Here is a 112,652-nt window from a genome sequence, read left to right on the forward strand (position 1 = left end):
TGGGGCCCGCAGTCGCAGCGCTGGGAGCCGAAGACGTCGCCGGTGAGGCACTCGGAGTGGACCCGGACGAGGACGTCCCGGCCGTCGCCGAGGTCGCCGTGGACGAGGGCGACGTGCTCGACGCCATCGACGGTGGAGCGGTAGCCGTACGCGGTGAAGGGGCCGTGGGAGGTGGGCAGGTCGACCTCGGCCTCGCGGCGGACGGTGGGTTCGGCGCTGCGGCGGTAGGCGATCAGGTCCTCGATGGAGATGATCGTCAGGCCGTGCTTGCGGGCGAACGGGATCAGCTCGGGCAGCCGCAGCATCCGGCCGTCCTCGCCGGCGATCTCGACGATGGCGCCGGCCGGGCGCAGTCCCGCGAGCCGGGCGAGGTCGACGGCGGCCTCGGTGTGGCCGTCGCGGGCGAGGACGCCGCCGGGGCGGGCGCGCAGCGGGAAGACGTGGCCGGGGCGGACGAAGTCGCCGGGTCCGGCGGCGCCGCCGGCCAGCAGCCGGAGGGTGGCGGCGCGGTCGGCAGCCGAGATGCCGGTGCTCACCCCGTGTACGGGGGCGGCGTCCACGGAGACCGTGAACGCGGTCTTCATCGACTCGGTGTTGTCCTCGACCATCTGCGGGAGCCGGAGCCGGTCGAGTTCGTCGCCCTCCATGGGGGCGCAGATCAGGCCGCGGCACTCGCTCATCATGAAGGCGACGATCTCCTCGGTCGCCTTCTCGGCGGCGATGACGAGGTCGCCCTCGTTCTCCCGGTCGGCGTCGTCGACGACCACGACCGGGCGGCCCGCGGCGATGTCGGAGACGGCCTGCTCGACGGGGTCCAGGACGAGTTCCCCGGGGACGTCGGCGCGGTAGAGGACGGGCGGGGCGAGCGGGGCGCCGCGCAGCGCCCCGCTCGGGGCGTCGGCGGGAGACCGGCGGGCGGTCATGCGGGCGCTCCTTCCATGACGGGCCGCTGTCCCTGGCGGGAGCGCAGCCACCAGTCGCGCATGCCCCACAGGACGAGCGCGCCGTAGACGACGTAGACGAAGCCGGAGAAGGCGAAGCCGTTGGCGAAGTTCAGCGGCACGCCGACCAGGTCGACGAGGAGCCAGGCGAACCAGAACTCGACCATGCCGCGGGCCTGGGCGTACATGGCGACGACGGTGCCGACGAAGATGTACGCGTCCGGCCAGGGGTCCCAGGAGAGGCTGGGTACGGCGGTGAAGAGGCCGCCGACCGCGAGGGTGCCGAGGGCGGCGGTGCCGAGCAGGGCGCCGCGCTCGCGCCAACTGGCGAAGCGGACGGCGACGGTGCCGTCCTGGCTCTGCCGCCGGCCCCGGTTCCACTGCCAGTAGCCCCACGCGGCGACGACCATGACGACGATCTGCTTGCCGGCGCTGCCGGAGAGGTGGGCGGTGGCGAAGGCCGCGAAGAGGATCAGGCCGGAGAGGAACTGCGCGGGCCAGCTCCAGATCGAGCGCCGCCAGCCGAGCGCGAGACCGATCAGACCTATCACGTTGCCGATCATGTCGGACCACTTGATGTGCTGGTCGAAGAGGACGAACGCTTCGGAATTGAGCCAGTTCACTGGGTGCCCCCCTGGGCGGCGAGCAGGCGCTCGACGTACTTGGCGATGACGTCCACTTCGAGGTTGACCGGGTCGCCGGGCTGCTTGCGGCCGAGCGTGGTCAGGGCGAGGGTGGTCGGGATGAGACTGACCGTGAAGGAGTCGGGGCCCGCGTCGACGACGGTGAGGCTGATGCCGTCGACGGTGATGGAGCCCTTCTCGACGACGTAGCGGGCGAGGTCCGCCGGCAGCGAGATCCTGACGATTTCCCAGTGCTCGGACGGCTCGCGGGCAAGGATCTCGCCGGTGCCGTCGACGTGGCCCTGCACGATGTGGCCGCCGAGGCGGTCGCCGACGGCGGTGGGGCGCTCCAGGTTGACGCGGGAGCCCACGGCGAGGGCGCCGAGGCTGGAGCGGTTCAGGGTCTCGGCCATGACGTCGGCGGTGAACTCGTCGCCCTCGTGGTCGACGACGGTGAGGCAGACGCCGTTGACGGCGATGGAGTCGCCGTGGCGCGCGCCTTCGGTGACCACGGGGCCGCGCAGCCGGAAACGACACGCGTCGCCGAGGGTCTCTACGGCGGTGACCTCGCCCAGCTCTTCGACGATTCCGGTGAACACTTCCCGGGTCCTCCCTGCCTCTTCGGGCACGGACTCCGGGGCTCTGCCGATGACGACAGAATGCACGGGCGACGGCATCCGGTGCGTCGCCCCTGATCGCGGAGCCGTCCCTGTGGACGGTTCCGTAAACAGTCGGCGGCACGCATGTATGCCCGCCCGCCGCGCACTGCCTCCCATCCGGACTTTAACCGTCGGTCCAGGAATTTCACCTGGTCAACCGGCCGCTGGAGGCGACCGGGTCGCGGACTGTAACCGCCGGTTCGGACTTTCACCGACCCCGGAGTGCGCTGCTTCTGGTACAGGGCCAGTGTGCCACGCCTGATCGTCGCCCAGGCGGGCGAGTGCTGTGGAGTGGCTCACAGGATCACCGCACCCGCCAAGTGGTCCATACCTATTGACGCTTTGGTCTAGTCCTCTTTACTGTCTGCGGGTCTGCGCGTCCTCCCCGCGAGACCGGCCCGGCGGCGGTGACGAAGGCCCTTGCCCGCCGCCGGGCCTCCCACCTCCGGCCGTGCGCGACGGCCGTGTGCGACGACCGTGCGGAACGGCGCGTCGGCGGGCATGCTCCCACCGGAGATCCCGACGAGCGGGGACGGACGTGGGGCGATGAACCGACGCGAGGGGCTGCGGGCGGGGCTGGGCGTGCTGGCGGGTACGCAGGTCCTGCTGGGGCTGTGGGTCCTGCTGCTGCCGGAGCTGTTCTGGAAGTGGCCCTGGGTGTCGCACCTGCCGCCCTACAACGAGCATCTGCTGCGGGACTTCGGCGGGGCGAGCCTGGCGGTGGCGGTCGTGCTGTGCGCGGCGGTGGCCACGATGGAACGGCGCCTGGTGCTGACCGCGCTGGTGGCCTACCTGGCCTCCTCGGTCCCCCACCTCCTCTTCCACGCCCGGCACTTGACGCCCCTGTCCACGGCGAGCGGCGCGGGCTTCCTGACGCTGCTGGGGGTGGCGGTGCTGCTGCCGACGGGGCTGCTGTGGGTGGCGGCGGGCGGTGCGGCGTTCGGCGCGGCGGGGAGTACGGCGGGCAAGGCGGACGGTACGGCGCAGGGAGAGCGGTAATGGCCCCGTGAACGGGACGCCTACCGCTGGGCGAACAGCTCCTCCTGGGCGCGGTCCCGAGCGGTCAGCAGGGCGCCGCGCAGCACGGCCTCGCCGCCCAGCAGGGTCGGGCGCACCTCGGTGGGCAGCGGGGACAGCCGGGCGAGCCGCTCGTGGACGCGGGCGGCGAGGGTGTCGCCGCCCGCGCGGCCGATCTCCCCGGCCAGCACCACACAGCCGGGGTCCAGCACGGAGACGACGGCCGCCGCCCCGAGGGCGATCCGCTCGGCCAGGTCGGCCAGGAACCGCCGGGCGGCGGGGTCGGCACCCCGCCGCCGCACGGCCTCCCGCAGCAGTTCCGCGGGGTCGGCCACGGAGGGCACGCCGGCCATGCCGCCCACCGCCCCCGCCTCGCGCGACGCCCCCGTCGCACGGGCCGGGCCCACCCCGTGAGCCGCCGCCAGCTCCCCCACCGCCGCCGCCCCCACCAGCGAGTGGAAGCCCCCGTCGCAGTCCGTGGCCGCCGGCAGGCCCGATGTGCCCGGCACCGGCAGGAAGCCGACCTCGCCCGCCCCGCCGGAGGCGCCCCGGCGCAGACTGCCGTCCAGGACGAGGGCGGCGCCGACGCCGAGGCCCAGCCAGAGCAGCACGAACGTGTCCCGGTCCCGGGCCGCCCCGTCCCGCTGTTCGGCGAGGGCGGCGAGGTTGGTCTCGTTCTCGACGCTGACGCGGGACTCCGGGAACCGTTCCTGGAGGGCGGTGACCAGTCGGCGGTGCCAGACGGGCAGGCCGGTGGAGGGCCGCAGCTCGCCCGTGCCGGGGTCGATCAGGCCGGGGGCGCCGATGCCGACCGTGTGCAGCCGCTCGGCCCCGGCCTCCTTGGCGGCCCGCTCGACGAGGGCGACCGCCTGCTCCAGCGCGGGGCCCGTGCCCATGGCGCCGTCGATCGGCACGGACGCCTCGGCGAGCACCCGGCCGACCAGGTCGGACACGAGCACGGAGACGCCCTCGGTACGCACGTCGAGCGCGGCGAGATGGGCGCGGTCGGCGACGATTCCGTACAGCTTGGCGTTGGGGCCGCGGCGCTGCTCGCCGGACTTCCCGACGACGGCGATGAGGCCGGCGGCGGTGAGGCGTTCGACGAGGTCGGCCACGGTGGGCCGGGACAGCCCCGTCATCTGCTTGAGCTGGGTGGCCGTCAGCGCGCCCTCCTGCACGAGCAGTCGCAGGGCGAGCCGGTCGTTGATGGCTCGGGCGGTGCTCGGGGAAGCGGGCATGGCCGGAATCCTTCCAGATCGGCGGGCGCGGGGCCCGCGATCCGATACTCCCTATCTATCAGGCAGGCTCCCTGATAGTTTACCGGCGCAGGCGCGATCGAGGACACGGTGGGAGGGTCCGGCGGACATGAGTGCAGTGGTCTACTCGGCGGTCGAGGTCAGGCGCGCACGGTTCGCCGTGGCCGCGGTGTTCGCGGTGCACGGCGCGGTCACCGGCTCGTTCGCGACCCGCGTGCCCTGGATTCAGGATCACGCCGGGGTGAGCGCCGGTCAGTTGGGTCTCGCCCTGGCGTTCCCCGCGCTCGGCGCGTCGCTCGCCATGCCGCTGGCCGGCGGCATCAGCCACCGCTTCGGCGCCCGTACGGCCCTGCGCGGGCTGCTGGCGCTGTGGACCCTGGCGCTGACCCTGCCGTCGATCGCCCCGAACCTGCTCACCCTCTGTTTCGCCCTGTTCGTCTACGGCGCCACGGCGGGCATGTCGGACGTGGCGATGAACGCGCTCGGCGTCGAGGTGGAGAATCGTCTCGGCAAGTCGATCATGTCGGGGCTGCACGGCATGTGGAGCGCCGGCGCCCTGATCGGTTCGGCGGCCGGCACGCTCGCCGCCCACCTCGGTTCGGACGCCCGGCTGCACCACGCGCTGGCCGCCGCGGTGCTGACCGTGGCCGGCCTGGTGGCGTGCGCGTGGGTGCTGGACCTCCAGCCCGCCGAGGACGAGGACCCGCCGCCGCGGTTCGCGCTGCCGCCCCGCTCGGCGCTGCTGATCGGCGCCATCGGGTTCTGCGCGGTGTTCGCCGAGGGCGCGAGCCTGGACTGGTCGGCGGTCTACCTCAAGGACGAGCTGGAGACCTCGGCCGGGCTGGCGGCGGCGTGCACCACCGGTTTCACGCTGACCATGGCGCTGGCCCGGTTCGCGGGCGACAAGGTGGTGGACCGGTTCGGTTCGGTGCGCACGGTCCGGGTCAGCGGCGCGCTGGCCACCCTCGGCGGGGTGCTCATCGTCGTCGGCGGCAGTCCGGCGGTGGCGATGAGCGGGTTCGCCCTGATGGGCCTGGGCATCGCCGTGGTCGTGCCGCTGTGCTTCGCGGCGGCGGGCCGCAGCGGCGCCAACCCCTCGCTCGCCATCGCGGGCGTGGCGACCATCACGTACACCTCGGGGCTGGTCGCGCCCAGTGCGATCGGCACGCTGGCGCAGGCGACCAGCCTGGTGGTGTCCTTCGGTCTGGTGACGGTGCTGTCCTGCGGCCTGGCGGCGTTCGCCGGGGTGCTGCGCGCCGGGGACCGGGACCGTCCGAAGATCAGCCGGCCGGACGCAGCAGTCCCTGGCCGACGGCCCTGAACGCCTCGCTCCACGGCGCGGGGCGCAGCGTCTGCGCGTCCAGCCTGACCAGCACCCGGGTGCCGTGGGCGTAGGTGGCCGCCCCGTCCGCCGAGCAGAACCGGAAGCCGTACGTCAGCCCGGTCCGGCCGAGCCGCTCCAGCCACAGGTGGACGGCGTACGCGCCCGGCCGGGTGACCGGCGCCTCGTAGGTGATCCGCAGTTCCTTGACGGCGTTGCAGGCGTCGCCGGCCGCCGCCCAGTCGCCCTCGAAGCGGAAGCCGTGCGCCTGCCACAGCTCGGTCCAGGCCCGCTCGACCAGCACGGGGTAGCGGCCGTTGTGCAGCAGGCCCAGGGCGTCCAGGTCGTCGAAGTGGACGGTGACGGGGACCAGCCTGCCGTGGGTCGGGGCAGGGGCGGCCGGGGCTTCGGCGGTCATGGGCGGTGCTCCTGGGACGTACGAGGTGATTGCCGCCTACAACGACCGGCGGCGCGCGCTCATCCTAGGCAAGCCCCGGTCCAGCCCTCCGGCACACCCCGCGACCGGACGCCGGCCGGTGTGGAGCATCCCCGGCCAGCCCCGACAATGGTGCGGACACGCTGCACGAACGACGAAAGCGACACCCCATGGATCTCGGCGTCCGCTGGAAGCTGCACGGTGACGGGCGGACGCCCGCTCCCGGAGCGGTGGTCCGCCCCGACGAACGGCTCTCCTGGCCCCGCACGGCCGGGCTCGGCGCCCAGCACGTGGTGGCCATGTTCGGGGCGTCGTTCGTGGCCCCGGTGCTCATGGGTCTGGACCCCAACCTGGCGATCATGATGTCGGGTGTCTCGACCGCGATCTTCCTGCTGGCCACCCGCGGCCGGGTGCCGAGCTATCTCGGCTGCTCGCTCTCCTTCGTCGGTGTCGCCGCGGTGATCCGGGCGCAGGGCGGCACCAGCGCCACGGTGACCGGCGCGGTGCTGGTGGTGGGCGTGGCGCTGTTCCTGGTGGGGCTCGCGGTGCAGCGGTTCGGGGCGCGGATCATCCACGCCGCGATGCCGCCGGTGGTCACCGGCGCGGTGGTGATGCTGATCGGCTTCAACCTGGCCCCGGTCACCGCCTCCACCTACTGGCCGCAGGACCAGTGGACGGCCCTGCTGGTGATGCTGTTCACCGGTCTGGCCGTGGTGTGCCTGCGCGGTTTCTGGTCCCGCATCGCGATCTTCCTGGGCCTGGTCTTCGGGTACGTCCTCTCGTTCCTCCTCGACCGGGTCTTCGGGCGCATCCACTCGGTGGACGGCAGCGGCAAGGTCACCGACCACTGGCGGCTGGACTTCTCCGCCGTCGGCCGGGCCGACTGGGTCGGGCTGCCCTCCTTCCACGGGCCCACCTTCCAGTGGTCGGCGATCCTGGTCGCCCTCCCGGTCGTCATCGCGCTGGTCGCCGAGAACGCCGGGCACGTCAAGGCGGTCGGCGAGATGACCGGCGACCCGCTCGACGACAAGCTCGGCACCGCGATCTCCGCCGACGGCGTCGGCTCCATCCTGTCCACCGCGGTCGGCGGCCCGCCCAACACCACGTACTCCGAGAACATCGGCGTGATGGCCGCGACCCGCGTCTACTCGACGGCCGCGTACTGGGCCGCCGCCTGCTTCGCGCTGCTGTTCGGCCTCTGCCCCAAGTTCGGCGCGGTGGTGGCCGCCATCCCGGGCGGCGTCCTCGGCGGCATCACCGTCATCCTGTACGGCATGATCGGCCTGCTCGGCGCGCAGATCTGGCTCAACGCCAAGGTCGACCTGCGCAACCCGCTGAACCTCGTCCCGGCCGCCGCGGGCATCATCATCGGCGTCGGCAACGTCAGCATGAAGTTCACCGACACCTTCTCCCTCAGCGGCATCGCGCTCGGCACGCTGGTCGTCATCACCGGCTACCACGCGCTGCGCGCCTTCGCCCCGGCACACCTCAAGACGCAGCAGCCGCTGCTCGACGAGGGCACGTCGACGTACGACCAGAGCGCGCGGTAGAGGAGGGCGGGCGGCCGGGGCGTTCGCCCGAACCGGGGAAGCACCCCGCCCGCCGCTGTCCCGGCGCCGGTGGAGCTGCGACTCTGCCCCCATGGCGCACTGTGAGCACCACGACCCCGCCGCCGAGTCGGTGGACACCGTCATCTCCCGGATGCGCGCCCTGGACGGCGCGCTGCCGGCCCGGGACGGGATCGCGGTCTTCAACCGGGTGTACCTGGCCGTCACCGAGGCGGTCGGCCGGGGCATCGGCACCGGGCGGTTCCCGGACGCGCGGGCCGCGAGCGCGCTGGACGTGCGGTTCGCCGAGCGGTACCTGGCCGCCGTCGACGCGGCCGGCCGGGACGACCCGCCGCCCGCCTGCTGGCGGCCCCTGTTCCAGTTCCGCCGCCATCCCCAGGTACGTCCGCTGCAGTTCGCCCTCGCCGGGGTCAACGCGCACATCGGCCACGACCTCGCGCTGGCCGTCGTGGACACCTGCCGCGCGCTGGGCTGCGAACCGGCCGACCTGGAGGACGAGTTCGAGCGGGTGGGCGACCTCCTGGTGACGCTGGAGGAACGCGTCCGGGAGGAGCTGACGCCGGGACCGGACCTGCTCCGGATCGCCGATCCGCTGGCCCATCTGCTGGGCTGCTGGAGCCTGGAGCGGGCCCGCGACGGTGCCTGGGCGGCGGCCCGCGCCCTGTGGGCGCTGCGCCGGCTGCCGGAGCTGGCCGGGGAGTTCGCCGACCGGCTCGACACGGCGGCCGGCTTCGCGGGCCGGTTGCTGCTGACTCCCCTGCCGGCCTGGGCCCGCTGACACTCCCCCGCCGCGCGGCTCCGGCGGCGGACGCACCGGGCGGCGGCACACGGCAGCGGGGTGCCCCGGCGCGGCCGACCGCACGCGCGTACGCCTGCAACGGGCGCGGCCGGGCACACGGTGTGCCGGAGCGAGGGGACGAGGGAGACGCAGACGATGGGGACGGTCACACACGTTCCGCAGACGCGGGACATGATCGGCGAGGAACTCTCCGGCGACGAGGCCCTCGCCGCGCTGCGCCGCTACGGCGGGGTGCGGTTGCTGGCCGACGCGTTCGCGCGGTTCCGGTACGCCGACGGCTTCACCAACGCCCGGGGCCTCGGCTTCCAGATCGTGCTGGGCATGGTGCCCTTCACGATCGCCCTGGCGGGGGTCGCCACCGCCGCGCACACGGAGAGCGTCGGCAGGATCATCGAGCTGACGGCGGGCCGGATCGTGCCCGGCGCCAGCGCCGAGGTGGTCGAGGAGGCGCTGGCCGGGACCCGGCGCAGTGCCCACTCCGACGTGTGGAGCACGATCGCGCTCTGGCTCGGCCTCGCCGTCGCGGTGCTCAACCTGGCCTCCGCCATGGGCCAGGTGGAGCGCGGCGCCAACCGGATCTACGGCATCGAACGCGACCGGCCCTTCCCGGCCAAGTACGGCAGGGCCCTGCTGCTGGCCTTCGCCGCGGGTGTCCCCATGGTGCTCGGCTTCCTCGTCCTGGTGGCGGGCGAGGCGGTGGGCCGGTCGACGGCGCAGGCGTTCGGCTGGCAGGGGATGCCGGCCTGGTGGCCGGCCGTGCGCCTGCCGCTGGGCGCGGTGCTCGCCTGGATCGCCTCCGCGGTCATCTTCCGCTGGTCGCCGCGGCGCGACCAGCCGGGCTACACCTGGCTGGCCTTCGGTTCGGCCGTACACCTGGTGCTGTGGGTCGGCGCCACCTGGCTGCTGACCCTGTACGTCGCCAAGAGCGGTTCCTTCGGCGCGGTGTACGGACCGCTCACGGCGTTCGTGGCCCTGCTGCTGTGGGCCAATATCACCGGCGTCGCGCTGTTCCTGGGCATCGCCTTCGCCGCCCAACTGGAGGCGGCGCGGGCCGGCCTGGACCACTCCGTCCGGCCCGACCCCGGGCCCGGCCCCTGACACCCGGGGGCGGCGAGCCGGCCGGGGGAACTCCCTAGTCCTCGGGGAGTTCCACGGGCGCGATCTCGTCGTACCGGTCGCCGGGCCCGGGGTTGGCCGGGTCGGTGGCCCCGCCGAAGTGGCGCATGACGCCCCACACCGCGTTCAGCGCGGTCTGTACGGCGCCCTCCGCCCAGCCGGCCGTCCAGGAGATGTCGTCCCCGGCCAGGAAGATGCCCCGCTTGTCCTCGGGCAGCTTGTCCTGCATGAAGTGGGTGAACAGGCGCCGCTGGTAGCGGTAGTGGCCGGGCAGGTTGGCCTTGAACGCGCCCATGAAGTACGGCTCGTTCTCCCAGGAGACGGTCACCGGGTTGCCGATGATGTGCTTCCTGATGTCGACCTTCGGGTAGATCTCGCCGAGCGACTTCAGCATCACCTCCATCCGCTCGTGCGCGGACAGCGGCAGCCACTTCAGGCTGTCGTCGCACCAGGTGTACGACAGGCAGATCACGGCCGGCTTGTCCGGGCCGTCGTCCAGCAGGTACGTCCCCCGGGTCATCCGGTCGGTGAGCGTCATCGACATGACGTCCCGGCCGGTCCGCTCGTCCTTGTCCAGCCAGAACGGCCGGTCCACCGGCACGAACAGCTTGCTGGACTCCATGTAGTGGGTGCGCTCGATCGCGGTCCAGTGGTCGATCGGGAAGAGCGCGTCGTCGCAGGCGATCTTCGACAGCAGCATCCAGGACTGGGCGGTGAAGACGGCCGCCCGGTAGGTGCGGATGTCGCCGCGTGCGTCGGTGACGGTGATGCGGTTGCCGGCGGTGCGGCCGAGGCGGGTCACGGCCGGGCGGGGCTCGCCGCCCTGGTGCAGGCTCGCCAGCGAGGTGCCGTACGGCCAGTGGAGGATCTTCCCGGGCGCGCGCTCCCACAGGCGCAGCGGCAACTGCTGGGAGCCGCCGACGATGCCCCGGTGGTGGTCGTCGGCCTCGGTGTAGACGACGCGGAGGATCTCCAGGATCGAGTTGGGGAAGTCGGTGTCCCAGCCGCCGGTGCCGAAGCCGACCTGGCCGAAGATCTCGCGGTGCCGGAAGGACTTGAACGCCTCCGACTCGCACAGGAAGCCGTAGAAGGTCTGGTTGTCGAGCTTCTCCACCAGCTTCGACCAGATCTCGCGGATGCGGGGGACGTCCCGCTCGCGCAGGGCGCGGTTCATGTCGGAGAAGTCGGCGCCCTCCTCCAGGCACCTGCCCCAGGCGTCGGCGACGTCGCGGTAGACCTGCGGGAGGTCGTCGAGGGTCTCGGCGTAGTGCGACTCGCCCTTGAGGTCGACGACGGTGGAGGGCGTCGCCTCCGCGAGGGGGTTGGGGAACGGCCGGGTCTCCAGGCCCACCAGGTCGATGTAGTGCTGGAGGGCGGTGGAGGAGGGCGGGAAGCGCATCGCGCCCATCTCGGCGGTCAGCCCTTCGGTGCCCGCGCCCTCGAAGCCGACGGTCCGCAGCCGGCCGCCGATCCGGTCGGCCTCGTACACGACGGGCTTGAGGCCCATCTTCATCAGCTCGTAGGCGGCGACGACGCCGGACAGGCCGCCGCCGATGACGGCGACCTCGGTGCCGTGCTCGGTGGCGGGTATCTGGCCGAGGCCCGCCGGGTGGGCGAGGTAGTCGTCGTACGCGTACGGGAAGTCCGGGCCGAACATGGTGATCGGCGGCTGCTGCTCGTCGGTGTGCTCGACGGCGTTGGGCACCGTGGACGTCATGGGGTGCGGACTCCTTGCACAGGCGTTGCGGGGGGTGTCAGACGAGGGACCCGTAGAGGCCGGGGCGGCGGTCCCCCAGGTACGGGTTGGCCGCGCGGGAGGCGGCGAGGAAGGCCGGGTCGGCGTCGGCCAGGAGGAGTTCCTCGGCGCGCCCGGCGCGGGTGCGGGCGACGCCGTCCGGTCCGGCCAGGGTGGAGAGCCCGACGAACTCGAACTCGCCCTCCCGGCCGACCCGGTTGACGTACGCCACGTACATCTGGTTCTCGAAGGCCCGCACCGGTACGACCGACTCGGCGACGAACTGGAACGGGTGCATCTGCGCGGTCGGCACCAGCAGGAGGTCGGTGCCGGCCAGGGCGTGCGCCCGGACGTTCTCCGGGAACTCCACGTCGTAGCAGATCATCAGGCCGACGGTCAGACCGTCCAGCTCGGCCTGGACGACGGGCCGCCCGCCGGGGGTGAAGTGGTCGCGTTCGAAGCGGCCGAAGAGGTGGGTCTTGCGGTAGTTGGCCAGCCGGGCGCCGTCGGCGGAGATCAACTGGACGGAGTTGAAGACGGCGTCGCCGTCCCGCTCGGGGTAGCCGTAGGCGACGGCGAGGCCGTGCCGGCCGGCGGTATCCGCGATCGCGTCGGCGGCCTCGCCGTCGGCGGGCTCGGCCAGGTGGCCGACGGCGTCGCCGATCGCGTACCCGGTCAGGAACAGCTCCGGCGCCACCAGCAGCCCCGCGCCCGCGGCGGCGGCCCGGCCCGCGGCCGCGTCGAGCGCCTTCAGGTTCTCGGCGGGCGATCCGGGCCGACCGGAGCTCTGGAGCAGGGCGGTGCGCATGGGTGTTCCTCACCGGTGGGCGGAGGGGGTCGGGGGCCAGATAGACGGTACGGGCGCCGGTCCGCCCGCAACAAGCGGCAGCCGTTGCGCGCGGCCGGACGGTTCATTGCGTCCTCGCGGCGCTGTCCGGCGATTCATTGCGCGCCCCGCCCCGGCCGGCGCCGGACCGGCGCCCGCTCGCCGCGAGGAGCACCGCCGCCACCGCGTACGGCACCGCCGCCCACGCGAACGCGGTGGCGTGGCCGGCGGAGGTGGCCAGGGCCGCGTAGGCGGCGTACACCGCGAAGGTGGCCAGTTCCGAGCCGAGGCCGGCGACCGAGGTCAGGGTGGCGCGGCCGGTGCCGTCGATCCGCCCCTGGAGGCGGGCGTCGGCGAGGACGGTCGCCAGTTGGAAACCGCCGAAGGCGACGCCGACCAGGACGAGTCCGGCGGGCGTGCCCAGCAGCGCGCCCGTGGCGAGGGCCAGCGCCGCGCCGGTGAGCAGCGCGGCGAACCCGGCCGTGCCGAGGCGTTCGGCGGGTCCGGCCAGCAGACCGCCGGCCGTGGCCCCGGCCCAGATCACCAGCAGCAGCCAGGGCACCGTCCCGGCGGCCACCCCGGTGTCCCGGACCAGCAGCGGGGCGTACTCGTCGAGCGCGCCCCACACCGCGGTCACCGCCGGGACCAGCAGCAGCGCTCCGCGCACGGACCGGTCGGCGCGTGCCTCGGCGAGCCCGGCGCGCAGGCCGCCCGCCCGTCCCCCGCCCCTCGCGGACGGCTCGCGGTGTTCGGGGAACCGGGTCGCCACGCCCGCCGCCAGCAGACAGACCAGCACGCTGGCCGCGCCCACGGCGAGGTAGCCGCCCCGGTCGAACACCGGCCCGGCGGCGCCCATCGCCGCCATCGTCGCCACCAGCCCGGCCGCGCGGGCCCGGCCCATGACAGCGGCGTAGCGGCCGGCCGCGCCGAGCCGGTCCAGTTCGTCGTGGACCAGCGCCTCCAGCGCGCCGGACCCGAGCGCCCCGCCGGCGCCCCACAGCACGAAGCCGAGCGCGAACGCCGGGTAGGACGGCACCAGCACCCACAGCGCGAAGCCCGCGGCGGTGAGCAGCGGGCCGAGCCACAGCAGCAGGCGCCGGGAGACGGCGTCGGCCCAGACGCCGGAGGGGACCTCCAGGAGGACGCCGGTCAGGGACCACAGGGCGAAGAGGGAGGACGTCTGCCACACGGACAGCCCGGTGTCGCTGAACAGCAGCGCGTACACCGGGTAGAGCAGGACGAACTCGTCGCAGAACGCGTACGTGTAGAGCGTGCTCGTCAGACGCCGCAGGCCGCCGGTGACGGGCTCGGGCGCGGATGAGAGAGTCATGGTGCCTTCCCGCGGGGACGGATCGGATGCCGGGAGTACGGCGTCCGGGGCGGTCCTCGGGAGGCGGCGCTGGTGGATCAATGTCGCCAGATCATGGCGCCGATGCTAGCCGGGTACGGGCGGATGGTGCCGGGATTTTCGCCCGGCGCGGGCCGACGGGGAGGGACCCATGGACATCACCGCACTGCCGTACGTCGACGAGCACGCCACGGACGTCGAGGCGCCGCCGGACGCCGTGTGGCGCGCGCTCGGCGAGGCCCTGGACGGCGCCTTCTCGGGCGCGGGGGCCACCGCGTACGCGCGGCTGGTCGGCTGCGCCGACCGCTCGGCGTCGGGACCGAGGCCGCCGGCCCGGGGGTCGGTGTTCCCCGGCTTCCGGGTGGCCGCCGCCGATCCGGGCCGGGAGCTGGTGCTGGCCGGACGGCACCGGTTCTCCACGTACGCCCTGGTCTTCCGGTTCGACGCGGCAGGCCCGCGGACCCGACTGCGGGCCGAGACGCGGGGGCGCTTCCCCGGCCCGTTCGGCGCGCTCTACCGGCTGCTGGTCATCGGCAGCGGCGGGCACGCGGTCGGCGTGCCCCGGCTGCTCGCGGGCGTCCGCCGCCGCGCCGAGCGGGACGGCTCAGGCCGGCGACCCTGAGGAGAAGCGGCGCAGCAGCGGGGAGAGCACCAGGACGGACTTGGTGCGCTCCACGAAGGGCTCCCCGGCGATCCGCTCCAGGACCCGTTCGAAGTGCCGCATGTCGGAGGCGAAGACCTGGGCGATGGCGTCCGCGTCCCCGGTGACGGTGGACGCGGCCACCACCTCCTGGTAGCGCTCCAGACCCCGCTGGATGGTCTCCGGCGAGGTGTTGCTGCGGCAGTGGATCTCGACGAAGCCCTCGGTCTGCCAGCCGAGGGCGAGCGGGTCGACCCGGACGGTGAATCCGGTGATGGCGCCGGTCGCGCGCAGCTTGTCCACGCGCCGCTTCACGGCGGGCGCGGAGAGGCCGACCTCCTGTCCGATGTCGGCGTAGGAGCGGCGGGCGTCCTCGGCGAGGGCGTGCACGATGCGTTCGTCGAGATCGTTCAGCACTGCGGGTGGTTCACTTCGCTTCTGAGATGGCCGGTCGGGAGCGGCGGTAGCCGTAGAGGAAGTAGAACACGAGCCCGACGGCCATCCGGACACCGAGGACCACCCAGGTGACCGTGGACAGGCTGCCCATCATCCACACGCGGAGGGACTCCTTCGTCGCTGCGGTGGGGGCGGCGGCGGGGAGCGGTGGGGTCCAGCGCGAACGGGGGCCCACCGAGCGGGGTCCCCGCCACGCCACGTACAGCGCGGAACTCTATGAGCAGGGCATCGCACCCGTAACGCAGCAGCCTTGCGCATCGCCGCGGAATCGTTGCGTCTGTGCCCGGCGGGCGGGTGTTCGTTGCGCGCGGTGTGCCGGCCGTTGCGGACGGCGGCCGGTCAGACCCAGCTCGCGTGCAGCGGCTTGCCCTCGGCGTAGCCGGCCGCGCTCTGGATGCCGACGATGGCCTTCTCGGCGAACTCCTCCAGGGAGGCGGCGCCGGCGTAGGTGCAGGAGGAGCGGACGCCCGCGATGATCGAGTCGATCAGGTCCTCGACGCCGGGGCGGGCCGGGTCGAGGAACATCCGGGAGGTGGAGATGCCCTCCTCGAACAGCGCCTTGCGGGCGCGGTCGTACGCCGACTCCTCCGAGGTGCGGTTGCGCACCGCACGCGCGGAGGCCATGCCGAAGGATTCCTTGTACGGGCGGCCGTCGGCGTCGTGCTGGAGGTCGCCCGGCGACTCGTAGGTGCCGGCGAACCAGGACCCGACCATCACGTTGGACGCGCCGGCCGCGAGGGCCATGGCCACGTCGCGGGGGTGGCGGATGCCGCCGTCGGCCCAGACGTGCTTGCCGTACTTCTTGGCCTCGGCGGCGCACTCCAGGACGGCGGAGAACTGGGGCCGGCCGACGCCGGTCATCATGCGGGTGGTGCACATGGCGCCGGGCCCGACGCCGACCTTGACGATGTCGGCGCCCGCCTCGATCAGGTCGCGGACGCCCTCGGCGGAGACGATGTTGCCCGCCACGATCGGCACCCGCGGGTCGAGGGCGCGGACCAGCTTGACGGCGCTGATCATCGACTCCTGGTGGCCGTGCGCGGTGTCGATGACGAGGGTGTCCACGCCCGCGTCCAGCAACTGCTCGGCCTTGCCCGCCACGTCGCCGTTGATGCCGACGGCCGCGGCGATGCGCAGCCTGCCCCGGGCGTCGACGGCGGGGGTGTAGAGGGTGGCGCGCAGGGCGCCGGTGCGGGTGAGGATGCCTGCCAGGCGGCCGGCGCCGTCCACGGCGGGGGCGTAGCGGCGGTTGGCGGTGTCGAGGATGTGGAACGCCTCGCGCGGGTCGACGTCCGCGTCGATCAGCAGCAGGTCCTTGGACATGACCGCTTCGAGCTGGGTGAAGCGGTCCACGCCGGTCAGGTCGGTGTCGGTGACCACGCCGACCGGCTTGCCGTCCGCGTCGACCACGACCCCGGCGTTGTGCGCCCGCTTGGGCAGCAGGGCGAGGGCGTCGGCGACGGTCTGGTGCGGGGCCAGCACGATGGGGGTGTCCAGGACCAGGTGGCGGCTCTTGACCCAGGAGACGACCTCGGTGACGACCTCGATCGGGATGTCCTGCGGGATGACCACCAGGCCGCCGCGCCGGGCCACCGTCTCGGCCATGCGGCGTCCCGCGATGGCGGTCATGTTGGCGACGACCAGCGGGATCGTGGTGCCCGTGCCGTCCGGCGAGCTGAGGTCCACGCCCTGCCGGGAACCCACGGCCGAACGGCTCGGCACCATGAAGACGTCGTCGTACGTCAGGTCGTACGAGGGCTGGATGTCGTTGAGGAAACGCACGTGCTGCACATCCCAGTCGATCAGAGGTGGCCCCCGGACAGGTCAGCCAGGGGGAAAGAGCACGTACTTCATCCTCCCACGACCGGGGCCCCGCACGCCCCGGGCAGATCATCCAGGCTGGTCGGAGGGGGTCTCGGAGGTTCCTCCAGGACCCAGGGTCACGAACAGCCCGGGGCCCCGGTCGGTCGCCTCGGCGAAGACCTCCTCGGCGACCTGCCACTCCTCGGGGCGCGCCTCGGCGTAGGCCCGCCAGCCCCGTACGACGACCAGCAGGCCCCGGTCGGCGGCCCGCTCCGGCCAGAGCGCGGGGTCGGCGAGGCAGTCGGCGAGCGCGTCCCAGTTGCGGCCGAACCAGTCGGGCAGGGCCAGGTCACGGGCGCAGCGGTCCATCAGGCCCGCCTTGTCCGTGACCCCGTCCAGGTCCAGCGTGAGCACGATCCGGCCGGCCGGGTCGTCCGTCATCTGCGTACCGCCTTCTTCTGACGTACCGTCAGATGCCGTCGGGGTCGGCCCGGTTGAGCGCGGACTTGGGCGCGGGACCGGCCGCCATCAGGTAGTCGGCGGCGGAGGTGTCGGTGACCAGGCTGGTGACCAGGCCCGAGCGCAGCACCGCGTCGATGGCCGGCGCCTTGCGCTGCCCGCCCGCGATCGCCACCACCTCGGGGATGCGGCGGAGCTGGTCGGCCGTGACCGTGATACACCGCTCCCCCAGGTCCCGTCCGACCCGGCGGCCCTCGGTGTCGAAGAGGTGCGCGGACATCTCGGCGGCGACGCCGAGCGAGGCGTAGTGGGCGCGCTCCTCGTCGCTGAGCATGTCGTGCACGGTGGAGATGCCCGGTTCCCAGGAGCCGATGGAGACACAGGCGACGGTGACCTTGTCGAAGTACTCGAAGGCCCGCGCGATGCCCGTCTGGTGGCGCAGGGCGGTCGCGGTCGCCGCGTCCGGCAGCAGCATCGGCGCGTAGATGGGGTGCGCGTCGCCGCCGGAGACCTGGGCGGCGCGGCGCACCGCCTCGACCGAGCCGCGCTCGGCGGTCCCGGCGTCGTACACCCCGGTCAACTGCACCACCGTGCAGGGCGGCAGCTTGTCCAGGGCCGCCGCCATGTGGATGGTGGACCGGCCCCAGGCCAGGCCCAGCACGTCCCCCTCGTCGACCAGCTCGCCGAGCAGGTCGGCGGCCACCTCCCCCAGGTTCTCCGGATCGGGGTTCTCCTCGGCGTCCGCCGGGGACTCCACCACGACCGCGTGCCGCAGGCCGTACCGGGCGCGCAGCGCGTCCGAGCGCTCGGCGTCCAGCTCGGCCGGCACCCGGATCTCGATCCGTACGAGGTCCCGTTCGAGAGCGGTCTCCAGGACCCGGGCCACCTTGAAGCGGCTGACGCCGAACTCCTCCGCGATCTGGATCTTGGATTTGCCCTCGAGGTAGAAGCGGCGGGCCATGGCCGCCGCCTGCACCAGCTCAGCGGGTCCCATCCGCATGGCTGACCGGCCCGCCGACATACCCGACACGGCGATCTCCTCACTGCTGTTCACTTACGCGGCTGTTCACACTCTGGATTCGCCTTCATCCTCGCAGATCCGGCGCGCGTGATCAGCCCTGATGGGAGCCGTTCACTTGTCGTTCTTCAGTGGGCGCAGGCCCAGGACGCCCCGGCCGTGGCGGCCGCCGCCTGCGTGCGCAATGCACGTACCGCCTCGGCCGGGTCCGATGCCCCGTAGACGGCCGAACCCGCCACGAAGACGTCGGCGCCGGCCTCCGCGCAGCGCTCGATCGTCGAGGCGGAGACCCCGCCGTCGACCTGGAGCCAGAGTTCGAGGCCGTGCTTGGTGATCAGCTCACGGGTGCGGCGGATCTTGGGCAGCATGATGTCGAGGAACGCCTGCCCCCCGAAGCCCGGCTCAACCGTCATGATCAGCAGCATGTCGAGTTCGGGCAGGAGGTCCTCGTACGGCTCGATCGGCGTCGCCGGCTTCAGGGCCATGGAGGCGCGGGCGCCCTTGGCGCGGATCTCGCGGGCGAGCCGCACCGGAGCGGCGGCGGCCTCCACGTGGAAGGTGACGGAACCGGCCCCCGCTTCGACGTACTGGGGCGCCCAGCGATCGGGGGCCTCGATCATCAGATGGCAGTCCAGCGGGGTGTCCGTCGCCCGCGCCAGGGATTCCACGACCGGCACGCCGAGCGTCAGGTTGGGCACGAAGTGGTTGTCCATCACGTCGACGTGGAGCCAGTCGGCTCCCTCGACCGCCTTCGCCTCGTCGGCGAGGCGGGCGAAGTCGGCGGACAGGATGCTGGGGTTGATCTGCACGGCCATGCCCCAAGCCTGCCATGCCCTGCGGGGGTGCGGGGCATCGGTCTCCCGGGGGCGGGGCGGGGACGGGGGTGGAAGGGGCGGGGTCGGGGGCGGAGGGGTCGGGGGCGGAGGGGGGCGGGTCTGGTCGTCCGGGCGCGGGTGGTCGGGGGCTGGGTGCGCAGTTCCCCGCGCCCCTTCGGAGGCGGGGGCGGTCGTCCGGGTGCGGGTGGTCGGGGGCCGGGCGGGCGGCCCCCGCGTCCCTTCGGCGGGTCCGGGCGTCCTTCTCCTAGCCGGTGCGGCGGATCAGCGCCAGGTACATGGCGTCCGTGCCGTGCAGGTGCGGCCAGAGCTGGACGTCCGGTCCGTCGCCCAGGTCGGGTACGCCGGGCAGCAGCGGCCGGGCGTCGATGAGGTCGGTGTCGGGGAACTGCTTGAGCACGTCGGCCACCACCGCCCGGGTCTCCGCGAGGTGCGGCGAGCAGGTCGCGTAGCCGACGACGCCGCCGACCCGTACGGCCTCCAGGGCACTGCGCAGCAGCCCGCGCTGGAGCGGCGCGAAGCCGTCCAGGTCCTCGGGCCGGCGCCGCCAGCGCGCCTCGGGTCGGCGGCGCAGCGCGCCGAGCCCGGTGCAGGGCACGTCGACCAGGACCCGGTCGAAGCTGCCGGGCCGCCACGGCGGCCGGGTGCCGTCGGCGGCGATCACCTGGTACGGCCCCGGGTTGCCGTCCAGCACCCGGGCGACGAGCCCGGCGCGGTGCGGCTGCTTCTCGGAGGCGAGCAGGAAGGCACCGCGCTCGGCGGCCAGCGCGCCGAGCAGCGCGGCCTTCCCGCCGGGCCCGGCGCAGCCGTCGAGCCAGCGCCGGTCGGGCCCCTCCAGGGGCGCGGCGGCCAGGGCCAGCGCGACGAGCTGACTGCCCTCGTCCTGCACCCCGGCCCGGTTCTCCCGGACCGCCTCGACGGCCCCCGGCTCGCCGCCCTCGGCCAGCTTCACGGCATACGGCGACCAGCGCCCCGGCACGGCGGCGGGCTCGCCGAGGAGTTCCCCGGCCGTGGACCGGCCGGGCCGGGCGACCAGCGTCACCTCGGGCCGCTCGTTGTCGGCGGCGAGGAGTTCCTCGATGCCGGCCCGGCCGCCGCCGAGCGAGTCCCACAGCGCGGAGACGACCCAGCGCGGGTGCGAGTGCACCACGGCCAGGTGGTCCTCGGGGTCCTCGTCGTAGGGCGGCGCGACCCTCTCCAGCCAGGTGTCGAGGTCGTGCCGCGCGACCTTGCGCAGCACGGCGTTGACGAACTTGGCCCGCCCGTCCCCGAGCACCACCCGCGCCAGCTCCACCGTGGCGGAGACGGCGGCGTGACTGGGGATGCGGGTGCCGAGCAGTTGGTGGACCCCGAGGCCGAGCACGTCCAGGACGGGCGGGTCCACCTCCCTGAGCGGCCGGTCCACGCAGGCCGCGATCACGGCGTCGTACGTGCCCTGCCGGCGCAGCGTCCCGTACACCAGCTCGGTGGCCAGGGCCGCGTCCCGCGTGTCGAAGTCACCCTTCTCCCGGGCCTTGCGCAGCAGCGGCGGCAGGACGAGGTTGGCGTAGGCGTCCCGCTCGTCCACCGCCCGCAGCGCCTCGAAGGCGAGGATGCGGACGGGGTCCTTCTGGGGCCGCCGGTAGGGCTTGCCGGTCTTACCGGGCTTGCCGGTCTTGTGGGGTCGGCGCGGCTGGTCGCTCACGTGCAAGGTGCTCCGGGTGTGGGACGAAACGTCCCCGCCAGCCTACGCCGCCGGTCAGCCGCCGAGCCGCTCGCCCTCGGCGATACGGGCCCCGCGCGCCCAGTCCGCCGCCCGCATCGGCTTCTTGCCCTGCGCCTGCACCCACAGCAGCTCGACGGCGTGCGAGCCGGTGCCGACGTACACGTCGTTCTTGCCGGCCGACAGTTCGCCCGGGGCCAGGTCGGTCCGCCCGGTCACGGGGGTGACCTGCACGAGCTTGAGCCGCTCGCCGCGGAACGTGGTCCAGGCGCCGGGCGCCGGGGTGCAGCCGCGCACCACGCGGTCGACGCGCAGCGCGGGGGCGGCCCAGTCGACGCGGGCGTCCTCGACGCTGACCTTGGGGGCGAGGCTGACCCCGTCGGCGGGCTGCGGTACGGCCTTCAGGGAGCCGTCCTCGATGCCGTCCATGGTCGCGGCGAGCAGCCCGGCGCCCGCGAGCGCGAGCCGGGTCAGCAGGTCGCCGCTGGTGTCGGTGGCCCGGACCGTCTCGGTGATCGTCCCGTACACCGGCCCCGAGTCCAGCCCCTCCTCGATCAGGAAGGTGGAGGCCCCGGTGATCTCGTCCCCGGCCATGACGGCGTGCTGCACGGGCGCGGCCCCGCGCCAGGCGGGCAGCAGCGAGAAGTGCAGGTTGACCCAGCCGTGGGCGGGGATGTCGAGGGCGACGCGGGGCAGCAGGGCCCCGTAGGCGACGACGGGGCAGCAGTCGGGCGCGATCCCGCGCAGCCGTTCCAGGAACTCGGGGTCGCGCGGCTTGGCGGGCTTGAGCACCTCGATCCCGGCCTCCTCGGCCCGCTCGGCCACGGGCGAGGCGACCATCCTGCGGCCCCGCCCGGCCGGCGCGTCCGGCCGGGTCACGACGGCGGCCACCTCGTGCCGCCCGGAGGCGATCAGGGCGTCCAGTGCGGGAACGGCGACCTCGGGGGTACCGGCGAAGACGAGCTTCATGGGCAGGACGGCCTCTCGGACGGAAACGATCAGGTCAGCGCCCCAGTCTAGGAGCGCCCAGCCGCCGACGGCGCCCAGCCCCCGCATGAGACGCGAGCCTCTTGCCCGACAGTGAACGGGCCGTGCGCGGGTGGGAGAAAAGACCTCGAGGGCCGAAAGCCGAGGGGGGCGCACAGACATCCCTCCCACGCCCCACCCCGTGACCCGCGGAGCGTTCCCGCGTTGGTCAAGAAAGAGTTGACCACCCCCGGGCCGCCCGCCGCGGCCCGATTCCTTTCAACGCCGGTTCGAGAGGCTTGTTCATGGCCGACCACGCAACCCACGACGCCCAGGCTCGGGCCAGCCTGCACTTGCTGGTGCGGGACATCGAGCGGGTCCGTCGGCAGGTGGACGCACTGCGCACGCTCACCGCCCAGTTGGGCAACGTCTACCGCCCCCGCCGCTCCGGCCCGTCCACGGGCTTCGTCGTCTACGGACGTGCCCCCGCCCCGACCGTCCGTCTCGCCCAGGAACTGCGGGACAGTGTCGAGACCCTGGTCACGGCCGCCGTGGACTTCGACCGCTCGCTCGGCTTCTCCTGGGACGCGGTGGGCTCCGCCCTCGGCGTCACCAAGCAGGCCGTGCACCGCCGTTACGGCGCCCGCCGCGCGGCCGCCGCCCAGGCCGCCCCTGCGGAAGCCGAGTGCGCCCCCGAACCGGGCGCCCGCCCGGTGAACGTGGGCGGCGGCATCTCCCCGGTCCCCACTGTCCCCGCCGCCCGCTCCATGCCGACCCAGCCGACGGCCGGCAGCCCGTCCCTCCGCAACGAGACCAGGCCGACCGCCTTCCCGGCCCCCCGCAACGGCTGACCCGCGCCCCGCACGGCCCTGCCCTCCCACCCCTCCCGGGAGGGCAGCGGCATACCCACCCCCGAACACCCGCACCGCGACCGCCCGCCGACGCATCACCCCCACCCGCGACCGGCGCCCCACACGATCCCCACCCGCCCCCGCGCCGCAACCGCAAGCCGACGCACCAGCACCACCCCGCGACCGCGCCCCACACCCGACGGACCGATCCCCACCCACCCCCGCCCCCTCGCCCTCGCCCTCGCCCGCAACCCTCACACCCCCGACGGCAGCGACCCGCGCCCGACCACCCCCGTCACCCGATATCCGGCGGATCGATCCGCACCCGTACCCGCACCGCCTCCGCACCCCCCCGGGCCATCCGCGCCGCCTGCGCGGACTTCAGCGCGGCGGCCAGGGCCGCCCCGCGCCCCGGCGGCACCCGTACCAGCGCCCGCTCCCAGTGCTCACCGGGCGGCGGCGCCCCCGGCCGCCGCGCCCCGCCGGGAGCCGTGACCGGCATCGGCACGGGCCCCAGCACCTCGGCCTCGCCCGGCAGTTCCACCGTGCCGAGGAACTCCGCCACCGCCTCGCCGGGCCCGGAGACCGCGGCCATCCGCGACACCGGCGGAAACCCCAGTTCGGCCCGCTCCGCCAGCTCCCGTACGGCGTGGCCGACGGGGTCCCAGCGGACCAGCGCCTGCACCGGCCGCAGGGTCGGCTCCGCGACGACGACCACGGTGCCGCCCGCCGACTGCGGCCGGACCAGCGCGGACGCCGCCATCCAGCGCCGCAGAGCGTCCTCACCGGCCCGCAGGTCGGGCCGCCCGAGCATCGCCCAGCCGTCGAGGAGCAGCGCCGCCGCGTACCCGCCCTCGGCGACCGGCTCCGCGCCCGGGGTGCTCACCACGAGCGCGGGCGCCCCCGGCACCGTGTCCAGGACATGCTCCCGCCCCGAAGTGCGCACCGGTACGGCGGGGAAGGCGCGCCCCAGTTCCTCGGCGGTCCGCCGGGCCCCGACGACCTGGGCCCGCAGCCGGAACCCCCCGCACTCCGGACAGTGCCAGCTTCTCTCCTCGCGCCCGCACCACCCGCAGCGCAGCGCCGCCCCCGACTCCTGCCCCTCCAACGGCCCGGAGCAGTGCCGGCACCGCGCCGGCGCCCGGCACGCCGCACACGCCAGCCTCGGTACATAACCCCGCCGCGGCACCTGCACCAGCACCGGCCCGTGCCGCAGGCCCTCCCGGACGGCCTGCCAGGCCAGGGTGGGCAGGCGCGCGGCGCGGGCGGCCTCGTCCCGGGCGAGGTCACCGTCGCCGACGGTCCGCACCAGCGGCGCGGCGGCCCGCACCCGCTCCCGGGAGGCGACCAGCGGCCGGGCCCAGCCCGTCTCCACCAACTGGGCGGCCTCGACCGTGCACCCGACGCTGCCCAGCAGGAACCCGCACCCGTCCTGCGCCGCCCGCAGCAGCAGCACCTCGCGGGCGTGCGGCTGCGGGGCGTGCTGCTCGCTGTGGCTGTCGTCGCCGTCGTCCCAGAGCGCGACCAGCCCGAGGTCCCGGACGGGGGCGAACATGGCCGCCCGCGTCCCGATCACCGCCCGTACGGCCCCCCGCCGCACCGCCAGCCACTGCGCGTACCGCTTCTCGGGCCCCGCGTCGGCGGTGAGCACCGCGTGCCGCCCCTCCCCCAGCAGCGCGGTCAGCGCGGCGTCGACCCGGGCGACCGTCCGCCCGTCCGGCAGGACGAGGAGGGCGCCGCGCCCGGAGGCCAGCGTCGCGGCCACGGCCCGCGCCAGCTCCTCACTCCACTCGGGTCCCGGCAGCGCGTTCCACACGGCACGCGGCGAGCCGCCGGAGGCCAGCGCCGCCAAGAACCCCGCCCCGCGCTCGTACCGCTCCCAGCTCCCCGCCTCGGGGGCGGGCGGCGCGGGCAGCGGCGCGGGCGACGGCCGCCGCTCGGCGCGGGCGTTGCGCGGCGGCACCGCCAGTTGCAGCACGTCGGCGAGGCTGCCCGCGTACCGGTCGGCGACGGCCCGCGCGAGCCCGAGCAGCTCCGCGTCGAGCACCGGCTCGGGCGAGACCACCTGCGCCAGCGCGGCCAGCGGCCCGGAGTAGTCGGACTCGGCGAGCCGCTCGACGAGGAACCCGTCGACGAGCCCGCCGCCCTCGCGCCGCCCCTGCCTGACCCGGTGCCGCCCGGCCCCGAACCGCACCCGCACCCGCACCCCGGGCTGCGCGTCGGCGTCCAGCTCGGCGGGCACGGCGTAGTCGAAGTACCGGTCGAGATGCAGCACACCCTTGTCGACGAGCACCCGCGCGACCGGCAGTTCCCCGGCCAGCTCGGCCCCCCGCCAGGTACGCGGCTTGGCCCGCGGCACCGACGCCTTGCGCACACTCTCCCGGATCAACGCGAGCTGCTCGGGCGGCCCCCCCTCCCGGCCCCCGCCCACCTGCTCGTCGTCGCTGCTCACACCAGCATTCTTACCAAACGGCACTGACAACCGACGCGGAGCGGGAACGCCGCGAGGCCCGGCGCCCCCAAGGGCACCGGGCCTCGCGCGAACCGTAGGTCCTACAGTCCCGCCGCCTCGCGCAGCGCGTCCACGCGGTCCGTCTTCTCCCAGGTGAAGTCGGGCAGCTCGCGGCCGAAGTGGCCGTACGCGGCGGTCTGGGCGTAGATCGGGCGCAGCAGGTCGAGGTCGCGGATGATGGCGGCCGGGCGGAGGTCGAAGACCTCGTCGATCGCCTTCTCGATCTTCTCCTGGTCGATCTTGGCGGTGCCGAAGGTCTCCACGAACAGGCCGACCGGCTCGGCCTTGCCGATGGCGTAGGCGACCTGGACCTCGCAGCGGGAGGCGAGGCCCGCGGCGACCACGTTCTTGGCGACCCAGCGCATCGCGTAGGCGGCCGAGCGGTCGACCTTGGACGGGTCCTTGCCGGAGAAGGCGCCGCCGCCGTGGCGGGCCATGCCGCCGTAGGTGTCGATGATGATCTTGCGGCCGGTGAGGCCGGCGTCGCCCATCGGGCCGCCGATCTCGAAGCGGCCGGTGGGGTTGACCAGCAGGCGGTAGTTCTCGGTGTCGAGCTTGATGCCGTCCTCCAGCAGCGCCTTCAGCTCGGGCTCGACGACGAACTCGCGGATGTCGGGGGCGAGCAGCGAGTCGAGGTCGATGTCCGAGGCGTGCTGGGAGGAGACGACGACCGTGTCGAGGCGGACGGCCTTGTCGCCGTCGTACTCGATGGTGACCTGGGTCTTGCCGTCCGGGCGCAGGTAGGGGATGGTGCCGTTCTTGCGGACGTCGGAGAGGCGCTTGGACAGGCGGTGCGCCAGGAAGACCGGCAGCGGCATCAGCGTCGGCGTCTCGTCGGAGGCGTAGCCGAACATCAGGCCCTGGTCGCCGGCGCCCTGCTTGTCCAGCTCGTCCTCGTCGCCCTCGACCCGGGTCTCGTACGCCGTGTCGACGCCCTGCGCGATGTCCGGCGACTGGGCGCCGATCGACACCGAGACGCCGCAGGACGCGCCGTCGAAGCCCTTCTTGGAGGAGTCGTAGCCGATCTCCAGGATCTTGCCGCGCACCAGCGTGGCGATGTCGGCGTAGGCCTTGGTGGTGACCTCGCCGGCCACGTGGACCAGGCCGGTGGTGATCAGGGTTTCGACAGCCACCCGAGAGGTCGGGTCCTCCCGCAGGAGCGCGTCGAGGATGGTGTCACTGATCTGGTCAGCGATCTTGTCGGGGTGACCTTCGGTCACGGACTCCGAGGTGAACAGGCGACGGGACACAACGCTCCCTGGGGTTGCAGCGGCTGCTGGCTGATCATGGTTGGACGGCACGGGGAGCTGCACCCGGCGACGTCCGAGAACAGTTTATCGGTCGCGCTCGGTCGCGGGCCCACCCGTCTCGACTCTCAAGAAGGCTGTGACCTGCGGCACGCGCATTCTGCCCAATGAGCGGCTCCCTTGGCCAGGGGCGCCACGGAGGAATGTGCGCGCCACGAGTGTGACCCGAAGGGACGGGAGGGAGCCTCGAACCGGGCTGGACGCTCAGTCGAGGCGGGCCGCGACCAGGTCCCAGACCGTCTCGGCCAGGGCCTCCTTGGGGCCGTGCGGGACGGGGGTCTCGGTGCCGTCGGCGCCGAGCACGACGGCCTCGTTCTCCTCGGCGCCGAAGGTCTTGCGCTCGCCGACCTCGTTGACGACGAGCAGGTCGCAGCCCTTGCGCTTGAGCTTGGCGCGGCCGTTGGCGAGGACGTCGTCGGTCTCGGCGGCGAAGCCGACGACGACCTGGCCGGGCCGGGCGCGGCGCGCGGAGATCTCGGCGAGGATGTCCGGATTGCGCACCAGGGCGATGGGCTCGGGTTCCTGGCCGTCCTTCTTCTTGATCTTCCCGGCGGCGTAGGCGGCGGGCCGGAAGTCCGCGACCGCGGCGGCCATCACGACCGCGTCGGCGTCCCCGGCGGCGGCCAGCACCGCCGCGCGCAGTTCCTCGGCCGTGCCGACGGTGACCAGGTCGACGCCGGCCGGGTCGGGCAGCGCCGCGTTCGCCGAGATGAGGGTGGTCCGGGCGCCCCGGGCGGCGGCGGTGCGGGCGAGCGCGTAGCCCTGCTTGCCCGAGGAGCGGTTGCCGAGGAAGCGGACCGGGTCGAGGGGTTCGCGGGTGCCGCCGGCGGTGACGACGACGTGCCGGCCGGCCAGGTCGGGCTCGGGCACGCCCCGGGCGAGCACGCGGCGGCTCAGTTCGAAGATCTCGGCGGGGTCGGGGAAGCGGCCCTTGCCGGTGTCCACGCCGGTGAGGCGGCCGACGGCCGGTTCGATCACGACGGCGCCGCGGCGGCGCAGCGTCGCCACGTTCTCCCGGGTGGCCGGGTGTTCCCACATCTCGGTGTGCATCGCGGGGGCGAAGACGACCGGGCAGCGGGCGGTGAGCAGGGTGTTGGTGAGGAGGTCGTCGGCGAGGCCGTGGGCGGCCTTGGCGAGCAGGTCGGCCGTGGCGGGGGCGACGACGACGAGGTCGGCGTGCTGTCCGATGCGGACGTGCGGGACCTCGTGGACGTCGTCCCAGACCTCGGTCGAGACCGGGTTGCCGGAGAGGGCCGACCAGGTGGCGGCGCCAACGAAGTGCAGTGCGGAGGCGGTGGGAACGACGCGGACGTCGTGCCCGGACTCGGTGAACCGGCGCAGCAGCTCACATGCCTTGTAGGCGGCGATGCCGCCGCTCACCCCCAGGACGACCTTGGGCTTGTCCACCGTCTCTCCCCGGACCTCGGAAAACGTACGACCCCCATCACACACCACAGGCCCGGCAGACGTGCTGCCGGGCCTGTGGAAAAGTCAGCGTCGAGCTGAAAATACTACTGCGCGATGCGCGACTGCCGACGCGCTACTGCGCGGGGCCTTCGACGGCCTCGGAGGTCAGCAGCCCGGCGTTGATCTCGCGCAGGGCGATCGAGAGCGGCTTCTCGTGGACGTGCGTGTCGACGAGGGGACCGACGTACTCCAGGAGACCCTCGCCGAGCTGCGAGTAGTACGCGTTGATCTGGCGGGCCCGCTTGGCCGCGTAGATCACGAGGCTGTACTTCGAGTCGGTGGCCTCGAGGAGCTCGTCGATCGGCGGGTTGATGATGCCCTCGGGCGCGGAGATGGAAGAGGACACGCTCTACCTTCCGATGGATGGGAAAGAATCAGTCTCAGTGACCGGATGCGATCACACGACGTCCGTCAAGGCTAGCAGCTCGCGCGCCACGTCCTCGACGGAGGTGTTGACCAGGGTGCTGTCGAACTCGGGCTCGGCCGCCAGCTCCACCTTGGCCGCCGCGAGACGGCGTTCGATGACCTCGGGCGGCTCGGTGCCCCGGCCGGTGAGCCGGCGCACCAGCTCCTCCCAGGAGGGAGGCGCGAGGAACACCAGTTGGGCCTCCGGCATGGAGTCGCGGACCTGCCGGGCGCCCTGGAGGTCGATCTCCAGCAGCACCGGCTCGCCCGCCTCCAGTCGCTCCAGCACGGCCGCGCGGGGCGTGCCGTAGCGGTTGCCGGCGAACTCGGCCCACTCCAGCAGCTCGCCGTTGGCGATCAGCTTGTCCATCTCCTCGTCGGTGACGAAGAAGTAGTGGACCCCGTGCTGCTCGCCCGGCCGGGGCCTGCGGGTCGTCGCCGACACCGAGAGCCAGACCTCGGGGTGTTCCTTGCGCATATGAGCGACGACCGTGCTCTTGCCGACCCCGGAGGGGCCGGAGAGCACGGTCAGCCGCGGACGTGAATCCGGGGGCACGGGGGTCGTCCCCCGGGGTGTTGCAGCCATGCGGCGATTATTCCAGCAAACCCGGAGTGGTCCGGACTCAGTTGCCGGTGCTGCCGAACTCACGCTCCAGCGAGGCGATCTGGTTGGACCCGAGGCCGCGCACGCGGCGGCTCTCGGAGATACCGAGTCGCTCCATGATCTGCTTGGCGCGGACCTTGCCCACGCCCGGCAGCGACTCGAGCAGGGCGGAGACCTTCATCTTGCCGATGACGTCGTTCTCCTGGCCCTGCTTGATGACCTCGTGGAGGGAGGCGCCGGAGTGCTTGAGTCGATTCTTGACCTCGGCCCGCTCCCGGCGAGCCGCGGCGGCCTTTTCGAGCGCGGCTGCGCGCTGTTCAGGGGTAAGGGGCGGAAGAGCCACGCCTACGTCACCTCGGATGTCGAACTGTCGGATACGGACCGGTGAGGAACCTAGTCGCCCCACACCTGGGGGGCCACGAGCAACACGCTCGCCCGGTGTCCCCCACTCCTTGACGGCGTGAAGGGGCCCCCACTCGTCGGAGACTAGCGGTCAAGGCCGCAAGAGTCAGCGAGAACAGCGGAAAAGTCCTGGTCAGCCTCCATGAGGCCCGACATTTAGGACATACTTCCTCGGATTTGAGGATGTATCCAGGGTCGGGCCGGCTCAGGCGGCGGCGAGGACGGATCGGATCTCGTCCGCGAACCGGTCGGCGGACGCGCGTAGCGCGCCCGCGTCGGGCCCGTGCCGCAGCACTCCCCGGCTGACGTTCGGCACCACGTCGCGCAGCGCGGAACCGAAGACCCGGGGAAGGTCGGCCGGGGCGGCCCCCTGGGCGCCGATGCCGGGCGCGAGCAGCGGACCGTTGATGCCGAGGTCGTACGCGGAGAGGTCGCCGAGGGTGGCGCCGATCACCGCGCCGAAGGAGCCGAGGGGCTCCGCCCCCGCGTTCTCGGCCGCGAGGTGGGCCAGCACGGTCGCCCCGACGGTCCGTCCGTCGTCCCGCACGGCGTGCTGGACCTCGCCGCCCTCGGGGTTGGAGGTCAGCGCCAGCACGAACAGGCCGGAGCCGCTCTCGCGCGCCAGGTCGACGGCCGGCTTCAGCGAGCCGTAGCCGAGGTACGGCGAGACGGTCAGCGCGTCCGAGTACAGCGGGGCGCCCTCGCGCAGGAAGGACTCGGCGTACGCGGCCATGGTGGAGCCGATGTCGCCGCGCTTGGCGTCCATCACCACCAGCGCCCCGGCGGCCCGCGCCTCCGCCACGGACTTCTCCAGGACGGCGACGCCGCGGGAGCCGAACCGCTCGAAGAAGGCGCTCTGCGGCTTGAGGACGGCGACCCGGTCGGCCACCGCCTCGACGACCGTGCGGCTGAACCGCTCCAGGCCGGCCACGTCGTCGGCCAGGCCCCACTCGGCGAGCAGGGAGGCGTGCGGGTCGATGCCCACGCACAGCGGGCCGCGCTCGTCCATGGCCCGGCGCAGCCTCGCGCCGAAGGGCTCGGTCATGCGGGATTCCTCACATCGGCGCCGACCGCGTCGGCGAGGGTGGCGTACGGGCTCTGCCGCAGACGGGCGGCGAGGCCCTTGTGGAGGGCGCGGGCCCAGATGGGACCCTCGTAGATGAACGCGCTGTAGCCCTGGACCAGGGTGGCGCCCGCGAGGATGCGCTGCCAGGCGTCCTCGGCGGTCTCCACGCCGCCGACGCCGACCAGGGTGATCCGGTCGCCCACGCGTGCGTACAGGCGGCGCAGCACCTCCAGGGAGCGGGCCTTGAGCGGGGCGCCGGACAGGCCGCCGGCCTCCTGGACCAGGGAGCGTCCGGATTCCAGACCGAGTCCGTCGCGTGCGATGGTGGTGTTGGTGGCGATGATGCCGTCCAGACCCAGTTCGACGGCGAGGTCGGCGACCGCGTCGACGTCCTCGTCGGCCAGGTCGGGGGCGATCTTGACCAGCAGCGGTACGCGGCGGGCGGCGGCCACCCGGTCGGCGGCCTCGCGGACGGCCGTCAGCAGCGGGCGCAGCGCCTCGGTGGCCTGGAGGTCGCGCAGGCCCGGCGTGTTCGGCGAGGAGACGTTGACGACGAGGTAGTCGGCGTACGGGGCCAGCCGCTCGGCCGACTTCACGTAGTCGGCGACGGCCTCCGCCTCGGGGACCGCCTTGGTCTTGCCGATGTTGACGCCGACGACCGTGCGGAAGACGGGCCGGCGGGAGGCCAGGCGGGCGGCGACGGCCAGCGAGCCGTCGTTGTTGAAGCCCATGCGGTTGATCAGCGCGCGGTCGGCGACCAGCCGGAACAGCCGCTTCTTGGGGTTGCCGGGCTGCGGTTCCCCGGTGACGGTGCCGATCTCGACGTGGTCGAAGCCGAGCATGGCCATGCCGTCGATGCCGACGGCGTTCTTGTCGAAGCCGGCGGCGAGGCCGAGGGGGCCGTGCATGCGCAGGCCGAGGGCCTCGGTGCGCAGCTCCTTGTGGCGCGGGGCGAGCGCGGCGGCGGCGAAGGTCCGCAGCACGGGTACGCGGGCGGCGAGCCGGACCCAGCGGAAGGCGAGGTGGTGCGCCCGCTCCGGGTCCATCTGGGAGAAGACGAGCTTGAAGAAGATCTTGTACATGATGTCCTCGGGATACCTCACGGGCGGGGGGCCTCACGAAGAGGGGGACACCGTCCGCCGGTGTCCCCCTCGGGCTGTCAGTCGCGGGCCGCGGTCAGGAACTCCGCGTGTTCCTGGAGCGACCGGACGCCCACGTCTCCGTGGTTGAGGGCGTCGATGCCCTGCACCGCCGCCGCCAGCGCCTGGACGGTCGTCAGACACGGCACGGACCGCGCCACGGCCGCCGTACGGATGTCGTAGCCGTCCAGCCGGCCGCCGGTGCCGTACGGGGTGTTGACGATGAGGTCGACCTCGCCGTCGTGGATGAGCTGCACGATGGTCTTCTCGCCGTTGGGGCCGGTGCCCTCGGACTGCTTGCGCACGACGGTGGCGTTGATGCCGTTGCGCCGGAGGACCTCGGCGGTGCCGGAGGTGGCGAGCAGCTCGAAGCCGTGCGCGACCAGCTCGCGGGCCGGGAAGACCATCGAGCGCTTGTCGCGGTTGGCGACCGAGATGAACGCCCGTCCCTTGGTCGGCAGCGGCCCGTAGGCGCCCGCCTGCGACTTGGCGTACGCCGTGCCGAAGACGGAGTCGATGCCCATGACCTCGCCGGTGGAGCGCATCTCCGGGCCGAGGACGGTGTCGACGCCGCGGCCGTGGATGTCCCGGAAGCGGGACCACGGCATCACGGCCTCCTTGACGGAGATCGGCGCGTCCAGCGGCAGCTCGCCGCCGTCGCCGTGGGCCGGCAGCAGGCCCTCGGCGCGCAGTTCGGCGATGGTGGCGCCGAGCGAGATCCGGGCGGCGGCCTTCGCCAGCGGCACCGCGGTCGCCTTGGAGGTGAAGGGCACGGTCCGCGAGGCACGCGGGTTGGCCTCCAGGACGTACAGGATGTCCCCGGCCAGCGCGAACTGGATGTTGATCAGGCCGCGCACGCCGACGCCCGCGGCGATGCCCTCGGTGGAGGCGCGCAGCCGCTTGATGTCGAAGCCGCCCAGCGTGATCGGGGGCAGCGCGCACGCCGAGTCGCCGGAGTGGATGCCGGCCTCCTCGATGTGCTCCATGACCCCGCCGAGGTACAGCTCCTCGCCGTCGTACAGGGCGTCGACGTCGATCTCGATGGCGTCGTCGAGGAAGCGGTCGACCAGGACCGGCCGGGAGGGGCTGATCTCGGTGGACTCGGCGATGTAGGACTCCAGGCGGGTCTCGTCGTAGACGATCTCCATGCCGCGTCCGCCGAGGACGTAGGAGGGGCGCACCAGGACCGGGTAGCCGATCTCGTCGGCGATGGCCTTGGCCTCGGCGAAGGTGGTGGCGGTGCCGTGCTTGGGGGCGGGCAGGCCCGCCTCGGCCAGCACCCGGCCGAAGGCGCCGCGGTCCTCGGCGGCGTGGATGGCCTCCGGCGAGGTGCCGACGATCGGCACGCCATTGTCCTTGAGGGCCTGGGAGAGGCCGAGCGGGGTCTGGCCGCCCAACTGGACGATGACGCCCGCGATCGGGCCGGCCTGCGCCTCGGCGTGCACCACCTCCAGGACGTCCTCCAGGGTGAGCGGCTCGAAGTACAGCCGGTCGGAGGTGTCGTAGTCGGTGGAGACGGTCTCCGGGTTGCAGTTGACCATCACGGTCTCGTACCCGGCCTCGCTCAGCGCGAAGGAGGCGTGGACGCAGGAGTAGTCGAACTCGATGCCCTGGCCGATGCGGTTGGGGCCGGAGCCCAGGATGATCACCGCGGGCTTCTCGCGCGGGGCGACCTCGGTCTCCTCGTCGTACGACGAGTAGAAGTACGGCGTCTTGGCGGCGAACTCGGCGGCGCAGGTGTCGACCGTCTTGTAGACCGGGCGGACGCCGAGCGCGTGCCGCACCTCGCGGACGACGTCCTCGCGCAGTCCGCGGATCTCGGCGATCTGCTGGTCGGAGAAGCCGTGCCGCTTGGCGTCGGCGAGCAGCTCACGGGTCAGCTCGGGCGCCCCGGCGATCTCGTCGGCGATCTCCTTGATGAGGAAGAGCTGGTCGACGAACCAGGGGTCGATCTTGGTGTACTCGAAGACCTCCTCGGGGGTGGCGCCCGCGCGGATGGCCTGCATCACGGTGTTGATCCGGCCGTCGGTCGGGCGGACGGACTCCTCCAGGAGGGTCTGCTTGTCGCCCGGCTCGCCGGTGAACGCGAACTGGCTGCCCTTCTTCTCCAGCGAGCGCAGCGCCTTCTGGAACGCCTCGGGGAAGTTCCGGCCGATCGCCATGGCCTCGCCGACCGACTTCATGGTGGTCGTGAGGGTGGAGTCGGCGGACGGGAACTTCTCGAAGGCGAACCGGGGCGCCTTGACGACCACGTAGTCGAGGGTCGGCTCGAAGGAGGCCGGGGTCTCCTCGGTGATGTCGTTGGGGATCTCGTCCAGCGTGTATCCGACGGCCAGCTTGGCGGCGATCTTCGCGATCGGGAAGCCGGTCGCCTTGGAGGCGAGCGCCGAGGAGCGGGAGACGCGCGGGTTCATCTCGATCACGATGACGCGGCCGTCGGCCGGGTTCACCGCGAACTGGATGTTGCAGCCGCCGGTGTCGACGCCGACCTCGCGGATGATCGCGATGCCGACGTCGCGCAGCACCTGGTACTCGCGGTCGGTCAGGGTCATCGCGGGCGCCACGGTGATCGAGTCGCCGGTATGCACGCCCATGGGGTCGAAGTTCTCGATGGAGCAGACGACCACGACGTTGTCGTTCTTGTCGCGCATCAGCTCCAGCTCGTACTCCTTCCAGCCGAGGATGGACTCCTCCAGGAGGACCTCGGTGGTCGGCGAGAGGGTGAGGCCCTGCCCGGCGATGCGGCGCAGTTCCTCCTCGTCGTGGGCGAAGCCGGAACCGGCGCCGCCCATGGTGAAGGAGGGGCGGACGACGACGGGGTAGCCGCCGAGCGTGTCGACGCCCGCGAGGACGTCCTCCATGGAGTGGCAGATCACGGACCGGGCGGACTCGCCGTGGCCGATCTTCTTGCGGACCTCCTCGACGACGTCCTTGAAGAGGTCGCGGTCCTCGCCCTTGTTGATGGCCTCGACGTTGGCGCCGATCAGCTCGACGCCGTACTTCTCCAGCACACCCTGCTCGTGCATGGAGATCGCGGTGTTCAGGGCCGTCTGGCCGCCCAGGGTGGGCAGCAGGGCGTCGGGACGCTCCTTGGCGATGATCTTCTCGACGAACTCGGGGGTGATCGGCTCGACGTAGGTGGCGTCGGCGATCTCCGGGTCGGTCATGATCGTCGCCGGGTTGGAGTTCACCAGGACGACGCGCAGGCCCTCGGCCTTGAGCACGCGGCACGCCTGGGTGCCGGAGTAGTCGAACTCGGCGGCCTGACCGATGACGATCGGGCCGGAGCCGATGACCAGGACGGACTGGATATCGGTGCGCTTAGGCACGCTGGCCCTCCATCAGGGAAACGAAGCGGTCGAACAGGTAGGCGGCGTCGTGGGGGCCCGCTGCCGCTTCGGGGTGGTACTGGACGCTGAAGGCCGGCCGGTCGAGGAGCTGGAGCCCCTCCACCACGTTGTCGTTGAGGCAGACGTGGGAGACCTCGGCGCGGCCGTAGGGGGTGTCGGAGACCTTGTCGAGCGGGGCGTCGACGGCGAATCCGTGGTTGTGCGCGGTGACCTCGACCTTGCCGGTCGTACGGTCCTGCACGGGCTGGTTGATGCCGCGGTGGCCGTACTTCAGCTTGAAGGTGCCGAAGCCGAGGGCGCGGCCCAGGATCTGGTTGCCGAAGCAGATGCCGAACAGCGGGGTGCCGCGCTCCAGGACGCCCTGCATCACGGCGACCGGGTGGTCGGCGGCGGCCGGGTCGCCGGGGCCGTTGGAGAAGAACACGCCGTCCGGCTCGGCGGCGTAGATGTCCTCGACGGTGGCGGTGGCCGGCAGGACGTGCACCTCGATGCCGCGCTCGGCCATGCGGTGCGGGGTCATGCCCTTGATGCCGAGGTCGACGGCGGCGACGGTGAACCGCTTCTCGCCGATCGCGGGGACGACGTACGCCTCCTGGGTGGCGACCTCCTCGAAGAGGCTGGCGCCCTTCATGTGCGGCTGCTCCAGCACGCGCGAGAGGAGGGCGGCGTCGTCGGCGAGGGCCTCGCCGGAGAAGACGCCGGCCCGCATCGAGCCGCGCTCGCGCAGGTGGCGGGTGAGGGCGCGGGTGTCGATGCCGGAGATGCCGACGACGCCCTGGCGGGACAGCTCGTCGTCCAGCGAGCGCCGGGAGCGCCAGTTGGACGGCACCCGCGCGGGGTCGCGGACGACATAGCCGGAGACCCAGATGCGCCGGGACTCGTCGTCCTCGTCGTTCCAGCCGGTGTTGCCGATCTGCGGGGCGGTCGCCACGACGATCTGCCGGGCGTACGACGGGTCGGTCAGGGTCTCCTGGTAACCGGTCATGCCGGTGGAGAAGACGGCCTCGCCGAAGGTCTCCCCCACGGCCCCGTAGGCACGGCCGCGGAAGATCCGGCCGTCCTCCAGGACGAGTACGGCGGGAACCCTGGTGGTTCCCCTGGTGGAGGTCGTCATCGTGCGCCTTCCGTTTCCGTCTTGTTGATCATGTCGTTCAATGTCTCGACCCACTCGTTGTGCTCGGCCGCGTGGTCGGAGCGGAAGCCGGAGTCGATCAGCTTGCCGCCGTGCGCCCAGGTGATCACCAGCAGTCCGCCCTCGGTGAGGACCTTGCCGGCGATGCCCTTGTCGAGGCGGGCCTCGCGCAGCGCGGCGAGCGGGACGAAGAAGTCGCTGGCGCCGGGGCGTACGACGTCCAGTCCCGCGTCGGTGAGCGTGAGGTCGGCTCGGCTGCGGGTGCCCAGGCCGTGCGCGACGATGCGGTCCAGCCACTGCCCGGCGGTGGTGGAGCCGTGGTAGCGGCCGCTCATCGTCAGTCTGGCCGGTCCGGGCGGTTCGGGCGCGGCGGGCAGGGCGGGCAGGTCGCTCTGGAGGGTGCCGCGCCACTTCCAGCCCTCGCGCATCAGCCAGTAGACGAGCGCGACGAACAGGCCGAGGCCGACGACCCAGCCGAGCCGGGCCGCCCAGTCGGTCACTTGCGCCGATTCCTTCTCGGCGGCCAGCAGGATTACAGGTGTCACGTGAGCTTCCCGTCGACGAGCGTCGCCTTGCCCCGGAGCCACGTGTGGGTGACACGGCCCGGCAGCTCGCGTCCCTCGTAGGGGGTGTTGCGGCTGCGCGAGGCGAAGCCCGCGGGGTCCACGGGCCCACGGTATTCCGTGTCGACCAGGGTGAGGTTGGCGGGCTCACCAGCCGAGACGGGACGGCCCTGGCCGGCGGCCCGGCCGATCCGCGCGGGCTGGACGGACATCCGGTCGGCGACGCCGGCCCAGTCCAGCAGGCCCGTGTCCACCATGGTCGCCTGCACCACCGACAGCGCGGTCTCCAGACCGACCATGCCCATGGCGGCGGCGGCCCACTCGCAGTCCTTGTCCTCGTGCGGGTGCGGGGCGTGGTCGGTGGCGACGATGTCGATGGTGCCGTCGGCGAGGGCCTCGCGCAGCGCGCGCACGTCCCGCTCGGTACGCAGCGGCGGGTTCACCTTGTAGACCGGGTCGTACGAGCGCACCAGCTCGTCGGTGAGCAGGAGGTGGTGCGGGGTGACCTCGGCGGTGACCTGGATGCCGCGGGACTTGGCCCAGCGGACGATCTCCACCGACCCGGCGGTGGACAGGTGGCAGATGTGCACGCGGGAGCCGACGTGCTCGGCGAGCAGCACGTCCCGGGCGATGATCGACTCCTCGGCGACCGCCGGCCAGCCGCCGAGGCCCAGCTCGGCGGAGACGACGCCCTCGTTCATCTGGGCGCCCTCGGTCAGCCGCGGCTCCTGGGCGTGCTGGGCGACGACACCGTCGAACGCCTTCACGTACTCCAGCGCCCGGCGCATGATCACCGCGTCGTGGACGCACTTGCCGTCGTCGGAGAAGACGGTGACCTCGGCCGCGGAGTCGTGCATGGCGCCCAGTTCGGCGAGCTTGACGCCCTCCAGGCCGACGGTGACGGCGCCGACCGGCCGTACGTCGCAGTAGCCGGACTCCTTGCCGAGCCGCCAGACCTGCTCGACGACGCCCGCGGTGTCGGCCACGGGGAAGGTGTTGGCCATGGCGAACACGGTGGTGTAGCCGCCGGACGCCGCCGCGCGGGTGCCGGTCAGCACCGTCTCGGAGTCCTCCCGGCCGGGCTCGCGCAGGTGCGTGTGCAGGTCGACCAGGCCGGGCAGCAGCACCCGGCCGGCGGCCTCGACGACCTCGGCGCCCTGGGCGTCCAGGCCGGTGCCGACCGCCGCGATGGTCTCGCCGTCGATCAGGACGTCCTGCGGCTCGCCGCCGAGCACCTTCGCACCGCGGATCAGGATCTTGCTCATGGTCTTACTTCTCCTCGGTGCGGGTCTGGGCGGGCTCGTTGCCGCCGAGCAGCAGGTACAGCACGGCCATGCGGATGGAGACGCCGTTGGCGACCTGCTCGACGACGGTGCAGCGGTCGGAGTCGGCGACCTCGGCGGTGATCTCCATGCCGCGGACCATCGGGCCGGGGTGCATCACGATGGCGTGCTCGGGCATCCGCGCCATGCGGTCGCCGTCCAGGCCGTAGCGGCGGGAGTACTCGCGCTCGGTGGGGAAGAACGCGGCGTTCATCCGCTCGCGCTGCACGCGCAGCATCATCACCGCGTCGGACTTGGTGAGCGTGGAGTCCAGGTCGTAGGAGACCGCGCAGGGCCAGGTCTCGACGCCGACCGGCAGCAGCGTGGGCGGGGCGACCAGGGTGACCTCGGCGCCGAGGGTGTGCAGCAGGTCGACGTTGGAGCGGGCGACGCGGCTGTGCAGGACGTCGCCGACGACGGTGATGCGGCGTCCGCCGAGGTCCTTGCCGAGCCCGGCGTCCCGGCCGACCAGCCGGCGGCGCATGGTGAACGCGTCCAGCAGGGCCTGCGTGGGGTGCTGGTGCGTGCCGTCACCGGCGTTGATGACATGGGCGTCGATCCACCCGGAGGTGGCGAGCCGGTACGGGGCCCCGGAGGCGCCGTGCCGGATGACCACGGCGTCCACGCCCATGGCCTCCAGCGTCTGGGCGGTGTCCTTCAGGGACTCGCCCTTGGAGACGCTGGAGCCCCTGGCGGTGAAGTTGATGACGTCCGCGGACAGGCGCTTCTCGGCGGCCTCGAAGGAGATCCGGGTCCGGGTGGAGTCCTCGAAGAAGAGGTTGACGACGGTACGCCCGCGCAGGGTGGGCAGTTTCTTGATCGGCCGGTCCGCGACCCGGGCCATCTCCTCGGCGGTGTCGAGGATCAGGACGGCGTCGTCGCGGGTGAGGTCGGCGGCCGAGATGAGATGACGCTGCATCTGTCAGGCTCCGTAAGGCAGTTCATTCGGGAGGATTCGGGCACGCCGGGGCACGCGTGGGCACGCCGGAGCGGCCCGGTGCCCGAGGTGCTACTGGTCGGCCTTGGCGCCGAGCAGCACGGTGTCGCGACCGTCCTCCTCGGCCAACTGGACCTTGACCGTCTCCCGCAGCGACGTGGGGAGGTTCTTGCCGACGTAGTCGGCGCGGATGGGCAGTTCGCGGTGGCCCCGGTCGACGAGCACGGCCAACTGCACCGCGCGGGGGCGCCCGATGTCGTTCAGGGCGTCGAGGGCGGCGCGGATGGTGCGGCCGGAGAAGAGGACGTCGTCGACGAGGACGACGAGGCGGCCGTCGATGCCGTCACCGGGGATCTCGGTGCGGGCCAGCGCACGCGGCGGGTGCATGCGCAGGTCGTCGCGGTACATGGTGATGTCGAGCGAGCCGCAGGGGACCTTGCGCTCGGTGATCTGCTCCAGCTTGGCGGCGAGCCGGCGGGCGAGGAAGACGCCCCGCGTCGGGATGCCGAGGAGTACCACGTCGTCGGCGCCCTTGGCGCGTTCGACGATCTCGTGGGCGATACGGGTCAGTACCCGTGCGATGTCGGGGCCCTCGAGAACGGGCCGTGCGTCGGAGGGTGAACCGGGCTGTGTGTCCATACGAAACGGACCTCCTTCTCCGCCTCACGGGACGGACCTTAAAGGACGTCGGATTTGCGCCATCCACGGTAGCAGGTGCCCCGGAGGGCCCCGACGTGCCCCCCGTCACCCCATCGGAGGACCCCTGTCACCCGTTCGGCGCAGCGGGGTCCCGCCGCCACGGAAGCGTCGGTGCGGACCATTCGGCTTGACGCGGGAGAGTAACGCTGCGTAACCTCACAGTGAGTTACCAGCCGCGCGGCGGGAATCCAAGCCCGTGGCGTCGACACAGTGTCCGGGGAGCCATATGTCCAGCGAATACGCCAAACAGCTCGGGGCCAAGCTCCGGGCCATCCGCACCCAGCAGGGCCTTTCCCTCCACGGTGTCGAGGAGAAGTCCCAGGGACGCTGGAAGGCCGTCGTGGTCGGTTCGTACGAGCGCGGCGACCGTGCCGTGACCGTGCAGCGCCTCGCCGAGCTGGCGGATTTCTACGGCGTGCCGGTGCAGGAGCTGCTTCCGGGCACGACCCCCGGCGGCGCCGCCGAGCCGCCGCCGAAGCTGGTCCTGGACCTGGAGCGGCTGGCCACGGTGCCCGCCGAGAAGGCCGGCCCGCTCCAGCGCTACGCGGCCACGATCCAGTCGCAGCGCGGTGACTACAACGGCAAGGTGCTGTCGATCCGCCAGGACGACCTGCGCACACTCGCCGTGATCTACGACCAGTCGCCCTCGGTCCTGACCGAGCAGCTCATCAGTTGGGGCGTGCTGGACGCGGACGCGCGGCGCGCGGTGGCCTCGCACGAAGAGGTCTGACCCCGCCCCCGCGGTCCCCGCAGAAACGTGCCGCCGGGGTGGCCGGAACTCTACGGTTCCGGCCACCCCGGCGGCGTGTGTTCCGGCTGCTTCTGGACGCCCGATGCCCTGGACGCCCCCCCCCGGGGGGGGCTAGCCGCGCCTGAGCGTCGGCTTCAGTTCCTTCAGCCTGCCGAGCAGCCCGTTGACGAACGACGGCGACTCGTCCGTCGAGAACTCCTTCGCCAACTGCACCGCCTCGTCGAGTACGACCGCGTCCGGTGTTCCGTCGACCCAGATCAGCTCGTAGGCGCCGAGCCGCAGGATGTTCCGGTCGACGACCGGCATCCGGTCCAGCGTCCAGCCCACCGCGTACTGGGCGATCAGCTCGTCGATGCGCGCCGCGTACTGCGCGTACCCCTCGACCAGCTCCATCGTGTACTCGCTCACCGGCGGCTGCCGGGTGTCGCTGCGGGCGTGCCGGACCCAGTCCGCGAGGACGGTCAGGACGTCGACGCCTCGCTGGTCGCCCTCGAAGAGGATCTGGAAGGCGCGTTTGCGGGCCGTGTTGCGGGCAGCCACGGTTAGCTGTTCACCCGGCCGAGGTAGTCGCTGGTGCGGGTGTCGACCTTGATCTTCTCACCGGTGGTGATGAAGAGCGGGACCTGGATCTGGTGACCGGTCTCCAGCGTGGCCGGCTTGGTGCCGCCGGTGGAGCGGTCGCCCTGGACGCCCGGCTCGGTCTCCTGGACGGTCAGCTCGACGGCGGCGGGCAGCTCGACGAAGAGCACCTCGCCCTCGTGCTGGGCGACGGTGGCGGTGAAGCCCTCGATCAGGAAGTTGGCGGCGTCACCGACGGCCTTGCGGTCGACGTGGAGCTGGTCGTACGTCTCCATGTCCATGAAGACGAAGTATTCGCCGTCCATGTACGAGAACTGCATGTCGCGCTTGTCGACAGTGGCCGTCTCGACCTTGACGCCGGCGTTGAAGGTCTTGTCGACCACCTTGCCGGAGAGCACGTTCTTGAGCTTGGTGCGCACGAAGGCGGGGCCCTTGCCGGGCTTGACGTGCTGGAACTCGACGACGGACCAGAGCTGGCCGCCTTCGAGCTTGAGCACCATGCCGTTCTTGAGGTCGTTCGTGGAAGCCACGGTTGCGGAATCTCCTGGACGTAACTGACGTGGACGACCCCGGGGCGGCGTGGCGCGCACAGCGCGAGGCTAGAGCGCGAGCAGCTCCTTGGTCGTGATGGTGAGTAGCTCGGGTCCGCCGTCCGCCTCGGGGCGTACGACGAGCGTGTCATCGATCCGGACACCGCCCCGGCCCGGGAGGTGGACCCCCGGTTCGACGGTGACCGGCACACAAGCGTCCAGTTTACCCATGGCCGCCGGGGTCAACTGAGGGTCCTCGTCGATTTCGAGCCCGACGCCGTGTCCGGTGAGCGCCGGAAGGTGGTCGGCGTAGCCCGCGGAGTCCAGTACCTGGCGGGCGGCGCGGTCCACGTCACGGCAGGAGGCACCGGGTGCGAGGGCCTCCCGGCCGGCCCGCTGGGCGGCGAAGACGAGGTCGTACAGCTCGATCTGCCAGTCGGCGGGCGAGGTGCCGATGACGAACGTACGGCCGATCTCGCAGCGGTAGCCGCGGTAGGTGGCGCCGAGGCAGACGGAGAGGAAGTCGCCCTCCTCCACCCGGCGGTCGGTGGGGCGGTGGCCGGGTCGGCCGGAATTCGGGCCGGTGCCGACGGAGGTGGGGAAGGCGGCGCCGTCGGCACCGTGGTCGACCAGGCGGCGTTCCAGCTCCAGGGCGAGGTGCCGCTCGGTGCGGCCTACCAGGATGGATTCGAGCAGTTCGCCGAGGGCCTGGTCGGCGATCTCCGCGCCGATGCGCAGGCAGGAGATCTCCTCCTCGTCCTTGACCACCCGGAGCTGTTCGACCGCCCCGCCGAGGTCGGCCAGGCGCAGCCGGGGGGCGACCGAGCGCATGGCGCGGTGCCGGGCGACGGTGAGGTGGTGCTCCTCCACGGCGAGGGAGTCGGCGCCCTGGCCGGCGGCGAGTCCGGCGGCGGCGACGGCCGGGTCACCGCCGGGCTTGGGCAGGACCCGCAGTTGCACGGCCTCGTCCGGCCGGCCGTCGGCGGGGCGGTCGGCCGGTGGCCCGCCGCACAGCAGCAGGTCCCCGGTCCTGCCCAGGAGCAGGACGGCGCCGTGCGGGGCGGCGCCCGCGAGATAGCGCACGTTGGCGGGCCGGGAGACGAGCGCCGCCGCGCTGCCGCCCGCATTGCAGCGTTCCCGTAGGCGCGTCCGGCGGGCCGCGTACACCTCTGACATGTGCCGAGCGTACGAGCGGCGGGCGGACCGCGCCGGTCGGGCGGGGCCGAGTGGGCGTCCGCCGGTCGGCTACCAGTTCGGAGGGCTGGCCAGGGAGCGGGTGAGGACGTCGTCCAGGACGCGGGCCGTCTCCGGTACGTCGAGCTGGGAGTTGTCGATGATGGGCAGGCCCGACCCGTACCACCCGGCCATGCGGCCGTGGATGCGGGCGACCTCCTCGTCGGTGAGGCGGCGGTTGCCGCTGCGCTCGGCGTTGCGCTCCAGGACGACGTCCAGGCCGGGGAGGAGGACGACGGGGAGCAGGCCGGGGCCGACGTGCCGTTTCCAGCCGCCGAGGCCGACGACCGGGCGGTCGGGGAAGACGGCGTCGTCCAGGACGCAGGAGATGCCGTTGGCGAGGAAGTTGCGCGCGGCGAAGCCGCAGGTGCGGCGGGCCAGGCGGTACTGGGCCTCGGAGTGCTCGTTCCACCCGGACTGCGGGTCGGCGAACCCCGAGCGCACCCATTCGCGTACGTCGTCGAGGCTGATGTGGGCGGTGGGCACGCGGCGGTGCTCCGCCCAGTACTTGGCGACGCTGGTCTTCCCGGCCCCGGCGGGGCCTATCAGCAGCACGGCGAGGGTGGTCGTCGCGGGGTCCGGCGCGGCACTGGCGGCCGTCGGCGCGGCGGGCGCGGCGACGGGTCCGCCGGGGGGCAGCGGGACGTGCCCGGTGGTGTCCGGCGGGGGCGGGGCCGCCGGAGCCGCCGGGGCGGGCGGTGGGACGACGTGGTGCGGCGGCACCGCGGCGGGGCGGGGCGGGGCGGGGTGCGGAGGCTGACCTACGTGAGCGGGCTGAGCGGCACCCGGCGCGTGGCCGGTGTGACCGGGCTGCCCGGGATGCGGCGCCTGACCCGCCTGACCGGGCTGACCGCCGTGCGGCACCTGACCGGCGTGACCAGGCTGCCCGACCCCCGGTGCCTGGCCGGGATGACAAGGCCGGCCGGCGCTCGGTGGCTGTGCGGGCGGCGGCGGAGGAGGTACCGGAGTGGCGGCCCGGTGGGGGTCCGGGGGTGGGTCCGGGTGGTGTGCGGCCGGGGACCAGCCGACGGCCGGTCCGTGCCCCGGCTGGTGGGGCGGCGGCAGCGGAGAACCCACTGCGTGCTGCATCCGGTGCCACTCCGTCTCGTTCTGTCCGGGCTCGGTCCGCCCGAGGGGGTGCCGCGGCCGGTGCCGCGAGAGGCGACCGTGCGCGGCCCCCGGGGCCGCACCGCGCTCGACCTCTGCGCACCGGCGCGCCCCGTCGGTGGACTCGCCGCGGGCGGGCGATGGGCGCTGACCGCGGGGGCGGGCCCCCGCTCTGCTACCGAACGGTACCGCCCCCGGCCGTCCTTCGGTGAACGGGCGGGGGCGGTCCGAAGTGCCCGCCGGGCACGGCGAATCGGGCGGAAGGGACGCCGCGGAACCTACTGCCCGACCTCCCCGTAGGCGGCGAGCAGGACGGCCGGGTCGGGACCCTCCAGGACGGTGGGCTTGGCGAGGCCGTCGAGGACGATGAAGCGCAGCAGGTCGCCGCGGGACTTCTTGTCCACCTTCATGTTCTCCACCAGCTTGGGCCACTGGTCGTAGCGGTAGTGCAGCGGGAGCCCGACCGACTCCAGGATGGAGCGGTGCCGGTCGGCGGTGGCGTCGTCCAGGCGGCCGGCCAGCCGCCCCAGCTCGGCGGCGAAGTGCATGCCCACCGCCACCGCGGCGCCGTGCCGCCACTTGTAGCGCTCGTTCTTCTCGATGGCGTGGCCGAGGGTGTGCCCGTAGTTGAGGATCTCCCGGCGGCCCGCCTCCTTCAGGTCGCAGGAGACGACCTCGGCCTTGACCCGGATGGACCGCTCGATCAGCTCGGCGGTGTGCGGTCCGGCCGGGCTGCGGGCGCCCTCGGGGTCGGACTCGATGAGGTCGAGGATCACCGGGTCGGCGATGAACCCGGTCTTGATGACCTCGGCGAGCCCGGAGACGTAGTCGTGGACCGGGAGGGAGTCCAGGGCGGCGAGGTCGCACAGGACGCCGGCCGGGGGGTGGAAGGCGCCGACGAGGTTCTTGCCCTCGGCGGTGTTGATGCCGGTCTTGCCGCCGACGGCCGCGTCGACCATGGCGAGCACGGTGGTCGGCACCGCGATCCAGCGCACGCCGCGCAGCCAGGTCGCGGCGACGAACCCGGCCACGTCCGTGGTGGCGCCGCCGCCCACGCCGACGACGACGTCGGTCCGGGTGAAGTTCGACTGGCCGAGCGCCTTCCAGCAGTAGGCGGCGACCTCGGCGGTCTTGGCCTCCTCGGCGTTGGGCACCTGGATGGCGATCGCGTCGTAGCCCTGCCCGGCGAGGTCGGCGCGGAGCGCGTCGCCGGTCTCGGCGAGCGCCTCGGGGTGGATGACGGCGACCCGCTTGGCCTTCGGCCCGATCAGTCCCGCCAGCTCGCCCAGGAGCTGACGGCCCACCAGCACCTCGTAGGGCTCGCTGCCGGCGGTGCCGCCGACCTGGACCCGGGTGACTGCCTCGCTCATGCTTCCTTCAACTCCAGTGCGTCCAGGGCGGCCTGGGTGACCTCTTCGGGGGTACGGCCGTCGGTGGCCACGACGGCGGTGGCGACGCTCTCGTACAGGTGCCGCCGGGCCTCCATCAGCTCGCGCCACTGCTTGCGGGGGTTGACCGCGAGCAGCGGGCGGGCGGCGTTGAGGCCGGTGCGCCTGACCGCCTCCTCGACGTCCATGGAGAGGTAGGCCACCCGCAGGCCGCCCAGGAGCGCGCGGGTGTCCGCGTCGAGGATCGCGCCGCCGCCGAGGGCGAGGACGCCGTCGTGCTCGGCGAGCGCCCGGCGTACCGCCCGCTTCTCGATCTCCCGGAAGGCGCTCTCGCCGTCCTCGACGAAGATCTCGGCGATGGTCCGGCCCTGCTCGGCGACGATGTCGTCGTCGGTGTCCCGGTAGGCGGTGCCCAGCCGCTCGGCGAGCAGGGCTCCGACGGTGGACTTGCCGACCCCCATCGGGCCGACCAGGACGAGCAGCGGTGCGGTCATCGGATGGCCAGGGCGTCGAGGTAGGAGGTGACGTTGCGCCGGGTCTCGGTCACGGAGTCGCCGCCGAACTTCTCGGCGACCGCGTCGGCGAGGACGAGGGCGACCATGGCCTCGGCGACGATGCCGGCGGCCGGCACCGCGCACACGTCGGAGCGCTGGTGGTGGGCGGCGGCCTCCTCGCCGGTGACGACGTCCACGGTCTTCAGGGCGCGCGGCACGGTGGCGATCGGCTTCATCGCGGCGCGCACCCGCAGCAGTTCGCCCGTGGTCAGGCCGCCCTCGGTGCCGCCGGAGCGGCCGGAGGCCCGCTTGATGCCCTCGGGGGTGGCGAGGATCTCGTCGTGCGCCTTGGAGCCCGGCACCCGGGCGAGGCCGAAGCCGTCGCCGACCTCGACACCCTTGATCGCCTGGATGCCCATGAGGGCGGCGGCGAGCCGGGCGTCCAGCCTGCGGTCCCAGTGCACGTGCGAGCCGAGGCCGACCGGGACGCCGTACGCCAGGACCTCGACCACGCCGCCGAGGGTGTCGCCGTCCTTGTGGGCCTGGTCGATCTCCGCGACCATCGCCTTGGAGGCGTCGGCGTCCAGGCAGCGCACCGGGTCGGCGTCCAGCCTCTCGACGTCCGCCGGGGTCGGGTACACGCCGTAGGGCGCCTTGGCGGCGGCGAGTTCGACGACATGGCTGACGATCTCGATGCCGGCCGTCTCCTTCAGGTACGACCGGGCGACCGCGCCCAGCGCGACCCGGGCGGCCGTCTCCCGCGCGGAGGCCCGCTCCAGGATCGGCCGGGCCTCGTCGAAGCCGTACTTCTGCATGCCCGCGAGGTCGGCGTGGCCGGGCCGGGGCCGGGTCAGCGGGGCGTTGCGGGCGAGTCCGGCGAGGATCTCCGGGTCGACCGGGTCGGCGGCCATGACCTGTTCCCACTTGGGCCACTCGGTGTTGCCGACCATGATGGCGACCGGGGAGCCGAGGGAGAGGCCGTGCCGGACGCCGCCGAGGAAGGTGACCTCGTCCCGTTCGAACTTCATGCGCGCGCCGCGCCCGTAGCCGAGCCGGCGCCGCGCCAGGTGGTCCGCCACCATGTCGGTGGTGATCGGCACGCCCGCGGGCAGGCCCTCCAGCGTCGCGACGAGTGCGGGACCGTGGGACTCCCCCGCGGTCAGCCAGCGCAACCTGCTCAACGGTGCTCCTCAGTCTCCAGCGCCCTGTGGGTCATCACGGCGCGACCGGGTGCGCGGCCCTGATCCGCCGTCCCCAATCCTCCCATGTCCGCACGGGCGCCCCGGGTGGCGGTCCACCAACCGGACATCGATCCGCCCGCGCGCCGCCGAGTCTCCGACGCCCGCCCGTCACCCATCGCCCGTCACCCACCGCCCGAGCACCCACCGCCCGAGCACCCACCGCTTTCGGCCACCACCGGGCGAGCGCCCGCCCGCCCCCGGCCGGACCGTACCGTCAGGCTTTCGAGGCGCGGGCGGCGAGGGCCCGTTCGCCCGCGGTGCGCATGGCGGCGAGCGGGGCCGGGGCGCGGCCCGTCATCTGCTCCACCTGGAGCACCGCCTGGTGCAGCAGCAGGTCCAGGCCGCTGACCACGGCCCCGCCGTGCGCCGACCAGCGGGCGGCCAGCGCGGTCGGCCAGGGCTCGTACAGCACGTCGAAGAGGGTGGCCGGGGTCCGCGGTACGGCGGCGGCGAGCGCGTCGGTGGCACCGGCCGGGGTGGTGGCCACGACCAGCGGGGCGCGCAGCGCCTCCTCGGCGCGGTCCCAGTCCGCCAGGCGCACCTCGGCCTCCAGTCGCTCGGCCCAGCCCCGCATCTCGGCGGCGCGGGCCTCGCTGCGCACGTAGACGGCGATCTCGCCGGCGCAGACCCGGGTGAGCGCGGCGAGCGCGGAGGAGGCGGTGGCGCCGGCGCCGAGGATCGCCGCGGACTCGACCTTGTCGACGCCGTGCTCGCGCAGCGCGGCGACGATGCCGGGGATGTCGGTGTTGTCGCCGGTCCGGCGTCCGTCCGCGGTGAGGACCACGGTGTTCACCGCGTCCACCGCGGCCGCCGTCGCGCTGATCCCGTCGAGCAGCGGGATCACCGCCCGCTTCAGCGGCATGGTCAGCGACAGCCCCGCCCACTCGGGCCCCAGCCTGTCGAGGAAGCCGGGCAGGGCCGCCTCGTCCACGTCGAAGCGGTCGTACGTCCAGCCCGTGAGGCCCAGCTCCGCGTACGCGGCCCGGTGCAGCACCGGGGAGAGGGAGTGGCCGATCGGGGAGCCGAGCACGGCGGCCCGGCGGGCGTCAGTTGCCGGAACTGGCATTGAACTCGTCCTTGAGCTTCTCGAACTCGTCGTTGGTCCTGGCGAACTCGGTCCGGTGCACCCCGTCGACGGCCACGAAGTACAGCCAGCCCTGGTCCGTGGGGTTCAGCGCGGCCTGGAGCGCCTCGTCGCCGGGGTTGCCGATGGGTCCGGGCGGCAGACCCCGGTTGGTGTACGTGTTGTACGGGTCCTTGTTGCCGTTGATCTCGGACTCGCTGATGTGGATGTCGCTCTGCTTCTTCAGGTAGTTGTACGTCGAGTCGAACTGGAGCAGTTGGTTGGTCTCGGTGTTGCTGGTCTTGAGCCGGTTGTAGACGACCTCGGACATCTTCCGGAAGTCGTCGTGCGTCTTGCCCTCGGCCTGCACCAGGCTGGCGACCGTCACCAATTGCCACGGGCCGTCGAGGCCGAGTTCCTTCGACTTCTTCTCGAAGCCGAGTTCCTCGTACTTGTCGGCCGCCCGCGCCACCATCTGCTCCAGGACGTCCTTCGGTTTCTGCCCCTTGGCCACCGGATAGCTGGACGGATAGAGGAAGCCCTCCAGCGGGTCCTTGACATTCGGGTGGTTCATCGCCCAGTCGGGAAGGCCGAGACTCTTCCACTGGGACTCGGCGATTTTCGCGGTGGTGCCGTCGTCGACTTCGAGGCGTTTGTCGATGAGTTCGTAGACGTCGGCATTGCGTTTGCCCTCGGCGATGATCAGGTTGTTGCGGCTCTTGGGGCTGAGCATGAGTCGGACCGCGCTGTCGGCCGACATCTCCTTCTGCAGCGTGTAGACGCCGTCCTGGATGCTCTTGCCGTCGGGATTGCTCTGGATCGCGGCGATGAAGGCGTCGACGCTCTTGACCACGCCCTGCCGTTTGAGCACCTGGCCGATGACCGAGCCGCCCGCCCCTTTGGGAATGGTGACGGTGACCTGCTCGCCATTTCCGTCGCCCGCGAAATCCGGGGCCGTGCCGAAACGATCCTGGTAGAACTGGAAACCGAAATAGCCGACGCCCGCCACGCCTCCGCCGAGGACCAGGCAGACGACGAGACAGGCACAGCCGTTGCGTCTCTTCCTGGGCTTGCTCCCGCGCCCCCGGCGCTCACCGCGCCCGGCACCGGCCGCGCCGTCGTCGTCGCCGTCCTCGTCCGCGTCGCCGCCCGCGAAGAAGGCGTGTTCGCCCTGGTCGGGGCCCGGGTCCCAGTCGGCGCGCTCCGGCTCGGGCTCGGTGCGCCGCCGGGCGGGCGGCTCGGGCGGCGGGTAGGCGTCCGGGGTGCCGTAGAAGTCCGGCTGCTCAGTGCCGTAGGCGGCGGTCTGCTGTCCGTACGGGTCCGCGGGGTCGACGGGGTACTGGACGGGCGCCTGACCGCCGGCGCCCCAGCCCCCGGCGTCGTAGCCCTGCTGCTGGTGCTGCTGGTGCTGCTGGTGCTGCTGCTGCTCGTGCTGCTGCTGGTGCTGCTGTGCGGGGTACTGCTGCTGGTGCTGGGGGTCGTACTGCTGCTGGTCGTAGCCGTCCTGCCGGCCGTAGCCCTGCTGGTCGTACGGGTACTGCTGCTGCGCCTGGTCGTAGCCCTGCTGGTCCTGGCCCGACCAGGTGCCGTCGTCGTACTGCTGCTGCGGCTGCTGCGGGTAGTGCTGCTGCGGCCGGCCGCCGTAGGGGGACTGCTGGGCCGCCTGGGCCTGCTGTCCTGCCCATCCGCCGTCCCCGTACAACGGGTCCTCCGGACCCCACGGTTCGGAGCCCTGGCCCCGGCCATACTCAGTCATCGATCCCCTAGAGCCGCGAGGTGGTGGTGCGCGGCTCGCCGGTGGGCCCGGTTCCGCTCCGCCTCTTGCTGTGCGGCGACTGTTCGAATGCCGCCGCATCGCGCGGAACGTTACCGTATCGCGATCACATGACCACTTCGACGCCCTCGCCAGGCGGATTACCTGACACCCGTTCGGATTCAAGAGCCTGTTGCAGGATGATCACAGCGGCGGCCTGGTCGATCACGGACCGGCCTTTCTTGGAATTCACGCCCGAGGCGCGCAGCCCCTGGCCGGCCGTGATGGTGGTCATCCGTTCGTCGACCAGGCGTACGGGAACGGGGGCGATGCCCTTGGCCAGTTCCTGGGCGAAACGGCGGACCTTGGCGGCGGCCGGGCCCTCGCCCCCCTTGAGGGAGCGAGGGAGACCGACCACGACCTCGATCGGCTCGTACTCGCCGACCAGTTGCCGCAACCGCCGGTGGGCGGCCGGGACGTCCCGGCCGGGGACCGTCTCCACCGGGGTGGCGAGAATCCCGTCGGGGTCGCACGAGGCGACCCCGATCCGGGCGTCCCCGACGTCGATCGCCAGCCGCCGTCCCCGGCGCATCACCGGGCCGTCCGTCCGGTCGTCGGTCGTGCCGTTCACTTGGCGGTGTCCGCCACGAGCCGCTCGACGGCCGCGGCGGCCTCGCCGATGGCGGCCGGGTTCTGGCCGCCGCCCTGGGCGACGTCCGGCTTGCCACCGCCGCCGCCACCGAGGGTCTTGGCGGCGGTGCGGACCAGGTCACCGGCCTTGAGACCGCGCTCGCGGGCGGCCTCGTTGGTGGCGATGACGGTGAGCGGCTTGCCGTTGACCGTGGTGAACAGGGCCACCACGGCGGCCCGGCCGCCCTGGATGCGGCCGCGCACGTCCAGGACCAGCTTGCGCAGGTCGTCGGCGGTGGTGCCGTCCGGGACCTGCCCGGTCACCAGGGCGACGCCGCGGACGTCCTTGGCGGACTCCGCGAGACCGGCGGCGGCCTGGAGGACCTTCTCGGCGCGGAACTTCTCGATCTCCTTCTCGGCGTCCTTGAGCTTGCCGAGCATCGAGGAGACCTTCTCCGGCAGCTCCTCCGGGCGGCCCTTGAGCAGCTCGGTGAGCTGGTTGACCACCGTGTGCTCGCGGGCGAGGAAGTTGTAGGCGTCCACGCCGACGAGCGCCTCGATCCGGCGGACGCCGGAGCCGATGGAGGACTCGCCGAGCAGCTTCACCAGGCCGAGCTGGGCGGTGTTGTGCACGTGGGTGCCGCCGCACAGCTCCTTGGAGAAGTCGCCGATGGTGACCACGCGCACCCGGTCGCCGTACTTCTCGCCGAACTCGGCGATGGCGCCCTGCTTCTTGGCCTCGTCGATGCCCATGACGTCGGCGCGGACGTCGAGGTCGCGGGCGAGCACCTCGTTGATCTTCTGCTCGACGTCGGTCATCACGGCCGTCGGCACGGCGGACGGCGAGCCGAAGTCGAAGCGGAACCGGCCGGGCTGGTTCTCGGAGCCGGCCTGCGCGGCCGTCGGGCCGAGGGCGTCGCGCAGCGCCTGGTGGGTGAGGTGGGTCGCGGAGTGGGCGCGGGCGATGGCCTTGCGGCGCCGGTCGTCGATCGCGGCGTGCGCCTTGGCGCCGACGGTGATCTCGCCGACCTGGACGACGCCCTTGTGCACGTACACGCCCGGGACGGGCTTCTGGCAGTCGCGGACCTCGATGACGGCACCGGAGTCGGCCTTGATCCGGCCGGTGTCGCCGATCTGGCCGCCGCCCTCGGCGTAGAAGGGGGTGCGGTCCAGGACGATCTCGACCTCGTCGCCCTCGGTGGCGGCGGGCGAGGAGACGCCGTCGACCAGGATGCCGACGATCGTGGACTCGCCCTCGGTGTCGGTGTAGCCGATGAAGTCGGTGGCCCCGGCGCGGTCGGCGATCTCACGGTAGGCGCCGAGGTCGGCGTGGCCGGTCTTCTTGGCCTGGGCGTCCGCCTTGGCGCGCTCGCGCTGCTCCTTCATCAGGCGCCGGAAGCCGTCCTCGTCCACGGACAGGCCCTGTTCGGCGGCCATCTCCAGGGTGAGGTCGATCGGGAAGCCCCAGGTGTCGTGGAGCAGGAACGCCTTGTCGCCGGGCAGCACGCTGCCGCCGGCCGCCTTGGTCTCGCCGACGGCGGTGTCCAGGATGTTGGTGCCGGCCTTGAGCGTCTTGAGGAAGGCGTTCTCCTCGGCCAGGGCGACCTTCTCGATCCGCTCCCGGTCGGTGATCAGCTCGGGGTACTGCTGCCCCATCATGTGGATCACGACGTCGATCAGGTCCTTGACGACCGGACCGGTGGCGCCGAGCAGCCGCATGTTGCGGATGGCGCGGCGCATGATGCGGCGCAGGACGTAGCCGCGTCCCTCGTTGCCGGGGGTGACGCCGTCGCCGATGAGCATCACGGCGGTGCGGATGTGGTCGGTGACCACACGCAGGGAGACGTCCGAGTGGTGGGCGTCGCCATAGGCCACGCCGGTCAGCTCGGTGGCCTTGTCGATGACCGCCATGGAGGTGTCGATCTCGTACATGTTCTGCACGCCCTGCAGAATCATCGCGAGCCGCTCCAGGCCGAGCCCGGTGTCGATGTTCTTGGCGGGCAGGTCGCCGAGGATCTCGAAGTCCTCCTTGGAGGTGCCCTGGCCGCGCTCGTACTGCATGAAGACCAGGTTCCAGATCTCCACGTACCGCTCGTCGTTGACGGCGGGGCCGCCCTCGGGGCCGAACTCGGGCCCGCGGTCGTAGTTGATCTCGGAGCAGGGGCCGCAGGGGCCGGGGACGCCCATGGACCAGAAGTTGTCCTTCTTGCCCAGGCGCTGGATGCGCTCGGCGGGGACGCCGACGGTCTCCCGCCAGATCCGCTCGGCCTCGTCGTCGTCCTGGTAGACGGTGATCCACAGCTTCTCCGGCTCCAGGCCGTAACCGCCCTGGTCCCGGGCGCCGGTGAGCAGCTCCCAGGCGAGCTTGATGGCGCCTTCCTTGAAGTAGTCGCCGAAGGAGAAGTTGCCGCACATCTGGAAGAACGTGCCGTGCCGGGTGGTCTTGCCTACCTCTTCGATGTCCGGGGTGCGCACGCACTTCTGGACGCTGGTGGCGCGGGCGAAGGACGGCTTGACCTCACCCAGGAAGTACGGCTTGAAGGGCACCATGCCGGCGTTGACCAGCAGCAGAGTCGGGTCGTCCGCGATGAGCGACGCCGACGGGACGACGGTGTGCCCGCGCTCCTCGAAGAAGCTCAGCCAGCGGCGGCGGATCTCGGCCGACTCCATCAGTGGTCCTCATTCCGGTTGTACGAGTATGTCGTCCTGTCGACATACGTCGGGTCGTTGCGGTTCTCGATGGCGGCGAGGCGCCGGGGGCCGGGGAGTTCGCGGTCCGGGTCGACGGGGGCGTTGATCCCGAGCGCGTCGCCCAGTTCGGCCTCCCGCTGGGCCATGTTGTCGCGGACGTCGAGGGCGAAGTCCACCGCGCGGTCCCGGAGCCGGCCGCCCGCCTCGATCGCCTTGTTCGCCGCGGCCACGGCGAGGTTCTCGGGCGTCAACTGCTTGAGCTTCCGGTTGACCTTGGTGGTGGCCCACACACCGGCGGCGACGCCGGTGCTGAACCAGAAGGTACGGCGGAACATTCCTGGGATCAGTCCTTCTTCCGCTTCGCCCGTCGGGTGGCCGGGACGGTCCGGCCCACGATCACGGTGCGCCTGGGCGTCTTGGCCGGCACCTCGTCCTTGCGGCCGCCGAGTGCCCGGCGCACGCCATACCCGAACGCGGCCACCTTGACCAGGGGGCCGCCGAAGGTGGAGGCCACGGTGGTGGACAGCGCGGAGGCGTTGGAGGTGACCTCCTGGACGTCGGAGGCGATCGCGTCGACCCGGTCGATCTGGGTCTGCGCGGACCGCACCGCCGAGGAGGCGTCGGCCAGCAGCGGGACGGCCTGGTCGGTCACGTCCGCGACGAGTTTGGTGGTCGCCCTGAGCGTCTGGGCCAGCCTCGCCAGTGCGACGGCGAGGAAGGAGACCAGGATCGCCCAGAAGACGGCCACCAGGACCCCGGCCACCTCTCCACCGGACACTGTGTGCACCCGCTCCCTGAAAGCTGCCTGAACATCGAGAAAGTCGTGCACCGAGCCTATCGCGCCGGGGACGGGGCTCCGCACCGGATTGCCGTCGGCGGGAAGCGGAGTGCGGCCAAGAGATTGTACGGAGTGAATACGGTTCAGTACGCTGCGTTTCCTATGCGAGATCGACGGCACGACGGGACGTTCCCGCACGGACATCCGCCGCTGGAACTCGACACCTTCGTGGGGCGCGGGGAGGAACTCGCCGGGCTCGCGCGGGCGCTGGACGGCGCGCGGCTGGTGACGGTGACCGGGCCGGGCGGGGTCGGCAAGTCCCGGCTGGCCGCGCGGGCCGCCGCGCGGTGGACCGCGCGGGACCGGGGACGGGTGGAGCTGGCGCACGTACGCGATCCGGAGTTCGTGGACCACGCGGTCGTGGCGGCGCTGGGGCTGACCGACCACACGGCCCGGCCGCCGCGCGAGATCCTGCGCGACCATCTCGCCGAGCGGGAACTCCTGCTGGTCCTGGACGGGGTCGAGCACCTGGTGGACGCCTGTGCCGCGCTGGTGACCGACCTGCTGGGCCGGGCCCCCGGCCTGAAGGTGCTCGCGGTGGGCCGCCGCCCGCTGGCCCTGCCCGGCGAGCACCTCTTCCCGCTGGCGCCGCTGGGCGAGGACGAGGCCGTGGAGCTGCTGACGGTCCGCGCGGCCCAGCACGGCATCCGCTGCGCCGACGGCCCCGAGGTGCGGGAGCTGTGCCGGCGGCTGGACGGCATACCGCTGGCCATCGAGCTGGCCGCGGGACGGCTGGGCACCCTGTCGCCGGGGCAGGTGCTGCGCCGGCTGGACGACCGGTTCCGGCTGCTGGCCGGCGAGAACCGGGCCGTCCTCCCCCGGCAACGGGCGCTGCGCACCACGATCGGCTGGAGCCACGAGCTGTGCACGCCCGCGCAGCGGCTGCTGTGGGCGCGGCTGTCGGTGTTCGCGGGCCGCTTCGACCTGGACGCCGCGGAGTACGTGTGCGGCGGCGACGGTCTGCCCGCCGACGAGGTCCTCGACGTGCTGGGCGCGCTGCTCGCCCAGTCGGTGGTGACCCGCGAGGACACCCCGGCGGGGGTGCGCTACGGGATGCTCGACACGGTCCGGGCGTACGGCGCCGAGTGGCTGGCGGCGACGGGCGAGGCGGCGAAGCTGCGGCGGCGGCACCGGGACTGGTACGTGGGGCTGGCCACCTGGTGCGAGCTGGACTGGTTCTCGCCGCGCCAGTCGGAGGTGGCCGCGCGGATCGAGGCCGAGCTGCCGAATCTGCGGGGCGCGCTGGAGGAGTGCCTGGCCGATCCGGACGGGGCGCACCTGGGCCAGTACCTGGCGGGCTCGCTGTGGTTCCACTGGGTGGGCTGCGGCCATCTGTCGGAGGGGCGGCACTGGCTGGACCAGGTGGTGCGCCTGGCGGCGCAGCGGACCGCGCACCAGCGGCCCCGGCTGAAGGCGCTGTGGGTGCTGGCCTATGTGGCGATCCTCCAGGGCGACACCCTGCCCGCGCTGGCGGCGCTGCGGGAGTGCCGGGAGGAGGCGGAGCTGGCGGGGAACACCACGGCGCTGGCGTACGCCGTGCACCGCTCGGGCTGTCTGGAGCTGGTCACCGACGACATGCCGGCCGCGGAGTCGCTGCTGCGTTCGGCGCTGGAGCGCTACCGGGAGACCGGCGAGCTGAACAGCAATGTGCTGATGGCCCAGGTGGAACTGGCGATGGCTCGGGCGTTCCAGGGCGATCTGGCGGACGCGGTCCGCCTGTGCGAGGAGGTGCGCCGGGTCTGCGACGACCACGGCGAGCGGTGGGCGCGCGCCTACGCGCTGTACGTGCTGGCGTACGCGGCCTGGTACGACGGCGATCCGGGCCGCGCCCGGGAGCTGCTGACCGACTGTCTGCGCGACGCCCACGGCTTCCGGGACCTGCTCGGCTCGGTGCTGTCGATCGAGCTGCTGGCGCTGGTCACGGCGACGGAGGGCGATCCGGCGGAGGCGGCGGTGCTGCAGGGCGCGGCGGGCCGGATGTGGCCGTCGGTGGGGCTGCCGCTGTTCGGTTCGGCGCACTACAACGCGCCGCACGAGCTGTGCGAGGCGACGGCCCGGGAGCACCTGGGCGACGAGCGGTACGAGGAGTGCGTCCGGGCCGGTGCGCGGCTCGGCCGGGAGGAGGCGGTGGCGCGGGCGCTGAGCCGGGCGCGGCCGGCCGGGGCCGAGCCGCCCCCGCCCGGTCCGGGCCGGCGGGCGTCGCCGCCGGGGCGTACGACGAGGCCCGCCGCCTCCCGCGCCCGGAGGGGCGGGGAGACGGCGGGCTGAGGTACCGCTCGGTGCTGCGTCCGGCTGGGGTCAGCGGGCGTAGTACTCGACGACGAGCTGCTCGTCGCAGATCACCGGGATCTCCTTGCGGTTCGGCTCGCGGTCCAGGCGGAACGCCAGGGCCTTGAGGTTCACCTGGAGGTAGCGCGGGGTCTCGCCGTCGGGGGCGAAGCCGCCCTCGCGGGCGATCTGGAACAGCGTCTTGTCCTTGGAGCGGTCGCGGACCTGCACGACGTCGTCGGGGCGGACCCGGAAGGACGGCTTGTCGACCTTCTGGCCGTTGACCTGGATGTGGCCGTGGACGACCATCTGGCGGGCCTGGTAGATCGTGCGGGCGATGCCCGAGCGCAGGACCAGCGCGTCGAGGCGGCGCTCCAGCTCGATGATCAGGGCCTCACCGGTCTTGCCCTGGACCTTGGAGGCACGCTCGTAGGCGCGGACGAGCTGGCGCTCGGACACGTCGTACTGCGCGCGCAGACGCTGCTTCTCCAGCAGTCGGACCTTGTAGTCCGAGTTCTGCTTGCGGCCGCGGCCGTGCTCACCCGGCGGGTAGGGGCGGGCCTCGAAGTACTTGACGGCCTTCGGGGTCAGCGCGATGCCGAGGGCACGCGACTTCTTGACCTTGGGGCGGGACTGGTTCGCCACTGTCTCTCATTTCCTGGATATCGGCTTGTCAGGGTTGAGGGAGGTCGCATCCGCAGTTGGGGAGACCCGCCTCGGTCCGGTGCGGGACCTCGGTGGGCAGCCGCTCCCTGGTCTGGGCACATACGTGCAGCACGCGAGTGGCCCACCGACCGGTTCTCGTCGTCCTGCTGCCACGACGGATGGTGGTGGGCTGCCCGCGACACCGATCGACGGTGCGCGACGCTCCTGGAACCCCCGAGGGGGCTCCGGCCGGGTGTCCCGCTCTGACTGCGCGGGACTCGGCACTCCGAGCGAGTTTACAGGGTGTTCAGGACCGCTTGCGACCGAGGTGCTCGCGGGTCCACTCCACGGCGTCGGCGTACCGCGCCTCGGCGCCGTGCCGGGTCGGGGTGTAGTACTCGCGGTCCTTGAGGGCGTCCGGGGCGTACTGCTGGGCGGCGATGCCCTCGGGCAGGTCGTGCGGGTAGACGTACCCCTGGCCGTGGCCGAGCTTGCCGGCGCCCTGGTAGTGGCTGTCGCGCAGGTGCGGCGGCACCGGCCCGGCCTGCCCCTTGCGTACGTCCGCCAGGGCGGCGCCGATGGCGGTGGTCGCGGCGTTGGACTTGGGGGCGAGGGCGAGGGCGATGGTGGCGTGGCTGAGGGTGAGGGCGGCCTCGGGGAAACCGATCATGGCGACGGCCTGGGCGGCGGCGACCGCGATCGGCAGGGCGCCCGGGTCGGCGAGGCCGATGTCCTCGCTGGCGGAGATCATCAGGCGGCGGGCGATGAAGCGGGGGTCCTCGCCGGCCTCGATCATGCGGGCGAGATAGTGCAGGGCGGCGTCGACGTCGGAGCCGCGGATGGACTTGATCAGGGCGCTGGCGACGTCGAAGTGCTGGTCGCCGTCGCGGTCGTACTTCACGGCCGCCCGGTCGACCGTCTCCTCCAGGGTGGCCAGGGCGATCTCGCTCGCGCCCTGGTCGAGGGCGGCCCCGGCGGCGGCCTCCAGGGCGGTCAGCGCGCGGCGGGCGTCGCCGCCGGCGATCCGCAACAGGTGGTCCTCGGTGTCCTCGGGGAGCGTGACGGCGCCCTTGAGGCCCCGCTCGTCGGTCAGGGCGCGGCGGAGCAGGTCCCGGACGTCGTCGTCGGTGAGCGGTTCGAGGGTGAGCAGCAGGGAGCGGGAGAGCAGCGGGGAGATCACCGAGAAGTACGGGTTCTCCGTGGTGGCGGCGATCAGCGTCACCCAGCGGTTCTCCACGGCCGGGAGGAGGGAGTCCTGCTGGGCCTTGCTGAAGCGGTGGATCTCGTCGAGGAAGAGGACGGTCTCCTTGCCGTACCCCCCGACGGCGCGGCGGGCGCCGTCGATGACGGTGCGGACCTCCTTGACGCCGGCGGTGATCGCCGACAGCTCCACGAACCGCTTGTCGGTCGCCTTGGAGACGACGTACGCCAGGGTCGTCTTGCCGGTGCCGGGCGGCCCCCACAGGATCACCGAGGAGGGGCCCGCGGGGCCGGAGGCACCCTCGCCGACCAGGCGGCGCAGCGGCGAGCCGGGCTTGAGCAGGTGCTGCTGGCCCACCACCTCGTCGAGGGTGCGCGGGCGCATCCGGACGGCCAGCGGGCTGCCGGCGGGGTCCTTCTCCTGGCGTTCTTCTGCTGCGGCGGTGAACAGGTCGGGCTCCACGTCAAGAACCCTAAATCACCGCACCGACAACGCGGGCGGCACCGTCAGCTCGTCCAGAAGTCCCACCAGCGGGTCAGGATCAGCATCCCGATGATGCCGATGTGCAGCACCGGCAGGACCCAGGTGAACTCGCCGAAGAAGCCGCGCAGCCAGCCCGGCGCGGGCAGGAAGCCCTTGCGGACGTTGAAGGAGGTCACGTACCAGAACATGATGATCGTGGCGACCCAGGCCAGGCAGCACCACAGGCACAGGGCGTTGATCTGGTACAGGGACTGGAACATCAGCCAGGCGCAGAAGCCGACGCCGAAGAGGGTGCCGGCGTTGAAGGTGAGCCAGTACCAGCGCGGGAAGCGGGCGCGGGCCAGCAGGCTCACGCCGACGCAGATCACGATGCCGTAGGCGACCAGGCCGAGCATCGGGTTGGGGAAGCCGAAGACGGACGCCTGGTCGCTCTCCATGACGCTGCCGCAGGAGACCACCGGGTTGAGGCTGCACCCGGGGGTGAAGGTGGTGCCCGCGACCTTGGCTTCCAGCAGCTTGAACTTGTCGAGCGTGATGACCCACGCGGCGAGCAGCCCGGCCGCACCCGTGACGATCAGCAGCAGCGCCAGGGCGCGGCTGCCTCCCTCGGTACGCGGACCCGTGGAGGGGTCCGGCGAGGGACCGGGTCCGGTGGAGACGTCCCGCACTGTCGTCCTGCTCATCACGCCGATTCCGTCACTTGAGACGCGGACCTGCTTCTGACAGGGCCATTGTGCCGCACGCTCGCGCGTGTGCACCGTTCGTTGCGGATAAGGAAGTCCGTGCGAGCGGCCACCGGCGCGGGGCGGGGGCGCCGGTTCCCCGGCGCCCCCGTCGTCGGGGCCGGCGGCCTCAGCCGAGCTTCGACTCCAGTTCCGCCACGATCTCGTTGACGCCGATCGCCGTCTGCTCGCCGGACGCCATGTCCTTGAGCTGGACGACGCCGTCGGCGAGGTCGCGCTCGCCGGCGACGATCGTGTAGCGGGCGCCGCTGCGGTTGGCGCTCTTCATGGCGCCCTTGAGGCCCTTGCCGCCGTAGGCGAAGTCGGCGGCGATGCCGTTCTTGCGCAACTCGGTGACCTTGGCGAAGAGGATGCGGCGGGCCTCCTCGCCGAGCGGCACGGCGAAGACGGAGGTGGTCGGCGGCAGGTCCAGCGCCACGCCCTCGGCCTCCAGGGCGAGGACCGTGCGGTCGACGCCGAGGGCCCAGCCGACGGACGGCAGCGCGGGACCGCCGATCATCTCCGAGAGGCCGTCGTACCGGCCGCCGCCGCCCACCGCGGACTGCGAGCCCAGGCCGTCGTGGACGAACTCGAAGGTGGTGCGGGTGTAGTAGTCCAGGCCGCGGACCAGCTTGGGGTCGTCCTCGAAGACGACGCCGGCCGCGGTGATCAGCTCGCGGACCTCCTCGTGGTACGCCTTGCAGGCGTCGCAGAGGTAGTCGCGCAGCAGGGGCGCGCCGGTGAGCTGCCGCTGGACGTCCGCGCGCTTGTCGTCCAGGACACGCAGCGGGTTGATGTCCGCCCGGCGCAGGGTCTCCTCGTCGAGGTCGAGGCCGCGCAGGAACTCCTGGAGCGCCGCGCGGTAGACCGGCCGGCACTCCTTGTCGCCCAGGCTGTTGAGCAGGATGCGGAACCGGCTCAGGCCCAGCGAGCGGTACGCCTGGTCGGCCAGGATGATCAGCTCGGCGTCCAGGGCCGGGTCCTCGGCGCCGATCGCCTCGGCGCCGACCTGGGAGAAGTGACGGTAACGGCCCTTCTGGGGGCGCTCGTAGCGGTAGTACGAGCCCGAGTACCAGAGCTTGACCGGGAGGTTGCCCGTCTTGTGCAGGCTGGCCTCCAGGGCGGCGCGCAGCACGGAGGCCGTGCCCTCCGGGCGCAGGGCGAGCCGGTCGCCGCCCTTGGTCTCGAAGGCGTACATCTCCTTGGTGACGATGTCGGTGGACTCGCCGACACCGCGGGCGAACAGCTCGACGTTCTCGAAGCCGGGCGTCTCGATGTAGCCGTAGCCGGAGTCGCGCAGCGGGGCGGCGATCGCCTCGCGGACCGCCAGGTACTTGGCGGAGTCCGGCGGCAGCAGGTCGTAGGTGCCCTTGGGGGCCTTGAAGGTGCTCACGGAACTCTTGTCACATTCCTCGTCGGGGAGCCTCGGACGGGCCGTGCTCCTGACGGCCGGAGGCCACCTGCCGCAGATACGGGTTGGTGGCGCGCTCCTGGCCGATGGTCGTCTGGGGGCCGTGGCCGGACAGCACCACGGTCGAGTCGTCGAGCGGCAGGCACACGCGGGCCAGCGAGTCGAGCATCTCGGCCATGTCGCCGCCGGGCAGGTCGGTGCGTCCGATGGAGCCGGCGAACAGCAGGTCACCCGAGAACAGCACCGGCGGGACGTCCGCCGCCTCGGGCAGGCCGAAGGTCACCGACCCCTTGGTATGGCCCGGCGCGTGCGCGACGGTCAGCTCCAGGCCCGCCAGTTCGAGCCGGGCGCCGTCGGCCAGCTCCCGGACGTCGTCCGGCTCCCCCACCGTCAGCTCGCCCATCAGCGGCATCCCGATGGCCCGGCCGATCCCCTTCTCGGGGTCGCTCATCATGTACCGGTCGGCGGGGTGGATATAGGCGGGCACGTCGCTCGCGCCGCACACCGGGACGACCGAGGCCACGTGGTCGATGTGGCCGTGGGTGAGGACGACGGCGACGGGCTTGAGCCGATGCTTCTTCAGCGCCTCCCCGACTCCCTGGGCGGCCTGGTGGCCGGGGTCGATGATCACGCACTCCTCGCCGGCGGCGGGGGCGACGAGGTAGCAGTTCGTCCCCCAGGCCCCGGCGGGGAACCCGGCAATGAGCACGATCGTCCTTCGTTGTGTCGATACGGGTGGCTTGTGAACGGGCTGCGCCCGTGGTCAGAGCCTACCGGCGGTGCCGATTCCTCAGCGAACCCATATACGGTACGGGGCTACACGCAGGCGGTCGGCCCACGAGCACCCAGGCGTTCCGGTCGGCACACGAAGACGCATAGGAGACAACCCGGTGGTCAGCCAGGAGCAGCGGCGGCGTCAGCTCGCCCGGGAGAAGTTCTTGCGCCAGCAGCAGCGGCGCACCGCCGCGCGTCGCAAGGCGCGGGTGCGCAACACGGTGATCGCGTCGGTGCTCGGCGTGGTCCTGGTGGGCAGCCTCGCGCTGTACACCACCGGGACGCTCAAGGGCGACGACGACAAGACCAACGCCGGGGCGGAGGCCACCCCGAGCGCGTCGGCGACCAGCAAGGCGCCCGATCCGTGCGACAAGGCCGCGGCGGGCAAGCCGGCGACGAAGACCTGGAAGAAGGAGCCGGCGATGTCGATCGACAAGTCGGCGGACTACACCCTGAAGCTGGACACCACGTGCGGCGAGATAGACGTCGCGCTGAAGACCTCGGCCGCGCCGCACACGGTGAACTCGTTCAACTTCCTCGCCGCCAAGGGGTACTTCGACCACACCAAGTGCCACCGGCTCACCACCAACGGCATCTACGTGCTCCAGTGCGGCGACCCGACCGGTCAGGGCACCGGCGGTCCGGGCTACACGATCCCGGACGAGAACCTGAAGGACAAAAGCCTGAAGGACAACACCTACCCGGCGGGCACGGTCGCCATGGCCAACACCGGCAAGGCGGACACCGGCGGCAGCCAGTTCTTCCTGGTCTACCAGGACAGCCAGTTGCCGCCGAGCTACACCCCGTTCGGGACGCTCTCGGACGCCGGCATGAAGGTCCTGAAGAAGATCGCCGCCGCTGGTGAGAGCACCGGCGCCGGTGACGGGGCGCCGAACGCGACGGTCGTGATCGACAAGGCGACCGTCACGGAATCCTGACCGCCGACGGCGGAACTTCGGTCGCGCGGGATGCGGACAGGTCACCCGCCGGTCGCCTATGTTGGCCGTGACGAAACTGTGGACGATGCCCGGGGGTGGGAAAGCCCTCCGCAGGCATCATGTGGAGGAGGCGCTGTGAGCAGCGACCCGTGGGGCCGCGTCGACGAGACGGGGACCGTGTACGTGCGTACGGCCGACGGCGAGCAGGTCGTCGGTTCCTGGCAGGCCGGCTCCCCCGAGGAGGCGCTGGCCTACTTCGAGCGCAAGTACGAGGGCCTGGTGGTCGAGATCGGCCTCCTCGAGAAGCGTGTGCGGACCACCGACCTGTCGTCCAAGGACGCCATGGCCGCCATCGAGCATCTGCGGGAGCAGGTCGACGCCCATCATGCGGTGGGCGACCTCCAGGCGCTCCGGGAGAAGCTGGACACGCTGGTCGAGCTGGTGGAGAAGCGCCGCGAGGAACGCAAGGCGCAGCGGGCCAAGCAGTCCGACGAGGCCCGCCGGGCCAAGGAGGACCTGGTCGCCGAGGCCGAGCGGCTCGCCCAGTCCGACCAGTGGCGGGCCGCCGGTGAGAAGCTGCGGGCGCTGGTGGACACCTGGAAGGGGCTGCCGCGGCTGGACCGCAAGTCCGACGACGAGCTGTGGCACCGCTTCTCGCACGCCCGGTCGGCGTTCTCCAAGCGGCGCAAGCAGCACTTCGCGCAACTGGACGCGCAGCGCGAGGAGGCCCGCCGGACCAAGGAGCGGCTGGTCGCCGAGGCGGAGGCGCTGTCGTCCTCGGCGGACTGGGGTCCGACGGCGGCGCGGTACCGCGAGCTGATGGCCGAGTGGAAGGCGGCGGGCCGGGCCCAGCGCGAGCACGAGGACGACCTGTGGAACCGCTTCCGGGGCGCCCAGGACGTGTTCTTCGCGGCGCGCAGCTCGGTGTTCGCCGAGCGGGACGCCGAGCAGGCCGAGAACCTCAAGCTCAAGGAGGAGCTGGCCGAGGAGGCCGAGAAGCTGCTGCCGATCACGGATCTGAAGGCGGCGCGGGCCGCGTTCCGGTCGGTCAACGAGCGCTGGGAGGCCATCGGCCATGTGCCGCGCGACGCCCGGCCGAAGGTCGAGGGCCGCATGCACGCCGTCGAGCGGGCGCTGCAGGAGGCCGAGGAGGCCGAGTGGCGGCGGACCAACCCGGAGGCACGCGCGCGTGCCGAGGGGCTGACCGGCCAGCTCCAGGCGGCGGTGGACAAGCTGCGCGGCCAGATCGACCAGGCGCGCGCCCAGGGCAACAACGCCCGCGCCGACAAGCTGGAGCGTGAGCTGGAGGGCCGCCAGGCCCTGCTGGACCAGGCCCTCAAGGGTCTCCAGGAGTTCGGCGGCTGATCCCGTCCCGCGCCCACCGGAGGGGCTCCCGTACCACGGGGGCCCCTTCGCGCTGTGCGAGCCTTTCCGGCCCCTCTCCGCCCCTTCTCCGGCCCTTTTCCGGCCCTACGAGGGCCTGCGCGCCGACGTCACCCGGTACACGTCATAGACGCCCTCCACCCCGCGTACGGCCTTCAGGACGTGGCCGAGGTGCTTCGGGTCGCCCATCTCGAAGGTGAAGCGGGAGGTGGCGACGCGGTCGCGGGAGGTCTGGACGGCCGCGGAGAGGATGTTGACGTGCTGGTCGGACAGCACCCTGGTCACGTCCGACAGCAGCCGGGAGCGGTCCAGGGCCTCGACCTGGATGGCGACCAGGAAGACCGAGGACTGGGTGGGCGCCCACTCCACGTCGAGGATGCGCTCGGGCTCGCGGGACAGCGACTCCACGTTGACGCAGTCGCTGCGGTGCACCGAGACGCCGCTGCCGCGGGTGACGAAGCCGATGATCGGGTCGCCGGGGACGGGGGTGCAGCAGCGGGCCAGCTTGACCCACACGTCGTCCACGCCCTTGACGACGACGCCCGGGTCGGCGCTGGAGCGGCGTTTGCGGCTCCGGCCGCGGGACGGCGGGACCGCCTCGTCGATCTCCTCGGTGGCCGCCTCCTCGCCGCCGAGCGCCTGGACCAGCTTCTGCACGATGTTCTGCGCGGAGACGTGCCCCTCGCCGATCGCCGCGTACAGCGCGGAGATGTCCGAGTAGCGCATCTCGTGCGCCAGCGTGACCAGGGAGTCCCCGGTCAGGATGCGCTGGATCGGCAGGTTCTGCTTGCGCATGGCGCGGACGATGGCGTCCTTGCCCTGCTCGATCGCCTCGTCCCGGCGCTCCTTGGAGAACCAGGCCCGGATCTTGTTGCGGGCGCGCGGCGACTTCACGAAGCCCAGCCAGTCGCGGGAGGGGCCCGCGCCGGCCGCCTTGGAGGTGAAGACCTCCACCAGGTCGCCGTTGTCGAGGGTGGACTCCAGCGGGACCAGCCGCCCGTTGACCCGTGCTCCTATGGTGCGGTGGCCGACCTCGGTGTGCACCGCGTACGCGAAGTCCACCGGGGTGGCCCCGGCCGGCAGCGCTATGACGTCGCCCTTGGGCGTGAAGACGAAGACCTCGTTGCGGGACAGGTCGAAGCGGAGGGACTCCAGGAACTCGCCGGGGTCCTCGGTCTCCTTCTGCCAGTCCAGCAACTGCCGCAGCCACGCCATGTCGTTGATGGCGTCCTTGTCCTTGCCGGACGCCTTCGGCACATCGGTGCGGACCTTGGAGGCGCCGGCGACCGCCTCCTGCTTGTACTTCCAGTGCGCGGCGATGCCGTACTCGGCGCGGCGGTGCATGTCGAAGGTGCGGATCTGCAGTTCGACCGGCTTGCCGTTGGGCCCGATGACCGTCGTGTGCAGCGACTGGTACATGTTGAACTTGGGCATCGCGATGTAGTCCTTGAACCGCCCCGGAACCGGGTTCCAGCGGGCGTGGACCGTGCCGAGGGCCGCGTAGCAGTCGCGGACGGTGTCCACCAGGACGCGGATGCCGACCAGGTCGTAGATCTCCGCGAAGTCCCGGCCGCGGACGATCATCTTCTGGTAGACGCTGTAGTAGTGCTTGGGGCGGCCGGTCACGGTCGCCTTGATCCGGGCGGCGCGCAGGTCCTGCTGGACCTCGTCGGTGACGATCGCCAGGTACTCGTCGCGCTTGGGGGCGCGCTCGGCGACCAGGCGGACGATCTCGTCGTACATCTTGGGGTAGAGGATCGCGAAGGCGAGGTCCTCCAGCTCCCACTTGATGGTGTTCATGCCCAGGCGGTGGGCGAGCGGCGCGTAGATCTCCAGGGTCTCGCGCGCCTTCTTCTCCTGCTTCTCGCGCTTGAGGTAGCGCATGGTGCGCATGTTGTGCAGGCGGTCGGCGAGCTTGATGACCAGGACGCGGGGGTCCTTGGCCATGGCGACGACCATCTTGCGCACGGTCTCGGCCTGCGCGGCCTCGCCGAACTTGACCTTGTCCAGCTTGGTGACGCCGTCGACCAGCAGGGCGACCACGTCGCCGAAGTCGCGGCGCAGGTCGTCCAGGCCGTACTCGGTGTCCTCGACGGTGTCGTGCAGCAGGCCCGCCATCAGGGTGGCCGGGTCCATGCCCAGCTCGGCGAGGATGGTGGTGACGGCGAGGGGGTGGGTGATGTACGGGTCGCCGCTCTTGCGCTTCTGGCCGCGGTGCCAGCGCTCGGCCACCTGGTAGGCGCGCTCGATCTGGCGCAAAGTCGCCGTTTCGATCTTCGGATCGTTGCCGCGGACTATCCGCAGCAGCGGCTCCAGGACCGGGTTGTACGGGTTGGCGCGCTGGACGCCGAGGCGGGCGAGGCGGGCCCGGACGCGGTTGGAGGAGCCGGAGCGGGGCTGGGCGGCGGGCGCGCGGACCACGGGCGGGTTCTGCGGGCGCTCGGCGGGGGCAGCCGGCTTGGGGCGGACCTCGGCCGGCTTGTCGACGGGCGCGGCCGGGGCGTGCTGGATCGGCCCGCGGGTGTCGTTCGTGGCGTGCGGAGCGCTCGGTGCGGGCTTGGCCGCAGGCGCCGAGGCGGGCTCGGGCTTGGCGGCGGTCAGTGGCTGGGCCTCGTCTGGCAAGAGGACTCCTCGTGCGCGATCCGGGTCCCCCGGTCAGGCTCCGGAAACCCCATGGTAGCGATCCGGACTCCCGGCATCGCCTTCAGGACGGTGTGAAGCCCGTCCACCACAGGAACACCTGAGGCGGGCGCCGGATTCCTCCGGGCCCGCCGTTCGGTGTCGCGCCGGTGTCCCGCCAGCCGCGGAGCGGTGGCTAGACGGTGAGCAGCGCCTGGAGCGGTGCGCCGTCCAGGGCGGGCTCCAGCTTGGCGCGGCCGTCGAGGAAGCCCAGCTCCATCAGCACCGCCACTCCCGCGACCGAGGCGCCGGCCCGCCGGATGAGCTGGAGCGACGCCTCGGCGGTGCCGCCGGTGGCCAGCACGTCGTCGACGACCAGGACCCGGTCGCCGGCCGCCAGGTCCTCGGCGTGGATCTCGATCTCGGCCGAGCCGTACTCCAGCTCGTAGGACTGGCTGAGGGTGGCTCCGGGGAGCTTGCCCGCCTTGCGTACGGGGATGAAGCCCAGGCCGGCGCGGACGGCGACCGGGGCGCCGAGGATGAAGCCGCGGGCCTCCAGGCCGACGACCTTGGTGGCGCCGGTGTCCTTGGCGATCCCGGCCAGGGCGTCGGTGAGCGCGCCGAACGCCTCCGGGTCGGCCAGCAGCGGGGTGATGTCCTTGAACATCACGCCCGGCTCCGGATAGTCGGCGACGTCCCGGATGCGGCTGAGCAGCAGCTCCCGCAGGCCGGTCATCGGCGCTTCCCCGAGGGCCGGCCGCGGCCCCGGGTGCGGGACGCGGGCTGGTTGCGGGGGCCGACGACGACGGTCGCGGTGTCCTCGGGCTCGTCGCCGTAGGCCTCGTCGGTGTCGTCCGCGGTCTCCAGGGAGTCGCCCTTCGCGGCGGCCTGGGCGCGCTTGGCGAGGACGCGCTTCTTGAGCGCCTTCATCTGCGGCTCGCGCTCCTTGAGGTCGGCGACGAGCGGCGTGGCGATGAAGATCGAGGAGTACGCGCCGGCCGCGAGGCCGACGAACAGCGACAGCGAGATGTCGTTGAGCATGCCGGCGCCGAGCACGCCGCCGCCGATGAACAGCAGACCCGCCACCGGCAGCAGCGCGACCACCGTGGTGTTGATGGAGCGGACCAGGGTGCTGTTGATCGACCGGTTGGCGATCTCGGCGTAGGTCCAGCGGGTCTGCTTGGTGATGTCCCGGGTCTGTTCCTTGAGGCTGTCGAAGACGACCACCGTGTCGTACAGCGAGTAGCCGAGGATGGTCAGCAGACCGATCACCGTGCCCGGGGTGACCTCGAAGCCCACCAGGGCGTAGATGCCGACGGTGATGGTGATGTCGTGGATCAGGGCGACGAACGCCGCGAGCGCCATCCGCCACTCGAAGGCGATCGCCAGGTAGATCACCACCAGGACCAGGAAGATCCCCAGGCCCTGCCACGCCTTGTTGGCGATCTGGTCACCCCAACTGGGGCCGACCAGCTCGGCGTTGATCTGCTCGGCGTCGATCTTGAGGTCCTGGGACAGCTTCTCCTTGATCTGGTCCGACTTGTCGGTGTCGATCCCGGAGATCTGGATGCGCAGGCTGCCGTCGCCGAGCTTCTGGACGATCGCGTCGTGGCCGGAGGCCCGCTCCGCGTCCTCCTCGGCCCGGGAGACCGAGGCGTTGGTGTTCTTCGGGGTGGTGAAGACGGCACCGCCCTGGAACTCGATGCCCATGTGCAGGCCGCGCACCGCCAGGCCGACGATGGCCGTGATGGTGATCAGGATCGAGATGCCGTACCAGATCTTGCGGTTCTTGACGAAGCCGTAACCGACCTCGCCGTGGTGCAGTCGGGCGCCGAGGCTGCCGAGTTTCGACATCTCTCACGCCTCCTTCGGGTCGACAGGGCCGGCGGGACGGGAGGGACGACGGGTGCGGCGCAGCGGCGGCTTGGCGCCCAGGCTCCGCGGGTCGAGACCGGACCACTTGTGGCCGCTCGCGAAGAACTTGCGGCGGGCCATCAGGGTCAGCAGCGGCTTGGTGAAGAGGAACACCACGACCACGTCGAGGACGGTGGTCAGACCGAGCGTGAACGCGAAGCCCTGCACCTTGCCGACGGTGACGATGAACAGCACCGCGGCGGCGAGGAACGACACGAAGTCGGAGACCAGGATGGTGCGCCGGGCGCGCGGCCAGGCCCGCTCGACGGCGGGGCGCAGCGAGCGGCCCTCGCGGATCTCGTCCCGGACCCGTTCGAAGTACACGATGAACGAGTCCGCGGTGATGCCGATGGCGACGATGGCGCCGCAGACGGCCGGCAGGTTCAGCGCGAAGCCGATGGTCGGGCCGAGCAGCGACATGATCACGTAGGTGAGGGCCGCGGAGACCAGCAGCGAGGCCATGGCGATGAAGGACAGGCCGCGGTAGTAGACCAGCAGGTAGATCAGGACCAGGGCGAGGCCGATCGCGCCGGCGATCAGACCGGCTCGGAGCTGGTCGCCGCCGAGCGCGGGGGTCACCGTGGTGACGCTGTCCTCCTTGAAGCTCAGCGGCAGCGCGCCGTAGGACAGCATGTTGGCGAGGCTCTGCGCCTCCTCCTGCGTGAAGCTGCCGGAGATCTCGGCGTTGCCGCCGGTCAGCGCCTGGCTGACGTACGGGTCGGAGACGACCTCGTTGTCCAGGACGATCGCGAACTGGTTCTGCGGGGACTGGTTCTTGGCCAGCTTGCCGGTGATGTCCGCGAACTTCTTGGCGCCGCCGTCGGTGAAGTCCATCGTGACGGTCCAGCCGGCGCCGGTCTGGGTGTTGAAGACGGCCTTGGCGTCGTCGACGTCCGTGCCGTCGACCTCGGCGGGGCCGAGGACGTACTTCTGCCACTGCCCCTGCGCGTTCTGCCCGCAGGCGACGGTGGACTCGGTGGGCTTCACGCCCTCGCCGGCCTTGGCGCGGGCGGCCTTGTCGGTGCAGTCGAGCTTGGTGTAGGCGGCCTGAAGCTCGCTGTCCTCGTCGCTCGCGGAGGCGCTGGCGCTGGGGGACGCGGAGGCCGAGGCGCTCGCGGAGCCGGTCGCCGACGGGGTGGCGTCGGCCTTCAGGGCGTCGGTGACCGCGCGGCCCTGGGAGGTGGAGTCGGCCGACGGCGAGGCGGAGGCGGAGGGCGACGCGCTCTCGTCGGCGCTGCCGGTGGCCTTGTCCGAGGCGCTGCTGGAGGCGCTCGGGGAGGGGCTGGCCGTCGCGTCGGCGCCGGAGATCTCGGTGGCGAGGACGGGACGGAAGTAGAGCTTGGCGGTGGTGCCGACCTGGTCCCGGGCTTCCCTGCTGTCGGTGCCCTTGGGGATGTTGACGATGATGTTCTTGTCGCCCTGGGTCTGGACCTCGGCCTCCGAGACACCCAGACCGTTGACCCGGCGCTCCATGATCTCGACCGCGGTGTCCATGTTGGTCTTGTTGATCGCGGACTCCTGGCCGGGCTCCGCGACGGCCCGGAGCGTGATGCTCGTCCCGCCGGCCAGGTCGATGCCGAGACGCGGAGTGGTGTGCCCGGAGGCGAACATCCCTCCGGTGAGCGCCACGATGGCGATCAGGATCAGGGCCAGCGAGCGCCCCGGCTTGCTCTGGGCGCTCGCGTTCCGGCCCTTTTTAGGTGCTGCCACCTTCTCGTACTCCCTCTCGGGCCGCCGCACGCCGTCTTCGCGCACCGGCGGCCATGACATGGTGTCGGAATCCCGTGGGAGCCGCGCATGTCCGACGGCACGCGGGTGCGGCCCGCGTGCCCCGGGGCACGGCTACTTCGCCTCGGTGTCGCCGTCGGCCCTCTTCACCGGCTCGTCCTTCGGGGCCTCGGCGGCGGGCCGCTCGGCCTCGTCCTTCTTGCCGAGGTCGACGGGCGTGTCGTCGGAGGCGGGGGCGGCGTCGGCGGGGGCGTCGGTCCCGGTGAGGGAGGAGGCGTCGTCCGGGACGAGGTCCCCGTCGGTCTTCAGGTCGTGCTCGACGCCGTGGACGATGCGGTTGTACTCGTCGTCGGTGAGGACGGCGCCGATCGAGTTCTTGGCGAAGAGCAGGTCGACGCCCGGACCGGCGTCGAGGAGGACCGTGTCCTCGTTGACCTCCTTGACCGTCGCGTACATGCCCCCGATGGTGCGGACGCCGGAACCGGGCTGCATCTGGTTCCGCATGTCGGCGGCCTGCTGCTGCTTCTTCTTCGCCGACCGGGTCATCAGGAACATGGCCCCGATGAGCACGATGAACGGGAGGAGGGTCACGAGACTCACGGGTCGGTACTTCCTTCACACGACCGCGATGTGAGCGGCCTGATGGTTGGGGGTTGTCGTGCGCCGCTGACAAGGGCGGCATCGGCGGAGTCTAAGCGAGTCCGCGCGCATGGAACAACGCTCAGCATGGCACCGGGGTTCCTCCCGCCGCCAATGTGCTCGCCGACGAGGTGCCCTCACGCCCCGAACAGGTCCCCTTGTCCGATTCCCGGCGTCTGCCCGCGGGGCGGGGTGCGGCCGAGATGCGCCCAGGCGGCGGGGGTCGCGACCCGGCCGCGCGGGGTGCGGGCGAGCAGCCCCTCCCGTACGAGGAAGGGTTCGGCGACCTCTTCGACGGTCTCCCGCTCCTCCCCCACCGCGACGGCGAGGGTGGACAGGCCGACCGGGCCGCCGCCGAACAGCTTCAGCAGGGCGTCCAGCACGGCCCGGTCCAGCCGGTCCAGGCCGCGGGCGTCGACCTCGTAGACGGCGAGGGCCGCCGCGGCGATGTCTTGGGTGATCACGCCGTCGGCCTTGACCTGGGCGTAGTCGCGGACCCGGCGCAGCAGCCGGTTGGCGATGCGGGGGGTGCCGCGGGAGCGGCCGGCGATCTCGGCGGCGCCGGCGGTGTCGATCTCGACGTCGAGGAGGCTCGCCGAGCGGTGCACGACCCGCTCCAGTTCGGCCGGTTCGTAGAACTCCATGTGGGCGGTGAAGCCGAAGCGGTCGCGCAGCGGAGGCGGCAGCAGGCCGGCCCGGGTGGTGGCGCCCACCAGGGTGAACGGGGGCAGTTCCAGGGGGATGGCGGTGGCGCCGGGGCCCTTGCCGACGATGACGTCGACGCGGAAGTCCTCCATCGCCATGTAGAGCATCTCCTCGGCGGGGCGGGACATGCGGTGGATCTCGTCGAGGAAAAGGACCTCGCCCTCCTGGAGGGAGGAGAGGATCGCGGCGAGGTCGCCGGCGTGCTGGATGGCGGGGCCGGAGGTGATGCGGATGGGGGCGCCCATCTCGGCCGCGATGATCATCGACAGGGTGGTCTTGCCGAGGCCGGGGGCGCCGGAGAGCAGCACGTGGTCGGCGGTGGCGCCGCGGGCGCGGGCGGCGCGCAGGACGAGGTCCAACTGCTCGCGGACCTTCTCCTGGCCGATGAACTCGCCGAGGTCCTTGGGGCGCAGGGCGGCCTCGACGGCCTGGTCCTCGCGGTCGGCGACCGGGCCGACCAGCCGCTCGCCGGTGGCGTCGGTGGCGTCGGTGTCGGGGCCGGTCGTGTCGTCCCAGTTCATCAGTGGTCTGCCTCGGTTCTCGCTACGGACGGGCGGGCGCGGTGACCGCTGCCTACCGGGTGCGGTTCAGCGTCTGGAGGGCCGCCTTGAGCAACTGGCCCACCGGGGGCGGGCCGCCCGCGGCCTCCGCCCGCGGGGCGACGGCGGTCACGGCCTCGTCGGCCTCCCGGGTGGCGTATCCGAGGCCGATGAGGGCGGCGTGCAACTGGTCGCGCCATCCGGTGCTGACCGGGGCGCCGACGGCGGGGGCGCCGATCGGCTCGCCGAGCCGGTCCTTCAGTTCGAGCAGGAGCTTCTGGGCGCCCTTCTTGCCGATGCCGGGGACTGCGGTCAGGGCCTTCTCGTCGCCGGTGGAGACGGCTCGGCGCAGCGCGTCGGGGCTGTGCACGGCCAGCATGGCCTGGGCGAGGCGGGGGCCGACGCCGCTGGCGGTCTGGAGCGACTGGAAGACCTGGCGCTCGTCGTCGTCCGCGAAGCCGTACAGGGTGAGGGAGTCCTCGCGGACGACCAGGGAGGTGGCGAGCCTGGCGGGCTTGCCCACGCGGAGCGCGGAGAGGGTGTTCGGGGTGCACTGGACGGCCATGCCGACGCCGCCGACCTCGATCACCGCGGCGTCGGGGGCGAGCGCGGCGACGGTGCCGCTGACGAAGGCGATCATGCGGGGCGGCCTTTCGGTACTTCCCGTACCTGCGGTACGGAGCGGGCGTGCAGGGCGGCGGCCTGCCGCAGGCGGTTCTGCGCGGGGGCGCGCCAGATGTGGCAGATGGCCAGGGCCAGGGCGTCGGCGGCGTCCGCGGGCTTCGGCGGGGCGGCGAGCCGCAGCAGCCGGGTCACCATGGCGCCGACCTGGGCCTTGTCGGCGCGGCCTGAGCCGGTGACGGCGGCCTTGACCTCGCTGGGGGTGTGCAGGGCGACGGGGATGCCGCGCCGGGAGGCGCACAGGATGGCGACGGCGCTGGCCTGGGCGGTGCCCATCACGGTGCGTACGTTGTGCTGGCTGAAGACGCGCTCCACGGCGACGTACTCCGGGCGGTGCTCGTCCAGCCAGCGCTCGATGCCCTCCTCGACGGCGACCAGGCGCCGGCCGAGGTCGGCGTCGGCGGGGGTGCGGACGACTCCGACGCCGAGCATGGCCAGCGGGCGGCCCGCGACGCCCTCGACGACGCCGATCCCGCAGCGGGTCAGCCCCGGGTCGACCCCCAGTACGCGCACGCGACGCCCCTCCCATCGATCACCTGTTTGTGCAGGCTATCGGGTGCCACCGACAGAGCGACGGGCCGACGGGTGTGTCCCGTCGGCCCGTGGAGCCGGCGCGCGCTACGCGTCGACCTTCTCCATGACCTCGTCGCTGACGTCGAAGTTGGCGAAGACGTTCTGCACGTCGTCGCTGTCCTCCAGCGCGTCGATCAGCTTGAAGATCTTCCGCGCGCCCTCCTCGTCCAGCTCGACCTGCATGGTCGGGACGAAGTTGGCGTCCGCCGACTCGTAGTCGATGCCGGCGTCCTGAAGGGCGGTGCGGACCGCGACCAGGTCGGTGGCCTCGCTGATCACCTCGAAGGTCTCGCCGAGGTCGTTGACCTCCTCGGCACCCGCGTCGAGGACGGCGGCGAGGACGTCGTCCTCGGACAGCTCGCCCTTGGGGACGATCACCACGCCCTTGCGGTTGAACAGGTACGACACCGAACCCGGGTCGGCCATGGAGCCGCCGTTGCGGGTCATGGCGACGCGGACGTCGGAGGCGGCGCGGTTGCGGTTGTCGGTGAGGCACTCGATGAGCACCGCGACGCCGTTCGGCCCGTAGCCCTCGTACATGATCGTCTCGTAGTCGGCGCCGCCGGCTTCGAGACCGGCGCCGCGCTTGACCGCGGAGTCGATGTTCTTGTTCGGGACCGACTGCTTCTTGGCCTTCTGGATGGCGTCGTACAGCGTCGGATTGCCGTCGATATCGGCGCCGCCCATCCGGGCCGCCACCTCGATGTTCTTGATCAGCTTCGCGAAGAGCTTGCCGCGCTTGGCATCGATGACGGCCTTCTTGTGCTTCGTCGTGGCCCATTTAGAGTGGCCGGACATCTGCCTGTCTCCTTCGCGTAACCCATCTACTGAACGAACCCCAGAGATCCTACAAGGACTCCGCCGCCCGCTTCGCGTGCACCATGTCGACGAACAGGGCGTGCACACGGTGGTCGCCGGTCAGTTCCGGGTGGAACGACGTGGCCAGCGCGTCGCCCTGGCGGACGGCGACGATGTGCCCGTCGTGCTCGGCGAGCACCTCGGCGCGGGCGCCCACGGACTCCACCCAGGGGGCGCGGATGAAGACGCCTTCCACAGGATCGCCCGCGACGCCCTTGACGTCGAGGGCCGCTTCGAAGGACTCGTTCTGCCGGCCGAAGGCGTTGCGGCGCACGATCATGTCGATGCCGCCGACGGTCTCCTGGCCGGAGCGCGGGTCGAGGATCTTGTCGGCGAGCAGGATCATGCCCGCGCAGGTGCCGTAGACGGGCATGCCGTCCCGCACGCGCGCACGGAGGGGTTCCATCACCCCGAAGAGGACGGCCAGCTTGGAGATGGTGGTGGACTCGCCGCCGGGGATCACCAGGCCGTCCACCCCGGCGAGTTCCTCGGGGCGCCGGACCGGCCCGGCCTCGGCGCCGGCCGCGGCCAGGGCGGTCAGGTGCTCCCGTACGTCGCCCTGGAGGGCGAGCACTCCGATCACGGGAGCGGTCATCACCAGCCCCGGTTGGCGTAGCGCTCGGTCTCGGGGAGGGTGTCGCAGTTGATGCCGACCATGGCCTCGCCGAGGTTGCGGGACGCGTCCGCGATGATCTTCGGGTCGTCGTAGAAGGTGGTCGCCTTGACGATGGCGGCGGCGCGCTTGGCGGGGTCGCCGGACTTGAAGATGCCGGAGCCGACGAAGACGCCCTCGGCGCCGAGCTGGCGCATCAGGGCGGCGTCGGCGGGGGTGGCCACGCCGCCGGCGGAGAACAGCACCACCGGGAGCTTGCCCAGCTCGGCGACCTCCTTGACCAGCTCGTAGGGGGCGCGCAGCTCCTTGGCGGCGGCGTACAGCTCGTGGTTGTCGTAGCCGCGCAGCCGGGCGATCTCGTTCTTGATCTGGCGCAGGTGGCGGACGGCCTCGACGACGTTGCCGGTGCCGGCCTCGCCCTTGGAGCGGATCATCGCGGCGCCCTCGGCGATGCGGCGCAGGGCCTCGCCCAGGTTGGTGGCACCGCAGACGAAGGGGGTGGTGAACGCCCACTTGTCGGAGTGGTTGACCTCGTCGGCCGGGGTGAGGACCTCGGACTCGTCGATGTAGTCCACGCCGAGCGACTGCAGGACCTGGGCCTCGACGAAGTGGCCGATGCGGGACTTGGCCATGACCGGGATCGAGACGGCCTCGATGATGCCCTCGATCATGTCCGGGTCGGACATCCGGGCCACGCCGCCGTCCTTGCGGATGTCGGCCGGGACGCGCTCCAGCGCCATGACGGCGACGGCGCCCGCGTCCTCGGCGATCTTCGCCTGCTCCGGGGTGACGACGTCCATGATCACGCCGCCCTTGAGCTGCTCGGCCATGCCGCGCTTCACGCGGGCGGTGCCGGTCTCGGGGGCCTGGGTGTCGGGAAGCGTGCTGGCCACGGGTACCTCACTGGGTGGGGAAAGAGGGTTTCTTCGGCTTTGAGGAAACGCGACGGGACCAGTCCACAGCAAGGGCCAATGAGGAGCCGGTGGCTCGTTTTGGCACGGACGCCCAACGGGGAAGCCCACGGGCAAGCCAACGGGGACGCCTAGTTGCCCCGGTCGACCAGGGCCGCCGGGGGCTCGTCGTCCATCTCGAAGGCCAGCGGGAACGGGGCGTGGCCGGCCAGGCGGAACCAGCGGACCTTGCGGTGCTCGCGCAGCCGGCGGGCGCCGCCCACGGCGTCGTTGTGGAAGCGGCGGGCCATCGGCACCCGGCGCACCGCCTCGGTCAGCTCGCCGGCCGCCTCCTCGCCGCCGGGCGCCTCGCGGATGACCTCCACCTGGTGCCGGTCGCCGAAGACGGCCCGCAGCGCCTGGCTCAGCTCGCTCTCGGCGACCTCGCGCTGTTCCTCCTCGGCCTGCCGGGCGGCGTGCGCGGCCTCGTACAGGACGATCGAGGCGGCCGGGTCCAGGACGCCGGAGGTGGCCAGTTCCTGGGCCACGGAGGCCCGCCGCAGCAACTGGGCGTCCAGCGCGGCGCGGGCGGCGTCGATCCGGGCGTGCAGCCGGTCCAGGCGGCCCGCCGTCCAGCTCAGGTAGAGGCCGACGGCGACGAGGGCGACGAGAATCCAGATCAGGGTTGCGGTCACGCTGCGCCAACTTACCGGGCCGCCCCGGCGCCGTATCCCGCGGTGCGCACCGGCCCGGCCAGCACCGGCTCGGTCCCGCCCCCGCTCGGTCCCGCCCCCGCTCGGTCCCCCGCCGGCCCGAACCGCGCCGGCTCGGTCCCCCGCCGGCCCGGTCGGCCCCCGCTCAGTCCCGCGCCAGCCCGAACCGCGCCCGCTCGGTCCCGCACGAGCCCGAACCGGCCCCGCTCGGTCCCCCGCCGGCCCGGCCGGCCCCCGCTCAGTCCCGGGCCAGCCCGAACCGCGCCCGCAGCCCCGTCGCCCGTTCGTCGGTGGCGACCGCCGCCGCGCCCGCGGTGACCGTCTCGTAGACGGACAGGATGTCCGCGCCGACCGTCGACCAGTCGAAGCGGCGGACGTGGGCGCTGCCCCGCTCCCGCAGTTCCGCGCGCCGGGCCGGGTCCTCCAGCAGGCGTACGGCCGCGGCGGCCAGGGCGTCGGCGTCCTCGGTCGGGAACAGTTCCCCGGCCGCCCCCCGGTCCAGGACCTGGGCGAAGGCGTCCAGGTCGGAGGCGAGCACCGGAGCCCCCGCCGACATGGCCTCGACGAGGACGATGCCGAAGCTCTCGCCGCCGGTGTTGGGGGCCACGTACAGGTCGACGCTGCGCAGGAAGCGGGCCTTGTCCTCGTCGCTGACCATGCCGAGGAACTCCACCCGGGAGCGCAGGTCGGCGGGGAGCGAGGCGACCGCCTCCTCCTCGTCGCCGCGCCCGGCCACCAGCAGCCGGGTGTCCGGGCGGGCGGCGAGGATCGAGGGCAGGGCCCGCATCAGCACCGGCAGTCCCTTGCGCGGCTCGTCGATGCGTCCGACGAAGCCGATGGTGCCGCCCTGCCACTCGGGGCGGGGCCGGGCCTTGGCGAAGAAGTCGACGTCGACGCCGTTGGGGATGACCACCGCGTCGCCGCCGAGGTGCTCGACGAGGGTGCGGCGGGCGTACTCGCTGACCGCGATGCGCGCGCTGATCTTCTCCAGGGCGGCCTGGAGGATGGAGTACGCGGCGATCATCGCGCGGGAGCGCGGGTTGGAGGTGTGGAAGGTCGCCACGATCGGGCCCTGCGCCGCCCAGCAGGCCAGCAGGCCCAGCGAGGGCGAGGTCGGCTCGTGGATGTGGATGACGTCGAAGGCGCCCTCGTGCAGCCACCGCCGCACCCGGGCGGCGCTCAGGAAGCCGAAGTTCAGCCGGGCCACCGAGCCGTTGTACGGCACCGGCACCGCCCGGCCGGCCGAGACGACGTACGGCGGCAGCGGGGTGTCGTCGTCGGCCGGGGCGAGGACGGAGACCTCGTGGCCGAGCCGGAGGAAGTACTCGGCGAGGTCGCGGATGTGGAACTGGACCCCGCCCGGGACGTCCCAGGAGTACGGGCAGACGATGCCGATCCTCACGAGGGCCCCTTCGCGGGGTCGAGGTCGGCGAGCCACAAGCGCTGGAGCATGTGCCAGTCCTCCGGATGGTCGGCGATCCCGGTGGCGAAGGCGTCGGCCAGCGCCTGTGTCATGACGGACGTCTTCTCGCGCCGGGTGCCTGACTCCGGCACCTCGACGGGCGGATGGACCCGGCCCCGCATCACGGGCGTCTCGTCGTACCAGAGGGTCGCCGGCAGCAGCACCGCGCCGGTGTGCTGGGCGAGCAGCGCGGGTCCGGCGGGCATCCGGGCCGGCTCACCGAAGAAGCTCACCTCGACGCCGGAGGCGGACAGGTCGCGGTCGGCGACCAGGCAGACCAGGCCGCCGCCGCGCAACCGCCGGGCGAGCGTGCCGAAGGCGGCGCCGCCGCTGTGCGGCAGGACCTCCATGCCCAGGCCCTCGCGGTAGGCGACGAACCGGTCGTAGAGCGTCTCGGGCTTGAGCCGCTCGGCGACCGTCGTGAAGGGGATGCCCAGGTGGGTGGTGAGCCAGGCGCCCGCGAGGTCCCAGTTGGCCAGGTGCGGCAGGGCCAGGACGACGCCCTTGCCCGCGGCCAGGCCCTCGGTCAGCAGGTGCAGGTCCTTGACCACGACGCCCGCCGCGATGCGCTCCCGGCTCCAGGCGGGCAGCCGGAACGACTCCATCCAGTACCGCAGGTACGACCGCATCCCCGCGCGGGAGAGCGCGGCGAGCCGCTCGGGGCTCGCGCCGGGCACCACGCGGGCGTAGTTGTCCTCGAGCCGCAGGACGCCCTTGCCGCGCCGCTTCCACGCCAGGTCGGCGATGCCCCGGCCGAGCCGGGCGGCGACGGGCTCGGGCAGGTTCTTCACGGTGCTCCAGCCGGCGCCGTACAGCGCGTCGGTCAGGCGCTCCTGGGCGCTCACTGGGCGGCCTCGCTCCCCTGCGTCTGCCGGTGCGCGGCGGCCTCCGCCTCGGCGGACTCCCGGCGGACCGTGACGACCCGCTGGACCAGCGTGACCAGGCTGCCGACGGCGACGATCCACAGGGCCACCGGCAGCAGGTACTGGATGCCGGGCACCCCGAACTTGTGCAGGCCCGCGAAACCGGCCGCGACCAGGGAGATCACCAGCCGCTCGGCACGCTCCACCAGCCCGTTGACGGCGACCGGCAGGCCGATCGACTCGCCCCGCGCCTTGGTGTACGACACCACCTGGCCGCTGGCCAGGCAGAAGATCGACACCGCGCACAGCACGTTGTCGTCGCCGCCGCCCGCGTACCAGAGCGCGAAACCGCCGAAGATCGCGCCGTCCGCGACCCGGTCCAGCGTGGAGTCCAGGAAGGCCCCCCAGCGGCTGGAGCGCCCCAACTGGCGGGCCATGTTGCCGTCGACCAGGTCCGAGAAGACGAACAGGGTGATCACGACGGTGCCCCAGAAGAACTCGCCCATGGGGTAGAAGACCAGCGCACCCGCGACCACTCCGGCGGTGCCGATCAGCGTGACCGTGTCCGGGCTCACGCCCCGGCGGATGAGAAACGCGGCGAACGGTGTGAGGACACGCGTGAAAAATGCACGCGCGTACTTGTTCAGCATGGCCTTCCCGACGGTCGGTGTCGCCGTGTGGCCCCACTGGCCACCGGCTGGCCCATCGTAGCCACGAGCGCGCGGGGCCGACGGCCGGGCACCCGGACCGCCGCCCAGGGGCCGGGCGGGCGCCGGGAGCGGGTCCTCCGTATGGACGCGGCGTGACACGAGTGCAAAGCTCGAAGGACCGCGGGCGTCGCCGGAGCCGCCAGTGCACGCGGTCCCGCGTGTCCGCGCCCACAGTGACCTCACCGTGCACGGGAGGCAAGGACATGGGCGACAAGGCACACACCCACCCCGGAGCCGCCGGCAGGGCACAGGCGGCCGACCATCCCGCGTCCGTACGGAATGTGGTGCTGGTCGGCCACTCCGGTTCGGGCAAGACGACCCTGGTGGAGGCCCTCGCGCTGACCGCGGGGGCGGTGAACCGGGCCGGCCGCGTCGAGGACGGCGGCTGTGTCTCGGACTACGACGAGATGGAGCACCGGCAGCAGCGCTCCGTACAGCTCTCCCTGGTGCCCGTCGAATGGGACGGCATCAAGACCAACCTCCTGGACACCCCCGGGTACGCCGACTTCGTCGGTGAACTCAGGGCCGGTCTGCGGGCGGCGGACGCGGCCCTCTTCGTCGTCTCGGCCGCCGACGGCGTGGACGGCTCGACCCGCATGGTCTGGGAGGAGTGCGCGGCCGTCGGCATGCCCCGCGCCATCGTGATCACGCACCTGGAGGCCGCCCGCGCCGACTTCGAGGAGATGACACGGATCTGCGCCGAGGCGTTCGGCGCCGACGACCCCGACGCCGTGCTGCCGCTCTACCTGCCGCTGCACGGACCGCGGGGCGCCGACGGGCACGCGCCCGTGACGGGACTGATCGGCCTGCTCACCCAGAAGCTGTTCGACTACTCGACCGGCGAGCGCAAGGAGTCCGAACCGGGCGCCGACGAGCTGCCGCTGATCGAGGAGGCCCGCAACCGGCTGATCGAGGGGATCATCGCGGAGAGCGAGGACGAGACCCTCATGGACCGCTACCTCGGCGGCGAGCAGATCGACGTCAAGACCCTCATCCAGGACCTGGAGCGGGCCGTGGCCCGCGGGTCCTTCTTCCCCGTCCTGGCCGCCGCCCCCGCGGCCGAGGGCGCCCGCCAGGGACTGGGCACGGTGGAACTGCTGGAGCTGGTCGCCCGCGGCTTCCCGACCCCGCTGGAGCGCGAGGCACCCCGGGTGGCCGCACCGGACGGCCGGCCGCGCGAGCTGAACCGGTGCGACCCCGACGGGCCCCTGGTCGCCGAGGTCGTCAAGACGTCCTCCGACCCCTACGTCGGCCGGATCTCGCTGGTCCGCGTCTTCTCCGGCACCCTGCGCGCCGACCAGACCGTGCACGTCTGCGGGCACGGCCTGGCCGACCACGGCCACGAGAGCCGCGCCCTGCACGAGGCGGACGAGCGCATCGGGGCGCTGGCCACGCCCTTCGGCAAGCAGCAACGGCCGGTCCCGCACGTCATCGCGGGCGACCTGGCCTGCGTGGCGAAGCTCTCCCACGCGGAGACCGGTGACACCCTCTCGGCCAAGGACGACCCGCTGCTGATGGAGCCGTGGGACATGCCCGACCCGCTGCTGCCGCTCGCCATCCAGGCGCACAGCAAACCGGACGAGGACAAGCTCTCCCAGGGCCTGGCCCGCCTGGTCGCCGAGGACCCGACGATGCGGCTGGAGCAGAACCCGGACACCCACCAGGTCGTCCTGTGGTGCCTGGGCGAGGCCCACGCCGACGTCGCCCTGGAGCGGCTGCGCGGCCGGTACGGCGTCCAGGTCGACGTCGTCCCCCACAAGGTGTCCCTGCGCGAGACCTTCGGCGGGAAGGCCGCCGGGCGCGGCCGGCACGTCAAGCAGTCCGGCGGGCACGGCCAGTACGCGATCTGCGAGATCGAGGTGGAGCCGCTGCCGGGCGGCTCCGGCATCGAGTTCGTGGACAAGGTGGTCGGCGGCGCGGTGCCCCGGCAGTTCATCCCCTCCGTCGAGAAGGGCGTGCGGGCGCAGGCCGCCAAGGGCGTCGCCGCGGGCCATCCGCTGATCGACGTCCGGGTGACCCTGCTGGACGGCAAGGCGCACTCGGTGGACTCCTCCGACGCCGCCTTCCAGACGGCCGGCGCGCTGGCGCTGCGGGAGGCCGCCGCCGGGGCCCGCATCCATCTGCTGGAACCCGTCGCCGAGGTCGCCGTGCTGATCGGCGACGACTACGTGGGCGCCGTGATGAGCGACCTGTCCGGGCGGCGCGGCCGGGTGCTGGGCACCGAACAGACCGCCGGCGGACGCACCCTGATCCGGGCCGAGGTGCCCGAGATCGAGATCGACCGGTACGCGGTGGACCTGCGCTCCCTGACGCACGGCACGGCCCGGTTCAGCCGCCGCTACGCCCGGCACGAACCGATGCCGCCGCAGATCGCCGAACGGCTCCGCGAGGAGGCGCGCGCCGGAGCGTGAACGGGGCGACGGGAGCGCGGACCGGCATGTCGGCGGGCGGCTTCGGCCGTCCGCCTCCGCGTGCCGCCGCCTGGCGATACGCTGATGACCTGATCAACAGGTGTGCGGAGCACGGAAGTCGGGAAGGCCGCTTGAGCGAGAGCGGCTTCGATCGGGGGCGGTAATGACCGTTGACGGCGGTTACGCGGACTTCTTCGGGCCTCAGGTGCCGCGGACGGGAGACGCGAGCCAGACGGCCACCTACGCGCTGGCGTCGGCCGCCTACCGGGACAACCCGGTCGAGGAGATCAAGAAGGCCGACAACGAGTGGCATCAGACGACCGTCGCACCCGGCCGCGCCTGGGCCAAGATCTTCCGGCCCAACCTCGGCGAGGCCTTCGCGCAGGCGGTGGTCGCCCGGATGCTGGGCCCCGGCCGCAAGCCGCTCATCCAGTCCTTCGGCACCGAGCCGCAGGTCGTCGTCGAGCACTGCCTGGCCGCCAACCGCATCCGCAAGATCCGCGACATGCGGCTGACCGGCGTGATGGCCGTGTGCGGCCTGATCTTCCTGCCCGGGATGCTGGTCTGGCTGCTCGCCTTCATCATCCGCGGCGCCGTCGCCAAGACGGAGAACCAGCGGGCCGGCGCGCTCGCCACCGCCGTCCTCCTCGCGATCGGGGCGCTGGCCGCGCTGTTCCTGGTCAAGATGCCCTTCGACGGCTTCTGGGGCTGGTACGCGCGAGCGGCGGTGGTCATGCCGGTGGTCGGCTGGTTCTGGGCCAAGCGGATCTGCGAGCAGACCGCCAAGGACCTGCGGGACCGCTGGAGCGGCCTGCTGGCGGGCGCCGGCATCGGCGCCAAGGTCCCCGAGGCCGTGCCCAGCAACCCCGGCGAGACCGCCGCCGAGCAGTTGCGCCAGTCCCTGGCCAAGCTGGGCGCCGAGCAGCAGTCCAACTCGGTCTTCTACGCCGGCCCCAAGGGCATACTCGGCATGGGCACCCGCTGGGGAAGCTGGCAGCTCGCCGAGGAGCTGGTGCCCGCCGACCCGACCCGGGAGATCCACCCGTTCCGCGCCTGGGACGTCGTGCGGTCCATCCACGACCAGTTGCGGATGCTGGAGCGCGGCCCGCTGAACACCGGCGGCTTCCCCAGGCCCTCCATACGGCACTGGGTGGTCACCCCGATCGGGGAGAACTCCTCGGCGGTGGCCCGACCCGAGGGCACCGACGTGGAGGCGTACCAGGTCAAGCCGCACGCGGTGCAGGAGATCTGCAACAAGCAGCAGTTCGGCGCGGGCGACCGGCACTACCTGGGCGTGCAGTGGACGCTGTGGGACGGGCAGTTGGTGCTCACCATGATGATCACGGTGACGGTGCTGCACGCGACGCTGCGGATCGAGGTGACCGGCCACGCGCTGGGCCCGGTCAACTCGCTGTTCACCGGCGGGCCGACGGCGCCGTCCAAGGAGGTCGCCAAGTCGTTCAAGCCCTGGGAGACCCGCAAGGTGATGCTCCCGCTGGTCCCCACCGACGAGGTGGTACGGCTCGCCGTCCGCGCCCCGCTGACCGTCTACCCGCCGCTGCTGAACTGGCTCGGCGGCACGATCGCCCTGCCCGAGCCGTTCGGCCTGCGGCACGCCTGGGCGGACCAGCCCTGGCGGCACCGCTTCATGGCCGACGACGCGCTGCGCGCGGCCACGCCGGTGCTGCGGGTCGTCCACCAGGCGGCGATCAAGGTGCTGGCGGAGAACGGCGTGGACACGGAGAAGTTCGGCGCCCGGTCGGCGTTCCTGAGCGGGGCGGTCCAGGACCCCTCCCCCAGGAAGGCCGACCTCTACGACGCGTGATCCGCGTTACGCGGGCCACGCCTCCGCGAGCATCTTGCGGGTGTCGCCGAGCAACTGCGGCAGCACCTTCGTCTGGCCGACCACCGGCATGAAGTTGGTGTCGCCGCCCCAGCGGGGCACGATGTGCTGGTGCAGGTGGGCGGCGATGCCCGCGCCGGCCACCGAGCCCTGGTTCATGCCGATGTTGAAGCCGTGGGCGCCGGAGGCGGTGCGCAGCGCCGTCATCGCCTGCTTGGTCAGCTCGGCCAGCTCCGCGGTCTCGGCGTCGGTCAGCTCGGTGTAGTCGGCGACGTGCCGGTACGGCACGGTCATGAGGTGGCCGCCGTTGTACGGGTAGAGGTTGAGCACCGCGTACACGTGCTCGCCGCGCCGGACGACGAGGCCGTCCTCGTCGGACCCCGCCGGGATCGAGCAGAAGGGACAGCCGTCGTCGGCCCCGGGGCCGCTCGGCTTGTTCTCCCCCTGGATGTAGGCCATCCGGTGGGGCGTCCACAAACGCTGGAACGCGTCCTGCGTCCCCACTCCCAACTGCTGCTCCGGCTCACTCGTCATGCGTGCAGCATATGGCGTCCGCCTGGGAGAACGGGAAAGGCCCCCGGGTTGCCCCGGGGGCCTTCAACCCCGCGTCGGCGGGGACCACTGCACCTTGTGCTTGTGCGCGTTCCGCATCTTGGGAACATCCCCGCACCAGCAGGGACAACTACACCTGAACGCGCTGCTCGACCACATCAACGATCTTGGCGATGGCTTGGTCACGGGGGATTCCGTTCTCCTGCGACCCGTCCCGGTAGCGGAACGACACGGTGCCCGCGTTCATGTCCTCGTCGCCGACGATGATCATGAACGGCACTTTCTGCTTCTGGGCCGTCCTGATTTTCTTCTGCATCCGGTCCGAGGACGCGTCCACGTCCACCCGCAGCCCCGCCGCCCGCGCCCGCTCCGCGAACTCCTGGAGGTAGGGCACGTGCGCGTCGCCGATCGGGATGCCGAGCGCCTGGACCGGCGCGAGCCAGGCCGGGAAGGCACCGGCGTAGTGTTCGAGCAGGACGCCGAAGAACCGCTCGATGGAGCCGAACAGCGCCCGGTGGATCATGACGGGCTGCCGGCGGGAGCCGTCGGCGGCGGTGTACTCCAGGCCGAACCGCTTGGGCTGGTTGAAGTCGACCTGGATGGTCGACATCTGCCAGGACCGGCCGATCGCGTCCTTGGCCTGCACGGAGATCTTCGGCCCGTAGTACGCGGCGCCACCCGGGTCCGGGACCAGCGGCAGGTTCTGCTTCTCGGCGGCCTGGCGGAGCGCCTCGGTGGCCTCCTCCCAGTCCTCGTCCGAGCCGATGAACTTGTCGGAGTCGTCGCGGGTGGACAGCTCCAGCTCGAACTCGGTCAGGCCGTAGTCGCGCAGCAGGTCGAGCACGAAGGTGAGGAGGGTGTCCAGCTCCTCGGGCATCTGCTCCTTGGTGCAGTAGATGTGCGAGTCGTCCTGGGTGAAGCCGCGCGAGCGGGTCAGTCCGTGCACGACGCCGGACTTCTCGTACCGGTACACGGTCCCGAACTCGAAGAGGCGCAGCGGCAGCTCGCGGTAGGAACGGCCGCGCGACTTGAAGATCAGGTTGTGCATCGGGCAGTTCATCGCCTTCAGGCGGTAGTTCTGCTCGTCGAACTGGATGGGCGGGAACATGCCCTCCGCGTAGTGCGGCAGGTGCCCGGAGATCTCGAAGAGGTGCTCCTTCGAGATGTGCGGGGTGTTGACGAACTCGTACCCCGACACCTCGTGGCGGCGGCGCGAGTAGTCCTCCATGACCTTGCGGATCACTCCGCCCTTGGGGTGGAAGACCGCGAGGCCGGGGCCCAGCTCGTCGGGGAAGGAGAACAGGTCCAGCTCGGCGCCGAGCTTGCGGTGGTCGCGCTTCTCGGCCTCGGCGAGGAAGTCCAGGTGGGCCTTCAGCTCGTCCTTGGACGGCCAGGCGGTGCCGTAGATCCGCTGGAGCTGGGGGTTCTTCTCGCTGCCGCGCCAGTAGGCGGCGGCGGAGCGCATCAGCTTGAACGCCGGGATGTTCCGGGTGGTCGGCAGGTGCGGGCCGCGGCAGAGGTCCTTCCAGCACAGCTCGCCGGTCTTGGCGTCAAGGTTGTCGTAGATGGTCAGCTCGCCGCCGCCGACCTCGGCGTCGGCGCCGTCGGCGGCCTGCGCGGCGTTGCCCTTGAGGCCGATCAGCTCCAGCTTGTACGGCTCGTCCGCCAGCTCCTCGCGGGCGGCGTCGTCGCTGGTGACCCGGCGGGAGAAGCGCTGGCCCCGCTTCTGGATCTCCTGCATCTTCTTCTCGATGCGCTTGAGGTCCTCGGGGGTGAAGGGCTCCTTGACGTCGAAGTCGTAGTAGAAGCCGTCCCGGATGGGCGGGCCGATGCCCAGCTTGGCCTCGGGGAAGAGTTCCTGCACGGCCTGCGCCATGACGTGCGCGGTGGAGTGGCGCAGGATGTTCAGGCCGTCCTCGGAGGAGATCTCGACGCCCTCTACGGTCTCGCCGTCCCCGACCTCGTAGGCGAGGTCCTTCAGCTCGCCGCCGACGCGGGCGGCCACGATCGAGCGTTCCCCGGCGAAGAGGTCGGCGGCCGTGGTGCCCGTCGTCACCACGCGCTCTTCCCGCTCGGAATCGCGTTGGATGATCACACGGACGTCTGACACCGGTCTCTCCTGACTGAAGGCGGGTGCGGCGCCATACCGGAGCGCACGCATGACAGCGATCGTACCGACCCGGGCCGGTCCCCCGCGCATTCGGTCCCGCGGGCGGGCAGGGGCGGCCCGGCGCGCGCTGGCGGTCCGCCGGCGGCGGTCGCCCCGGCTCCCCGGATGCGGCGTACGGCGCGAACAGCCCGGGTATCACCGGATCGGGCAGCGGGCCGAGCGCCAACTGCCCCGGCAGAACGAGGGGTTGTGATGCGCTATGACGTGCTGGTACGAGGGTCCCCTGGCCGCGTTCGACACGCAGACCACGGGTGCGGACGCCGAGAACGACCGGATCATGTCGGCCGCGCTCGTCGTCCAGGACGCCGAGGGGCTCCGGCCGCGGGTCACCCGCTGGCTGGTGCACCCGGGTGTGCCGGTGCCCGGTTCGGCGACGGCGGTGCACGGGCTGACGGAGGAGCACCTGCGGCGGTACGGCCGCTGGCCGGCGCCGGTGATGTACGAAGTGGCGGAGGCGCTGGCGGAGCAGGCGCGGGCCGGTCGGCCGCTGGTGGTGATGGACGCGCCGTCCGGTCTGACGCTGCTGGACCGGGAGCTGCGGCGGCACCGTGCCTCGTCCCTGGTCCGCTGGCTGGACCGGACGCCGCTGCACGTGCTGGACCCGGGGGTGCTGGACAAGCATCTGGACCGCTACCGCAAGGGCGGGCGGGCGCTCACCGATCTGTGCCGGCACTACGACGTGCCCCAGGAGGGGGCGTGCGACGCGGCGGCACAGGCGCGGGCGGCGCTGGAGGTCGTCCGGGCGCTGGGGCGGCGGTTCGCGGGGCGCCTGGAGCGGCTCTCCCCCGCCGAGCTGCACACCTTGCAGGTGGCGTGGCACGCGGGGCAGGCGCGGGGTCTCCAGGCGCGGTTCGCGCTGAGCGGCGGCGAGGAGCCGGTGGACCCGGCGTGGCCGCTGCGTCCGGGCCTCCCGGCGGTGGCGTAGCCGCCGGTGTGTCCGTACACGAAGAAGCCGGTCCGTCTTCTCCGACGGACCGGCTCTCCCGGATGGTGGGCGATACTGGGTTCGAACCAGTGACCTCTTCGGTGTGAACGAAGCGCTCTCCCACTGAGCTAATCGCCCGGGAACGCACTGAACCATACAGGCCCCGGCGCGCTTCGTTCAAACCGCTGCCAGGTGGGCGGCCAGTCCGCGCCGCCCGGCGCGCATCATCAGCGTGTGGTTGGCGCGGAAGAGGACCCGGCCGGGCACGGCGAACCGGCGCAGCAGCGGCTTGCGGACGTCGACCTCCTGGTGGTAGCGGACGAGGGTGCCGGTGCCGCGCGGGGTGAGCGTCCAGCGGGCCCAGCCCTCGATGTCGCCGGTGAGGGCGGCCTGGAGGACGCCCGCCGCCGGGTCGCGCCGCTCCTCCCGCACGGTCTGGGTCAGGTCGTACGGGAGGAGGGCGCGGATGCGCAGGGTGCCGGTGGTGTCGTCGAGGCGGGTGACCTCGCGGACCTGGGGCCACCAGCGGGGGTAGTCCTCGACGCGTTCCAGAGCGCGGTAGACGACCGGGACGGGGGCGGGCAGCGCCCACAGGCTGCGGAAGCGGTAGTGATTCCAGTCCACTCCACCACTCTGCCCGCCCCGGAGCGGGTTACGGCATCCGGTCGCCGAGCAGGGCCAGGTTCTCGATGGCGGCGAGGCCGTAGAGGGCGGTGTCGTTGGTGGCGACCCAGCTCGCCTCGGTGCCGGGGACGAGGGCCAGCGGGCCGCTGATCTTCTCCGTGGTCCAGGGGGCGGATTCCTTGTAGCCGTCGGAGTTGTAGAACTTCTCCCAGGCCCGCTCGGCGAGTCCGGCGTCGCCGGTGCGTACGGCGGCGTAGGCGTCGAGGCGGGAGTGGCCCTGGAAGAGGATCAGGCTGCCGAAGTCGCTGCCGTAGCGCGCCCGCTGCTCGGCCTTGGTGGCGTTGAAGTAGCGGCAGTAGTCGTAGTACGCCTCTTCGAAGGCGGGCATGTCGACGAGGTCGATCAGCTCGGCGCACAGTTCGTTGAGGCCGAAGACGGCCGAGAGGTGGGAGACGGACACCGCGGGCGCGTCGGCGACGGCGAACCTGCCGGTGTCCAGGTCGTACAGGCCGCTGCCCTGGACGAAGCCGTTGGGCTGGGCGGCGATGGTCTCCATGGTGGACAGCACGCGCCCGCGTGCCTTCTCCCACTTGGGGCCCTTGCGTTCCCACTCGGTGAGCCAGGCCGACACCAGGCCGCTCCAGTCGGTGCCGAAGCCGATGGACAGGGCGTGCGGGTCGGGCCGGTAGTCGGGGTCGGGGCGGACCTTGCGCTGGGGGTCGAGGACGAGGAAGGTCTCGTCGGAGTCGACGTTGGCGCGCATGAGGTCGCCGACGCGTTCGTCGGCGGTGAGGAAGTAGTAGAAGCGGCGGTAGGTGGTGTTGGCGATGCGCTGCTGCTTGGCGCTGTCGGCGTAGTGCTGGACGCCGTGCCGGGTGCCGAGGCCGGCCCACTGGCCGAGGTGGTAGACGTCGACCTCGCCGGTGTGCCGGGTCATCGCCTCGGCGAAGCGGAAGATGTCGGCGCGGCCGCTTCTGAGGTACGCGTACCAGAGCCACAGGTCGGGCGAGAGTTCGGAGTTGTCCCAGGCGTAGCCGCCGACGTCGTAGCGCCACTGGTGCCGGGCGGTGTCGTAGGTGTGCATGATGTCGCCGTAGTCCCAGAAGCCGTACCAGCGGCGCTGTTCCACCTGGTCCTTGTAGTAGGTGAAGAGGAAGTCGAGGTGGTCCTCGATCTTCGCCTTGGCCGGGGTGGAGCGGTCGGGTTCGGAGTAGAGCCCGGGGCCGAAGACCTTGGCCTTGATGAGCTGCGCGGGCGGTGCGGCGAGCTGCGGCAGGACGCGCACGGCCTCGACCTGCCGGGCGAGCGTCCCGGCGCTCGGGGTGGCGGCGTTGGCCCAGAAGAGGAGTTCGGAGGTGCGGGCGATGCCGTGGGGGGTGCCGAAGCCGGGTTCGTAGTCCTCGTAGGTGATGTTGAGGCCTTCGAGCTGTTCGGCGTAGGTGTCCTGGCCCATGCCGTCGTGGTAGAAGCGCAGGTCCATGGGCTGGGCCTCGGGCGACCAGAGCCAGAGGGTGACCTCGGCCGCGTCGGTGTGGGCGTCGCGGATGTCGAGCTGGGCGGGGTACTTCTCCCAGAAGTCGCGCAGGCCGAAGGAGAGTCCGCCGCTCGCCCCGCCGACGTATCCGAAGCCGGAGGCGCGCCGGCCGCCGCCCGCGCCGACCCAGCCGTATCCCTTCTTGGTGCGCTTGCGCAGGGTGAAGCCGTCGGCGGAGAGCTGGGAGAGGGTGTAGTCGCCCCATTCGGGGATGTACTGGAGGCGGGTGGTGACGCGCTGGTCCCAGGTGGCCGGGTCGGGCAGCTTCTGGCCCTCGAACTGGGCCGCCTGTACGGCCGCGCCGGGGTCGCGGCGCAGTCCGGTGATGCCCTTGACGGCCTCGCGGAGCAGGCCGGTGCCCTCGCCGCCGATGCGGATGTGGCGGTCGTAGGAGGCGTCGCGCATCGGCACGGTGAAGCGGACGCCGAGGCCCCGGACGAAGTCGCCGCTCGCCTTCCCGGGCTCCTGCTCGCCGTCGAAGGTGATGGTGTGCACCATGCGGAAGGAGTCGGCGCCCGCGTAGAAGTACAGGCGCAGGGAGAACGGCAGCCAGCTCCGGTTTCCCTTGCGGTGCTTGCCGTCGACGCGGACGACCGCGCGGACCGGTCCCCGCTGTTCGACCTCGACCTCGGTGATCGCGCCGTCGAACCGCTCGGTGCGCACCGCGCCCTGGTCGCCGTCCTCGATCTCGGGCTGGCGCAGCAGGACCAGCCGGCCGTTCCGGGCGATCTCGGTGGAGCCGCGGGTGACGGATTTGACGACGGTGGCGCCGGAGGTGGCGACCCGGGCGGTGATGACGCCAGTCGATATGTCGATGGTGCCGCCGTGCCGGGTGACGGTGACCTCCCGCTCGGGGGCGGCGGGCCGGCCGGCGGTGAGGGTGAGCCTGCCGGAGCCGGACCCGACGGCGTGCGCGGTCCACTTGAGGGAGCCGTCCGGCCAGTACGCGAGCGGCCAGGACTGCGCGGGTACGGCCCTGCCGTCGGCGTCGGTGAGGGCGAAGGTCTGGTCCGGGCGGTGCGCGCCCTTGGGCCAGGGCACGCCGACGGTGGTGCCGGGGGCGGCGCCGAGACCGCCGTCCTCCAGCCAGTCCAGGGTGACGGGGGCGTCGTCGGCGGTGCCGGCGGCGGGCGCGGCTTCGGCCTGCCGGGTGCCGAGGGCCCAGCTCACCTGGGTGGCGGCGCCGGCGACGGCCGCCGCCTTGAGCAGGGACCTGCGGGGGATGGGGGACATGGCCTTCCTCTCCGTGCGGGTACGGGGTGCCAGGGGGTGCGCGTCGATGGGGCGCGCGCCGAGGGTGGGGTGTTGATGTCAGAGGCATGACAGACGACGGCGTGGCGCCGCCGGGACCGGCGCCGGAGGCCGGGTGTCAGCGGTGCCCGTGCCGGCGCTCCACGGCGACGGCCGCCGCCGCGACGGCCCCGAGGACGGGGAGCGCCAGCGGCGCGCTGAACCAGGCGGAGCAGACCACCACGGCCAGCCCGCCGACGATCAGGAAGGACCCGGCGGGGTCGAGCACGGTCCGCCGGGCGGCGTCCGCGAGCAGCGACCGCCAGGCGGCGCCCGGCCGCCACACCGCCGCCGCGCGCAGTCCGGCCACCACGGCGCCGATCAGGGCGAGCACCCCGACGACGCCCACCAGCGGGCCGCCCGGCAGTCCCGCCCGTACCGCCCGCACGTCCAGCCAGACCACGGCGAGGGCGGCCCAGCCCGCGAGCCCGACCAGCCAGCCGTGGCGCACCGCCGCCCGGAAGTCGGCGGCGAACTCCCTGAGGCCGCCCCGCTCATGGGCGAGCCGGCGCCCGAGGTGCCGGGACCCGGCCGCGAAGGCGGCCGGGCCGGTCACCAGGGGCAGCGCGGCCACCGCGATCCACACCCCGGTGAGCAGGCACTCGGCGAACAGGGCGAACCCCTCGGCGAGCCGCGACCCGCCCCGCTCCGGGCCGGCCCCGGCGCTCGCGTCCGTCATCGTCACCACCTCAGCCCTTCAGACCGGAGGTCGCCATGCCGTCGATCAGATAGCGCTGGAAGGCCAGGAAGAAGGCGAGCACGGGCAGCAGCGCCACCAGCGACATGGCGATCATGCCGCCGTAGTCGGCGAGGCCCTCCTGGTCGACGAACATCTTCAGGCCCAGGGAGACGGTGTACTTCTCGGGGTCGTTGAGGTAGATCAGCGGGCCCATGAAGTCGTTCCAGGAGTTGATGAAGGTGAAGATGGCGCTGGTGATCAGGGCCGGCCGGCACAGCGGCAGCACGATCGACCAGTAGATCCGCAGGTGCCCGCAGCCGTCGAGCCGGGCGGCCTCGTCCAGTTCCCTCGGCAGGTTGCGCATGAACTGCACCATGAGGAAGACGAAGAACGCCTCGGTGGCCAGGTACTTGCCCAGCAGCAGCGGCGTGTACGTGTTGATCAGGTCGAGGTTGCGGAACAGCACGTACTGCGGGATCAGCAGCACGTGGTACGGCAGCAGCAGCGTGCCGATCATCAGCGTGAAGAGCAGATTGCGGCCCGCGAACCGGATCTTCGCGAAGGCGTACGCCGTCAGCGAGCAGGACAGCAGGATGCCGGCCACCGAACCCACCGCCAGCAGCAGCGAGTTGACGAAGAAGGTGGAGACCGGGATGTCCGCGATGCCCTCGGTCAGCCGGGTGTAGTTGCCGATGACCGGATCGGACGGGAACAGGTCCAGGCTGCCGACGATGTCCTCGCCCCGCTTGAAGGAACCGCCGATCACCCAGACGACCGGGTAGAGGATCACCGCCAGCACGGCCAGCGAGCCCAGGTGCCAGGCGAGCGAGCCGGGCAGCCCGCGCCGCAGTGCCCCGGCCCTGCCGGGTGTGGCCGGTGTGACGTCGGTGGCCCGCGCGCTCATCGGCCGCCCTCCTCGTAGTGCACCCAGCGCTTCTGGGACCAGAACAGCACCGCGGTGACCAGGGCGACGGCGACCAGCAGCATCCAGGCCATGGCGGAGGCCAGGCCCATGCGGCTGTTCTCGAAGCCCTGGACGTACAGATAACAGGTGTAGACCATTGAGCCGTCCGCCGGTCCGCAGGCGTTGCCGCCCGCGCCGCCGCCGACGATGTAGGCGGAGCTGAAGATCTGGAAGGAGTGGATGGTCTCCAGCAGGACGTTGAAGAAGAGGACCGGCGAGATCATCGGCAGCGTGATGTTCCAGAACTGCCGGAGCTTGCCCGCCCCGTCGACGTCGGCCGCCTCGTACAGCTCGCGCGGCACCTGCTTCAGGCCGGCCAGGAAGATGACCATCGGGGCGCCGAACTGCCAGACGGTGAGCGCCACCAGGCTGTAGATGATCATGTCCGGGTCGCCGGTCCAGCCGCCGACATCGACGCCGAAGAGTTTCTGGGTACGGTCCACGACCGCGTCGTCCGAGAAGATCGCCTTCCAGACGATGGCCACCGACACGCTCGCGCCGATCAGCGAGGGGGCGTAGAACGCGGCCCGGTAGAACGCCTGGCCGCGCCGCTTCTGGGCGAGCAGCAGCGCGACACCGAGGGCGGCGAGCAGCTTGATGGGGGTGCCGACGACGACGTACCACAGGGTGACCCGGACCGAGTGGCGCCAGCGCGGGTCGCCGAACATCTCGGAGAAGTTGTCCAGGCCGATCCACTTCGGGGCGTCGAAGAGGTTGTAGTCGGTGAAGGCGTAGTAGAGGGAGGCGATCATCGGTCCCGCGGTCAGCAGCAGGAAACCGGCGATCCAGGGCGACATGAAGAGGTATCCGGCCAGGTTGTCCCGGCGCCGCCGCCGCTTGAGGGCGGCGGGGCGCGGGGACTTCACCGGACCGTGCCGCGGCTCGGAGTCCCGGGTGAGGTCCTCCGTCGCGGGGGCGTGTGTCACGGCGGGTCCCATCAGCCGGCGAGTGCGGTCTTCGACTCGGTGAAGAACTGCTTGACGGCGTCCGACACGGACCGCTTGCCCAGCGCCATCTCCTCGGCGATGCGCAGGAACGCGGCCTCGCAGACGTCGGCGCCGCTCGGGTGCGGGGTGATGGTCTCCAGCACGCCCGACTCGACGAGGGAGGTCTCGTAGGCGGCGATCGCCTTGTTGACCTCGTCCTGCGGTTCGAAGGCGTCGAACTGGGCCTGGGTGGCGGGCACGCCCCGGTCGTAGCCCATGATCTTCGCGACCTCGGGGTCGTGCACCATGAAGTCGATGAACTGGGCGACCTCCTTGGGGTGCCGGGTGCGCTTGGAGGCGCTGAGCATCAGCGAGCCCAGGTACTGGCCGGTCTTCTTGCCGTCCGTGGTGGGGATGGGCGCGAGCCCGTACTCGCTCTTGCCCTCGGAGGTGTAGCGGACGGTGAAGTTGTCCCAGGTGAACTCGGAGCCCGCCAGCTCCGCCGAGACCGCCGACTTGGGCTTGACCTGGACGACCTTCTTGGCGTCGGCGTAGACGCCGTCCTTCACGCCCCGCTCCGCCTTGGTCCACCAGTCGGTGAGGTCGGCCTCGGTGAAGCCGAGCGCGTCCTCGGTGAAGAACGCCTTGCCGTTCTGCCGCAGGTACAGGTCGTAGAGGTACATGACCCCGTACATGCCGCTGTCCCCGGCCCGGCCCGCCCGGTCGCGGATGCGCTTCATCGCCGCGTCGAAGTCGTCCCAGGTCCAGCCCTGTTCGGGTTTGACACCGGCCCGGGTGTAGACGGGCTTGTCGATGACGAGCGCCATCGAGTTCGAACCGACGGGCACGCCGAGGAGTTTGCCGTCGACCTCGCCGAACTTCTCCAGGCCCGCACGGAATCCGTCCATACGGAGATTGCCGGCCTTCACCTGCTCACCGAGATCGAGCAGAACGTTCTTCGCGTCGTATTTACGCAGGAATCCGATGGCATTCTGGAACACGTCCGGCGGATTCCCTCCGGAAGCCTGGGTGTTGAACTTCTTCCAGAAGTCGCCGTACTGCTGGAAGTCGGTCTTCACCTTGATCTTCGGATACTTCTTCTCGAAGAGCGCGATGGTCTTGTTGATGCGCTGGGCCCGGTCCTCGGCGCCCCACCAGGAGTAACGGATCGTCACCGTCCCGTCCCCCGAGCCACTGCCCGAACCGCAGGCGGTGGCCGTCGCCCCGAGCCCCGCGACGGCCAGCGAGGCCCCCGCAGCTTTGAGGATCGTCCGCCTCTCGACACTTCCGCCCTGCTGCATATGAGCCTCCCCGCTAGGTGGTGACGCGTGCATGAATCGTTTCAAGTAAGCGCTTGCTGGCACAAGTTACGGAGGGGTCCCGGGCGCGTCAATAATCCGGACAGGAATTCATAGGCCGGTGCGGCGCGCGAGGGCGGGGGCGGCCTCGGCCGCGGGCGGCGTGCGGGGCACGAACCCCCAGTTCGCCGCGGGTGCGCTCGACGGACCGAACGGCGCCGGGCCGACGGCGGGGCGGGCCGCGAAAGGTCACGGTTGGGTGAACACGGGACGGCGGGAGGGCCGGCCGGCCGCTCCCGCACAACCCTTCGGCACGACTTCCGGGCCCCCTGACGCCCCCCCGGGGGGCTTCCACGGCCCCCGGAGCGGGCCCGGCGCACGACAAAGGCGGCCCGGCTCACGGATGGTGAGCCGGGCCGCCTTTGATCCCGGTGGGCGATACTGGGTTCGAACCAGTGACCTCTTCGGTGTGAACGAAGCGCTCTCCCACTGAGCTAATCGCCCGGACGCAGGGAGAACATTACCGCATGTCAGCGGGTGCCTGTGACCGCCCCGGGGGCCGTCTCACTGGTCCTTGATCTTCCACGGCATCACCAGGCCGAACTTCCACAGGTAGAAGCCGGCGATCGCCGCGATGATCACCAGGCCGGCCGACGTCAGGATGATGTTGCGCCGGCGCACCGCGGGGTCGAGCGCGCGCTGCGCCGCCTCGGTGACTTTGCGTTTGGTCCAGCGCAGGACGAGCTGGGCCCAGACGAACTCGGTAGCCCAGATCGCCATGCCGGCGAAGATCACGACCCAGCCGGGTCCCGGCAGCGGCAGCATGACGATGCCGACGACGACCACCGCGAGACCGATCACGAAGACGCCGACCTGCCAGCTCAGGTGCAGCATCCGGCGCGCCTTGACGAACTCCGGCGCACGCGAGCCGAGCGCGTGCTCGCCTTCCGTCCGGTCCGCTTTCGCCCCGTCCGACACCATGGCCGCCGCCTCGCCCGGCTCGCTACTCCCCGTATTCATACGGCCAAACCCTACCGGAGCGAAACGAGTCACCGGAATGGCCGCACCTCGCCCGCGACCACTCGGCCGGAAGAGCTACATAAAGGCACGCAAACCGCTCAGAGGGGTTTACAACGACACCGTAGGTGGCATGTCGATTTCGCCGACGTGCGAATCCCCGAGCGCACACTGAGCGAAAGGCCCTGGCGCTTATGAACACCACGGTCAGCTGCGAGCTGCACCTGCGCCTCGTTGTGTCGAGCGAGTCCTCCCTGCCTGTCCCCGCAGGCCTGCGGTACGACACGGCCGACCCCTACGCCGTGCACGCCACCTTCCACACCGGAGCCGAGGAGACCGTCGAGTGGGTGTTCGCCCGCGACCTCCTCGCCGAGGGGCTGCACCGCCCCACCGGTACCGGCGACGTCCGCGTCTGGCCGTCGCGCAGCCACGGTCAGGGCGTCGTCTGCATCGCCCTCAGCTCCCCGGAGGGGGAAGCCCTGCTGGAAGCCCCGGCACGGGCCCTGGAGTCCTTCCTGAAGCGCACCGACGCCGCCGTGCCCCCCGGCACGGAACACCGGCACTTCGACCTCGACCAGGAGCTCTCGCACATCCTGGCGGAAAGCTAGGCGAGGCTCCGCCAAGCCGCCCGGCGCCGTCGACTCGGGGTGACGGCTCGGGCCGGGACAACCGCATACGGCACACACACCGGCGTCGTCGCCGCGGACCTCCGCGGTGTACGGCGCCCGTGTGCGTAAGGCTCGCCCGCGGTGCGCGGCGCCGGTGCGCGCGCCGCGGGCCGCGGCATGCCCGGACGTGCGCGCCGCCTCCCCCGGCGGCGCCCGGGGAGCCCGAGCGGGCCGCCGCCGTCGTACGTCGTCGGGATCGGGACCGGTGCGCCGGGCGCGGATGCCACTACGATCGGCCAGCATCGGCGGGCGGCCGCCGCCCACCCCCAGGCCAGGGAGCGAAACGTGCTGATCACCCACGACACCCGGTGCGCCCTAGCGGCCGTGGTGGATCTGGTGAACACCGCGCCGGAGGACGAGTCGGCGCCGGACGGGCTGCCGGATGTCGCCGCCCTCACGGATTTCGTACGAAGCCACGAGATCAGTGACGTCGGGTCGCTCTCCGAGTTCGACCTCTCGGCGGTGCGCAAGGTGCGCGGGCGGTTCGCCGCCGTCTTCTCCGCCTCCGAGTCCCGGGTCGCCGCCGGGCTGATCAACGAGCTGATCGCCGCCGCGGGCACCACGCCCCGGCTCACCGACCACGACGGCTACGACTGGCATGTGCACTACTTCGCGCCCGGGGCCTCCGTCGCCGACCATCTGGCGGCCGACTGCGGGATGGCACTGGCGTTCTTCGTGGTCGCCGGGGAGCGCGAACGGCTGCGGCGCTGTGAGGCGCCGGACTGCCGGCGGGCCTTCGTGGACCTCTCGCGCAACCGGTCACGACGCTACTGCGACAGCCGTACCTGCGGTAACCGGCTGCATGTGGCGGCGTACCGGGCGCGGCGCAAAGAGGCCGCGGGCTGACCTGCCAGGGCGTACGACCGGCCCGACGCGTCCCCGGCGGGTGGCGCCGGGGAACGCGGGTACGGCTCAGAGCAGCAGCAGATCGTGCAGCGCGCCCATGAGCAGCAGACACCCGATCACCGCAAGGAAGATCATCAGCGGTGGCTGGGAAAGGGCGAAGAGGCAGCCGCGGGGCTCTTGCCAGCCGGGCGCGGTGTCACTCTCTGTCTCGTCCAGACGTGTCGTGTCCAGCATCTCGCGGCGATGATGGCGCAGCACACGCCCCTCGCGCGATCAACACGCCAGCGAGGCACCGGAGTTAGCCGGTAACGATGATCTTCCGGTCGGATTGTGATCGTTTCCGTCAGATGCCGTGCTTCTTCAGGATCGCCTCGATGTCGCTGAAATCGTCCTCGCCCCGGGGCTTGGCCGCGGGGCGGGCCGCCGGACGGGGGGCGGCGGGGGCGCCGCCGCCCAGGGAGGGGGCCGAGGCCGCCGGGGCGACCGCGTCCCGACCGGCGGCGCGGGCCGCCTTGCGCTCCTTGCGGGTGCCGCCGCGCCGGCGCTCCACTGCGCGCGTGGTCAGGAACAGCAGCCAGGCGGCGCCGAGGACCCCGAAGCCGGCCCAGGCCGTGGGGCTGAAGGCGGTGTCGGACACCCAGTCGACGACGCCGGTCATCACCAGGCCGACCGGGATCAGCGAGTAGGCGGCCACGCGCGCCGCGGCCAGGAAGCGCCTGCGGTACGCGGTGACCGCCGCGATGCCCAGGCCGGCCGCGGACACGGCGGAACAGACGGTCTCGGCAATCATCCGGTCCTCCAGGCTGGGCGGCGGTCGGGCAGGGGCCCCTTCCTTCCATCGTGCACCGTCCGCGCCCGCCGGGGCCATCTTCCGGCCGGACATCAGGGACATCTCCGGGTCGGCTCCTCCCCAGGTCCCGGTGTCCGGCGCCGGGCGGCGGACGGCGGGGCTCCGGATTGGGCCGCCGGAGCCGGGGCTGGGAGACTGGTCCCATGAGCGACTCCTCCCCCGCCGTCCCCGTCCTCGACGTCTGGTGCGAGCTGCAGTGCCCGGACTGCCGTACCGCCCTGGACGACCTCCGTGCCCTGCGCGCCCGCTACGGCGACCGCCTGGAGCTGCGGCTGCGGCACTTCCCGCTGGACAAGCACCGGCACGCCTTCGCCGCCGCCCAGGCCGCCGAGGAGGCGTTCGCGCAGGGCCGGGGCTGGCCGTACGTCGAGGCGGTGCTGGGCCGGGTCGAGGAGCTGGACCGCGCGGGCGAGGCGTTCCTCGTCGAGGCGGCCCGGGAACTCGGCCTGGACGCCGAGGAGTTCGACACCGCGCTGATCGACGGCCGGCACATCCTGATCGTCGACGCCGACCAGGCCGAGGGCAAGGCCATCGGCGTGACCGGCACCCCGACGTACGTCATCGGCGGCGAGCGCCTGGACGGCGGCAGGAGCCAGGAGGGGCTGCGCGGGCGGGTCGAGGAGATCGCCGACGGGCTGCTGGCCGGGGACCGGGCCTGAGCCCGGCCGGCTACAGCAGCGGCTTGTAGAAGTTGTACCGCGTCGTTTCGTAGCCGAGCGACTCGTACAGCCGCTCGGCCGGGGTGTTGTCCGCGAACACGTTGAGGCCGAGGAGCTGCCGGCCCGAGGCGATCGTCTGCGCCTCGGCCACGAGCATCAGGGTCCGGCCGTGGCCCCGGCCGCGGTGGGCGGCGTACACCTCCACGTCGTAGATGTAGGCGTCCTGCGCGCGCAGCGCCAGCCAGAGGGTGCCGACCGGCCGGCCCTCGTGCTCCACCACGCTGAACCGCATGTCCCCGGTGTCGGGCCCCTGCGGCAGCAGGACCTCGTTGTCGCGCCGGGACCGTTCGCGGGCGACCTCCTCGGGTATGCCCCGCTGCGCCCAGGCCCGCGCGAACTGCTCGGTGCCGTACTCCCGCCAGTCGGCGAACTCCTCCCGGGTCATGGGACGCTGGTGGCTGCCGGCGGGCAGGGCGGGCGGGCTGTCGCCAAGCCGCTTCTCCATGTTGCGGTTGCGCGGCACGTAGCCGAGCGCCTCCACCAGGCGCAGGGCCCCCTCGGCGCCGGCGGGCACGGTGGCGGCGAGCTGCCGGCAGCCCCAGGCGCGCGCCACCTCCTCCGCGGCGAGCGCGGCGACCGTGGCGCGGCCCCGGCGGCGGTCGGCCTCGTCGATGCGCAGGTCGTGGACGGCGGCGACGGTGTCGCCGAAGCCGGGCAGGGTGCCGAGGTGGATCGTGCCGACGGGACGGCTGTTCACGCACACCTGGTAGTGGCGTGAACGGGTCCCGTCGGCGGCGTGCTGGAGCGGCTCGGTCGGCCGCAGGGTCGTGGTCATCAGGGGTGTTCTACCCGTACCGGGGCCCCGGGAGCAGCCGAATATCGCGGGCGCCGGGGCCGGCGGCGACCGTCAGGGGTCCAGGTCGTCCGCGGCGCGCTCCGCGAAGATCCGCATGGCCTTGGCGGTCACCGGGCCCGGGGCGCCGGGCAGTCGGCGGTCGTCGGCCCGGTGCACGGCCTGGACGTCGCGCAGGGTGGAGGTCAGGAAGATCTCGTCGGCCCGGGTCAGGACGTTCAGCGGGAGGTCGGTCTCCTGGGCGCCGGTCCACTCGGCGACCAGGGCGCGGGTGACGCCGGCCAGGCAGCCGGAGGTGAGCGGCGGGGTGTGGATCTCGCCGTCCAGCACGACGAAGACGTTGGAGCCGGTGCCCTCGCACAGGTCGCCCACCGTGTTGCCGAACAGGGCCTCGGAGGCGCCGCGTTCCCGGGCGCGGGCGAGGGCGACGACGTTCTCGGCGTACGAGGTGGTCTTCAGGCCGGTGAGCGCGCCGCGTTCGTTGCGGGTCCAGGGCACGGTGATCACGGCCGTGGAGTCGGGGTAGGGCGCGGTCTCGCCGAGGGCGACGACCAGGGTCGTGCCGTGCGCGCCGCGGTCGGAGCCGAGCGGGCCCTGGCCGCCGGTGTAGGTGATCCGCAGCCGGCCGAGCGGCATCGGGTTCGCCTCCAGTACGGCGGCGCAGGCGCGGCGGACCTCGTCGGCGTCCGGGTCGGGCAGGCCGAGGCCGCGCGCCGAGCGGGTCAGCCGGTCCAGGTGCCGGGTGAGCGCGAACGGCCGGCCGGCCACCGCCTTCACCGTCTCGAAGATGCCGTCGCCCACGGTCAGTCCGTGGTCGAAGACGGAGACGCGGGCGGTCTCGATGTCCCTCAGCCCGCCGTCGAGCCAGATCCTCACGTCGTCAGTGCCTCTCCGCTGCCGTCCACCTCGTACGCCCCCGACGCTACCGTGAGCAGCCGGGACGCCTTCAGCTCGGTCTCCCGCCACTCCCGCTCGGGGTCGGAGCCCCAGGTGATCCCGGCGCCGGTGCCGAAGCGCAGCAGTCCTTCGGCGCGGTCGACCCAGAAGGTGCGTATCCCGACGGCCAGCTCGCCGGTGCCCCGGTCGGCGTCGACCCAGCCGACGGCCCCGCAGTACGGGCCCCGGGGCACCGGCTCCAGCGCCGCGATGATGCCGAGGGCGCTCGGCTTGGGGGCGCCGGTGACCGAGCCGGGCGGGAAGGCGGCGGTGAGCAGCTCCGGCCAGCCCGCGCCGGTACGCAGGTGGCCGCGCACCGACGACACCAGGTGCACCAGGCCCGGGTGCTTCTCGACGGCGCACAGGTCGGGGACGGTGACGGTGCCGGTGGCGCAGACCCGCCCGAGGTCGTTGCGGACCAGGTCCACGATCATCACGTTCTCGGCGTGGTCCTTGTCCAGGAGGTCCGCCTCGGTCCGCCCGGTCCCCTTGATCGGGCCGGACTCCACGACCCGGCCCGCGCGGCGCAGGAACAGCTCCGGCGAGGCGGTGGCGATCTCCACCCCGTGCCGGGGCAGCCGGAGCGTCCCGGCGTACGGCGCCGGGTTGCCGCGCGCCAGCAGTGCGGTGAGGGCGTCCACGTCGGCGTCCGGCGGGACGGGCGCGGACAGGACCCGGCAGAGGTTGGCCTGGTAGACCTCGCCGGCCGCGATGTGGGCGCGGACCCGCCGGACCGCCGCCGTGTACGCGGCGTGGTCCAGCGACGACGTCCAGTCGCCGGGGGCCGGGCCCCGCCACCGGCCCGGCACCGGCGCCGGGACCGGCTCCGTACGGACCTCGGCGAAGCGGGCGCAGGTCAGACGGCCCTCGAAGTCGGCGCCGACCGCCCAGAAACCGTCGGAGTCCAGCGCGGCCGGGTCGCTCGTGACGTCGAGGAGGCCGGTGGCGAGACGGTCGCCGAAACGGGCGAGAGGGGGCAGGTCGAGCACACGGCCGAGTGTAGGCGGGGGGAGCGGGAGGTGGCCCCGAGGTGACCTCCGGCCGCCCTGACCAGGCCCGCGACCGGGTACACCGCAGCACGCTGCACAAACGCGTTTTTGTCCTGGCACCGGAATCCGCTAGAGTTCAACACGTCGCCGGGACGCGGAAGCGGTCCGAAACGACAGGCGGACGTAGCTCAGTTGGTAGAGCGCAACCTTGCCAAGGTTGAGGTCGCGAGTTCGAGCCTCGTCGTCCGCTCGCAGGAACAGGGGTTCCACCCGATCCCCTACACTCCTGGTGGAGTGGCCGAGAGGCGAGGCAACGGCCTGCAAAGCCGTCTACACGGGTTCAAATCCCGTCTCCACCTCCAAGGACGATTAGCTCAGCGGGAGAGCGCTTCCCTGACACGGAAGAGGTCACTGGTTCAATCCCAGTATCGTCCACTGAAGCCCTTCGGCTTCGACCCGCGCGATTAGCTCAGCGGGAGAGCGCTTCCCTGACACGGAAGAGGTCACTGGTTCAATCCCAGTATCGCGCACGCAGTGCCCATGATCCGCGGATCATGGCCCCGAGGACGATTAGCTCAGCGGGAGAGCGCTTCCCTGACACGGAAGAGGTCACTGGTTCAATCCCAGTATCGTCCACCAGCCGAAGCCCCCGGCCGTCTCGTACGGCCGGGGGCTTCGTCGTGGGCTCGGGCCGGGCCCGGGGGCCCGGGGAGGGCTCGGTCAGCTTGAGAAGAGCATGCGACCGAAGCCGCGCTGGTGGTGACCGTGGTGGCCGTGGTGGCCGCCGTGCGGGGCGCCCCAGGCGGGGGCGGGCGGGGCCGGGTACGCCTGCGGGGCGGCCGGGGGCGGCGGGCCCGGCTGGGACCACTGGGCCTCCAGGCGGGTCAGGGCCTCCAGCTCGCCGTAGTCGAGGAAGATGCCCCGGCAGTTGCTGCACTGCTCGATCTGGACACCGTTGCGGTTGTACGTGTGCATCGCCGCGTGGCACTTCGGACACTGCATGTCGGCTCAACTCCTCGCCGGTCGGTCCTGCTTCGCGTTTCCCCAGGACAGACTCCGTCCGGCTGCCCTCGGTTGCACCCTACTTCGGGGACGCGCCGCCCAACTGCGCGGGTGCGTCCGCGGGTACGGCCGCGGGTACGGCGGCCATGCGGGCGCAGGCGTCGATCAGCAGGCGCTCCATCTCGTCGGGTTCCCGGCCTGCGGCGATCGCCTTGGTCAGGGCGCGGGCGGCGGTCTGGACGGTGAGGGCGCGGGCGGGGACGTCCAGCGCGGGCCACGGGTCGCCGTCCGGGGGGACGGCAGGGCCGCCTGCGGTGCGGTAGGCGGCGAGGAAGCGGGACCAGTCGCCGGGCGGGAGGAGGCCGCAGGCGTACCAGGCGGCGGGGCGGGCGAGGTCCCAGGCGGGGACGCCGACGCCGAGGTCGTCGACGTCTATCAGCAGCCACGGGCCGTCCGGGGCGGGGTGGCGGACGAGCTGGCCGAGGTGGAGGTCGCCGTGGCAGAGGGTGGCCGCGTCCGGCATGGGGGCCTCGGCGCGGGCCCAGGGGGGCAGTGTGGACCAGGCCCGCAGGACGGGGGTGGCGGCGGGGTGGGGGTGCCGCCGCGTGGTGGCGCGGAGGGTGGCGACGGCGGCGGCGGCCTTTTGGGGGCCGCGCATCGGGGGGAGGGCGGTGGGGGTGGTGCCGGTGGTGGGGGTGGTGAGGGTGGTGAGGGTGGTGCGGTGGAGGTGGGCGAGGAGGGTTCCGGCCGCTTCCCAGGGGGCGGTGGTGGGGTCGTCGGGGTCTACGGGGGTGCCGTACGGCCAGAAGGTGACGAGGCGGTCGTGCGGGGGGACGGGGACGAGGGCCGGGGTCGGGTCGAGCGGGGGGAGGTAGACGCCGGGGAGGGTGGCGGCGGCGGTGACGCGGTGGGTGAGGGCGGTGGGGTCGGTGCCGGGGGCGTGGGCCTTGGCGACGGTGTCGGCGTGCCGGACGACGGTGCCGTCGGGGCGGTGGGCGAGGGTGGCCGCGACGCAGGGGCAGGTGGGGGCGGGCGCGGGGGTGCGGGCGTGGGCCCTCGCCTTCGCTCGGGCGGTCAGGGCGGGGAGGAGAGGGTCGGGGGTCACGGGCTTGAGGGTACGAGGGGGTGTGGTCCGCGTTGTCGGTGACCGTGGGCTGGGGCTCGGGGCGGGGGCGTGGCGCGACCCGGCGCGGCGGGGTGCCGCCGCGCCCACCCGTGCCGCCCTAGGCGGCACGACTGCCCGCGGTTGGGCGGGTGGGTGGCCGTGGACTGGGCGTGGGGCGGGTGCGCGGTGGGGCGGGGCGGGTGACCGGGGGCTGGGCGCGGCGCGGATGCGCGGTGGGGTGGGGCGGGTGGTCCCGGGGCGGGCGCGGCGCGGTGGGGCGGGGGCCGCCGGGCCAGGCGCGGGACGGATGGGTGGTGGGGCGGGGTGGGTGGTTCTGGGATGGGTGCGGTGGGGGGTGGGCATGGCAATGCCGGCGTAGCTCCCCAGCTACGCCGGCATTTTTGCCGTCCGCCGCACCCCCGTCCCCACGGGGTTTCATGGGTGGATGTCCCCGCCCGGACCGCTCTTCCGGGCCTGGGGTCGCCGCTCAGCGCCCCAGCATCACACCCACGGACGACGCTTGTGTGGCCACTGTCTCCCAGCCGTCGAAGACGAGCAGGAGCAGGACCGCCAGAGGAAGGGCCATCAGTGTCGCCACCAGTGGGTGACGACGGCGCTGGGTGCGAGCCAGTGTCCGCGGTGCCGTCTGCGCCATGGTCCCTCCCCTGGCCTTTCGATATGTCGTGCCGTTGACAGCGGCGGGCGTCTGACCTCGGGGGACGAGTGCTGCACCCGCCGCTTGACAACAAATCTAGGCGTCCGGGCCCCGCCGGACGTCATGCCCTCGTACCGATTGCCGGGCCTCCCGGAGGATGAGCCATGACCAGCGGAGTACTCCCCTGGGTGGAGACGGCGGCCTAGGTCTCGGGGTCTTCCCGGAGAGGGCGTCCGCTCTGCCCCGCTTTCTCTGAACCGTCCTCCCGGGGAACGGGCTGCTCCACCAGTGCCAGCACCCGGTTCGCCATGAATCGGGCGGTCCGCACGACGGTGCCGCTGCGGGTGACTTCGCTCACTTCGACCACTCCTCGCCGCACCGCCGTCTCCACCCGGCGTCCCGCCCGGCTCGCCACCACCTCGTACGTCCGGGTCGTGTCACCGGCGTCGACGACTATCTCCACACGATCGCCCTTCACGGAGTCAATCCCCCTTCCCAGGCGGCCGGTTGGGACCCCGTCCGGCACCGAAACCGGCAGGTTCGCCCCTTTCCTGACCACCCTTCGATTCTCCCACCCGGCACTGACAATCGATCGCCCCGAGAGGGCGCGGCCTCTGCGCGCGGGAGGCCGGGGAAACGTAAGCTGTGGCTCGTCACAGGGACCGGGCAGCGGGGATGAACATGGCGATGATGCGCCTGAGGCGCGAGGACCCGCGCGTCGTCGGCTCGTTCAGGCTTCACAGGCGGCTCGGCGCGGGCGGAATGGGCGTGGTCTACCTGGGCTCCGACAAGAAGGGGCAGCGGGTCGCGCTGAAGGTGATCCGGCCGGACCTGGCGGAGGATCAGGAGTTCCGCTCACGGTTCGCCCGTGAGGTCTCGGCGGCACGACGGATCAGGGGCGGGTGCACCGCGCGGCTGGTGGCGGCGGACCTGGAGGCGGACCGGCCGTGGTTCGCCACGCAGTACGTGCCCGGCCCGTCGCTGCACGACAAGGTCGCCGACGAGGGGCCGCTGAGCGCGGCCGACGTCGCCGCGGTGGGCGCCGCGCTCTCCGAGGGGCTCGTCGCCGTCCATGAGGCCGGGGTGGTGCACCGGGACCTGAAGCCCTCCAACATCCTGCTCTCCCCCAAGGGCCCGCGGATCATCGATTTCGGCATCGCCTGGGCGACGGGCGCCTCCACGCTCACGCACGTCGGCACCGCGGTCGGCTCCCCCGGGTTCCTCGCGCCGGAGCAGGTGCGCGGCGCGGCGGTCACCCCGGCCACGGACGTGTTCTCGCTGGGCGCCACCCTCGCCTACGCGGCGACCGGCGACTCGCCGTTCGGGCACGGCAGTTCCGAGGTGATGCTGTACCGCGTGGTGCACGAGGAGGCGCAGTTGCGCGGCGTCCCCGACGCGCTCGCCCCGCTGGTGCGGGCCTGTCTCGCCAAGGACCCCGAGGAGCGGCCCAGCACCCTCCAACTGTCGCTGCGGCTCAAGGAGATCGCCGCCCGCGAGGCCCACGGCCTGTCCGACGTACGGCCCCCCTCGCCGCGCTCGGCGGAGGCGGACCGGCCCACCGGGCGGCTCGCCGACACCTACCCGCAGCGGGAACGGGAGCGGCGGCGCCCGCAGGGCGGCACGCCCACCCCCCGGAGCCAGGGGCGGTCCGGGCCCCGCCGGGCGCCCGGTCCGGCGGCGCGGGGGGCGGTTCCCTCGCGCGGCGGCGGCACGGGGGCGCGGCCGGGGTCGCGGCCCACGCCCGCCTCGCGCGCCACCGGACGCAACGGCACACGGCCGGGCACCGGCGGCCGGCCCGCGCCGCGCAGCGGGACCGGCCGGACCGGACCGCGCCCCACCGGAACCGGGCGGCGGCCGGCCAACCCGAGGCTGCTGCGGCAGCGGCTGTTCGTGTTCGTCGTCGTGACGCTGCTGGTGGCGCTCGGCATCGCCGCGGCCCAGGGCTGCCAGGGCCCCTCGCGCGGGCTCGGCGGCGACGGCCACGGGGGCGTACGGGCCGAGCGGGTGCTGCGGACCGACGTACCGGATGTGTCGGACGTACCGGATGTGTCGGACGTACCGGTTGGGTCGGACCTGCCGGATGTGCCGGACGTACCGGACGGGACTTCCGGGCCGTAGGGGCTTCTCGGTCCTACGGCTGCGGGCGGCCCGCCGTCACCGCGTAGAAGGCGACCGCCGCCGCCGCGCCGACGTTGAGGGAGTCGACGCCGTGGGCCATGGGGATGCGGACCCACTCGTCGGCCGCGGACAGGGCGCGGGCGGACAGGCCGTCGCCCTCGGCGCCGAGCATCAGGGCCACCCGGTCCATGCGGTGCGGGGCGGTCTCGTCCAGGGTCCTGGCCCGCTCGTCGGGGGTGAGAGCGAGCAGCGTGAAACCGGCCTCGCGGACCGCGTCCAGCCCCCTCGGCCAGGTCTCCAGACGGGCGTACGGCACGGAGAAGACGGCGCCCATCGAGACCTTGACGCTGCGTCGGTAGAGGGGGTCGGCGCAGTCCGGGGAGAGCAGGACCGCGTCCATGCCGAGGGCGGCGGCAGAGCGGAAGACGGCGCCGATGTTGGTGTGGTCGTTGACCGACTCCATGACCACCACCCGGCGGGCCGCGCCGAGCAGTCCGGTGGCCGTGGGCAGGGGTTTGCGGGCCATGGAGGCGAGGGCGCCGCGGTGCACGTGGTAGCCGGTGACCCGCTCGGCGAGTTCGGGACTCACCACGTAGACGGGGGCGTCGAGCCGGTCGATGAGGTCGCGCAGCGGGTCGACCCACTTGGCGGACAGCAGCAGGGACCGCGTGGCGTAGCCGGCCTGGGCGGCCCGGCGGACGACCTTCTCGCCCTCGGCGATGAACAGGCCCTCGGCGGGTTCGCGGCGGCGGCGCAGTTCGACGTCGGTCAGGTCGGTGTAGTCGGCGAGGCGCGGGTCCTCGGGGTCCTCGACGGTGATGAGGCCGGCCATCACTCGGCGCTCCGGGGGCCGACGTGGACTACCTCGCCGACGACGATGACCGCGGGGGGCCTGACCTCCTCGGCGGCGGCCGTCGCGGCGACCGTGGCGAGGGTCGCGTCGACACGGCGCTGGGCGGCGGTGGTGCCCTCCTGGACGAGGGCGACCGGGGTGCCCGGGGACCTGCCGTGCGCGATCAGCGTCTCGGCGATCTTCCCGATCTTGTCGACGCCCATCAGGATCACGAGGGTGCCGGTGAGCCTGGCCAGCGCCGGCCAGTCGACCAGGGAGCGCTCGTCGTCGGGGGCGACATGGCCGCTGACCACGGTGAACTCATGGGCCACGCCGCGGTGGGTGACCGGGATGCCGGCCGCGCCCGGCACCGAGATGGAGCTGGAGATGCCGGGGACGACCGTGCAGGGGATGCCCGCCTCGGCCAGCGCCTGGAGTTCCTCCATGCCGCGTCCGAAGACGTACGGGTCGCCGCCCTTGAGGCGGACCACCGCCTTGCCCTGCTTGGCGTGCTCGATCAGCGCGTTGTTGATGGCCTCCTGGGCCATGAACCGCCCGTACGGGATCTTCGCCGCGTCGATCACCTCGACGTGCGGCGGCAGTTCGGCGAGCAGGTCGCGGGGGCCGAGGCGGTCGGCGATGACCACGTCGGCCTCGGCGAGCAGCCGGCGGCCGCGCACGGTGATCAGGTCCGGGTCGCCGGGGCCGCCGCCGACCAGGGCGACACCGGCGGTGCGGGTGCGGTGGTGCGGGGCGACGAGGGTGCCGTCGCGCAGGCCCTCGACGACCGCGTCGCGGATGGCGGCGGTGCGGCGGGGGTCGCGGCCCCGGGCGTCGGTGGTGAGGACGGCGACCGTGACGCCCTCGCTGTGGCCGGTCGCCGGGGTCCAGGCGGTGGCCCGGTCGGCGTCGTCGGAGCGGACGCACCAGACGCGGTGCCGTTCGGCCTCGGCGGACGCGGCGGCGTTGGCCTCCGGGTCGCTGGTGGCGATCAGGGCGTACCAGGCGTCGGCGAGGTCGCCGTCCGCGTACGGCCGGCGCTCCCAGCGGATCTCGCCCGCGTCCGCCATCGCCTCGACCGACGGGGTCGCCCCGGGCGAGACCAGCAGGATGTCGGCGCCCGCCGCGATGAGGGCGGGCAGCCGGCGCTGGGCGACCTGGCCGCCGCCGAGGACGACCACGCGGCGGCCGGTCAGGCGGAGACCTACGGGGTAGGCGGGGTGTTCGGCCATGAGGGGGCGGCCTTTCGTCCTGGCGGGGTGCGACGGGCGCGCTGCGGCTCTGGAGCTGCCCTGACGTGCGAATACGTACGATTACCGTGCGGATCTTACGCAGTCGGCCGGGGCGGCGGCGAGTGAGTGCCGCCACCCCGGCCCGCGCGGGGTCACTTCTCGGTGACGCCCGCCGAGTCGAACGTCGCCACCTCGTGCATGGCGCGGGCCGTGCTCTGCACCATCGGCAGCGCGAGCAGCGCGCCGGTGCCCTCGCCGAGGCGGAGGTCGAGGTCGACCAGGGGGCGCAGGCCCAGCTTGTTCAGCGCGGCGACATGGCCGGGCTCGGCGCTGCGGTGACCGGCGATACAGGCCGCCAGTACCTCGGGGGCGATGGCGCGGGCGACCAGGGCGGCGGCGCCGGCGCTGACGCCGTCCAGGATCACCGGCGTACGCAGTGACGCGCCGCCGAGCAGCAGGCCGACCATGGCGGCGTGCTCCAGGCCGCCGACCGCGGCGAGCACGCCGATCGGGTCGGCCGGGTCGGGCCGGTGCACCTCCAGGGCGCGGCGGACCACCTCGGTCTTGCGGGCGAGGGTCTCGTCGTTGATGCCGGTGCCGCGGCCGGTGACCTCGGCCGGGTCGGCGCCGGTGAAGACGGAGATCAGCGCGGCGGACGCGGTGGTGTTGGCGATGCCCATCTCACCGGTGAGCAGCGCCTTGTTGCCGGCGGCGACCAGGTCGCGGGCGGTCTCGATGCCGACCTCGATGGCCTGCTTGGCCTCCTCGCGGGTCATCGCGGGGCCGGCCGTCATGTCGGAGGTGCCCGGACGGATCTTGCGGGGCAGCAGGCCGGGGGTGGCGGGGAGGTCGGCGGCGACACCGACGTCCACGATGCACACCTCGGCGCCGACCTGGGTGGCGAACGCGTTGCACACCGCTCCCCCGCCCAGGAAGTTGGCCACCATCTGGGCGGTGACCTCCTGCGGCCAGGGGGTGACGCCCTGGGCGTGCACCCCGTGGTCGCCGGCGAAGATCGCGACGGCGGCGGGCTCCGGGATCGGCGGCGGGCACTGGCGGGACAGGCCGGACAACTGCGCGGAGATGATCTCCAGCATGCCGAGCGCGCCGGCCGGCTTGGTCATCCGCTTCTGCCGTTCCCACGCCTCGCCCAGCGCCTTGGCGTCCAGCGGGCGGATCTGGGCGACGGTCTCGGCGAGCAGGTCGTGCGGCTCCTCGCCGGGCAGGGCGCGGCGGCCGTACGTCTCCTCGTGCACGACCCAGGAGAGCGGGCGGCGCTTGGACCAGCCGGCCTGCATCAGCTCGGGCTCGTCCGGGAACTCGTCGACGTACCCGACGCACAGGTAGGCGATGACCTCCAGGTGCTCGGGCAGGCCGAGGGCGCGGACCATCTCCCGCTCGTCGAAGAAGCTGACCCAGCCGACGCCGAGGCCCTCGGCGCGGGCGGCCAGCCACAGGTTCTCGACGGCGAGCGCGGCGGAGTACGGGGCCATCTGCGGCTGGGTGTGGCGGCCCAGGGTGTGCCGGCCGCCGCGGGTGGGGTCGGCGGTGACGACGATGTTGACCGGGGTGTCGAGGATGGCCTCGATCTTCAGTTCCTTGAACTGCTTCGCCCGGCCCTTGGGGAGGGACTTGGCGTACGCCTCGCGCTGGCGGGTCGCCAGTTCGTGCATCGTGCGGCGGGTCTCGGCGGACCGGATGACCACGAAGTCCCAGGGCTGGGAGTGGCCGACGGACGGGGCGGTGTGCGCGGCCTCCAGGACGCGGAGCAGCACCTCGTGCGGGATGGGGTCGTCGCGGAAGCCGTTGCGGATGTCCCGGCGTTCGCGCATCACCTTCAGGACGGCCTCGCGCTCGGCGTCGTCGTAGGCGGGCGCGGCCGGACCGACGGACCGGCGTCCCGTCTCCGCGACGGGGGCCACGCCTTCCGCCTGTACGTCGTCCTGCTCCGCGGCCCGGGTGTCCAGGTCGTCGGCGTGCTGTACGAGGCCGGGGGCGGCGGCGTCGTGCGGGGGCGCCGGCGTGAGGTGCGGCGGGGCGGGCGGCACCTGCCCGTCGGCCGCCTCGAACTGGGCCACGGGTTCGGCGGGGGCGCCGTCCGGGGCGGGCACGGTGGTCTGGGGGCCCTGGGCGGCGGGGAGCGGGACCGGGGCGGAGTCCTCGGCGGGGGCGGGCTGTTCCGCCGAGGGCTCGGGCTCCGCCGGGAAGGGCGCGGGGGCGGGAGCGGGGGGTGCCTGCTCCGGGTCGGGGGTGAGGGGTGCCGCCGTGGGCGCTTCACCGGCCGTCTGCGGGGGGCGGGACGTGGGCTCGGAGGGCTGGGGGGCCTGGACGGGCGGGGCTTCGGGGGTGGGCGGGGCCTCTGCGGCGGGCGGGGCGGCCGGGGCGGCCTCCGCGAGCGGGGTGGCCGGGGGCTCGGGGGTGGCCGGAACCTCTTCGGCGGGCGCGGGCGCGGGCGCGGGCGCGGGCGCGGGCGCGGGCACGGGCGGGGTCACCGGCGCCTCGGGGGCGGCCGGGGCGGCCTCCGCGAGCGGGGCGACCGGAGCCTCGTCGGTCGACGGCGCGACCGTGGCCTCGTCGGTCGGCGGGGCGACCGGGGTCTCGGGGGCGACCGGGGCTTCATCGACCAGCGGGGTGGCGGGAGCCTCGGGAGCGACCGGGGCCTCATCGACCAAAGGGGCGGCCGGGGGCTCGGGAGCGACCGCTGTCTCGGGAGCGGCCGGCGCTTCCTCGACAACCGGAGCCACGGGCGCCTCGGAAACAGCGGGCGTCTCCGGAGTGCCTGGCACCTCGGAAGCAGCAGCCGTCTCGGCGGCAACCGGCATCTCAGGGGCGACCGCAGCCTCGTGGGCGCCGGCCGCCTCCGAGGCAGCGGGCGTCTCGGGAGCCACCTGCACCTCGGGAGCCACCTGCGCCTCGGGAGCCACGAACACCTCAGAGGCCACGGACACCTCGGGCGTCACGGGCACCTCAGGACCCACGGACACCTCGGGAGTCACCGGCACCTCAGAAGCCACGGGCACCTCAAAGCCCACCGGTACCTCGGAAGCCACAGAAGTCCCGGAAGCCACCGGCACCTCGGATGCCACAGACGCCTCGGGAACCACAGACGCCTCGGATGCCACGGACGCCTCGGGCACCACCGGCACCTCGGATGCCACAGACGCCTCGGGAACCACAGACGCCTCGGGCGCCACGGGCACCTCGGATGCCACCGGTACCTCCGGCGCCTCCGGCGCCTCAGCGGCAACCGGTACCTCCGTCGCAACCGGCGAAGCCCCCGCGGCCTCCGCCGCCGGATCGTCCGGTGTCTGCGGGGCGGGCGTGGGCGTGGTGGCCGGGAGGGTCTGAGGGTCGTGCATCTCGCGTGTTTCTGGCGTTTCGGGTGCTTCGGCAGCCTGGTGCTGCTGAGGCGCGGGCTCGGGGTGCTGCTGCGGCACGGCCGGCTCGGGACCCCGCGGCCCCGGTCCGTTCTCCACGGGGGACTCCCCCGCCACCGGTCCGACGGGACCCGGTTCCGCCGGCCGCGGGGTCGGAACAACCGTTTCCGCAGGGCCGGGGCCCCAGGGAGCCGCGCCCCGCGGGGGCGCCGCCGGGGACTGGGAGGCGTCGAGGTACTCCGGGCCGACGGGTCTCGGCGCGTCCGCCGGGCCGCGGTCGGCGAGGGAGCGGACCGGGCTCGCCGAGGTGCTGGGGATGGGCGGACCGAGGTGCAGCGGGCGGCGCGGCGGCACGGCCGGGCCCGGCGGGCGGACGCCGGAGAGGTCGACCGAGCCGGTGTCCCGCCCGGACGTCTCGTGCGGCTCCGGCTCGTGCACGGCCTCGACGACCGGCTCGGGCGGCGGCGGGGCGACCTCGTTGCCCCAGGCGCTCTGCGCGCCCGGCAGCAGCAACAGGTCCTCGTCCTCGGCGGTGGTCTCGGAGAGGTAGGTGTACGCGCCGGGCGCGGGGGCCCCCGGCTGCTCCACCATGCCTGCGTTCTCCGGCAGCCCCTCGCCCGGGATCTGGCCGGTGTCGGTCATGCGTACCCCTCGCCCATCGGTTAGTGCTCCCTACGACCAGCTCACCCGGAACGGCGCACCGACCGCCCCGCAGTGAAGAACGAGCGTGCGTGCCCCGCGGCACGAACGACCCGCCGGTAAAAGGCGACAAAGCCATTGAGTGGCATTCTTCCGGTCGTTCGCCCGCCACGTCAGCTTGATCCGCGACGGTCCGCTGTGGACTGCGCCACGTTGCGCGCCCTCAGGTTCCGCCGTACCACACCCGGTCCTTCACGACCGGGTCCTTACGGACACCGGCCGACGCCGCGCCGGTGTCCGAGAGCGGTACAACGGTCGGCCAGCCTACCGCGCGTGGTACGACAACAGGATCACGGGGCGGGCTCCTCGCGGTCCGGCAGCACGCCGCTGAGCAGGAACGCGACGCTCCGTTCCGTCTCCGTCCAGGCCCTGGTGTCGAGTTCGACGGACTGCAGCAGGGCGCACTCGACGCGGTAGCCGTGCTCGGTCAGTTCGCGGCCGACGAGTTCGGCGTCGTCGCGGGTCGCGGCGTGGGTGACGATGCGCTGCGGGCGGCGGTCGGCGACGGCGGAGACGACGGCGGTGGAGCCGCCGCCGACCCGGACCACGTCGGGTTCGGGGAGGTCCTCCAGGACGTGCGGGGCGGTGCCGTGCACGATCTGCATCTGGACGCCGTGGCGGCGGGCGGTGGTCTCGGCGCGCACGCAGGCGGCCAGGTCGCGGTCGACGGCGAGGACGGCGGCGCCGGAC

General features: G+C 72.7%; 101 protein-coding genes, 7 tRNA genes, 1 pseudogene and 1 riboswitch (2 of these 110 cut by a window edge). Of the genes and pseudogenes, 23 read left to right on the forward strand and 86 right to left on the reverse strand.

The window, feature by feature from the left end; translation table 11 throughout:
* The 3 genes in view from ACFY32_RS09070 to ACFY32_RS09080 are tightly spaced (each overlapping or abutting the next) and all read right to left on the reverse strand, a layout consistent with a single transcriptional unit that may run on beyond the window.
* A protein-coding gene (locus ACFY32_RS09070; protein WP_359194040.1) for a bifunctional 3,4-dihydroxy-2-butanone-4-phosphate synthase/GTP cyclohydrolase II crosses the window boundary here: on the reverse strand, window positions 1-923 show its 5' portion. It extends 421 nt beyond the left edge of the window; only the first 923 of its 1,344 coding nucleotides appear in the window; the start codon lies at window positions 921-923; its stop codon lies beyond the left edge, outside the window.
* The gene (locus ACFY32_RS09075; RefSeq protein ID WP_359194043.1) at window positions 920-1,564 is read right to left on the reverse strand and encodes a nicotinamide mononucleotide transporter family protein; all 645 of its coding nucleotides are present in this window, start codon (window positions 1,562-1,564) and stop codon (window positions 920-922) included. Before ACFY32_RS09075 ends, ACFY32_RS09070 begins: the two co-directional genes overlap by 4 nt.
* The gene (locus ACFY32_RS09080; RefSeq protein ID WP_359194046.1) at window positions 1,561-2,163 is read right to left on the reverse strand and encodes a riboflavin synthase; all 603 of its coding nucleotides are present in this window, start codon (window positions 2,161-2,163) and stop codon (window positions 1,561-1,563) included. The genes ACFY32_RS09075 and ACFY32_RS09080 overlap by 4 nt, the downstream gene beginning before the upstream one ends.
* 159 nt (window positions 2,164-2,322) lie before the next feature.
* Window positions 2,323-2,453, reverse strand: a riboswitch (FMN riboswitch).
* A gap of 316 nt (window positions 2,454-2,769) precedes the next feature.
* On the opposite strand from ACFY32_RS09080, the gene ACFY32_RS09085 reads away from it, so the two are divergent.
* Complete coding sequence (locus tag ACFY32_RS09085; protein WP_390673797.1) at window positions 2,770-3,222, forward strand: hypothetical protein; 453 nt, start codon at window positions 2,770-2,772, stop codon at window positions 3,220-3,222.
* 20 nt (window positions 3,223-3,242) lie between these two features.
* Here the strand turns inward: ACFY32_RS09085 and ACFY32_RS09090 are convergent, their stop codons facing one another.
* Window positions 3,243-4,478, reverse strand: coding sequence for an ROK family transcriptional regulator (locus ACFY32_RS09090; RefSeq protein ID WP_390673798.1), 1,236 nt, complete (start codon window positions 4,476-4,478; stop codon window positions 3,243-3,245).
* 127 nt (window positions 4,479-4,605) lie between these two features.
* Between ACFY32_RS09090 and ACFY32_RS09095 the strand changes: the two genes are divergently transcribed.
* Window positions 4,606-5,817, forward strand: coding sequence for an MFS transporter (locus ACFY32_RS09095; protein ID WP_359194054.1), 1,212 nt, complete (start codon window positions 4,606-4,608; stop codon window positions 5,815-5,817).
* Here ACFY32_RS09095 and ACFY32_RS09100 read toward each other — a convergent pair.
* Complete coding sequence (locus tag ACFY32_RS09100) at window positions 5,777-6,235, reverse strand: hotdog domain-containing protein (protein ID WP_359194057.1); 459 nt, start codon at window positions 6,233-6,235, stop codon at window positions 5,777-5,779. The genes ACFY32_RS09095 and ACFY32_RS09100 overlap by 41 nt on opposite strands.
* Window positions 6,236-6,423: 188 nt before the next feature.
* Between ACFY32_RS09100 and ACFY32_RS09105 the strand changes: the two genes are divergently transcribed.
* The 3 genes from ACFY32_RS09105 to ACFY32_RS09115 all read left to right on the forward strand — a co-directional run bounded on the left by ACFY32_RS09105 (window position 6,424) and on the right by ACFY32_RS09115 (window position 9,718).
* The gene (locus ACFY32_RS09105; RefSeq protein ID WP_359194060.1) at window positions 6,424-7,803 is read left to right on the forward strand and encodes a solute carrier family 23 protein; all 1,380 of its coding nucleotides are present in this window, start codon (window positions 6,424-6,426) and stop codon (window positions 7,801-7,803) included.
* Between the two features lie 91 nt (window positions 7,804-7,894).
* On the forward strand, window positions 7,895-8,599 hold the full coding sequence (locus ACFY32_RS09110) for a DUF5995 family protein (protein ID WP_390673799.1): 705 nt from the start codon (window positions 7,895-7,897) through the stop codon (window positions 8,597-8,599).
* A 156-nt stretch (window positions 8,600-8,755) separates the two neighbouring features.
* The gene (locus tag ACFY32_RS09115) at window positions 8,756-9,718 is read left to right on the forward strand and encodes a YihY/virulence factor BrkB family protein (RefSeq protein ID WP_359194066.1); all 963 of its coding nucleotides are present in this window, start codon (window positions 8,756-8,758) and stop codon (window positions 9,716-9,718) included.
* A 34-nt stretch (window positions 9,719-9,752) separates the two neighbouring features.
* On the opposite strand, the gene ACFY32_RS09120 is transcribed toward ACFY32_RS09115, so the two are convergent.
* From ACFY32_RS09120 to ACFY32_RS09130, 3 genes are all read right to left on the reverse strand, one after another.
* Window positions 9,753-11,453 carry a flavin monoamine oxidase family protein gene (locus ACFY32_RS09120; protein WP_390673800.1) on the reverse strand — a complete coding sequence of 567 codons (1,701 nt, stop codon included), beginning with the start codon at window positions 11,451-11,453 and terminating at the stop codon, window positions 9,753-9,755.
* Between the two features lie 37 nt (window positions 11,454-11,490).
* Window positions 11,491-12,279 (reverse strand): carbon-nitrogen hydrolase family protein, encoded by a 789-nt coding sequence (locus tag ACFY32_RS09125; protein ID WP_359194073.1) that lies wholly within the window; start codon window positions 12,277-12,279, stop codon window positions 11,491-11,493.
* 103 nt (window positions 12,280-12,382) lie between these two features.
* Entirely contained in the window at window positions 12,383-13,627 is a 1,245-nt protein-coding gene (locus ACFY32_RS09130; protein ID WP_390673801.1) for an MFS transporter, read from the reverse strand.
* Window positions 13,628-13,796: 169 nt separating this feature from the next.
* Between ACFY32_RS09130 and ACFY32_RS09135 the strand changes: the two genes are divergently transcribed.
* Window positions 13,797-14,267, forward strand: coding sequence for a hypothetical protein (locus ACFY32_RS09135; protein ID WP_390673802.1), 471 nt, complete (start codon window positions 13,797-13,799; stop codon window positions 14,265-14,267).
* Here ACFY32_RS09135 and ACFY32_RS09140 read toward each other — a convergent pair.
* The 8 genes and pseudogenes from ACFY32_RS09140 to fmt all read right to left on the reverse strand — a co-directional run bounded on the left by ACFY32_RS09140 (window position 14,250) and on the right by fmt (window position 21,525).
* Window positions 14,250-14,702 (reverse strand): Lrp/AsnC family transcriptional regulator, encoded by a 453-nt coding sequence (locus ACFY32_RS09140; protein ID WP_190206460.1) that lies wholly within the window; start codon window positions 14,700-14,702, stop codon window positions 14,250-14,252. The genes ACFY32_RS09135 and ACFY32_RS09140 overlap by 18 nt on opposite strands.
* 10 nt (window positions 14,703-14,712) lie before the next feature.
* Window positions 14,713-14,841, reverse strand: a pseudogene (locus ACFY32_RS09145) (amino acid permease C-terminal domain-containing protein); the annotation flags it as partial.
* 239 nt (window positions 14,842-15,080) lie between these two features.
* On the reverse strand, window positions 15,081-16,523 hold the full coding sequence (locus ACFY32_RS09150) for a GuaB1 family IMP dehydrogenase-related protein (protein ID WP_390673910.1): 1,443 nt from the start codon (window positions 16,521-16,523) through the stop codon (window positions 15,081-15,083).
* 108 nt (window positions 16,524-16,631) lie between these two features.
* Window positions 16,632-16,985 (reverse strand): barstar family protein, encoded by a 354-nt coding sequence (locus ACFY32_RS09155; protein ID WP_359194079.1) that lies wholly within the window; start codon window positions 16,983-16,985, stop codon window positions 16,632-16,634.
* A gap of 28 nt (window positions 16,986-17,013) precedes the next feature.
* Window positions 17,014-18,057, reverse strand: a complete 1,044-nt coding sequence (locus tag ACFY32_RS09160) for a sugar-binding domain-containing protein (protein WP_359194082.1) — start codon at window positions 18,055-18,057, stop codon at window positions 17,014-17,016.
* Between the two features lie 92 nt (window positions 18,058-18,149).
* Entirely contained in the window at window positions 18,150-18,836 is a 687-nt protein-coding gene (gene rpe, locus ACFY32_RS09165) for a ribulose-phosphate 3-epimerase (protein WP_359194085.1), read from the reverse strand.
* Window positions 18,837-19,101: 265 nt separating this feature from the next.
* On the reverse strand, window positions 19,102-20,538 hold the full coding sequence (locus ACFY32_RS09170; protein WP_359194088.1) for a transcription antitermination factor NusB: 1,437 nt from the start codon (window positions 20,536-20,538) through the stop codon (window positions 19,102-19,104).
* 54 nt (window positions 20,539-20,592) lie between these two features.
* Window positions 20,593-21,525 carry a methionyl-tRNA formyltransferase gene (fmt, locus tag ACFY32_RS09175; RefSeq protein WP_359194090.1) on the reverse strand — a complete coding sequence of 311 codons (933 nt, stop codon included), beginning with the start codon at window positions 21,523-21,525 and terminating at the stop codon, window positions 20,593-20,595.
* A 302-nt stretch (window positions 21,526-21,827) separates the two neighbouring features.
* Here fmt and ACFY32_RS09180 point away from each other — a divergent pair, with 302 nt between their 5' ends.
* On the forward strand, window positions 21,828-22,373 hold the full coding sequence (locus tag ACFY32_RS09180; protein WP_390673803.1) for a hypothetical protein: 546 nt from the start codon (window positions 21,828-21,830) through the stop codon (window positions 22,371-22,373).
* 295 nt (window positions 22,374-22,668) lie between these two features.
* On the opposite strand, the gene ACFY32_RS09185 is transcribed toward ACFY32_RS09180, so the two are convergent.
* From ACFY32_RS09185 to pyrR, 14 genes are all read right to left on the reverse strand, one after another.
* A complete protein-coding gene (locus ACFY32_RS09185; protein ID WP_359194096.1) occupies window positions 22,669-24,825 on the reverse strand; it encodes a primosomal protein N' in 2,157 nt (718 codons plus the stop codon).
* A gap of 101 nt (window positions 24,826-24,926) precedes the next feature.
* On the reverse strand, window positions 24,927-26,135 hold the full coding sequence (gene metK / locus ACFY32_RS09190; RefSeq protein ID WP_359194098.1) for a methionine adenosyltransferase: 1,209 nt from the start codon (window positions 26,133-26,135) through the stop codon (window positions 24,927-24,929).
* A gap of 261 nt (window positions 26,136-26,396) precedes the next feature.
* Window positions 26,397-27,599, reverse strand: coding sequence for a bifunctional phosphopantothenoylcysteine decarboxylase/phosphopantothenate--cysteine ligase CoaBC (coaBC, locus tag ACFY32_RS09195; RefSeq protein WP_359194101.1), 1,203 nt, complete (start codon window positions 27,597-27,599; stop codon window positions 26,397-26,399).
* A 133-nt stretch (window positions 27,600-27,732) separates the two neighbouring features.
* Window positions 27,733-28,005 (reverse strand): DNA-directed RNA polymerase subunit omega, encoded by a 273-nt coding sequence (rpoZ, locus tag ACFY32_RS09200; protein ID WP_003988945.1) that lies wholly within the window; start codon window positions 28,003-28,005, stop codon window positions 27,733-27,735.
* Between the two features lie 51 nt (window positions 28,006-28,056).
* The gene (gene gmk, locus ACFY32_RS09205; protein ID WP_359194104.1) at window positions 28,057-28,650 is read right to left on the reverse strand and encodes a guanylate kinase; all 594 of its coding nucleotides are present in this window, start codon (window positions 28,648-28,650) and stop codon (window positions 28,057-28,059) included.
* 37 nt (window positions 28,651-28,687) lie between these two features.
* On the reverse strand, window positions 28,688-29,011 hold the full coding sequence (locus tag ACFY32_RS09210; protein ID WP_190206445.1) for an integration host factor: 324 nt from the start codon (window positions 29,009-29,011) through the stop codon (window positions 28,688-28,690).
* 264 nt (window positions 29,012-29,275) lie between these two features.
* On the reverse strand, window positions 29,276-30,115 hold the full coding sequence (gene pyrF / locus ACFY32_RS09215; protein WP_359194107.1) for an orotidine-5'-phosphate decarboxylase: 840 nt from the start codon (window positions 30,113-30,115) through the stop codon (window positions 29,276-29,278).
* Complete coding sequence (locus tag ACFY32_RS09220) at window positions 30,112-31,218, reverse strand: quinone-dependent dihydroorotate dehydrogenase (protein ID WP_390673804.1); 1,107 nt, start codon at window positions 31,216-31,218, stop codon at window positions 30,112-30,114. The genes pyrF and ACFY32_RS09220 overlap by 4 nt, the downstream gene beginning before the upstream one ends.
* A gap of 77 nt (window positions 31,219-31,295) precedes the next feature.
* A complete protein-coding gene (gene carB, locus ACFY32_RS09225; RefSeq protein ID WP_359194113.1) occupies window positions 31,296-34,604 on the reverse strand; it encodes a carbamoyl-phosphate synthase large subunit in 3,309 nt (1,102 codons plus the stop codon).
* Window positions 34,597-35,739, reverse strand: coding sequence for a glutamine-hydrolyzing carbamoyl-phosphate synthase small subunit (gene carA / locus ACFY32_RS09230; protein WP_359194117.1), 1,143 nt, complete (start codon window positions 35,737-35,739; stop codon window positions 34,597-34,599). Before carA ends, carB begins: the two co-directional genes overlap by 8 nt.
* Window positions 35,736-36,302 carry a hypothetical protein gene (locus ACFY32_RS09235; RefSeq protein WP_359194120.1) on the reverse strand — a complete coding sequence of 189 codons (567 nt, stop codon included), beginning with the start codon at window positions 36,300-36,302 and terminating at the stop codon, window positions 35,736-35,738. Before ACFY32_RS09235 ends, carA begins: the two co-directional genes overlap by 4 nt.
* Window positions 36,299-37,585, reverse strand: coding sequence for a dihydroorotase (locus ACFY32_RS09240; protein WP_390673805.1), 1,287 nt, complete (start codon window positions 37,583-37,585; stop codon window positions 36,299-36,301). The genes ACFY32_RS09235 and ACFY32_RS09240 overlap by 4 nt, the downstream gene beginning before the upstream one ends.
* Window positions 37,586-37,589: 4 nt before the next feature.
* A complete protein-coding gene (locus tag ACFY32_RS09245) occupies window positions 37,590-38,561 on the reverse strand; it encodes an aspartate carbamoyltransferase catalytic subunit (protein ID WP_390673806.1) in 972 nt (323 codons plus the stop codon).
* A gap of 90 nt (window positions 38,562-38,651) precedes the next feature.
* A complete protein-coding gene (pyrR, locus tag ACFY32_RS09250) occupies window positions 38,652-39,218 on the reverse strand; it encodes a bifunctional pyr operon transcriptional regulator/uracil phosphoribosyltransferase PyrR (protein WP_359194128.1) in 567 nt (188 codons plus the stop codon).
* A gap of 286 nt (window positions 39,219-39,504) precedes the next feature.
* Between pyrR and bldD the strand changes: the two genes are divergently transcribed.
* A complete protein-coding gene (gene bldD / locus ACFY32_RS09255; protein WP_190206437.1) occupies window positions 39,505-40,008 on the forward strand; it encodes a transcriptional regulator BldD in 504 nt (167 codons plus the stop codon).
* Between the two features lie 132 nt (window positions 40,009-40,140).
* On the opposite strand, the gene nusB is transcribed toward bldD, so the two are convergent.
* The 13 genes from nusB to ACFY32_RS09320 all read right to left on the reverse strand — a co-directional run bounded on the left by nusB (window position 40,141) and on the right by ACFY32_RS09320 (window position 53,525).
* Window positions 40,141-40,569 (reverse strand): transcription antitermination factor NusB, encoded by a 429-nt coding sequence (nusB, locus tag ACFY32_RS09260; RefSeq protein ID WP_359194132.1) that lies wholly within the window; start codon window positions 40,567-40,569, stop codon window positions 40,141-40,143.
* A 2-nt stretch (window positions 40,570-40,571) separates the two neighbouring features.
* Window positions 40,572-41,138 (reverse strand): elongation factor P, encoded by a 567-nt coding sequence (gene efp / locus ACFY32_RS09265; RefSeq protein WP_359194135.1) that lies wholly within the window; start codon window positions 41,136-41,138, stop codon window positions 40,572-40,574.
* Window positions 41,139-41,207: 69 nt separating this feature from the next.
* Window positions 41,208-42,314: an aminopeptidase P family protein gene (locus ACFY32_RS09270; protein ID WP_359194137.1), complete on the reverse strand. Its 1,107-nt coding sequence runs from the start codon at window positions 42,312-42,314 to the stop codon at window positions 41,208-41,210.
* Between the two features lie 69 nt (window positions 42,315-42,383).
* Window positions 42,384-43,460 carry an AAA family ATPase gene (locus ACFY32_RS09275; RefSeq protein WP_390673807.1) on the reverse strand — a complete coding sequence of 359 codons (1,077 nt, stop codon included), beginning with the start codon at window positions 43,458-43,460 and terminating at the stop codon, window positions 42,384-42,386.
* Window positions 43,461-43,756: 296 nt separating this feature from the next.
* Entirely contained in the window at window positions 43,757-44,848 is a 1,092-nt protein-coding gene (aroB, locus tag ACFY32_RS09280) for a 3-dehydroquinate synthase (protein WP_390673808.1), read from the reverse strand.
* Window positions 44,845-45,360 (reverse strand): shikimate kinase, encoded by a 516-nt coding sequence (locus tag ACFY32_RS09285; RefSeq protein ID WP_359194146.1) that lies wholly within the window; start codon window positions 45,358-45,360, stop codon window positions 44,845-44,847. The genes aroB and ACFY32_RS09285 overlap by 4 nt, the downstream gene beginning before the upstream one ends.
* The gene (gene aroC / locus ACFY32_RS09290) at window positions 45,357-46,541 is read right to left on the reverse strand and encodes a chorismate synthase (protein ID WP_359194149.1); all 1,185 of its coding nucleotides are present in this window, start codon (window positions 46,539-46,541) and stop codon (window positions 45,357-45,359) included. The genes ACFY32_RS09285 and aroC overlap by 4 nt, the downstream gene beginning before the upstream one ends.
* Window positions 46,542-46,815: 274 nt before the next feature.
* Complete coding sequence (locus ACFY32_RS09295) at window positions 46,816-47,667, reverse strand: shikimate dehydrogenase (RefSeq protein ID WP_390673809.1); 852 nt, start codon at window positions 47,665-47,667, stop codon at window positions 46,816-46,818.
* Window positions 47,648-49,420 carry an endolytic transglycosylase MltG gene (gene mltG, locus ACFY32_RS09300; protein WP_390673810.1) on the reverse strand — a complete coding sequence of 591 codons (1,773 nt, stop codon included), beginning with the start codon at window positions 49,418-49,420 and terminating at the stop codon, window positions 47,648-47,650. The genes ACFY32_RS09295 and mltG overlap by 20 nt, the downstream gene beginning before the upstream one ends.
* Window positions 49,421-49,544: 124 nt before the next feature.
* Entirely contained in the window at window positions 49,545-50,009 is a 465-nt protein-coding gene (ruvX, locus tag ACFY32_RS09305; protein ID WP_390673911.1) for a Holliday junction resolvase RuvX, read from the reverse strand.
* Window positions 50,010-50,044: 35 nt separating this feature from the next.
* Entirely contained in the window at window positions 50,045-52,717 is a 2,673-nt protein-coding gene (gene alaS / locus ACFY32_RS09310; protein ID WP_359194157.1) for an alanine--tRNA ligase, read from the reverse strand.
* Complete coding sequence (locus ACFY32_RS09315) at window positions 52,717-53,073, reverse strand: hypothetical protein (RefSeq protein ID WP_359194160.1); 357 nt, start codon at window positions 53,071-53,073, stop codon at window positions 52,717-52,719. Before ACFY32_RS09315 ends, alaS begins: the two co-directional genes overlap by 1 nt.
* A gap of 8 nt (window positions 53,074-53,081) precedes the next feature.
* On the reverse strand, window positions 53,082-53,525 hold the full coding sequence (locus ACFY32_RS09320) for a DUF948 domain-containing protein (protein ID WP_359194163.1): 444 nt from the start codon (window positions 53,523-53,525) through the stop codon (window positions 53,082-53,084).
* A 153-nt stretch (window positions 53,526-53,678) separates the two neighbouring features.
* Here ACFY32_RS09320 and ACFY32_RS09325 point away from each other — a divergent pair, with 153 nt between their 5' ends.
* Window positions 53,679-55,844: an ATP-binding protein gene (locus ACFY32_RS09325; RefSeq protein ID WP_390673811.1), complete on the forward strand. Its 2,166-nt coding sequence runs from the start codon at window positions 53,679-53,681 to the stop codon at window positions 55,842-55,844.
* A gap of 30 nt (window positions 55,845-55,874) precedes the next feature.
* Here ACFY32_RS09325 and rpsD read toward each other — a convergent pair whose 3' ends face one another.
* The 5 genes from rpsD to ACFY32_RS09350 all read right to left on the reverse strand — a co-directional run bounded on the left by rpsD (window position 55,875) and on the right by ACFY32_RS09350 (window position 61,015).
* Window positions 55,875-56,489, reverse strand: coding sequence for a 30S ribosomal protein S4 (gene rpsD / locus ACFY32_RS09330; protein ID WP_066996810.1), 615 nt, complete (start codon window positions 56,487-56,489; stop codon window positions 55,875-55,877).
* 307 nt (window positions 56,490-56,796) lie between these two features.
* The gene (locus ACFY32_RS09335) at window positions 56,797-58,152 is read right to left on the reverse strand and encodes a replication-associated recombination protein A (RefSeq protein ID WP_359194170.1); all 1,356 of its coding nucleotides are present in this window, start codon (window positions 58,150-58,152) and stop codon (window positions 56,797-56,799) included.
* 44 nt (window positions 58,153-58,196) lie between these two features.
* Complete coding sequence (locus ACFY32_RS09340; RefSeq protein WP_390673812.1) at window positions 58,197-58,856, reverse strand: vitamin K epoxide reductase family protein; 660 nt, start codon at window positions 58,854-58,856, stop codon at window positions 58,197-58,199.
* Between the two features lie 169 nt (window positions 58,857-59,025).
* Complete coding sequence (gene hisS / locus ACFY32_RS09345) at window positions 59,026-60,288, reverse strand: histidine--tRNA ligase (RefSeq protein ID WP_359194175.1); 1,263 nt, start codon at window positions 60,286-60,288, stop codon at window positions 59,026-59,028.
* 10 nt (window positions 60,289-60,298) lie between these two features.
* Window positions 60,299-61,015: an MBL fold metallo-hydrolase gene (locus tag ACFY32_RS09350; RefSeq protein WP_359194178.1), complete on the reverse strand. Its 717-nt coding sequence runs from the start codon at window positions 61,013-61,015 to the stop codon at window positions 60,299-60,301.
* Between the two features lie 181 nt (window positions 61,016-61,196).
* Between ACFY32_RS09350 and ACFY32_RS09355 the strand changes: the two genes are divergently transcribed.
* Together ACFY32_RS09355 and ACFY32_RS09360 are read left to right on the forward strand one after the other, a co-directional pair.
* On the forward strand, window positions 61,197-62,018 hold the full coding sequence (locus ACFY32_RS09355; protein WP_359194181.1) for a peptidylprolyl isomerase: 822 nt from the start codon (window positions 61,197-61,199) through the stop codon (window positions 62,016-62,018).
* A gap of 135 nt (window positions 62,019-62,153) precedes the next feature.
* A complete protein-coding gene (locus ACFY32_RS09360; protein WP_359194183.1) occupies window positions 62,154-63,383 on the forward strand; it encodes a DUF349 domain-containing protein in 1,230 nt (409 codons plus the stop codon).
* Window positions 63,384-63,488: 105 nt separating this feature from the next.
* On the opposite strand, the gene relA is transcribed toward ACFY32_RS09360, so the two are convergent.
* The 15 genes from relA to pgsA all read right to left on the reverse strand — a co-directional run bounded on the left by relA (window position 63,489) and on the right by pgsA (window position 78,848).
* Complete coding sequence (relA, locus tag ACFY32_RS09365; RefSeq protein ID WP_359194186.1) at window positions 63,489-66,023, reverse strand: GTP pyrophosphokinase; 2,535 nt, start codon at window positions 66,021-66,023, stop codon at window positions 63,489-63,491.
* 193 nt (window positions 66,024-66,216) lie between these two features.
* On the reverse strand, window positions 66,217-66,756 hold the full coding sequence (locus ACFY32_RS09370; RefSeq protein WP_390673813.1) for an adenine phosphoribosyltransferase: 540 nt from the start codon (window positions 66,754-66,756) through the stop codon (window positions 66,217-66,219).
* A complete protein-coding gene (gene secF, locus ACFY32_RS09375) occupies window positions 66,753-67,874 on the reverse strand; it encodes a protein translocase subunit SecF (RefSeq protein ID WP_390673814.1) in 1,122 nt (373 codons plus the stop codon). Before secF ends, ACFY32_RS09370 begins: the two co-directional genes overlap by 4 nt.
* A gap of 3 nt (window positions 67,875-67,877) precedes the next feature.
* On the reverse strand, window positions 67,878-69,644 hold the full coding sequence (gene secD, locus ACFY32_RS09380) for a protein translocase subunit SecD (protein WP_390673815.1): 1,767 nt from the start codon (window positions 69,642-69,644) through the stop codon (window positions 67,878-67,880).
* A gap of 132 nt (window positions 69,645-69,776) precedes the next feature.
* Window positions 69,777-70,262: a preprotein translocase subunit YajC gene (yajC, locus tag ACFY32_RS09385; RefSeq protein ID WP_359194197.1), complete on the reverse strand. Its 486-nt coding sequence runs from the start codon at window positions 70,260-70,262 to the stop codon at window positions 69,777-69,779.
* Window positions 70,263-70,438: 176 nt separating this feature from the next.
* Complete coding sequence (gene ruvB, locus ACFY32_RS09390; protein WP_359194200.1) at window positions 70,439-71,527, reverse strand: Holliday junction branch migration DNA helicase RuvB; 1,089 nt, start codon at window positions 71,525-71,527, stop codon at window positions 70,439-70,441.
* 52 nt (window positions 71,528-71,579) lie between these two features.
* Entirely contained in the window at window positions 71,580-72,185 is a 606-nt protein-coding gene (gene ruvA / locus ACFY32_RS09395; protein WP_359194204.1) for a Holliday junction branch migration protein RuvA, read from the reverse strand.
* The gene (gene ruvC, locus ACFY32_RS09400; RefSeq protein WP_359194207.1) at window positions 72,182-72,739 is read right to left on the reverse strand and encodes a crossover junction endodeoxyribonuclease RuvC; all 558 of its coding nucleotides are present in this window, start codon (window positions 72,737-72,739) and stop codon (window positions 72,182-72,184) included. The genes ruvA and ruvC overlap by 4 nt, the downstream gene beginning before the upstream one ends.
* Before the next feature lie 105 nt (window positions 72,740-72,844).
* Entirely contained in the window at window positions 72,845-73,597 is a 753-nt protein-coding gene (locus ACFY32_RS09405; RefSeq protein ID WP_359194209.1) for a YebC/PmpR family DNA-binding transcriptional regulator, read from the reverse strand.
* A gap of 49 nt (window positions 73,598-73,646) precedes the next feature.
* Window positions 73,647-74,252 carry a pyridoxal 5'-phosphate synthase glutaminase subunit PdxT gene (gene pdxT / locus ACFY32_RS09410; protein ID WP_359194212.1) on the reverse strand — a complete coding sequence of 202 codons (606 nt, stop codon included), beginning with the start codon at window positions 74,250-74,252 and terminating at the stop codon, window positions 73,647-73,649.
* Window positions 74,252-75,163 (reverse strand): pyridoxal 5'-phosphate synthase lyase subunit PdxS, encoded by a 912-nt coding sequence (gene pdxS, locus ACFY32_RS09415; RefSeq protein ID WP_359194215.1) that lies wholly within the window; start codon window positions 75,161-75,163, stop codon window positions 74,252-74,254. The genes pdxT and pdxS overlap by 1 nt, the downstream gene beginning before the upstream one ends.
* Window positions 75,164-75,312: 149 nt before the next feature.
* Window positions 75,313-75,855 carry a hypothetical protein gene (locus ACFY32_RS09420; protein WP_359194218.1) on the reverse strand — a complete coding sequence of 181 codons (543 nt, stop codon included), beginning with the start codon at window positions 75,853-75,855 and terminating at the stop codon, window positions 75,313-75,315.
* 256 nt (window positions 75,856-76,111) lie between these two features.
* Window positions 76,112-77,275, reverse strand: coding sequence for a glycosyltransferase family 4 protein (locus ACFY32_RS09425; protein WP_359194221.1), 1,164 nt, complete (start codon window positions 77,273-77,275; stop codon window positions 76,112-76,114).
* Window positions 77,272-78,180: a phosphatidylinositol mannoside acyltransferase gene (locus ACFY32_RS09430; RefSeq protein WP_359194224.1), complete on the reverse strand. Its 909-nt coding sequence runs from the start codon at window positions 78,178-78,180 to the stop codon at window positions 77,272-77,274. The genes ACFY32_RS09425 and ACFY32_RS09430 overlap by 4 nt, the downstream gene beginning before the upstream one ends.
* Window positions 78,177-78,848 carry a phosphatidylinositol phosphate synthase gene (gene pgsA / locus ACFY32_RS09435; RefSeq protein WP_359194227.1) on the reverse strand — a complete coding sequence of 224 codons (672 nt, stop codon included), beginning with the start codon at window positions 78,846-78,848 and terminating at the stop codon, window positions 78,177-78,179. Before pgsA ends, ACFY32_RS09430 begins: the two co-directional genes overlap by 4 nt.
* 263 nt (window positions 78,849-79,111) lie before the next feature.
* Between pgsA and ACFY32_RS09440 the strand changes: the two genes are divergently transcribed.
* Window positions 79,112-81,319 (forward strand): elongation factor G-like protein EF-G2, encoded by a 2,208-nt coding sequence (locus tag ACFY32_RS09440; protein WP_390673816.1) that lies wholly within the window; start codon window positions 79,112-79,114, stop codon window positions 81,317-81,319.
* 163 nt (window positions 81,320-81,482) lie between these two features.
* Window positions 81,483-83,144 carry a hypothetical protein gene (locus ACFY32_RS09445; RefSeq protein ID WP_359194233.1) on the forward strand — a complete coding sequence of 554 codons (1,662 nt, stop codon included), beginning with the start codon at window positions 81,483-81,485 and terminating at the stop codon, window positions 83,142-83,144.
* Between the two features lie 6 nt (window positions 83,145-83,150).
* Here the strand turns inward: ACFY32_RS09445 and ACFY32_RS09450 are convergent, their stop codons facing one another.
* On the reverse strand, window positions 83,151-83,696 hold the full coding sequence (locus tag ACFY32_RS09450; protein ID WP_359194236.1) for an HIT domain-containing protein: 546 nt from the start codon (window positions 83,694-83,696) through the stop codon (window positions 83,151-83,153).
* Window positions 83,697-83,844: 148 nt separating this feature from the next.
* Complete coding sequence (thrS, locus tag ACFY32_RS09455; protein WP_390673817.1) at window positions 83,845-85,824, reverse strand: threonine--tRNA ligase; 1,980 nt, start codon at window positions 85,822-85,824, stop codon at window positions 83,845-83,847.
* 259 nt (window positions 85,825-86,083) lie between these two features.
* On the opposite strand from thrS, the gene ACFY32_RS09460 reads away from it, so the two are divergent.
* Window positions 86,084-86,809, forward strand: a complete 726-nt coding sequence (locus ACFY32_RS09460) for a 3'-5' exonuclease (RefSeq protein ID WP_390673818.1) — start codon at window positions 86,084-86,086, stop codon at window positions 86,807-86,809.
* Window positions 86,810-86,872: 63 nt separating this feature from the next.
* Here the strand turns inward: ACFY32_RS09460 and ACFY32_RS09465 are convergent.
* From ACFY32_RS09465 to ACFY32_RS09505, 9 genes are all read right to left on the reverse strand, one after another.
* Window positions 86,873-86,947: transfer RNA gene (locus ACFY32_RS09465), tRNA-Val, on the reverse strand.
* A 39-nt stretch (window positions 86,948-86,986) separates the two neighbouring features.
* Window positions 86,987-87,433 (reverse strand): SRPBCC family protein, encoded by a 447-nt coding sequence (locus tag ACFY32_RS09470; RefSeq protein ID WP_390673819.1) that lies wholly within the window; start codon window positions 87,431-87,433, stop codon window positions 86,987-86,989.
* A 28-nt stretch (window positions 87,434-87,461) separates the two neighbouring features.
* Complete coding sequence (locus ACFY32_RS09475; protein WP_390673820.1) at window positions 87,462-90,200, reverse strand: Tat pathway signal sequence domain protein; 2,739 nt, start codon at window positions 90,198-90,200, stop codon at window positions 87,462-87,464.
* A 136-nt stretch (window positions 90,201-90,336) separates the two neighbouring features.
* Window positions 90,337-90,936 carry a hypothetical protein gene (locus ACFY32_RS09480; protein WP_359194249.1) on the reverse strand — a complete coding sequence of 200 codons (600 nt, stop codon included), beginning with the start codon at window positions 90,934-90,936 and terminating at the stop codon, window positions 90,337-90,339.
* A 10-nt stretch (window positions 90,937-90,946) separates the two neighbouring features.
* Window positions 90,947-91,840, reverse strand: coding sequence for a carbohydrate ABC transporter permease (locus ACFY32_RS09485; RefSeq protein WP_359194252.1), 894 nt, complete (start codon window positions 91,838-91,840; stop codon window positions 90,947-90,949).
* Window positions 91,837-92,838, reverse strand: coding sequence for a sugar ABC transporter permease (locus ACFY32_RS09490; RefSeq protein WP_359194255.1), 1,002 nt, complete (start codon window positions 92,836-92,838; stop codon window positions 91,837-91,839). Before ACFY32_RS09490 ends, ACFY32_RS09485 begins: the two co-directional genes overlap by 4 nt.
* The gene (locus ACFY32_RS09495; RefSeq protein WP_359194257.1) at window positions 92,838-94,127 is read right to left on the reverse strand and encodes an extracellular solute-binding protein; all 1,290 of its coding nucleotides are present in this window, start codon (window positions 94,125-94,127) and stop codon (window positions 92,838-92,840) included. The genes ACFY32_RS09490 and ACFY32_RS09495 overlap by 1 nt, the downstream gene beginning before the upstream one ends.
* 429 nt (window positions 94,128-94,556) lie before the next feature.
* Window positions 94,557-94,628, reverse strand: a tRNA-Val gene (locus tag ACFY32_RS09500).
* Between the two features lie 60 nt (window positions 94,629-94,688).
* The gene (locus ACFY32_RS09505; protein WP_359194260.1) at window positions 94,689-95,144 is read right to left on the reverse strand and encodes a TIGR02611 family protein; all 456 of its coding nucleotides are present in this window, start codon (window positions 95,142-95,144) and stop codon (window positions 94,689-94,691) included.
* A gap of 191 nt (window positions 95,145-95,335) precedes the next feature.
* Here ACFY32_RS09505 and ACFY32_RS09510 point away from each other — a divergent pair, with 191 nt between their 5' ends.
* Window positions 95,336-95,749: an SsgA family sporulation/cell division regulator gene (locus tag ACFY32_RS09510; RefSeq protein WP_004002642.1), complete on the forward strand. Its 414-nt coding sequence runs from the start codon at window positions 95,336-95,338 to the stop codon at window positions 95,747-95,749.
* A gap of 345 nt (window positions 95,750-96,094) precedes the next feature.
* Window positions 96,095-96,655: a CGNR zinc finger domain-containing protein gene (locus ACFY32_RS09515; RefSeq protein ID WP_359194263.1), complete on the forward strand. Its 561-nt coding sequence runs from the start codon at window positions 96,095-96,097 to the stop codon at window positions 96,653-96,655.
* Window positions 96,656-96,721: 66 nt separating this feature from the next.
* Here ACFY32_RS09515 and ACFY32_RS09520 read toward each other — a convergent pair whose 3' ends face one another.
* Both ACFY32_RS09520 and ACFY32_RS09525 read right to left on the reverse strand, forming a co-directional pair.
* Complete coding sequence (locus ACFY32_RS09520; protein WP_359194438.1) at window positions 96,722-96,913, reverse strand: hypothetical protein; 192 nt, start codon at window positions 96,911-96,913, stop codon at window positions 96,722-96,724.
* Between the two features lie 85 nt (window positions 96,914-96,998).
* A complete protein-coding gene (locus tag ACFY32_RS09525) occupies window positions 96,999-97,445 on the reverse strand; it encodes a hypothetical protein (RefSeq protein ID WP_359194265.1) in 447 nt (148 codons plus the stop codon).
* Window positions 97,446-97,648: 203 nt separating this feature from the next.
* Here ACFY32_RS09525 and ACFY32_RS09530 point away from each other — a divergent pair, with 203 nt between their 5' ends.
* Window positions 97,649-98,164, forward strand: a complete 516-nt coding sequence (locus ACFY32_RS09530; protein ID WP_390673821.1) for a DsbA family protein — start codon at window positions 97,649-97,651, stop codon at window positions 98,162-98,164.
* 10 nt (window positions 98,165-98,174) lie between these two features.
* On the opposite strand, the gene ACFY32_RS09535 is transcribed toward ACFY32_RS09530, so the two are convergent.
* From ACFY32_RS09535 to ACFY32_RS09545, 3 genes are all read right to left on the reverse strand, one after another.
* Complete coding sequence (locus ACFY32_RS09535) at window positions 98,175-98,999, reverse strand: GNAT family N-acetyltransferase (protein WP_390673822.1); 825 nt, start codon at window positions 98,997-98,999, stop codon at window positions 98,175-98,177.
* Window positions 99,000-99,071: 72 nt separating this feature from the next.
* A complete protein-coding gene (locus ACFY32_RS09540) occupies window positions 99,072-99,893 on the reverse strand; it encodes an aminotransferase class IV (RefSeq protein ID WP_390673823.1) in 822 nt (273 codons plus the stop codon).
* The gene (locus ACFY32_RS09545) at window positions 99,890-100,942 is read right to left on the reverse strand and encodes a chorismate-binding protein (protein WP_359194276.1); all 1,053 of its coding nucleotides are present in this window, start codon (window positions 100,940-100,942) and stop codon (window positions 99,890-99,892) included. The genes ACFY32_RS09540 and ACFY32_RS09545 overlap by 4 nt, the downstream gene beginning before the upstream one ends.
* 177 nt (window positions 100,943-101,119) lie before the next feature.
* Here ACFY32_RS09545 and ACFY32_RS09550 point away from each other — a divergent pair.
* The 5 genes from ACFY32_RS09550 to ACFY32_RS09570 all read left to right on the forward strand — a co-directional run bounded on the left by ACFY32_RS09550 (window position 101,120) and on the right by ACFY32_RS09570 (window position 101,581).
* Window positions 101,120-101,192, forward strand: a tRNA-Gly gene (locus ACFY32_RS09550).
* A gap of 38 nt (window positions 101,193-101,230) precedes the next feature.
* A tRNA-Cys gene (locus tag ACFY32_RS09555) sits at window positions 101,231-101,304 on the forward strand.
* Between the two features lies 1 nt (window position 101,305).
* Window positions 101,306-101,377: transfer RNA gene (locus ACFY32_RS09560), tRNA-Val, on the forward strand.
* Window positions 101,378-101,400: 23 nt separating this feature from the next.
* Window positions 101,401-101,472, forward strand: a tRNA-Val gene (locus ACFY32_RS09565).
* A 34-nt stretch (window positions 101,473-101,506) separates the two neighbouring features.
* A tRNA-Val gene (locus ACFY32_RS09570) sits at window positions 101,507-101,581 on the forward strand.
* 81 nt (window positions 101,582-101,662) lie between these two features.
* Here the strand turns inward: ACFY32_RS09570 and ACFY32_RS09575 are convergent.
* From ACFY32_RS09575 to ACFY32_RS09585, 3 genes are all read right to left on the reverse strand, one after another.
* A complete protein-coding gene (locus ACFY32_RS09575; RefSeq protein WP_359194279.1) occupies window positions 101,663-101,944 on the reverse strand; it encodes a zf-TFIIB domain-containing protein in 282 nt (93 codons plus the stop codon).
* 79 nt (window positions 101,945-102,023) lie between these two features.
* The gene (locus ACFY32_RS09580) at window positions 102,024-103,049 is read right to left on the reverse strand and encodes a phosphotransferase family protein (RefSeq protein WP_390673824.1); all 1,026 of its coding nucleotides are present in this window, start codon (window positions 103,047-103,049) and stop codon (window positions 102,024-102,026) included.
* Between the two features lie 857 nt (window positions 103,050-103,906).
* Complete coding sequence (locus tag ACFY32_RS09585; RefSeq protein WP_359194284.1) at window positions 103,907-104,182, reverse strand: hypothetical protein; 276 nt, start codon at window positions 104,180-104,182, stop codon at window positions 103,907-103,909.
* 197 nt (window positions 104,183-104,379) lie between these two features.
* On the opposite strand from ACFY32_RS09585, the gene ACFY32_RS09590 reads away from it, so the two are divergent.
* Window positions 104,380-105,822, forward strand: coding sequence for a serine/threonine-protein kinase (locus ACFY32_RS09590; protein ID WP_359194287.1), 1,443 nt, complete (start codon window positions 104,380-104,382; stop codon window positions 105,820-105,822).
* 13 nt (window positions 105,823-105,835) lie between these two features.
* Here the strand turns inward: ACFY32_RS09590 and ACFY32_RS09595 are convergent, their stop codons facing one another.
* The 4 genes from ACFY32_RS09595 to cbiE all read right to left on the reverse strand — a co-directional run.
* Entirely contained in the window at window positions 105,836-106,654 is an 819-nt protein-coding gene (locus ACFY32_RS09595; RefSeq protein ID WP_359194290.1) for an RNA methyltransferase, read from the reverse strand.
* Window positions 106,654-107,886: a uroporphyrinogen-III C-methyltransferase gene (gene cobA, locus ACFY32_RS09600; RefSeq protein WP_359194293.1), complete on the reverse strand. Its 1,233-nt coding sequence runs from the start codon at window positions 107,884-107,886 to the stop codon at window positions 106,654-106,656. Before cobA ends, ACFY32_RS09595 begins: the two co-directional genes overlap by 1 nt.
* A 152-nt stretch (window positions 107,887-108,038) precedes the next feature.
* Window positions 108,039-111,905 carry a nicotinate-nucleotide--dimethylbenzimidazole phosphoribosyltransferase gene (gene cobT / locus ACFY32_RS09605; RefSeq protein ID WP_390673825.1) on the reverse strand — a complete coding sequence of 1,289 codons (3,867 nt, stop codon included), beginning with the start codon at window positions 111,903-111,905 and terminating at the stop codon, window positions 108,039-108,041.
* A gap of 347 nt (window positions 111,906-112,252) precedes the next feature.
* On the reverse strand, window positions 112,253-112,652 hold the 3' portion of the coding sequence (gene cbiE / locus ACFY32_RS09610) for a precorrin-6y C5,15-methyltransferase (decarboxylating) subunit CbiE (protein WP_359194298.1). The gene runs 830 nt beyond the window's last position; the window shows 400 of its 1,230 coding nt (coding positions 831-1,230); its start codon lies off the right edge, out of view — the gene reads right to left on this strand; it ends in the stop codon at window positions 112,253-112,255.

Origin of the sequence: Streptomyces sp. NPDC000134 (assembly GCF_042899225.1) — a bacterium.
Classification (GTDB): Bacteria; Actinomycetota; Actinomycetes; order Streptomycetales; family Streptomycetaceae; genus Streptomyces.

Coding starts and splice junctions, on each gene's coding strand:
- bldD (WP_190206437.1), top strand. CDS start 39,505: ATGTCCAGCGAATACGCCAAACAGCTCGGGGCCAAGCTCCGGGCCATC.
- ruvX (WP_390673911.1), bottom strand. CDS start 50,009: ATGCGCCGGGGACGGCGGCTGGCGATCGACGTCGGGGACGCCCGGATC.
- ACFY32_RS09490 (WP_359194255.1), bottom strand. CDS start 92,838: ATGGGACCCGCCGTGACACACGCCCCCGCGACGGAGGACCTCACCCGG.
- ACFY32_RS09325 (WP_390673811.1), top strand. CDS start 53,679: ATGCGAGATCGACGGCACGACGGGACGTTCCCGCACGGACATCCGCCG.
- ACFY32_RS09530 (WP_390673821.1), top strand. CDS start 97,649: ATGAGCGACTCCTCCCCCGCCGTCCCCGTCCTCGACGTCTGGTGCGAG.
- ACFY32_RS09105 (WP_359194060.1), top strand. CDS start 6,424: ATGGATCTCGGCGTCCGCTGGAAGCTGCACGGTGACGGGCGGACGCCC.
- ACFY32_RS09595 (WP_359194290.1), bottom strand. CDS start 106,654: ATGGCCGGCCTCATCACCGTCGAGGACCCCGAGGACCCGCGCCTCGCC.
- ACFY32_RS09480 (WP_359194249.1), bottom strand. CDS start 90,936: ATGACGGACGCGAGCGCCGGGGCCGGCCCGGAGCGGGGCGGGTCGCGG.
- ACFY32_RS09155 (WP_359194079.1), bottom strand. CDS start 16,985: ATGACGGACGACCCGGCCGGCCGGATCGTGCTCACGCTGGACCTGGAC.
- pyrR (WP_359194128.1), bottom strand. CDS start 39,218: ATGGACACACAGCCCGGTTCACCCTCCGACGCACGGCCCGTTCTCGAG.
- carA (WP_359194117.1), bottom strand. CDS start 35,739: ATGACGACCTCCACCAGGGGAACCACCAGGGTTCCCGCCGTACTCGTC.
- ruvB (WP_359194200.1), bottom strand. CDS start 71,527: ATGAACTGGGACGACACGACCGGCCCCGACACCGACGCCACCGACGCC.
- ACFY32_RS09575 (WP_359194279.1), bottom strand. CDS start 101,944: ATGCAGTGTCCGAAGTGCCACGCGGCGATGCACACGTACAACCGCAAC.
- ACFY32_RS09495 (WP_359194257.1), bottom strand. CDS start 94,127: ATGCAGCAGGGCGGAAGTGTCGAGAGGCGGACGATCCTCAAAGCTGCG.
- pdxT (WP_359194212.1), bottom strand. CDS start 74,252: ATGACCGCTCCCGTGATCGGAGTGCTCGCCCTCCAGGGCGACGTACGG.
- pyrF (WP_359194107.1), bottom strand. CDS start 30,115: ATGACCGAGCCCTTCGGCGCGAGGCTGCGCCGGGCCATGGACGAGCGC.
- ACFY32_RS09180 (WP_390673803.1), top strand. CDS start 21,828: ATGGCCGACCACGCAACCCACGACGCCCAGGCTCGGGCCAGCCTGCAC.
- ACFY32_RS09085 (WP_390673797.1), top strand. CDS start 2,770: ATGAACCGACGCGAGGGGCTGCGGGCGGGGCTGGGCGTGCTGGCGGGT.
- ACFY32_RS09510 (WP_004002642.1), top strand. CDS start 95,336: ATGAACACCACGGTCAGCTGCGAGCTGCACCTGCGCCTCGTTGTGTCG.
- ACFY32_RS09095 (WP_359194054.1), top strand. CDS start 4,606: ATGAGTGCAGTGGTCTACTCGGCGGTCGAGGTCAGGCGCGCACGGTTC.
- ACFY32_RS09120 (WP_390673800.1), bottom strand. CDS start 11,453: ATGACGTCCACGGTGCCCAACGCCGTCGAGCACACCGACGAGCAGCAG.
- ACFY32_RS09340 (WP_390673812.1), bottom strand. CDS start 58,856: ATGAGCAGGACGACAGTGCGGGACGTCTCCACCGGACCCGGTCCCTCG.
- ACFY32_RS09275 (WP_390673807.1), bottom strand. CDS start 43,460: ATGCAGCACGCAGTGGGTTCTCCGCTGCCGCCGCCCCACCAGCCGGGG.
- cobT (WP_390673825.1), bottom strand. CDS start 111,905: ATGACCGACACCGGCCAGATCCCGGGCGAGGGGCTGCCGGAGAACGCA.
- gmk (WP_359194104.1), bottom strand. CDS start 28,650: ATGGCTGCAACACCCCGGGGGACGACCCCCGTGCCCCCGGATTCACGT.
- secF (WP_390673814.1), bottom strand. CDS start 67,874: ATGTCGAAACTCGGCAGCCTCGGCGCCCGACTGCACCACGGCGAGGTC.
- ACFY32_RS09590 (WP_359194287.1), top strand. CDS start 104,380: ATGAACATGGCGATGATGCGCCTGAGGCGCGAGGACCCGCGCGTCGTC.
- ACFY32_RS09090 (WP_390673798.1), bottom strand. CDS start 4,478: ATGCCCGCTTCCCCGAGCACCGCCCGAGCCATCAACGACCGGCTCGCC.
- ACFY32_RS09285 (WP_359194146.1), bottom strand. CDS start 45,360: ATGACCGCACCGCTGCTCGTCCTGGTCGGCCCGATGGGGGTCGGCAAG.
- pgsA (WP_359194227.1), bottom strand. CDS start 78,848: ATGCTGAACAAGTACGCGCGTGCATTTTTCACGCGTGTCCTCACACCG.
- ACFY32_RS09125 (WP_359194073.1), bottom strand. CDS start 12,279: ATGCGCACCGCCCTGCTCCAGAGCTCCGGTCGGCCCGGATCGCCCGCC.
- ACFY32_RS09315 (WP_359194160.1), bottom strand. CDS start 53,073: ATGTTCCGCCGTACCTTCTGGTTCAGCACCGGCGTCGCCGCCGGTGTG.
- ACFY32_RS09440 (WP_390673816.1), top strand. CDS start 79,112: ATGGGCGACAAGGCACACACCCACCCCGGAGCCGCCGGCAGGGCACAG.
- rpe (WP_359194085.1), bottom strand. CDS start 18,836: ATGGCCGTGCAGATCAACCCCAGCATCCTGTCCGCCGACTTCGCCCGC.
- ACFY32_RS09240 (WP_390673805.1), bottom strand. CDS start 37,585: ATGAGCAAGATCCTGATCCGCGGTGCGAAGGTGCTCGGCGGCGAGCCG.
- ACFY32_RS09525 (WP_359194265.1), bottom strand. CDS start 97,445: ATGATTGCCGAGACCGTCTGTTCCGCCGTGTCCGCGGCCGGCCTGGGC.
- ACFY32_RS09370 (WP_390673813.1), bottom strand. CDS start 66,756: ATGACCGGCCTGCGGGAGCTGCTGCTCAGCCGCATCCGGGACGTCGCC.
- aroB (WP_390673808.1), bottom strand. CDS start 44,848: ATGAGCGAGGCAGTCACCCGGGTCCAGGTCGGCGGCACCGCCGGCAGC.
- ACFY32_RS09485 (WP_359194252.1), bottom strand. CDS start 91,840: ATGAGCGCGCGGGCCACCGACGTCACACCGGCCACACCCGGCAGGGCC.
- ACFY32_RS09505 (WP_359194260.1), bottom strand. CDS start 95,144: ATGAATACGGGGAGTAGCGAGCCGGGCGAGGCGGCGGCCATGGTGTCG.
- ACFY32_RS09270 (WP_359194137.1), bottom strand. CDS start 42,314: ATGTCAGAGGTGTACGCGGCCCGCCGGACGCGCCTACGGGAACGCTGC.
- ACFY32_RS09130 (WP_390673801.1), bottom strand. CDS start 13,627: ATGACTCTCTCATCCGCGCCCGAGCCCGTCACCGGCGGCCTGCGGCGT.
- ACFY32_RS09535 (WP_390673822.1), bottom strand. CDS start 98,999: ATGACCACGACCCTGCGGCCGACCGAGCCGCTCCAGCACGCCGCCGAC.
- mltG (WP_390673810.1), bottom strand. CDS start 49,420: ATGACTGAGTATGGCCGGGGCCAGGGCTCCGAACCGTGGGGTCCGGAG.
- ACFY32_RS09450 (WP_359194236.1), bottom strand. CDS start 83,696: ATGACGAGTGAGCCGGAGCAGCAGTTGGGAGTGGGGACGCAGGACGCG.
- alaS (WP_359194157.1), bottom strand. CDS start 52,717: ATGGAGTCGGCCGAGATCCGCCGCCGCTGGCTGAGCTTCTTCGAGGAG.
- ACFY32_RS09110 (WP_390673799.1), top strand. CDS start 7,895: ATGGCGCACTGTGAGCACCACGACCCCGCCGCCGAGTCGGTGGACACC.
- ACFY32_RS09115 (WP_359194066.1), top strand. CDS start 8,756: ATGGGGACGGTCACACACGTTCCGCAGACGCGGGACATGATCGGCGAG.
- ACFY32_RS09220 (WP_390673804.1), bottom strand. CDS start 31,218: ATGTACAAGATCTTCTTCAAGCTCGTCTTCTCCCAGATGGACCCGGAG.
- ACFY32_RS09460 (WP_390673818.1), top strand. CDS start 86,084: ATGACGTGCTGGTACGAGGGTCCCCTGGCCGCGTTCGACACGCAGACC.
- ACFY32_RS09295 (WP_390673809.1), bottom strand. CDS start 47,667: ATGCCAGTTCCGGCAACTGACGCCCGCCGGGCCGCCGTGCTCGGCTCC.
- cobA (WP_359194293.1), bottom strand. CDS start 107,886: ATGGCCGAACACCCCGCCTACCCCGTAGGTCTCCGCCTGACCGGCCGC.
- ACFY32_RS09135 (WP_390673802.1), top strand. CDS start 13,797: ATGGACATCACCGCACTGCCGTACGTCGACGAGCACGCCACGGACGTC.
- ACFY32_RS09245 (WP_390673806.1), bottom strand. CDS start 38,561: ATGCAGCGTCATCTCATCTCGGCCGCCGACCTCACCCGCGACGACGCC.
- ACFY32_RS09100 (WP_359194057.1), bottom strand. CDS start 6,235: ATGACCGCCGAAGCCCCGGCCGCCCCTGCCCCGACCCACGGCAGGCTG.
- ACFY32_RS09405 (WP_359194209.1), bottom strand. CDS start 73,597: ATGTCCGGCCACTCTAAATGGGCCACGACGAAGCACAAGAAGGCCGTC.
- fmt (WP_359194090.1), bottom strand. CDS start 21,525: ATGAAGCTCGTCTTCGCCGGTACCCCCGAGGTCGCCGTTCCCGCACTG.
- ACFY32_RS09445 (WP_359194233.1), top strand. CDS start 81,483: ATGACCGTTGACGGCGGTTACGCGGACTTCTTCGGGCCTCAGGTGCCG.
- ruvA (WP_359194204.1), bottom strand. CDS start 72,185: ATGATCGCCTTCGTCAGCGGCACCGTCGCCGCGCTCGCCCCCGACGCC.
- ACFY32_RS09475 (WP_390673820.1), bottom strand. CDS start 90,200: ATGTCCCCCATCCCCCGCAGGTCCCTGCTCAAGGCGGCGGCCGTCGCC.